This window comes from Arthrobacter sp. ZGTC131, assembly GCF_002929275.1.
In the GTDB taxonomy this organism is placed as follows: Bacteria; Actinomycetota; Actinomycetes; order Actinomycetales; family Micrococcaceae; genus Arthrobacter.
On record NZ_PJIK01000010.1, the window covers coordinates 57,317 to 168,750 of the forward strand.

Annotated in this window: 108 protein-coding genes, 3 tRNA genes and 1 pseudogene (2 of these 112 running past the window's edge); 40 read left to right on the forward strand and 72 right to left on the reverse strand. The window is 67.2% G+C overall.

The genetic code is table 11. The annotated features are described in order from the left end of the window. Positions 1-333, forward strand: the end of a protein-coding gene (locus CXQ90_RS13490; RefSeq protein WP_104139826.1) for a glycoside hydrolase family 13 protein. The gene continues 1,752 nt to the left of window position 1, outside the view; 333 of the gene's 2,085 nt are visible here — the last part of the coding sequence; the start codon falls outside the window, past its left edge; it ends in the stop codon at positions 331-333. A 33-nt stretch (positions 334-366) separates the two neighbouring features. Here the strand turns inward: CXQ90_RS13490 and CXQ90_RS13495 are convergent, their stop codons facing one another. The 15 genes from CXQ90_RS13495 to CXQ90_RS13565 form a co-directional block, all read right to left on the reverse strand. Then, positions 367-978 (reverse strand): hypothetical protein, encoded by a 612-nt coding sequence (locus CXQ90_RS13495; RefSeq protein WP_104139827.1) that lies wholly within the window; start codon positions 976-978, stop codon positions 367-369. Continuing rightward, complete coding sequence (locus tag CXQ90_RS13500; protein ID WP_219816685.1) at positions 975-1,538, reverse strand: DUF6286 domain-containing protein; 564 nt, start codon at positions 1,536-1,538, stop codon at positions 975-977. The genes CXQ90_RS13495 and CXQ90_RS13500 overlap by 4 nt, the downstream gene beginning before the upstream one ends. Before the next feature lie 83 nt (positions 1,539-1,621). Beyond that, complete coding sequence (locus tag CXQ90_RS13505) at positions 1,622-2,005, reverse strand: hypothetical protein (RefSeq protein WP_104139830.1); 384 nt, start codon at positions 2,003-2,005, stop codon at positions 1,622-1,624. After that, a complete protein-coding gene (locus CXQ90_RS13510) occupies positions 2,002-2,193 on the reverse strand; it encodes a hypothetical protein (protein ID WP_104139832.1) in 192 nt (63 codons plus the stop codon). Before CXQ90_RS13510 ends, CXQ90_RS13505 begins: the two co-directional genes overlap by 4 nt. Next, on the reverse strand, positions 2,190-2,648 hold the full coding sequence (locus tag CXQ90_RS13515) for an Asp23/Gls24 family envelope stress response protein (protein ID WP_104139833.1): 459 nt from the start codon (positions 2,646-2,648) through the stop codon (positions 2,190-2,192). The genes CXQ90_RS13510 and CXQ90_RS13515 overlap by 4 nt, the downstream gene beginning before the upstream one ends. Before the next feature lie 106 nt (positions 2,649-2,754). After that, positions 2,755-3,213, reverse strand: coding sequence for a hypothetical protein (locus CXQ90_RS13520; RefSeq protein WP_104139835.1), 459 nt, complete (start codon positions 3,211-3,213; stop codon positions 2,755-2,757). A gap of 288 nt (positions 3,214-3,501) precedes the next feature. Next, on the reverse strand, positions 3,502-5,097 hold the full coding sequence (locus CXQ90_RS13525; protein ID WP_104139836.1) for a glycoside hydrolase family 68 protein: 1,596 nt from the start codon (positions 5,095-5,097) through the stop codon (positions 3,502-3,504). Between the two features lie 412 nt (positions 5,098-5,509). Then, on the reverse strand, positions 5,510-7,087 hold the full coding sequence (locus tag CXQ90_RS13530; protein ID WP_104139838.1) for a glycoside hydrolase family 32 protein: 1,578 nt from the start codon (positions 7,085-7,087) through the stop codon (positions 5,510-5,512). Beyond that, positions 7,084-8,235, reverse strand: coding sequence for an ABC transporter ATP-binding protein (locus CXQ90_RS13535; protein WP_104139839.1), 1,152 nt, complete (start codon positions 8,233-8,235; stop codon positions 7,084-7,086). Before CXQ90_RS13535 ends, CXQ90_RS13530 begins: the two co-directional genes overlap by 4 nt. Continuing rightward, positions 8,232-9,167: an ABC transporter ATP-binding protein gene (locus CXQ90_RS13540; RefSeq protein WP_104139841.1), complete on the reverse strand. Its 936-nt coding sequence runs from the start codon at positions 9,165-9,167 to the stop codon at positions 8,232-8,234. Before CXQ90_RS13540 ends, CXQ90_RS13535 begins: the two co-directional genes overlap by 4 nt. Further along, positions 9,164-10,195, reverse strand: a complete 1,032-nt coding sequence (locus tag CXQ90_RS13545) for an ABC transporter permease (protein ID WP_104139842.1) — start codon at positions 10,193-10,195, stop codon at positions 9,164-9,166. The genes CXQ90_RS13540 and CXQ90_RS13545 overlap by 4 nt, the downstream gene beginning before the upstream one ends. Positions 10,196-10,207: 12 nt before the next feature. Next, positions 10,208-11,185, reverse strand: a complete 978-nt coding sequence (locus tag CXQ90_RS13550) for an ABC transporter permease (protein ID WP_104139844.1) — start codon at positions 11,183-11,185, stop codon at positions 10,208-10,210. A gap of 87 nt (positions 11,186-11,272) precedes the next feature. Beyond that, the gene (locus tag CXQ90_RS13555) at positions 11,273-12,952 is read right to left on the reverse strand and encodes an ABC transporter substrate-binding protein (protein ID WP_104139845.1); all 1,680 of its coding nucleotides are present in this window, start codon (positions 12,950-12,952) and stop codon (positions 11,273-11,275) included. Between the two features lie 78 nt (positions 12,953-13,030). Beyond that, positions 13,031-14,047 (reverse strand): LacI family DNA-binding transcriptional regulator, encoded by a 1,017-nt coding sequence (locus CXQ90_RS13560; protein ID WP_104139847.1) that lies wholly within the window; start codon positions 14,045-14,047, stop codon positions 13,031-13,033. 258 nt (positions 14,048-14,305) lie between these two features. After that, on the reverse strand, positions 14,306-14,986 hold the full coding sequence (locus tag CXQ90_RS13565; protein ID WP_104139848.1) for a DUF2306 domain-containing protein: 681 nt from the start codon (positions 14,984-14,986) through the stop codon (positions 14,306-14,308). A 107-nt stretch (positions 14,987-15,093) separates the two neighbouring features. Between CXQ90_RS13565 and CXQ90_RS13570 the strand changes: the two genes are divergently transcribed. Then, positions 15,094-15,822: a TetR/AcrR family transcriptional regulator gene (locus tag CXQ90_RS13570; RefSeq protein ID WP_104139850.1), complete on the forward strand. Its 729-nt coding sequence runs from the start codon at positions 15,094-15,096 to the stop codon at positions 15,820-15,822. A gap of 17 nt (positions 15,823-15,839) precedes the next feature. Here CXQ90_RS13570 and CXQ90_RS13575 read toward each other — a convergent pair whose 3' ends face one another. The 5 genes from CXQ90_RS13575 to CXQ90_RS13595 form a co-directional block, all read right to left on the reverse strand. After that, entirely contained in the window at positions 15,840-16,841 is a 1,002-nt protein-coding gene (locus tag CXQ90_RS13575) for a DMT family transporter (protein ID WP_258064532.1), read from the reverse strand. Beyond that, positions 16,838-17,446: a TetR/AcrR family transcriptional regulator gene (locus CXQ90_RS13580; protein WP_104139851.1), complete on the reverse strand. Its 609-nt coding sequence runs from the start codon at positions 17,444-17,446 to the stop codon at positions 16,838-16,840. Before CXQ90_RS13580 ends, CXQ90_RS13575 begins: the two co-directional genes overlap by 4 nt. 117 nt (positions 17,447-17,563) lie before the next feature. After that, positions 17,564-17,639: transfer RNA gene (locus CXQ90_RS13585), tRNA-Phe, on the reverse strand. A gap of 48 nt (positions 17,640-17,687) precedes the next feature. After that, a tRNA-Asp gene (locus CXQ90_RS13590) sits at positions 17,688-17,761 on the reverse strand. A 104-nt stretch (positions 17,762-17,865) separates the two neighbouring features. Continuing rightward, positions 17,866-17,938 (reverse strand) — tRNA-Glu (locus CXQ90_RS13595). Between the two features lie 239 nt (positions 17,939-18,177). Between CXQ90_RS13595 and CXQ90_RS13600 the strand changes: the two genes are divergently transcribed. From CXQ90_RS13600 to CXQ90_RS13615, 4 genes are all read left to right on the forward strand, one after another. Beyond that, complete coding sequence (locus CXQ90_RS13600) at positions 18,178-19,140, forward strand: DMT family transporter (protein ID WP_104139853.1); 963 nt, start codon at positions 18,178-18,180, stop codon at positions 19,138-19,140. 9 nt (positions 19,141-19,149) lie between these two features. Next, the gene (locus CXQ90_RS13605) at positions 19,150-19,578 is read left to right on the forward strand and encodes a metallopeptidase family protein (protein ID WP_104139854.1); all 429 of its coding nucleotides are present in this window, start codon (positions 19,150-19,152) and stop codon (positions 19,576-19,578) included. Positions 19,579-19,588: 10 nt separating this feature from the next. Further along, positions 19,589-20,509 (forward strand): cation diffusion facilitator family transporter, encoded by a 921-nt coding sequence (locus CXQ90_RS13610; RefSeq protein ID WP_104139856.1) that lies wholly within the window; start codon positions 19,589-19,591, stop codon positions 20,507-20,509. Between the two features lie 218 nt (positions 20,510-20,727). Further along, positions 20,728-22,245 (forward strand): C40 family peptidase, encoded by a 1,518-nt coding sequence (locus tag CXQ90_RS13615; RefSeq protein ID WP_104139857.1) that lies wholly within the window; start codon positions 20,728-20,730, stop codon positions 22,243-22,245. A gap of 19 nt (positions 22,246-22,264) precedes the next feature. Here CXQ90_RS13615 and CXQ90_RS13620 read toward each other — a convergent pair whose 3' ends face one another. The 3 genes from CXQ90_RS13620 to CXQ90_RS13630 are packed head-to-tail and all read right to left on the reverse strand — an operon-like array spanning position 22,265 to position 25,378. Next, positions 22,265-23,164: an ABC transporter permease gene (locus tag CXQ90_RS13620; protein WP_104139859.1), complete on the reverse strand. Its 900-nt coding sequence runs from the start codon at positions 23,162-23,164 to the stop codon at positions 22,265-22,267. Further along, positions 23,151-24,218 (reverse strand): ABC transporter ATP-binding protein, encoded by a 1,068-nt coding sequence (locus CXQ90_RS13625; protein WP_104139860.1) that lies wholly within the window; start codon positions 24,216-24,218, stop codon positions 23,151-23,153. Before CXQ90_RS13625 ends, CXQ90_RS13620 begins: the two co-directional genes overlap by 14 nt. Beyond that, the gene (locus CXQ90_RS13630) at positions 24,215-25,378 is read right to left on the reverse strand and encodes a hypothetical protein (RefSeq protein ID WP_104139862.1); all 1,164 of its coding nucleotides are present in this window, start codon (positions 25,376-25,378) and stop codon (positions 24,215-24,217) included. The genes CXQ90_RS13625 and CXQ90_RS13630 overlap by 4 nt, the downstream gene beginning before the upstream one ends. Positions 25,379-25,531: 153 nt before the next feature. Between CXQ90_RS13630 and CXQ90_RS13635 the strand changes: the two genes are divergently transcribed. Then, positions 25,532-26,191 carry a DedA family protein gene (locus CXQ90_RS13635; protein ID WP_104139863.1) on the forward strand — a complete coding sequence of 220 codons (660 nt, stop codon included), beginning with the start codon at positions 25,532-25,534 and terminating at the stop codon, positions 26,189-26,191. Between the two features lie 10 nt (positions 26,192-26,201). On the opposite strand, the gene CXQ90_RS13640 is transcribed toward CXQ90_RS13635, so the two are convergent. Continuing rightward, complete coding sequence (locus tag CXQ90_RS13640) at positions 26,202-28,955, reverse strand: PEP/pyruvate-binding domain-containing protein (protein WP_104139865.1); 2,754 nt, start codon at positions 28,953-28,955, stop codon at positions 26,202-26,204. Between the two features lie 3 nt (positions 28,956-28,958). Beyond that, positions 28,959-29,996, reverse strand: coding sequence for a universal stress protein (locus CXQ90_RS13645; protein ID WP_104139866.1), 1,038 nt, complete (start codon positions 29,994-29,996; stop codon positions 28,959-28,961). 413 nt (positions 29,997-30,409) lie between these two features. Between CXQ90_RS13645 and CXQ90_RS13650 the strand changes: the two genes are divergently transcribed. After that, positions 30,410-31,042: an FAD-binding protein gene (locus CXQ90_RS13650; RefSeq protein ID WP_181038565.1), complete on the forward strand. Its 633-nt coding sequence runs from the start codon at positions 30,410-30,412 to the stop codon at positions 31,040-31,042. A 57-nt stretch (positions 31,043-31,099) separates the two neighbouring features. Here the strand turns inward: CXQ90_RS13650 and CXQ90_RS13655 are convergent, their stop codons facing one another. Further along, positions 31,100-31,759 carry a copper resistance CopC family protein gene (locus tag CXQ90_RS13655; RefSeq protein WP_104139868.1) on the reverse strand — a complete coding sequence of 220 codons (660 nt, stop codon included), beginning with the start codon at positions 31,757-31,759 and terminating at the stop codon, positions 31,100-31,102. 109 nt (positions 31,760-31,868) lie between these two features. On the opposite strand from CXQ90_RS13655, the gene CXQ90_RS13660 reads away from it, so the two are divergent. Together CXQ90_RS13660 and hutG are read left to right on the forward strand one after the other, a co-directional pair. Continuing rightward, on the forward strand, positions 31,869-33,311 hold the full coding sequence (locus CXQ90_RS13660) for an NCS2 family permease (protein ID WP_104139869.1): 1,443 nt from the start codon (positions 31,869-31,871) through the stop codon (positions 33,309-33,311). A 148-nt stretch (positions 33,312-33,459) separates the two neighbouring features. Continuing rightward, the gene (gene hutG / locus CXQ90_RS13665) at positions 33,460-34,533 is read left to right on the forward strand and encodes a formimidoylglutamase (RefSeq protein ID WP_104139871.1); all 1,074 of its coding nucleotides are present in this window, start codon (positions 33,460-33,462) and stop codon (positions 34,531-34,533) included. Between the two features lie 17 nt (positions 34,534-34,550). On the opposite strand, the gene CXQ90_RS13670 is transcribed toward hutG, so the two are convergent. Beyond that, positions 34,551-36,785, reverse strand: a complete 2,235-nt coding sequence (locus CXQ90_RS13670; RefSeq protein WP_104139872.1) for a transglycosylase domain-containing protein — start codon at positions 36,783-36,785, stop codon at positions 34,551-34,553. A 130-nt stretch (positions 36,786-36,915) separates the two neighbouring features. Beyond that, positions 36,916-38,220: a sodium:proton antiporter gene (locus CXQ90_RS13675; RefSeq protein WP_104139874.1), complete on the reverse strand. Its 1,305-nt coding sequence runs from the start codon at positions 38,218-38,220 to the stop codon at positions 36,916-36,918. A 200-nt stretch (positions 38,221-38,420) separates the two neighbouring features. On the opposite strand from CXQ90_RS13675, the gene CXQ90_RS13680 reads away from it, so the two are divergent. Further along, on the forward strand, positions 38,421-38,681 hold the full coding sequence (locus tag CXQ90_RS13680) for a hypothetical protein (protein ID WP_258064533.1): 261 nt from the start codon (positions 38,421-38,423) through the stop codon (positions 38,679-38,681). Between the two features lie 95 nt (positions 38,682-38,776). On the opposite strand, the gene CXQ90_RS13685 is transcribed toward CXQ90_RS13680, so the two are convergent. The 4 genes from CXQ90_RS13685 to CXQ90_RS13700 all read right to left on the reverse strand — a co-directional run bounded on the left by CXQ90_RS13685 (position 38,777) and on the right by CXQ90_RS13700 (position 43,517). Further along, entirely contained in the window at positions 38,777-39,013 is a 237-nt protein-coding gene (locus tag CXQ90_RS13685) for a hypothetical protein (protein WP_078029134.1), read from the reverse strand. Between the two features lie 162 nt (positions 39,014-39,175). Then, entirely contained in the window at positions 39,176-40,768 is a 1,593-nt protein-coding gene (gene hutH, locus CXQ90_RS13690) for a histidine ammonia-lyase (RefSeq protein WP_104139877.1), read from the reverse strand. Between the two features lie 8 nt (positions 40,769-40,776). Further along, positions 40,777-42,471, reverse strand: a complete 1,695-nt coding sequence (locus tag CXQ90_RS13695) for a urocanate hydratase (RefSeq protein ID WP_104139878.1) — start codon at positions 42,469-42,471, stop codon at positions 40,777-40,779. A gap of 200 nt (positions 42,472-42,671) precedes the next feature. Then, entirely contained in the window at positions 42,672-43,517 is an 846-nt protein-coding gene (locus CXQ90_RS13700) for an IclR family transcriptional regulator (RefSeq protein WP_104139880.1), read from the reverse strand. 174 nt (positions 43,518-43,691) lie between these two features. On the opposite strand from CXQ90_RS13700, the gene CXQ90_RS13705 reads away from it, so the two are divergent. The 5 genes from CXQ90_RS13705 to CXQ90_RS13725 all read left to right on the forward strand — a co-directional run bounded on the left by CXQ90_RS13705 (position 43,692) and on the right by CXQ90_RS13725 (position 47,841). Continuing rightward, positions 43,692-44,609: an SDR family oxidoreductase gene (locus CXQ90_RS13705; RefSeq protein WP_104139881.1), complete on the forward strand. Its 918-nt coding sequence runs from the start codon at positions 43,692-43,694 to the stop codon at positions 44,607-44,609. 147 nt (positions 44,610-44,756) lie between these two features. After that, a complete protein-coding gene (locus CXQ90_RS13710; protein WP_181038561.1) occupies positions 44,757-46,232 on the forward strand; it encodes an amino acid permease in 1,476 nt (491 codons plus the stop codon). Between the two features lie 295 nt (positions 46,233-46,527). Beyond that, positions 46,528-46,782, forward strand: a complete 255-nt coding sequence (locus CXQ90_RS13715; protein WP_146068895.1) for a hypothetical protein — start codon at positions 46,528-46,530, stop codon at positions 46,780-46,782. Positions 46,783-46,838: 56 nt separating this feature from the next. Next, a complete protein-coding gene (locus tag CXQ90_RS13720) occupies positions 46,839-47,081 on the forward strand; it encodes a helix-turn-helix domain-containing protein (RefSeq protein WP_104139884.1) in 243 nt (80 codons plus the stop codon). A gap of 124 nt (positions 47,082-47,205) precedes the next feature. Continuing rightward, positions 47,206-47,841, forward strand: a complete 636-nt coding sequence (locus CXQ90_RS13725; protein WP_104139886.1) for a LysE family translocator — start codon at positions 47,206-47,208, stop codon at positions 47,839-47,841. Between the two features lie 27 nt (positions 47,842-47,868). On the opposite strand, the gene CXQ90_RS13730 is transcribed toward CXQ90_RS13725, so the two are convergent. Then, complete coding sequence (locus CXQ90_RS13730; RefSeq protein WP_104139887.1) at positions 47,869-48,618, reverse strand: 3-hydroxybutyrate dehydrogenase; 750 nt, start codon at positions 48,616-48,618, stop codon at positions 47,869-47,871. Between the two features lie 228 nt (positions 48,619-48,846). On the opposite strand from CXQ90_RS13730, the gene CXQ90_RS13735 reads away from it, so the two are divergent. Continuing rightward, positions 48,847-49,764 (forward strand): LysR family transcriptional regulator, encoded by a 918-nt coding sequence (locus CXQ90_RS13735; RefSeq protein WP_104139889.1) that lies wholly within the window; start codon positions 48,847-48,849, stop codon positions 49,762-49,764. 42 nt (positions 49,765-49,806) lie between these two features. Here CXQ90_RS13735 and CXQ90_RS13740 read toward each other — a convergent pair whose 3' ends face one another. The 3 genes from CXQ90_RS13740 to CXQ90_RS13750 all read right to left on the reverse strand — a co-directional run bounded on the left by CXQ90_RS13740 (position 49,807) and on the right by CXQ90_RS13750 (position 53,804). After that, the gene (locus CXQ90_RS13740; RefSeq protein WP_104139890.1) at positions 49,807-50,712 is read right to left on the reverse strand and encodes a spermidine synthase; all 906 of its coding nucleotides are present in this window, start codon (positions 50,710-50,712) and stop codon (positions 49,807-49,809) included. Between the two features lie 111 nt (positions 50,713-50,823). Then, complete coding sequence (gene rfaE2, locus CXQ90_RS13745) at positions 50,824-52,359, reverse strand: D-glycero-beta-D-manno-heptose 1-phosphate adenylyltransferase (protein ID WP_258064534.1); 1,536 nt, start codon at positions 52,357-52,359, stop codon at positions 50,824-50,826. Continuing rightward, positions 52,356-53,804, reverse strand: coding sequence for an aldehyde dehydrogenase (locus CXQ90_RS13750; RefSeq protein ID WP_104139892.1), 1,449 nt, complete (start codon positions 53,802-53,804; stop codon positions 52,356-52,358). Before CXQ90_RS13750 ends, rfaE2 begins: the two co-directional genes overlap by 4 nt. Before the next feature lie 211 nt (positions 53,805-54,015). On the opposite strand from CXQ90_RS13750, the gene CXQ90_RS13755 reads away from it, so the two are divergent. Further along, a complete protein-coding gene (locus CXQ90_RS13755; RefSeq protein ID WP_104139893.1) occupies positions 54,016-55,218 on the forward strand; it encodes a glycosyltransferase family 9 protein in 1,203 nt (400 codons plus the stop codon). Here CXQ90_RS13755 and CXQ90_RS13760 read toward each other — a convergent pair. The 7 genes from CXQ90_RS13760 to CXQ90_RS13795 all read right to left on the reverse strand — a co-directional run bounded on the left by CXQ90_RS13760 (position 55,184) and on the right by CXQ90_RS13795 (position 62,138). Further along, complete coding sequence (locus tag CXQ90_RS13760) at positions 55,184-55,885, reverse strand: SDR family oxidoreductase (protein ID WP_104139895.1); 702 nt, start codon at positions 55,883-55,885, stop codon at positions 55,184-55,186. The genes CXQ90_RS13755 and CXQ90_RS13760 overlap by 35 nt on opposite strands. Positions 55,886-56,017: 132 nt before the next feature. Then, positions 56,018-57,442: a PfkB family carbohydrate kinase gene (locus tag CXQ90_RS13765; RefSeq protein WP_104139896.1), complete on the reverse strand. Its 1,425-nt coding sequence runs from the start codon at positions 57,440-57,442 to the stop codon at positions 56,018-56,020. Then, the gene (locus CXQ90_RS13770) at positions 57,442-58,023 is read right to left on the reverse strand and encodes an SIS domain-containing protein (protein ID WP_104139898.1); all 582 of its coding nucleotides are present in this window, start codon (positions 58,021-58,023) and stop codon (positions 57,442-57,444) included. The genes CXQ90_RS13765 and CXQ90_RS13770 overlap by 1 nt, the downstream gene beginning before the upstream one ends. Positions 58,024-58,250: 227 nt before the next feature. Further along, a complete protein-coding gene (locus CXQ90_RS13780) occupies positions 58,251-59,501 on the reverse strand; it encodes a glycosyltransferase (RefSeq protein ID WP_104139900.1) in 1,251 nt (416 codons plus the stop codon). Next, the gene (locus CXQ90_RS13785; protein ID WP_104139901.1) at positions 59,498-60,532 is read right to left on the reverse strand and encodes a glycosyltransferase; all 1,035 of its coding nucleotides are present in this window, start codon (positions 60,530-60,532) and stop codon (positions 59,498-59,500) included. The genes CXQ90_RS13780 and CXQ90_RS13785 overlap by 4 nt, the downstream gene beginning before the upstream one ends. Next, a complete protein-coding gene (locus CXQ90_RS13790; protein ID WP_104139903.1) occupies positions 60,529-61,605 on the reverse strand; it encodes a glycosyltransferase family 9 protein in 1,077 nt (358 codons plus the stop codon). The genes CXQ90_RS13785 and CXQ90_RS13790 overlap by 4 nt, the downstream gene beginning before the upstream one ends. Next, positions 61,602-62,138, reverse strand: coding sequence for an HAD-IIIA family hydrolase (locus tag CXQ90_RS13795; protein ID WP_104139904.1), 537 nt, complete (start codon positions 62,136-62,138; stop codon positions 61,602-61,604). The genes CXQ90_RS13790 and CXQ90_RS13795 overlap by 4 nt, the downstream gene beginning before the upstream one ends. Before the next feature lie 171 nt (positions 62,139-62,309). Here CXQ90_RS13795 and CXQ90_RS22975 point away from each other — a divergent pair, with 171 nt between their 5' ends. Further along, positions 62,310-63,197, forward strand: a complete 888-nt coding sequence (locus CXQ90_RS22975; RefSeq protein ID WP_258064538.1) for a glycosyltransferase family 9 protein — start codon at positions 62,310-62,312, stop codon at positions 63,195-63,197. A 26-nt stretch (positions 63,198-63,223) separates the two neighbouring features. Here the strand turns inward: CXQ90_RS22975 and CXQ90_RS13805 are convergent. Continuing rightward, positions 63,224-64,210: pseudogene (locus CXQ90_RS13805) on the reverse strand (sigma-70 family RNA polymerase sigma factor); the annotation flags it as partial. On the opposite strand from CXQ90_RS13805, the gene CXQ90_RS13810 reads away from it, so the two are divergent. Continuing rightward, complete coding sequence (locus CXQ90_RS13810; protein WP_104139909.1) at positions 64,197-65,261, forward strand: NAD-dependent epimerase/dehydratase family protein; 1,065 nt, start codon at positions 64,197-64,199, stop codon at positions 65,259-65,261. The pseudogene CXQ90_RS13805 and the gene CXQ90_RS13810 sit on opposite strands and share 14 nt — an antisense overlap. A 58-nt stretch (positions 65,262-65,319) precedes the next feature. Here the strand turns inward: CXQ90_RS13810 and CXQ90_RS13815 are convergent, their stop codons facing one another. Next, positions 65,320-65,808: a hypothetical protein gene (locus CXQ90_RS13815; protein ID WP_104139910.1), complete on the reverse strand. Its 489-nt coding sequence runs from the start codon at positions 65,806-65,808 to the stop codon at positions 65,320-65,322. A gap of 192 nt (positions 65,809-66,000) precedes the next feature. On the opposite strand from CXQ90_RS13815, the gene CXQ90_RS13820 reads away from it, so the two are divergent. Together CXQ90_RS13820 and CXQ90_RS13825 are read left to right on the forward strand one after the other, a co-directional pair. After that, positions 66,001-66,381, forward strand: coding sequence for a hypothetical protein (locus tag CXQ90_RS13820; RefSeq protein WP_104139912.1), 381 nt, complete (start codon positions 66,001-66,003; stop codon positions 66,379-66,381). 72 nt (positions 66,382-66,453) lie between these two features. Beyond that, complete coding sequence (locus tag CXQ90_RS13825) at positions 66,454-67,608, forward strand: YihY/virulence factor BrkB family protein (RefSeq protein ID WP_104139913.1); 1,155 nt, start codon at positions 66,454-66,456, stop codon at positions 67,606-67,608. A 298-nt stretch (positions 67,609-67,906) separates the two neighbouring features. On the opposite strand, the gene CXQ90_RS13835 is transcribed toward CXQ90_RS13825, so the two are convergent. The 4 genes from CXQ90_RS13835 to CXQ90_RS22420 form a co-directional block, all read right to left on the reverse strand. After that, positions 67,907-69,040, reverse strand: coding sequence for an acyl-CoA dehydrogenase family protein (locus CXQ90_RS13835; RefSeq protein ID WP_104139915.1), 1,134 nt, complete (start codon positions 69,038-69,040; stop codon positions 67,907-67,909). Between the two features lie 43 nt (positions 69,041-69,083). Then, positions 69,084-69,563 (reverse strand): Dps family protein, encoded by a 480-nt coding sequence (locus CXQ90_RS13840; protein ID WP_104139917.1) that lies wholly within the window; start codon positions 69,561-69,563, stop codon positions 69,084-69,086. A gap of 119 nt (positions 69,564-69,682) precedes the next feature. Next, positions 69,683-70,213: a signal peptidase I gene (lepB, locus tag CXQ90_RS13845; RefSeq protein WP_104139918.1), complete on the reverse strand. Its 531-nt coding sequence runs from the start codon at positions 70,211-70,213 to the stop codon at positions 69,683-69,685. Then, positions 70,204-70,341, reverse strand: coding sequence for a hypothetical protein (locus CXQ90_RS22420; protein ID WP_181038562.1), 138 nt, complete (start codon positions 70,339-70,341; stop codon positions 70,204-70,206). Before CXQ90_RS22420 ends, lepB begins: the two co-directional genes overlap by 10 nt. 514 nt (positions 70,342-70,855) lie before the next feature. Between CXQ90_RS22420 and CXQ90_RS13850 the strand changes: the two genes are divergently transcribed. Then, the gene (locus CXQ90_RS13850) at positions 70,856-73,048 is read left to right on the forward strand and encodes a VCBS repeat-containing protein (RefSeq protein WP_104139920.1); all 2,193 of its coding nucleotides are present in this window, start codon (positions 70,856-70,858) and stop codon (positions 73,046-73,048) included. 112 nt (positions 73,049-73,160) lie between these two features. Here CXQ90_RS13850 and CXQ90_RS13855 read toward each other — a convergent pair whose 3' ends face one another. Continuing rightward, positions 73,161-73,838, reverse strand: a complete 678-nt coding sequence (locus tag CXQ90_RS13855; RefSeq protein ID WP_104139921.1) for an O-methyltransferase — start codon at positions 73,836-73,838, stop codon at positions 73,161-73,163. Positions 73,839-73,923: 85 nt separating this feature from the next. Further along, positions 73,924-74,256 carry a thiamine-binding protein gene (locus CXQ90_RS13860; protein ID WP_104139923.1) on the reverse strand — a complete coding sequence of 111 codons (333 nt, stop codon included), beginning with the start codon at positions 74,254-74,256 and terminating at the stop codon, positions 73,924-73,926. A 111-nt stretch (positions 74,257-74,367) separates the two neighbouring features. Between CXQ90_RS13860 and CXQ90_RS13865 the strand changes: the two genes are divergently transcribed. Further along, a complete protein-coding gene (locus tag CXQ90_RS13865) occupies positions 74,368-74,988 on the forward strand; it encodes a TetR/AcrR family transcriptional regulator (protein WP_104139924.1) in 621 nt (206 codons plus the stop codon). A gap of 208 nt (positions 74,989-75,196) precedes the next feature. Beyond that, positions 75,197-75,448, forward strand: a complete 252-nt coding sequence (locus CXQ90_RS13870) for a hypothetical protein (RefSeq protein ID WP_104139926.1) — start codon at positions 75,197-75,199, stop codon at positions 75,446-75,448. 130 nt (positions 75,449-75,578) lie between these two features. Here the strand turns inward: CXQ90_RS13870 and CXQ90_RS13875 are convergent, their stop codons facing one another. The 6 genes from CXQ90_RS13875 to CXQ90_RS13900 all read right to left on the reverse strand — a co-directional run bounded on the left by CXQ90_RS13875 (position 75,579) and on the right by CXQ90_RS13900 (position 79,119). Beyond that, a complete protein-coding gene (locus CXQ90_RS13875) occupies positions 75,579-75,875 on the reverse strand; it encodes a hypothetical protein (RefSeq protein ID WP_104139928.1) in 297 nt (98 codons plus the stop codon). Between the two features lie 111 nt (positions 75,876-75,986). After that, positions 75,987-76,664, reverse strand: coding sequence for an SIS domain-containing protein (locus tag CXQ90_RS13880; RefSeq protein ID WP_104139929.1), 678 nt, complete (start codon positions 76,662-76,664; stop codon positions 75,987-75,989). 107 nt (positions 76,665-76,771) lie between these two features. Next, positions 76,772-76,960: a hypothetical protein gene (locus CXQ90_RS13885; RefSeq protein WP_104139931.1), complete on the reverse strand. Its 189-nt coding sequence runs from the start codon at positions 76,958-76,960 to the stop codon at positions 76,772-76,774. Between the two features lie 154 nt (positions 76,961-77,114). Continuing rightward, a complete protein-coding gene (locus tag CXQ90_RS13890; protein ID WP_104139932.1) occupies positions 77,115-77,426 on the reverse strand; it encodes an AzlD domain-containing protein in 312 nt (103 codons plus the stop codon). Next, positions 77,423-78,202: an AzlC family ABC transporter permease gene (locus CXQ90_RS13895; RefSeq protein ID WP_104139934.1), complete on the reverse strand. Its 780-nt coding sequence runs from the start codon at positions 78,200-78,202 to the stop codon at positions 77,423-77,425. The genes CXQ90_RS13890 and CXQ90_RS13895 overlap by 4 nt, the downstream gene beginning before the upstream one ends. A gap of 41 nt (positions 78,203-78,243) precedes the next feature. Further along, the gene (locus CXQ90_RS13900; RefSeq protein WP_104139935.1) at positions 78,244-79,119 is read right to left on the reverse strand and encodes a glycerophosphodiester phosphodiesterase family protein; all 876 of its coding nucleotides are present in this window, start codon (positions 79,117-79,119) and stop codon (positions 78,244-78,246) included. Positions 79,120-79,169: 50 nt separating this feature from the next. Between CXQ90_RS13900 and CXQ90_RS13905 the strand changes: the two genes are divergently transcribed. Then, a complete protein-coding gene (locus CXQ90_RS13905) occupies positions 79,170-80,522 on the forward strand; it encodes a DUF445 domain-containing protein (RefSeq protein WP_104139937.1) in 1,353 nt (450 codons plus the stop codon). A gap of 69 nt (positions 80,523-80,591) precedes the next feature. Here the strand turns inward: CXQ90_RS13905 and CXQ90_RS13910 are convergent, their stop codons facing one another. The 5 genes from CXQ90_RS13910 to CXQ90_RS13930 all read right to left on the reverse strand — a co-directional run bounded on the left by CXQ90_RS13910 (position 80,592) and on the right by CXQ90_RS13930 (position 84,423). Continuing rightward, entirely contained in the window at positions 80,592-81,491 is a 900-nt protein-coding gene (locus CXQ90_RS13910; RefSeq protein ID WP_104139938.1) for a biotin-dependent carboxyltransferase family protein, read from the reverse strand. Further along, entirely contained in the window at positions 81,491-82,150 is a 660-nt protein-coding gene (gene pxpB / locus CXQ90_RS13915) for a 5-oxoprolinase subunit PxpB (protein WP_258064535.1), read from the reverse strand. Before pxpB ends, CXQ90_RS13910 begins: the two co-directional genes overlap by 1 nt. Further along, positions 82,134-82,883 (reverse strand): LamB/YcsF family protein, encoded by a 750-nt coding sequence (locus tag CXQ90_RS13920; protein ID WP_104139941.1) that lies wholly within the window; start codon positions 82,881-82,883, stop codon positions 82,134-82,136. Before CXQ90_RS13920 ends, pxpB begins: the two co-directional genes overlap by 17 nt. Then, positions 82,867-83,703 (reverse strand): hypothetical protein, encoded by an 837-nt coding sequence (locus CXQ90_RS13925; protein ID WP_258064536.1) that lies wholly within the window; start codon positions 83,701-83,703, stop codon positions 82,867-82,869. Before CXQ90_RS13925 ends, CXQ90_RS13920 begins: the two co-directional genes overlap by 17 nt. Before the next feature lie 129 nt (positions 83,704-83,832). Beyond that, positions 83,833-84,423: a hypothetical protein gene (locus CXQ90_RS13930; protein WP_104139943.1), complete on the reverse strand. Its 591-nt coding sequence runs from the start codon at positions 84,421-84,423 to the stop codon at positions 83,833-83,835. A 61-nt stretch (positions 84,424-84,484) separates the two neighbouring features. Between CXQ90_RS13930 and CXQ90_RS13935 the strand changes: the two genes are divergently transcribed. From CXQ90_RS13935 to CXQ90_RS13955, 5 genes are all read left to right on the forward strand, one after another. Further along, positions 84,485-85,825, forward strand: a complete 1,341-nt coding sequence (locus CXQ90_RS13935; RefSeq protein ID WP_104139944.1) for an MFS transporter — start codon at positions 84,485-84,487, stop codon at positions 85,823-85,825. Between the two features lie 153 nt (positions 85,826-85,978). Continuing rightward, entirely contained in the window at positions 85,979-87,097 is a 1,119-nt protein-coding gene (locus CXQ90_RS13940; protein WP_104139946.1) for a LacI family DNA-binding transcriptional regulator, read from the forward strand. Further along, entirely contained in the window at positions 87,094-88,005 is a 912-nt protein-coding gene (locus CXQ90_RS13945) for a ribokinase (RefSeq protein ID WP_104139947.1), read from the forward strand. The genes CXQ90_RS13940 and CXQ90_RS13945 overlap by 4 nt, the downstream gene beginning before the upstream one ends. A gap of 70 nt (positions 88,006-88,075) precedes the next feature. Then, positions 88,076-88,546: an RpiB/LacA/LacB family sugar-phosphate isomerase gene (locus CXQ90_RS13950; protein WP_104139949.1), complete on the forward strand. Its 471-nt coding sequence runs from the start codon at positions 88,076-88,078 to the stop codon at positions 88,544-88,546. Positions 88,547-88,680: 134 nt separating this feature from the next. Further along, entirely contained in the window at positions 88,681-90,063 is a 1,383-nt protein-coding gene (locus CXQ90_RS13955) for an MFS transporter (RefSeq protein WP_104139950.1), read from the forward strand. Between the two features lie 111 nt (positions 90,064-90,174). Here the strand turns inward: CXQ90_RS13955 and CXQ90_RS13960 are convergent, their stop codons facing one another. From CXQ90_RS13960 to CXQ90_RS13970, 3 genes are all read right to left on the reverse strand, one after another. Continuing rightward, complete coding sequence (locus CXQ90_RS13960; RefSeq protein ID WP_104139952.1) at positions 90,175-92,544, reverse strand: glycoside hydrolase family 65 protein; 2,370 nt, start codon at positions 92,542-92,544, stop codon at positions 90,175-90,177. A gap of 88 nt (positions 92,545-92,632) precedes the next feature. Next, entirely contained in the window at positions 92,633-93,379 is a 747-nt protein-coding gene (locus CXQ90_RS13965) for an HAD family phosphatase (protein ID WP_104139953.1), read from the reverse strand. 415 nt (positions 93,380-93,794) lie between these two features. Continuing rightward, positions 93,795-94,412 (reverse strand): alpha/beta hydrolase, encoded by a 618-nt coding sequence (locus CXQ90_RS13970; protein WP_104139955.1) that lies wholly within the window; start codon positions 94,410-94,412, stop codon positions 93,795-93,797. A 167-nt stretch (positions 94,413-94,579) separates the two neighbouring features. Here CXQ90_RS13970 and CXQ90_RS13975 point away from each other — a divergent pair, with 167 nt between their 5' ends. The 7 genes from CXQ90_RS13975 (at position 94,580) to CXQ90_RS14005 (ending at position 100,306) form a co-directional block, all read left to right on the forward strand. Continuing rightward, positions 94,580-94,837 (forward strand): DUF6458 family protein, encoded by a 258-nt coding sequence (locus CXQ90_RS13975; RefSeq protein ID WP_104139956.1) that lies wholly within the window; start codon positions 94,580-94,582, stop codon positions 94,835-94,837. 317 nt (positions 94,838-95,154) lie between these two features. Beyond that, on the forward strand, positions 95,155-95,964 hold the full coding sequence (locus CXQ90_RS13980) for a DeoR/GlpR family DNA-binding transcription regulator (RefSeq protein ID WP_104139958.1): 810 nt from the start codon (positions 95,155-95,157) through the stop codon (positions 95,962-95,964). Continuing rightward, positions 95,961-96,959: a 1-phosphofructokinase family hexose kinase gene (locus CXQ90_RS13985; protein ID WP_104139959.1), complete on the forward strand. Its 999-nt coding sequence runs from the start codon at positions 95,961-95,963 to the stop codon at positions 96,957-96,959. The genes CXQ90_RS13980 and CXQ90_RS13985 overlap by 4 nt, the downstream gene beginning before the upstream one ends. Before the next feature lie 2 nt (positions 96,960-96,961). Next, positions 96,962-99,001, forward strand: coding sequence for a fructose-specific PTS transporter subunit EIIC (locus tag CXQ90_RS13990; RefSeq protein WP_104139961.1), 2,040 nt, complete (start codon positions 96,962-96,964; stop codon positions 98,999-99,001). Between the two features lie 53 nt (positions 99,002-99,054). Beyond that, positions 99,055-99,333 (forward strand): HPr family phosphocarrier protein, encoded by a 279-nt coding sequence (locus CXQ90_RS13995; RefSeq protein ID WP_056631563.1) that lies wholly within the window; start codon positions 99,055-99,057, stop codon positions 99,331-99,333. Positions 99,334-99,535: 202 nt separating this feature from the next. After that, on the forward strand, positions 99,536-100,015 hold the full coding sequence (locus tag CXQ90_RS14000) for an SRPBCC family protein (protein WP_104139962.1): 480 nt from the start codon (positions 99,536-99,538) through the stop codon (positions 100,013-100,015). A 24-nt stretch (positions 100,016-100,039) separates the two neighbouring features. After that, positions 100,040-100,306, forward strand: coding sequence for a Rho termination factor N-terminal domain-containing protein (locus CXQ90_RS14005; protein ID WP_104139964.1), 267 nt, complete (start codon positions 100,040-100,042; stop codon positions 100,304-100,306). A gap of 41 nt (positions 100,307-100,347) precedes the next feature. Here CXQ90_RS14005 and CXQ90_RS14010 read toward each other — a convergent pair whose 3' ends face one another. Further along, positions 100,348-101,454: a Ku protein gene (locus CXQ90_RS14010; protein ID WP_104139965.1), complete on the reverse strand. Its 1,107-nt coding sequence runs from the start codon at positions 101,452-101,454 to the stop codon at positions 100,348-100,350. A 40-nt stretch (positions 101,455-101,494) separates the two neighbouring features. On the opposite strand from CXQ90_RS14010, the gene CXQ90_RS14015 reads away from it, so the two are divergent. Continuing rightward, a complete protein-coding gene (locus CXQ90_RS14015) occupies positions 101,495-104,446 on the forward strand; it encodes an ATP-dependent DNA ligase (protein WP_104139967.1) in 2,952 nt (983 codons plus the stop codon). Between the two features lie 143 nt (positions 104,447-104,589). Here CXQ90_RS14015 and CXQ90_RS14020 read toward each other — a convergent pair whose 3' ends face one another. Continuing rightward, positions 104,590-104,850: a hypothetical protein gene (locus tag CXQ90_RS14020; protein ID WP_104139968.1), complete on the reverse strand. Its 261-nt coding sequence runs from the start codon at positions 104,848-104,850 to the stop codon at positions 104,590-104,592. A 335-nt stretch (positions 104,851-105,185) separates the two neighbouring features. Next, entirely contained in the window at positions 105,186-105,692 is a 507-nt protein-coding gene (locus tag CXQ90_RS14025; protein WP_104139970.1) for a DUF2231 domain-containing protein, read from the reverse strand. A 428-nt stretch (positions 105,693-106,120) separates the two neighbouring features. Here CXQ90_RS14025 and CXQ90_RS14030 point away from each other — a divergent pair, with 428 nt between their 5' ends. After that, positions 106,121-107,734 (forward strand): MFS transporter, encoded by a 1,614-nt coding sequence (locus tag CXQ90_RS14030; RefSeq protein ID WP_104139971.1) that lies wholly within the window; start codon positions 106,121-106,123, stop codon positions 107,732-107,734. Between the two features lie 249 nt (positions 107,735-107,983). Here CXQ90_RS14030 and CXQ90_RS14040 read toward each other — a convergent pair whose 3' ends face one another. The 4 genes in view from CXQ90_RS14040 to CXQ90_RS14055 are tightly spaced (at most 58 nt apart) and all read right to left on the reverse strand, a layout consistent with a single transcriptional unit that may run on beyond the window. Further along, the gene (locus CXQ90_RS14040; RefSeq protein ID WP_104139973.1) at positions 107,984-108,778 is read right to left on the reverse strand and encodes an SDR family oxidoreductase; all 795 of its coding nucleotides are present in this window, start codon (positions 108,776-108,778) and stop codon (positions 107,984-107,986) included. Positions 108,779-108,836: 58 nt separating this feature from the next. Further along, positions 108,837-110,696, reverse strand: coding sequence for an IucA/IucC family siderophore biosynthesis protein (locus CXQ90_RS14045; protein ID WP_104139974.1), 1,860 nt, complete (start codon positions 110,694-110,696; stop codon positions 108,837-108,839). After that, positions 110,693-111,256, reverse strand: coding sequence for a GNAT family N-acetyltransferase (locus CXQ90_RS14050; protein WP_104139976.1), 564 nt, complete (start codon positions 111,254-111,256; stop codon positions 110,693-110,695). The genes CXQ90_RS14045 and CXQ90_RS14050 overlap by 4 nt, the downstream gene beginning before the upstream one ends. After that, a protein-coding gene (locus CXQ90_RS14055; protein ID WP_104140016.1) for a lysine N(6)-hydroxylase/L-ornithine N(5)-oxygenase family protein crosses the window boundary here: on the reverse strand, positions 111,253-111,434 show its end. Its footprint extends 1,198 nt past the window's final position; only the last 182 of its 1,380 coding nucleotides appear in the window; its start codon lies off the right edge, out of view; its stop codon occupies positions 111,253-111,255. Before CXQ90_RS14055 ends, CXQ90_RS14050 begins: the two co-directional genes overlap by 4 nt.

A 111,434-nucleotide genomic window follows, 5' to 3' on the forward strand; every position in this document is an offset into this window, starting at 1 on the left:
TTTTGCTGGGCCGACATGCACGACCCTGAACTGGGCGTCTTGGCCTTCCAGAACCGTGACGTCCTGGTGATCGCCAACATGGGAACCGTGCCGACCCCGGTGCCCGACGGTTACCGGGTGGAGCTTTCGAGTGCCGCAGGGGCCAATGCCGCCGGACCAGCCTTCGGCGAACCGGCCGTTATCGGGGTGGCTGCCGAACCGGCCGCCGTCGGGGCGGCCGACGGACGGACGGCGTCGCGCGATGCAGATGCGGAATCCGGAGTCCTTGCGGGCGGAAGCCTAGACGTCACCGTTATTGCCCCCAACACTGCCGCGTACCTCGTGGCCGGGTAGCCCGGCGGAGGCAACGCCGGAGGGATGCACGAATCAGCGGACGCGCTCCGCGCGGCTGAAGCGGGTGCGGGCGCCGGCGGCGATGTGCACCAGCACCGGCGTCCGCTGGCCCACCACGGCTTCCAGCGCGGCCACGAGTGCCGAGGTGTCCGCGGCGAGAACCTGCGGCGGCACGCCCGGCCTGGGGTGCAGGCGGATCCTTAGGGCAGGCTGGCCGCGGACTTCGTACGTGGCGACTGTTGCTCCTGCGATGTCGGGACGTTCAGCCAGCGCGTTCTTCAACGCCTGTTCGGCCACCCCGCCTCCGATCCGGATGTCGCCGGGGACGCCGCCGGGATCCTCGGCTGCCAGCAGGAGGTCTGCGCGGCCCTTTCCTTGCTGGGCGACCCAGGCCACCATCAGTCCGATGAGGACAACCAGGACCAGGGCCAGGACGATCCAAAGCCAGCTTTCCGTCCGGCCAGGGAACCGTGTGCCCGCAAACGCGCTGTTGGCGTCGTCCCACACGCTCCGGGACCAGGACTGCCACCAGGTCCCGACGGCGGGAACGGTAGCCAGCAGCATGAGCAGGACGCCCACGGCCAGCAGCTTGAATCCCAGGATCCCGATGAGGATCCGGTTGAGCATTCTTGGCGTGCTGTTCAAGCGCCGATCACCCCCGACGTCGCGAGATTGATCCGTACCTGGGGCATGGGAGTCGGTGCCATGGAACGCAGTTCGTCCTCGACCGCCTCGCGGATTGCGTTCTCGCTGACCGGCACGCCGGACGTGGGGCGGACGTTCACTACCGCCTGCCGCTGGGACACCACCACCATGACCTGTTCCTGGGTGACGTTAGCCGCCAGACGGGCCCGGCGGGCAAGGGCTGAGGCGATGACTTCGTCATCAACCACCACGGCTATGTGCCGGTCCTCCAGTAAATGCCGGGCCCGGCGGCCTGGCAGGACGGCGCTGAGGAAGAAGAAGAGGCCTGCCGCCGCGGTCACAGCCCCGATGACCCCCAAGAGGAGGGGCGGCATTCCGCCGGGAAGCGACACAATCCGTTCCGCTGCCGTCTGAGGATCGATAAGCCAGGGCGGCTGGCCGATGGCGCGCACCGCGGACTCCAGCAGGGCGTAAAGGCAGAGGAGGACCACCAAGGCAGCGGCAAGCCCCGCCGCTGCCGCGCGGGACGAATGCGTCTCCCGGTGCAGTACCCTCTTCATGTCGAACGGGGCGGCATGCGCCGGACCGGCTGCGCCCGGACCCGGTTCTTCGCCTGCCTCGTTCTGCTGTTGAATGACGGAACTCAACGTACCCGGCCCCTCTCCGTGACGTGCGCACCGCTGATGCGGATGTCCACCCTGCTCAACCGCGCGCCGCTGAGTTCGGTGACCTTGGTGAGGATGTCGGATTTGGCCGAGACGGCCCTCTCCCAGATGGATCCGCCGAACAGGGAGACACGTGCCGGGTCGCGGAGAACGGCCGTCAGGCCGGGGATCTTGACAGGCGTGACGAGGGACAGAGCCAGCAGGCCGTCATCGTCCGTCCACTCTGCGCGCACATCATGGGCCGGGACGCCCAGTGATTCCGCGGCGGCTGCCTTGGCCAGGCTGGTGAGGGCCTGGGTGCTGATCCGGTTGTGCCCGCTGTACAGCGGGCTCGGCGGGGCTGCTTCGGCTGCCTGGCTCATGACGAGGAGCGCCGGCCGCTCAGGGCGTCCATGACGCTGCGCAGGTCCAGTTTCCCTTCTGCGGCACGGCCCAGGAGGGCACCTATGGCCATGAACAGCAGGGAGATCAGGAAGCCCCACAGGCCGAACTGGAATGACATGAAGGCCACGAACGCGCCGATCGCGATACCTACCACCGTCAGGTTCACAGGACCGCCTCCCTTTCAGTCACGGCCGGCGCCCCCAAGGGTTTCGGCGGCGGGGCTATGTAGACGTCGTTGATCTCGACGTTGACTTCGATGACCTGCAGGCCAACGAGTTTTTCGACCGCCGCGTAAACTGCGGCGCGGACCTGGTTGGCCAGGGAATGCAAGGGCGTGCCATAGGCCGCCACCAGCGTGATATCAACGGCAACCTGGGTCTCACCGACCTCGGCATGCACTCCCGCGGCGTGGTCCGAGCTGCCCACGGCGTCGCGGATGGCGCCCAGCGCCCGTGAGGAGCCCGTTCCCAAGGAATACACGCCGGGCACGGCGCGGGCGGCGATTCCCGCGACCTTGGCCACTGCCGTCTCAGAGATGATGGTGCGGCCGCTGGCCGTGGGCTGGCTCAGGGCCGCCTCCGCGCGGACGTCGGCGGAGGATTGTGGGTTCTGGTATTCCATCAGGCGCTCCCCTTCTGTTGAACACAACCCTATCCCTTAGGTCCGACAACGTCAGGGGCGCAGCGCGCCCGATTCGCCCGCAGGTCCGGAAGCCTCTTGCGGTGTCCTACGAGCAGTTGGCATCCAGCCATTGGGTTACGGGGGCCATGGCGTCCTGGAACTGGCCGCTGGAATACACCGTCTGGTCTGTCAGCCCGGCAACGGCGACCTCGTTCAGCTTCGCGAAGTCCGCCTGCAGTGCATCCGGCACGCGCTCCGCCGTCGCACTGAGCTCCGCCTTCTTCTGCTCAAGTTCCGCGGTCTTCCCCTGGGCCGCCGACATCGGGAGCAACGAGGCCCCGGTGGCCTGCCCGGAGATGGCGGTGCACGCCTCCGCTGCGGAGGCGTAGCCTCCGAACGGCCCGGACGACGCGCCGGCCCTGGCCGAAGGGCTGCCGCTCGGCGTTGCGGGGCTGCTGGGAGAGGCCGACGACGGCGCGCTGCCGGCTGTCGGGGCGGAGCATGCGGTGAGCGCCGCAACAGCGAACAGGGCGGCGGCGGTCAGCGGGCGTGCAAGGTTTTTCACAGTTCACATTCCTGGATCGGTTGCGCCGCCGGCGTCGGCGGCCTGTCTGGTCCGGCGCGGGGCGCCGGCCGTATCCCCCGGCGTGCGAGTCTAGCCCGGGCCGTGGGCCGCTTTCCAAGTTGACATTGCGCGTGGTCCTTGCGCCCTTCCCCCTATATATAAGGGAATGAACACGAAAGTTAGGGCGACGTTCAAGAAACGGACAGGCGGACCAAGCGCCTGGTGAACGCAGGGAGGCGCCCGGACGAGATCCGGGCGCCTCTGCAGGTTTGCTGCTGTTTTGCCGGCTTACTTGTAGTGTCCGGCTCCGCCAACGTTGAGGTTAGTGGGCAGGTAGCCGAACGGGCCGAGGCCGTTCTGGCCGAAGCTGCGGTCAACCGTGGACACGCCGTCCCGGAAGTTGATCTTCACGGTGGGCGACAGGGATCCGCCGCGGACGCCGTTGACGTTGTCGATGAAGGACTGGACCAGTCCGCCCGGCTGCACGTAGTGCGAGTAGGCCTGGAACTGGCGGCCGTTCTGGTTCGGCGTCGGGGCTTCCGGGGATTCGGACGGAAGGTTCAGGTCCGTCGGGGATCCGAGGGCCAGGCCGCTGTTGTTCATCGGCTGGTAGTCGGAACGGACGCCGTCGCCGACGAAACCGTAGACGCCGTCGGGGCCGCGCATGCCTGCAGCGTAGGTGAACTGGTGGCTGATGGTGAACAGGTAGTACTTGTTCTTGCCGCCCTCATTCTGGATGAAGATCTGCGGGCGCTCGGTCTGGTCGTTGACGCAGTTGGCGGACAGGACCGGGGGAAGGAACTTCCACTTGGTCAGATCCTTGTTCTCGGCTACTGCCAGGCCGACGTTTGCGGTCTGGTAGTAGGCGCCCTTGCTGTTGACCTCGTCGAGCTTCTCGGCATTGGCATCGCCCTTGCCGTAGCCCAGGTCCTCGTTCGTGCAGCGGTAGTCGCCGCGCTTGCCGCCGGTGTTGCCTTCGAAGACCATGAACGTCTTGCCGGGGTGAGCCGGGTCAGCAAATGTGTAGGGATCCCGGAACGCGAAGCCGGGATTCTGCTGCTTGTTCTGGTACATCTTGCCGTCCGGTTCGAGCAGCTTGGTGTGCTTGAAGCCGTCGAAGGTGACGCCGTTCTTGTCGGCGTGGATGTTGCCCAGAGCCTTGGCGATGGCGGCGTCGGGCGCGATTCCGCCGCCGCCGGCGTTGCGCTCCTTGACGTCGTAGAACGTGGTGGCCGTGTAGAACACGTTCACCTGGTTGCCCTTCATGAGCCGCGTGGAACCGGACCACTCGGTGTTGCCGATAGAGGAGCCGTCCACGAAAACGTGACCGCCGTAGTTCCACTTGTCCTTGGCCGGATCCGCGTTGGTCTTGCGGAAGAAGTAGCCGATGCGGGCGTTCCAGTGACGCTGGTCGAAGCCGTAGCCGGCGTGACGGTCGGCGACGAGCGAGAAGATCACGTCGTAACCCTTGTAGCTGATCTGGTTGGCGTGCTCATCGGTCAGGGACCAGGTGTCCCAGACCCACACGTCGTCGTTCATGGCCGGGAAGTCCTCAGGGATCTCCGGCATGGTGACGTCCGGGCTCATGGAGTTCTTGCCCGGCGTGACGGTGGAGTCGCTCTGCGCCATGATCTGCTTGGCATCCGCACGGGTCCACTTGGAGGTGAAGTCGGCCGCCGGATCGTAGGACTTCTGCGTGTGCTTGGTCGGCAGGGGGAAGCCCGGGGTGGGGGCGGGCATCTGCGTGTTCGATGGCGGATCCGACGGTTCGTTTGCCTGCGCCGAGGGCACGGCGAGGAACGTGGTGGCCGCGACGGCCGCCGCCAGAGCTGCGGCGGCGGGTCGCCACCGCAGCATCCGGGGTGTGTTGGGGTGCTTGTGCATGTTTTGCTCTTCTCGCGGAGTTACATTTCGTGGAAGACGGGCATGTGCCCTTGTCCCCCGCGCACTCCGAAGGTCCCGATGACACGGCAGGCGTCATCGAGGACGCCGTTGTGTCGAGGGGGAAACGGGGCTTGGGTGGGGCCCCGGTTGAGCGGCCGGGAAGGTTCTGTATTTCCCGGCCTGCACTCCACGGTAGACAACGTTGTCAGCCGAGTTCAACCCGGTTTTCAACGCGGACCGGACGGCTGGCCGGAGTGAGTGCAAGCGCTTACATTTACGTTGGCGCGCGCGTGCCACATCGTTCATACCGATTTCAAATGCGGCTTAATAAACCTGCTTTTATGCCCGACTTCACCGCGTGTTTACCCGCCCATTGCTCCACAACCGCCCTTTTCGGGCGGCAAAGGGGCAGTTACAGAGCAGCCGATCGCCCGGGAAAGAGATTCCGTGGTGTGTCGAAGATCGCGTCCATCCGCCACGCGTCCAGTTGGTGCAGCCGGACGTTTCCGTCTGCCGAGACTCGCACGCGTTCGCCGCCCAGTGTCGGGTAGGCGCGGGCTGTCAGGGGCCTGCCGTTGGCAAAAATCTCCAGCGCGGATCGGTCCACGAGCACACGCAGCTTCAGTTTTCCCCCCGCGAGGGTCAGGGCGCCGGACCTTGGTCCGGCATCCACCATTCTGTCCAGGCTACTGCGGCTGCGGTCCAGCAGGATGTACGACGCCGGAAGGGCGCCCTCTCCGGTCAGGTGGCCGATCTCCACCACCGTCTCTTCGTGGGCACCGGCGTCGCCGCCGCCGAGGAGACCCAGCCGGAAGACGGTCCCAGGCTCCAGCTCGAGGTTCAGTTCGAGGTCCAGCTGGTTCCCGGACACCCCCGCAAGGACCTCGCCCGTGCCGACAGTCCGGGGGCCGATCCGGACGTGATCGCGGCGGAGCGACTCCAGTTCCGGCACAGGTGCGAAAGCCAACTCCCCTGCCGCGTCCAGGGTGGCCACCCGGGGCAGGCTCATCACCCCTGACCAGCCGGACTCCACCATGGCGGCCTCCGTGCGGCCCTCCTGCAGCCAGCCGAACATGACCCGGCGGCCGGATTCGTCCGCGAAGGACTGCGGGGCGTAGAAGTAGCGGCCGCCGTAGTCGAGCCGGTGAAGTTCCCGGGGTTTGAACGAATCCCCTGCGTATCGACCGGTCCAGTAGAGCGGGTGGCGCGTGTCGCCGTCGTGCCAGGCCGAGAAGACCAGCACATCGGTGCCGCCCCCCGGCGTCGGATCATCGAAAGGTCCGGCGCCCAGCGTCCCTTCACCCGTACTGAACAGATCAACGCACTCCCACATGGTGCCCTGCCAGTCCGTGGCTGTCGGATCGCCGGAGGCGGCATCGCCGATAAACAGCGGGCCGATGTAGTCCCAGCGGCGGAGGTCGGCGGATTCGTAGAGGAAGGCGGTGCCGCCGCGGCCACGGATTCCGGACCCCACGAGCTGGCGCCAGACCGAGCCCTCCCGCCAGACGCAGTGGTCCCGGTAGGCAGTGACGTCCACACCTGCCGGGGGCGCCGGAATCACAGGGTTTTCCGGTGCCTTGGTCCAGGTGAGGAGGTCGGGCGAGCCGACCGCCACGCAGGGCAGTTCGCGCTCGCCGTGCCGGCCGGAGTACACCAGGGTGGGCGTGCCGCCGTCGTCCACTAGCACCCCGGACCAGCAGCCGTCGGTGTCCGGCCCTTCGGAAGGCTCCAGCGCCACGGGCTGGTCGGCCCAGTTCACCAGGTCCGTGCTGGTGGCGTGGCCCCAGAGGATGCGGTGGTGGAATGCGCCTTCCGGGTTGTACTGGTAGAAGAGGTGGTAGGTCCCGTTCCACTGGCTCACCCCGTTGGGATCGTTGAGCCAGCCGGCGGGCGAGACAAAGTGGAAACGCGGCCGGTGCGGGTCTGCCTCGGCCCGTGCTACGAGTTCATCCTGCGGCACAGTGGCCAAGGGGTGGGTCAGTTCGGTCATGCGGAAGCCTTGTTTTCTGTCCGGGAACCGTCCGTCGGGGACGCTTCTTGGGTTGTCGGGGGCCCGGATTCGAGGGGCTCGGCGGACAGCGCGTGGCTTGCCGCCGTGGCCGGGGGCCGGTAAAGGTGGCAGCGCACCCAGTGTTCGTTGGCGGGATCACCCACGCGGTGGCGGACGGGTTCGGTGGCGGAACAGCGCTGCTCCGCATCGCCGTCGAACGCGCACGACGCCGACTCCATTACCGCTGCCCGCAGCGCGGCGCGCTCGTGCGGGTTGTAGGATCCGGTGCGGGCGGGGTCCGGCACGGCCGATACCAGTAGCCGGGTGTAGGGGTGGGCCGGGTTGGCCAGCAGGTCCAGCGATTCGCCTTCCTCCACGAGTTCCCCGGCGAACATCACGGCGATGCGGTCCGCCAGGTAGCGTGCGGAGGCGAGGTCATGGGTGATGTAGAGCATCGAGATGCCTTGCTTGTCCCGCAACTGGCGCATCAGGTTCAGGATGCCGATCCGCACGGAGACGTCCAGCATGGAGGTGGGCTCGTCCGCCAGGATTACTTCCGGTTCAACGGCGAGCGCCCTGGCGATGGCCACGCGCTGCCGCTGCCCGCCGGAGAGCTCGTGCGGGTAGGAGTTGAGCATGTCCGAGGTGAGTCCCACGGTAGTCATCAGCTCGTCAAGGCGGCTGCGCAGCTGCTCCGGAGTGCCGGCTTTGCCCTGCAGGGTCAGGGAACGGGTGAGGAAGTGTTCGATCCGGTGGACGGGGTTAAGCGAGCCGAAAGGATCCTGGAACACCATCTGCAGCTGCGACCGATATTCCCTCGATGCCTGGAAGCGGTCCCGTTTTAGCACATCCGTGCCATTGAGCAGGATTCGGCCGGCCGTGGGCTTCTCGAGCCGGGCGATGCAGCGGGCCAGGGTGCTCTTGCCCGAGCCGGATTCCCCCACGAGGGCCACGATCTCGCCTTTCCTGATCGCGAGGTCCACACCGCCGAGGGCGCGCACCGAGGCCCGGGAAAACAGGCCGCCGCTGGAGAAGTCCTTGACCAGGCCTTTCACTTCGAGGGCGGGAGCTCCGGAGCGGGTCTGGCCCTGCGCGTTTGGTGCCGTTGCCGGCGCCGGTGCCGGCCGTGCTGAAACCGGGGTGCTCATGGCTGTGCTCCTTGGAGAACGGGAAGGGGGGAAACGAAGTGTCCGGGCGAGACTTCCTGGAGGTCGGCGATGTTGCTGAACTTCACGCCGTCGGCCAGGCCGGTCAGCGGAACCCGGGGGCCGGTGAGCGGAGGGAACGCGCCCATGAGTGCCTGGGTGTAGGGGTGCAGCGGGGCGGCGTGGATGTCCTTGGCCTTTGCCGTCTCCACGATCCGGCCGCCGTACATCACGGCCATCCGGTGCGAGAGTTCCACCATGAGGGACATGTCGTGCGTGATGAACAGGACGGAGAAGCCCAGTTCCCGCTGCAGCTCCTTGATCTGGGCCATGATCTCCTGCTGCACCACCACGTCCAGCGCGGTGGTGGGTTCGTCCAGGATCAGCAGCGAGGGCTTGAGTGCCACGGCCATCGCGATGACGGCGCGTTGCCGCATCCCGCCCGAGAGCTGGTGCGGGTAGGACTTCAGCCGGGCCGGATCGATCCGGACAAGTTCCAGCAGTTCGGCTGCCCGCCGCAGCGATTCCTTCCGGGTGTAGCCGGCATGGGTGGTGTAGATATCCACGATCTGGTCGCCGATGGTCATTACGGGGTTCAGCGAGTTCATGGCGGACTGGAACACCATGGCAACGTCCTGCCAGCGGAAGCGGCGCAGCTCTTCGGTCCCCATGGCCAGGACGTCTTTGCCGCCGAAGCGGATGCTGCCGCCGGCGATCTCCGCCGGGTCCCGGAGGAGCCGCATGATGGCGTTGGCGATGGTGGATTTGCCGCAGCCGGATTCGCCGGCCAGCCCGAAGATTTCGCCGGTGCCGATGCTGAAGGAGACGTGGTCGACGGCGGTGGTGGAGCGGGTGTCGCCGCGGTACTTCACGGTGAGGTCCTTGATTTCCAGGACGGGTTCGTGGGACCCGAAGGAGGTCTGGGAGATGGTCATGCCGATGCTCGCTTTCCGGGTTTTGCAGGCTTGCCCGCGGGCTTGGATGCGGGCTTGGATTTCCTGATCTTCCGCAAGCGGGGATTCGTGACCTCGTCCACCGCGTAGTTGATCAGCGACAGCGAGAATGCCACCAGCGCGATGCACAGCCCGGAGGGGATGAACACCCACCAGCTGCCGGTGAGCAGGGCGCCCTCGTTGCCGGCCCAGTAGAGGTTGTTGCCCCAGGAGACCGTGCTGACGTCACCGAGGCCCAGGAACTCAAGCCCGGCCTGTGCGCCGATGCCGTAGATGATGCAGGCCAGGAGGGTGCCCATCACGATGGAGGCCATGTTGGGAAGGATTTCGCGGAACATGATCCGCAGGGGCCGTTCACCAGTGACCACGGCCGCGGCCACAAAGTCCTTGGACCGAATGGACAGTGCCTGCGAGCGCAGCACCCGGGCAGAGCCGGCCCAGCCCGTGACAACCAGGACGAGGATCACGGTGCCCAGACCCGGCGGCAGGAACGCGGCCAGGATCACGAGGAGCGGCAGCCCCGGCAGAAGCAGGAACACGTTGGTGGTGAGGGACAGTGCCTCGTCGATGAACTTGCCGAAGTATGCGGCGGCGAGCCCCACCAGGATTCCGATAAAGGTGGAGGCGAAGCCCACGGTCAGGCCCACCAGCAGGGAGCTGCGGGCACCGTGGATGGTGAGGGCCAGCACGTCCTGGCCCTTGGCCGTGGTGCCCAGCCAGAACTCGGCATCCGGCTCCTGGGACGCCATGCCGGTGATCTTGGAGGGATTGTCCGGGTACAGGACGGGGGCGAGGAGCGCCAAGGCGATGAAAAAGAACAGCATGGCCGCGCCGGTCATGGCCTTCTTGTTGGTCAGCAGGCCGTGCAGCAGGCTGCGGTTGGGCCTGCGGACGGAGGCTCCGGGCGGGAGTCCGGCCCCGCCGTCGGGCGTTCCAGGGGGAGTACCGGCGCCGCCGGCGAAGGTCTCCCCCGAAACGGTGGAGGCAGTGGTTGCGATGGAAGTGGTCATGGTCCGTCCTTCCTAGTTGGCGCGCACGCGCGGGTCGAGGCGGACGTAGAGGATGTCCACGAGGAAGTTGGCCAGCAGCACGGCGGCGGTGATGGTCAGGAAGAGCCCCTGCATGAGCGGGTAGTCGAGGCCCTGCACGGCGTTGAGGAGCTGGTAGCCCACGCCGGGGTAGGCGAACACCACCTCGGTCAGCAGCGCACCGCCCACCACGAAGCCCAGGCTCATGCCGAAGCTGGTGACGGACGGCAGCATGGCGTTGCGGGCGGCGTAGCGGAACATGATCCGGCCGGGGCGCAGTCCTTTCGCTTCGGCCATGGTGATGTAGTCTTCGGCGTTGGTGGCGATCATGGTGTTGCGCATGCCGAGCATCCAGCCACCCACCGACACCAGCACGATGGTGAGGGCCGGCAGCACCAGGTGCATCCCGACGTCGGACATGAACTCCCAGCTGAAGCTGGGCTCGATAGTGTCGCTGAACGCGTGGCGGATGGGGAACCAGCCCAGCGTGACGCCGAACAGGTAGAGGGCGCCCATCGCAAGCCAGAAGTACGGGAAGGAGCCGATGAAGATCAGGAAGGGAGGCAGAGCAGAGTCAATGGCCCCGCCGCGCCGCCAGGCGGCCAGGATGCCGAGCAGGTTACCCACGACGGCGGCAATTACCAGCGCGGTCCCGCCCAGCAGGAGCGTCCAGCCCACCTGCGAGGCGATCACTTCGGTGACCGGGGTGGGAAAGCGGGAGATGGAAACGCCCATCTGCCCCGTGACCATGTTGTGCAGGTAGTCGACGTACTGCTCCCAGATGGGCCGGTCGTCGACGCCGAGCAGCTTGCGCAGGGCCTCGATCTGTTCGGGCTGCATGCGGTCCTGGGTGCGGGCGAACATGCGGGATACGGGGTCCCCCGGCATGAAGCGCGGGAGAAGGAAATTCAAAGTGATGGACACCCAGAAGGCGATCAGGTAGAAACCCAGGCGGCGAAGGATAAAGCGCACGGTTTCCCTCCATTCGGGAATTGCGGAAATGTTTTGGGAAGTACGCCCGGCGCAGCGATGCCGCGCCGGGCGTACTGAGGGAAGTGCCTACTTGCGCGGTTCCAGCGAGGTCAGGACCAGCACTGTGGTGGGTGCCCGGTCGGACAGCGTGGCGTACGGGTTCTCCTCCGTGGGCCAGCCGGTGAAACGGGTGTCGTTGAAGGCGCCCCATACCGGGCCGGAGAACAGCGGGACCAGCGGTGCGACGTCGTTGTACCTTTCCTGAAGCTTGTTGGCGATGTCCCGCTGCTTGGACTCGTCCGCCCCCGCAGCGAACTCGGCGAGGAGCGCGTCTGCCTTGGCGTCCCCGAAGCGGTGGTAGTTATCGAAGGTCTTGGTCCCCACTGGCTTGACCGTTGCGGTGCCCATGGAGGTGTTGAAGTACTTGTACGGGCTGGGATCGTTGGCGCTCCAGACGATGCCGGAGTCGAAGTCGCCTGTCTCGTACCCGGCTACCACCGCGGCCCAGTCCGGGGAATCAACCTTGGCCGTCACGCCGATCTCGGCGAGGTTCTGGGAAATCACGTTGGCAACCGACAACCAGTCAGACGAGGAAGCTCCTACGGAGATCTTGAACTCGAAGGGCGTGCCGTCTTTCAACGTGCGCTTGCCGTCTGCGCCCTTGGCGTAGCCAGCCTTGTCCAGGATCCCGTTGGCAGCGTTCACGTCCAGCTTGGTCCAGGTGCAGTTGTCCTTAAGGCTGGCGTTCTTCCACTTTTCATAGTTACCGGAAAGGCCCGTGCAGTCGGCTGGCGTGGCGTAGCCGCTCATGCCGATCTTGGTCACCTGGTCGCGGTCCACCGCCATGCTGAGAGCCTTGCGGACTTCAACGTCGTTGAAGGGTGCCTTGGTGGTGTTGAGTTGCCAGTTGATCATCGCGCCCGTGGCCGGGAACCAGTACTGGCGGTGCTCCTTGTCTTTGGAAATGAAGGTCTTTTCAATGTTCGGGATGTACTGCGGTGCCCAGTCGACGTCGCCGTTCGCGGCGGCGACGTTGGCGCCGTCGTTCCCTGCAAACGCGAGCATCTTGATGCCGGCGATCTTCTGCTTTTCCGGCTGCCAGTAGTTGGGGTTCTTCTTCAGTACGAAGGACTGCGCCTGGAACGAGTCCACCTCGGTGTAAGGTCCGGTGCCCACCGGCTTGGCGTTAGCTTCCTTGCCCGGGTCAGCAAGCGCGGACCAGATGTGCTTGGGCAGGATGGTGAGCTGGCCGAGGTCGTAAAGGGCCGGCGACCAGGGCTTGTTGAAGCTGAAGACGACCTTGTTGGTCCCCTCGGCGGTTACCGTTTCGAGGTATTCAAAGCCGCCCTTGATCTTCTTCTGCAGTTCGAAGGTGTAAGCGACGTCGTCGGCCACCAGTGGCTTTCCGTCAGACCACTTCACGCCGTCGCGGAGGGTAAAGGTGATGGATTTGCCGTCGTCTGCTGCTTGCCACTCGGTGGCGAGCCACGGCGTCGTGTCCCCCTTTGCAGGGTTGAAGATCAGGAGGGACTCGTAGATCGACTGCTGCACCATGGGGTTCACCGTGGGTGCGAACGGGTTGAAGTTCCGGACGAACGTGCCCATGTCTTCGCGGGGAATGGTCAGGAGCGCGCTCTGGGCCGAGGCGTCAGCCTTGGCGGTGCCGGTGTTGCCAGCGTTGGCGGAGCAGCCGGTGAGCGCCAGGGCGCCCATGGCCAGGCTGGCCGCTGCGATGCGGGCAGACCTCAGGAATCGTGCTTGTGTCATGATGGATTTACTCTTTCCTCTCTTCATCCCTGAAGGCGAAGTGTTGGTTGGGGTTGCTGTTCAGTAGTTGATTTGCCGTCAGACTGAATAGCGTTCTAGCAGCGGACAGTCGACCATTTGCTGATGTGCAGTGATCGGCTGTCCTGCTGTAAGGCTTGCGAGTGTCTGGACACCCAGCGCACCCATCTCCTCGAAGGGCAACGCAACCGTGGTCAGCTTGGGCCTGAGGTAGGCCGCAATGAGTTCCTGGTTGTCGAAGCCGATCACGGCGATGTCTTGGGGGATGGCGAGCCCGCGCTCCTTGATGGCATCGTAGGCGCCCATAGCCATCCGGTCGTTGAGGCAGAACAGGGCAGTTGGCCGGCCTGCCCCAGCCGGGTATTTATCGAGAATTCTGCAGGCGGCCTCGTAGCCGCCATCCGCCGTCGCGTGTCCCGAGACGACGAGTTCAGGATCCAGTTCCAGCCCTGCTTCGGCGAGTGCTTCGCGGCACCCCTGCAAACGCCCGACGGCGGCGGGGATGTCCGGATCCAGGTTGACGACACCGATTCTGGAGTGGCCGGCTTGGAGCAAACGTTCGACCGCGACGCGTCCCCCGGCGCGCTCGTCCGGGACGATCGAGGGCAGCTTCCCGTCCGCGTCGAAGCAGTTGATGAGGACAGTGGGCACCTCGTTGGCGCTTTTCGGAACGTGCACGGCGCGGTGGTAAGTGGCCGCGTAGAGAAGTCCTTCCACCCTTTGTTCCAGCAGCTTTTCAACGGCTGCGTCCTCCATGCCCTTGTTTGGTCCTGATGCATCGGCCTGATCGGAGGGGGCGATGAGCAGGAACCGGCGGTCCAGCCAGGCCTGGTCCTGCGCGCCCTTGATGATGTCGACGGCGAATGGTGCCGTGACGATCTCCGTGACGATGCCGTACCAGTCACTGCGCTGCGATGCCAGGGCCCGGGCACCTGCGTTAGGACGGTAGCCCAGGACCTGCACGGCCTCCAGAATCCGGTGTTTGGTTTCGGCTGAGATGCTGGCGTTCTCTCGGTTGCTCAGGACGAATGAAACCGCTGTTCGGGAAACACGCGCATGCTTGGCAACATCGGCCATGGTGACTCCTCGCGGCGTCACGCCGGCGGCCTTACCTGTAGTCCGTTCAGGGCCACGCGCACCTGTACCAGCGCCCGTGCCTGCACCCGGTGATGTGCTGTTCGTCATTGAATGCTCCGACTGTCCCCATTGACCCGCATCGCTCTGATCCGGCGGCGTCAGTAACGCGCGTTACTGAGCAGTGAGAATGAGGTTACGCGCGTTACTTAGGGCCTGTCAATGGGCAATTCGAATCCACTAATCCGGAGCCGCAGGTTCTTACCCGCGCGCGGGTCCCTGCGCGCGCCGACGGATGAAGTACTCGGCCATTGCGAGGTTGATCACCCACGCCGACCCCATGAGCACCGCCCGGATCGGCTCGCTGGTGGGGCCGACCAGGAGAAGCCAAGGTATGGACACCAGAGCCTGCGTTCCCGCCGCGACCCCGATCGCGTAGCCGCGGGCCATCCACGCACTGTGGCTGACGAAATTCCGGCGCCCAATCGCGAGCAGCCCCAGAACAATGCTCACCACCATGCCCGAACCGAAGATGAGGCGAAGGACGAGGAGTACGTCGCCGTCGCCTTCCGGCAGGTCATAGAAGACCGCCATCCACAGGCCCGAGAGTCCCACGAGCAGGCCGGCGGGCACCAGTATGCGACCGGCGACGCGATGCCAATTGAACCTGCCACGGCCGCCCCGGCGGAGTGAGGGAACGAACTGGAACGCCCCGAGCATGCTGTACACGATGGCAGCGGGAATGTGGATCAGCACCGGGAGCGGCGAGTCGAAGAAGCGCGCATTTTGCGGTGTCACTGCGGCGCCACCCGTCAGCTCGGTAAGTCGAACCGCCCCGAAGAACACCGGGATGAAGCTGAGCAAGATCAAAGCGGCAGGCACGGGCCACTGGGCCCGTCGACGCCGCACGGGCGCCGGGGCGCCGATGATTTCCGTTGACATGTCGATCCCTCTACTCGCCTAGTGTACGGCGTACACCTCATGGGAATGACGGTAGGTGTACGCAGTACACTTGTCAAGGAAAGAACCGCTAAGGGAGGTTGGTCCGGATGACTCAGCAGGTGGAAGCCGCACGCCGCGTACCCTTGAGCCGCGACCGGGTGCTGGCCGCCGCTGTCGAGCTGGCCGATGAGGTTGGCATCGAAGCCCTCAGCATGCGCAGGCTCGCCCAGGAGCTCGGCGTGGTCCCGATGGCGCTGTACAAGCACGTCGCCAACAAAGAGGAACTTCTCAACGGCATGGTCGATGCGATTGTCGCGGAGATCGACCCCGCCGTCCGGGATGCGGGCTGGAAGCGCACGGTCCGGCTGAGGGTTCTCTCGGCGAGGCGGGCACTTCTGCAGCACCGTTGGGCACGACGGGTGCTCGAATCCCGCACCAACACGACACCCGCCGTTCTGGGGTACATGGACTCGTTTATGGGCATGTTCCTGGCCGGAGGGTTCTCCGTCAATCTCACGCACCACGTGATGCATGCCCTAGGCAGCCGGATGTGGGGGTTCACCCAGGAGTTGTTCGACGATCCGGCAAACGAAAATTTTTCCGATATGGCGCCGGAGGCCCAGGCCGCCATGTTCCGCGAAATGGCGGAGCGGTATCCGAACATACTGAAGGTCGCTACGGCCGCCAGTCACGACGGCGGTTCGGTGGTCGGGCAGGGCTGTGACGACCAGTTCGAGTTCGAGTTTGCCCTCGACCTGCTGCTTGACGGCTTCGAACGGCTTCACGAGCAAGGCTGGACGTCGGAAAAACGGGCCGACGGCGCGCCAAGGGAATAGCGGAGGCCCGCCTGGCCCTAGGGCCGGGTCCGCGCTGCGGGGATCGGGCTGCCGTCTTCGGCCGGGGTTTCTTCGGCCCGGGTTTCTTCAGCCCGCCCTTTGCGCCCTACCGGGGCGGGCAGCGTCAGAACGAAGAGGCTGCCCACCACAAGCGCGGCGCCAACCCATGCCAGCACCGGCAGCCGCTCACCCACCACCACCACAGCCAGGGCGGCGGCCACCACTGTTTCGGCCAGGGATATGGTGGTGGCCATGCTGGCTCGGACGCGGGCCAGGCCCCAGCCGAACAGGACGTAGCCCGCAAACATCGGGACAAGTGCCATGTACGTGCCGACCAGCGCGTTCTGCCAGGAAGCGACGAGGGGCGAACCGGTGATTGCCAGCACGGGCATGAGGAGCAGCCCGCCCAGGCCGAAGACGGCGCCCATGACCGCCCTCGAGGGCACCCCTGTGTTTATGAGGCGGTGCGCTGCCCAGGAGTACAGCGCATATGTGAGTCCGGCAATGAGACCCAGTCCGATCCCGGCGGGCGCTGACCATCCCGGATCCGCGGCCGACGCCGGATCCGTCTGCCCGGCCTCGGCCAGACAGAGCAGCACGGCACCGGCGAGGCCGAGCACTGCGCCGGCAACCCAACGAGCGGTAAACCTTCTCTTGTCCACGATCCGCTCAATGACAGCGGAGGCGAGCGGAGCCGAACCAATGGAGACAACCGTGCCAACCGCTACGCCGGCCAGATGCATTGAAGAGTAGAAGGCGAGCGGGTAGGTTGCCACGGCCAACGATCCCAAGGCCACCGTGGGCCACTGCGTGCGCAGGGATGCCGAGAACGCGATAATCGACCGGGCTGCGAACACTGCCTGGAGCAGGCCGCCCACGCCCATTGCGACAGCGCCGATCGCCAGCGGGCTGACGTCAGGGGCGAAGGTGGCCGCGGTTCCCGTTGTGCCCCACAACACCGAGGCAGCCAGCACGAACAGCGCCCCCCACGCGCTTCCCTGGAAGGCCGCCCCGTTCACAGGGTGGTGCCGATCAGGGCGGCCGCTATCCGGCGGGCTTCGTGAATGCAGCTGTCATTGCCTTCAAGGCCCGCGCGGGCCATCGAACCTTCAAGCAGGAACGCCAGGTGCCGGGCGAGTGAACGGGCCCGCTCAGGTGAGCGCGGAAGGAGTTCGGCCACATGCTGCGATAGCAACGCCTCAACCTCCTCCTTGTGACGCCGGACCACCGTCCTTCCGGGATCCCCGGCGGGCAGCTCGGCCGCGGCGTTGAGCAACCCACAGCCCCGGAAGCCGCGCTCATAGGCCAGATCGGCGTGGTCCGCGTAGGCATCGAAGACCGCGAGGACCCGGTCCTGGGCGCTGGCGGCCCCAGCCAGCCGCGCCCGGTACAGCCCCATCCACTCCTCATGGCGGGCATCCAGGTACGCCGCCACGAGGTCGGCTTTCGAGGAAAAGTTGTTGTACAGGCTCTTCTTGGCCACGCCTGCCTCGGCCGTAATGGTGTCAATTCCCGTTCGGGCCAAGCCGTCGGCATAGAAGCGCCGCGAGGCCGCTTCAAGCAGTGCGTCGCGGGCACGCCTCTTGGGTGGGCCGTTTGCCGGCGCCATCGGCTTTTCGGTCATCAGGGTCCTCGCTGGCATCGAAACAGTAGGTAGACCAGTCTACCTACCACTACAGATCATGGCAACGAAAAAACCCCGCCGTTCCCGTGTAAACACGAGGAACTGCGGGGTTTTAGCTGGTGGCTCCGACCGGCGTCGATCCGGTGACCTTTCGATTTTCAGTCGAACGCTCTACCAACTGAGCTACAGAGCCTAGGTGACGTGTCACCATGACAGCCGGAATTTCTTCTGGCAATCAGAGCGACCCTGACGGGACTTGAACCCGCGACCTCCGCCGTGACAGGGCGGCGCGCTAACCAACTGCGCTACAGGGCCTTGCTTGTAATGCTTGTTTCTTGCTGTTCGCAGTATCGCTACTGCAATTTTTCAAGGCCTTTAGCCTACCAGACTTTTTGGCCCGGTTTGACCACTTCCTTGCGTACCCCCAACGGGATTCGAACCCGTGCCGCCGCCGTGAAAGGGCGGTGTCCTAGGCCGCTAGACGATGGGGGCCTGAACTCAATCCGGCTCATTCAGGGCAAAAATAAAGGGCCGAAGCCTTTCGTTTTTGTCCCTCCGAGTTGCTCCGAACTGGACCTCTAAAACTATAGGGCCTCCGCCGGGAAAATCCAAAATCGGGGCGACGGCCCCCTCGGCGGCCCCGCTCCGGGCAGGGCAGAATGGCAGCTTTTTGCCTAGAGGTGACCGATTTCCGCCAGCCCCGGGACCGTGAACCGGACTAGATTGTCACCATGGTAACAACCGCCGACACCAGCTCCCTTCACCCCGCCGATCCCCACGAAGGATCCGCCGCCGCAGCGCCCGCCCCATCCACCCGCCAGCCCAAGCAGCCCGTCAACAAACTGGGCGTAGCCGCCGTCGTTGTCACCGTGGTGCTTTGGGCGTCCGCTTTCGTCGGCATCCGCGCTGTCGGCCCCAGCTTCTCCCCCGGCTCCCTGACGCTCGGACGGCTGGCGATTGCCGCCGTCGTGCTCGGGGCAGTAGTCCTGCCCAAACTCCGCATGTTGCCCAAGGGACGCGAATGGTGGCCAATCCTGGCCTACGGCGTCATGTGGTTCGGCGGGTACAACGTGGCCCTAAACGCCGCCGAGCACCTGCTCGACGCCGGCACCAGCGCGTTGCTGATCAACGTGAACCCCATCCTCATCGCGGTGATGGCCGGCCTCATCCTCAAGGAAGGATTCCCGCGCTGGCTGATCATCGGAAGCCTCGTGGCGTTCGGCGGAGTTGCCGTGATCGCGCTCGGTTCGGGGCAGCGGTCTGCGGCAGACATCACCGGCGTGCTGCTTTGCCTCCTCGCCGCCGCACTCGCGGCCGTCAGCGTCATTGTCCAGAAACCCGTGCTGCGGAAGTTCCCCGCCGGGCAGGCCACGTGGTTCGGCATCATGGTGGGACTGGTGTGCTGCCTGCCGTTCGGCGGCCAGCTCGTGACGGAACTGCAGGCAGCGCCGCTGCCGGCAACACTGGGCCTGGTGTACCTCGGCATCTTCCCCACCGCGATCGCATTCACCACCTGGGCCTACGCCCTGTCCCTGATCGACGCCGGAAAGCTGGCCGCCACCACCTATCTGGTTCCCGGCACCACCGTCCTGATCTCGTGGCTGGTGCTGAGCGAAATCCCAACCGTCTGGGGGCTGGTGGGCGGCGCGATCTGCCTGGTCGGCGTGGGGCTCACGCGGCGGAGATCCCGCTAAAGTTTGGGTATGCCTGCAAACCTGCCGCCCGGCCTTCCCATCGTTCCGGACGGCGACGGCGAACCCTCCGGCTTCGACATGTCGGAAGCCGAATTCGAGGCGGCCGTCAGCGACGCCCTGAACAGGATGCCGGCAGAAGTGGCGCGGGCCATGGATAACGTGGCGGTCTTCATCGACGACGACTACACGCCACAGCCGGGAGAGGACCCGGACACCGTACTGCTGGGACTGTACGAGGGCGTACCGCTGACCGAGCGGGATTCGTGGTGGGATGCCGGATCCCTGCCGGACCGGATCACCATTTACCGCCAGCCCATCCTGGACATCTGCTCCTCCCGGGAGGACGTGGTGGAGGAAGTGGCCGTGACGGTGATCCACGAGATCGCCCACCACTTCGGAATCGACGACCAGAGGCTTCACGAACTCGGTTGGGACTAGCCTTGTAGGCATGGGACACGACCACAACCACGCACACGGTGTGACCGCGACCGGAAAGCACCGCCGCCGGCTGCTTGCGGTCCTGTCCATCACCTTGGCCGTGGTCCTCATCCAGGTGATTGGCGCGGCGTTATCGGGGTCCCTGGCCCTGCTTGCCGACGCCGGACACATGCTCTCCGACGCCGCAGGCGTATTCATTGCGCTCCTTGCCGCGTGGATCGCGGCCCGTCCGGCCAGCGACTTGCGCACCTACGGCTATCAGCGTGCCGAGGTCCTGGCCGCCCTCGCCAACGCGCTCATCCTCGTGGTGATCGCGGTGGTCATCTTCACCGAAGCCATCCGCCGGATCGGTTCCGCGCCGGAAGTGCAGACGGACATCATGCTCTACGCCGCCGTCTTCGGTGCGGCCGCCAACCTGGCGTCCCTGCTGATCCTGCGCCAGGCGCAGAAGGAAAGCCTGAACGTGCGCGGCGCATACCTCGAGGTGCTGGGCGACCTCCTGGGATCGTTCGCCGTCATTGCCGCAGCCCTGGTGATCAAGTTCACCGGTTATCACGCGGCAGACACCATTGCTTCGGCACTCATCGCCCTGATGATCCTGCCCCGCGCCTGGCACCTGCTCCGGGACGTGGTGGACGTCCTGCTCGAAGCCACGCCCAAGGGTGTGGAGGTTCAAATGATCCGCGAGCACATCCTGTCCGTGGCCGGCGTCGTGGCCGTCCATGACATCCACATCTGGACCATCACGTCCGGCGTGCCCGTGTTTTCCGCCCATGTGGTGGTGGAGGATGCCGTCCTGAGCGCCCGCGGCGCGGACCAGGTCCTGGACAAGCTCACCACGTGCCTCGGCTCCCACTTCGACACGGAACACTGCACCTTCCAGCTGGAACCGGCCAGCCACTCGGAGCACGAGTCCCACCAGCACGCCTGAACTGCCAGGCGCCAGGATCCTGTTCCCGCGTCGCCCAGACACGCCCACGGAAAATCCAACCGAATGACACGCGTGTGGTTTATGTTATTGATGTGACTCGTGTTGCCAAAGTGGCATGTGGCACGTAGCCTCGGTGCTGCTGGGTGATTTGCAGAGGGGCACTTTCGTGCCGCCTCCCCACTCGTTCGTCCCGGCCCCGAACGCAGCGAGGTTTGCGAATGAGTCTGACCGGAACAGGCCGCAAGGCCGCCGTGCTGTGCACCGCCGTCGTACTTTTCGGCACCCTCGCGGTGCCCGCGCACGCCTCGGTGCTGCCCCCGGCTGCCGCGCCGGCGCTGATGGTTCCCGCGCTGATGGCTCCGGCGCTGATCGCTCCGGCAGCGCCCGAGATCCCCTCCCCCGGCGACATTGCCGCCGCCAAGTCCAGTGAAAGCGCGACGGCGGCACAGGTCACCGACATCGAACGCATCCTGGCGGATGCCGCCTCCGCACAGGAGCTGACCTTCGCGCGGACCCTCGAGGCAAACAACGCCTACAGCGACGCGCTCGTGGAGCTCCGGATCCGGACCGACGCCGCCGCCGTGGCGACCGCCCGCGCCGAGGCCGCGGACAAAGAGCAGGCAAAGAGCCGCAAGGAGATCGGCCAACTGGCAGGGGACCTGTACCGCAATGGCGGACTGAATCCCGCGCTGAGCAGCTTCGTCACCGGCAAGGGCGACGTCCTGGAGCAGGCGGCAACCCTGCAGGCCCTCTCGGCCGGCCGCAGCCGTGCGTTCACAACGGCCGAGACCACCGCTTCCGCGGCAGAATCACTCACCGCAGCCGCTGCCGATACCCGGCGGGCGGCCGACGACGCCGCCAAGAGCGCCGAATCACTCAAGGCTGCGGCCGAGCAGGCCAACGCTGCCCAGCTGACGGCTGTGTCCGAGGCCAAGGCGCAGCGGACGGTCCTGGTGGGCCAGCTCGCTTCGCTGAGGCGCACCACAACCGCCCTTGAGTCGGCAAGGATTGACGGGCTGGACCGGCAGCGGCAGCAGGCACGGCTCGCTGCCATCACGGCCGCCGCGGATCGTGCTGCAACAGAGCAGGCGGCCGCTGCAGGCGGCGACCCCGCCTCCGCGCAGGCACCAACTCCTGCCCGTACGGCGGTCCCGGCACCTGCAGTCCCCGCACCGGCAGTTCCTCGTCCCGCCGCACCGGCAGCACCCCGGCCCGCCGCGCCGGCAGCCCCTCGGCCAGCCGCGCCGGCGCCCGCCCCGGCACCTGCGCCCTCGCCTGCACGGCCCGCCCCGGTCCAGCCGGCACCCGTGGTTCCGGCTCCGGCTCCGAAACCGGTCCAGCCCGCCCCCGCACCGTCACCGGGAGGCAGCAATCAGACCGCCATGTCCGTGGCACTGGGCAAGGTGGGAAAGCCCTATTTCTACCAGTATGGCGGCACCGGAGCCTACGGCTTTGACTGCTCGGGCCTGGTTCAGAACGCCTTCGCGGCAGCCGGAAAATACCTGCCGCGCACGGCCGCCGAGCAATTCGCCCAGGCGCCCGTGCACGTGCCGCTGTCCCAGGCGCAGCCAGGGGACCTCCTGGTCTGGGGATCTGCTCCCGGTTTCTACCATGTGGCGATCTACCTGGGCGGCGGCAGGGTGGTGCAGGCCCTGAATCCGTCTGCAGGGATCACCGTGACGGATTTGAGCATGATGGCCGGCATGCAGCTCCATCCGGTGGCGGCGCGCTACTAGCCTGACTCGGCCCAGCACGCTAGGACAGCACGTCCTTGCTGACGAACCGGCCATAGGCCAGGGCACCGAACACGGCGATGTAGCCGGCCTGCAGCAGGGCGTTGCTGCTGAAGGATTCCCATCCGATGGGCTGGCGCAGCAGGTCCGCGAACCCGAACCAGTAATGGCTGAACAGCCACGGGTGCAGCCACTCCAGCTGGGGAAGCTGGTCCAGCACCTGCGACGCCACGGACAGGACGATCGTGGCAGCCATGGCTCCCACCGGCACGTCCGTCAGGGTGGACAGGAAAAGCCCGATCGCCGAGAGCCCCAGCAGCGACACCGTCTGGTAGGCGGCGATCAGCAACATCCTGCTCAGGGCTTCGCCCGGCTCCACCACATCGCCGGACAAAAGGGTTACAGGCCCGACGGGGAACAAGGCCGCCCCGATCCCGGCCCCGGCGAGCGCCACGGCCAGCGGGGCCGCAACACAGAACGCGACTGCCCCCACGTACTTCACGAGGAGCAGCCGCACGCGCCCGGCGGGAGCCGCGAGCAGGTAGCGGAGGGTTCCGTGGCCGGCCTCGCCCGCGATGGTGTCGCCGGCCACGACGCCGATGGTCAGCGGCAGGAACAGCGGCACCGCAACGATCAGGGCGGTCACACCGACGAACAACCCGTTCTGCGTGATGCGGTCCAGGAATGCGGGCCCCCGGCCCGGCGGGACCGCCGTGGATACGCGGACGACGACCGCGATCATCACCGGGATGGCGGCGAGCGCCAGCAGCAGGGCCTGGGTCCTCCGGCGCCGGAACAGCTGCTTCAGCTCCGATCCGAGGAACCACCAGCTGGACGGGCGTTGCCGTGGTGCGGAACCCTCCCGGCCGGAGCTGGCCGCGGTGCCGGACCCGCGCGCGGATACCTCGTCACTGAGCGACATCGAAACCCTCCCCCGTCAGCGCCACGAAGCGGTCCTCAAGGCTGCCACGCTCGACGGCGAAGCCCCGGACCCGCACGCCGTCCGCCACAAGCGCGGCCACGATTGCTTCGGGCGCGGCTTCGAGCGCCACGGCCGCATCCCGTCCACCAGGACCACCAGGCCCGCCGGTCCCTGTATCCCCGCCGGGGTTCCGGGAACCGCTTGGTGACAGCGTCCCCGAACTGACTGGAAGGGCGGACGTGATGACGGCGTCGGCGCCGTTCGGATGCCCGACGACCGGAGTCATGCCGAACCGGACCAATACGCCCGAGGCCGCGCCGGCGTCGGGCGTTATCAGGCGAAGCTGTGCGGTGCCCGCCTGGCGGAGCTCGGCCAGCGGCCCCTGCGCCACCAGGCGCCCCGCGCTCATAATGGCCGCATGGGTGCAAATCTGCTCCACTTCAGCCAGCAGATGGCTGGAGACGAACACGGTGGCGCCGTCGGCAGCGAGTGACCGGACCAGGCTGCGCACCTCCCTGGTCCCCTGGGGATCCAGCCCGTTGGTGGGCTCGTCCAGGATGAGCAGCTCCCGGCGGGAGAGCAGGGCATTGGCGATTCCAAGGCGCTGCTTCATGCCCAGCGAATAGGCGCGCACTTTCTTGCGCGCGGCGTGTGACAGCCCCACGCGTTCGAGCGCTTCCGCCACCCGCGCCCGCCGCGTGCCCGGTACGGCATGACGGTTCGCGGCATCAAAGCGGTGCAGATTTGCGGCCCCGGAGAGGAACGGATAGAAAGCCGGCCCCTCCACGAGGGCGCCCACCTGCGGCAGGACCTCGTCCAGCTTGCCCGGCATGTCCTGACCGAGCAACCTCACCGACCCTGCCGTCGCTGCGGCCAGGCCAAGCATCATCCGGATGGTGGTGGTCTTGCCAGAGCCGTTGGGACCCAGGAAGCCAAAGACGGAACCTCGCGGCACCGCCAGGTCAATGCTGTTCACCGCAAGCTGGTGGCCGAAGCGCTTGCTCAGCCCCGTGGTTTCAATGGCGAGTCCGGCGCCCCGGCCAGCGGAAGTCACCTCGCGGCAGCGGCTGCCTGCAGCCGCTCCAGGGGCACCGAGCCAACGAACATCCGGCCGTCGTCCGTCAACAGGACGTTCAGCAGCGACGTGGAGATCGCCCGGCCGCCGGGTACGGCAACTGTTGCCTGGCGGAGGAGCGGATCATTCAGCAGCGTGTCGATCGACGGCGACCCTGCCGCCGGGGAGCCTGCGCGGGCCGGGAAGCCAACCACCGTCTCCCAGCCGGTGCCGGTCACCGACGGGGCCCTGCCGGCCGCAGCCGGCGCCTTCCGGCCCTGTTCCAGCTTGCCCTGTTCATCCTTCCCGGAGCCGGCGGCGCCCTTGCCGTAGCCCAGGTCCCGTTTGGCGTAACCGGACGACGGCAGCGCCAGTTCCTTCACCGTTGCGCCAGGCGGAGGCGTGAAGTTGAAGACGGAAGCATCCGGTGCCTCAAGCTTGAGGCTCGAGAATGCCGTCCGGAAGGCTGGCTCCTGCTGTCCGCGTGCCCGCACCTCCACACTCAGCGGCAACCCGTTCTCGCCGTCGACGGCGACAGCCACCGATTCCACCAGGGTTCCCTGCGAGCGCGGGGTGAGGACCAGGTTGTACGCTGCCCGGCCGGCCACCTCTACGTCATCGCGAACGGCCACGTCCGTGGATGCATCAACCTTCTCAAGCATCCGGGCGGCCACTTCCTCGGGCGTTGCCACACTGCCCGGCGTCTTGGACCCGCGGTCCTCCTTGCCGGAAGCATTGCTTGGAAGCGTCATGTGCGTGGCGGAGTTGTCCTTGGAGTTGTACAACCAAACCTCGTTGCCCTGCCGCACCGCGTCCCGCTCTGCCATCCGGTCCATGATCTGGACTCGCACCTTGGCGGGCCCGTCGACATAGACCCGGGCGTTATGCGGTCCGGTCAGCAGTTCCGCAATCGAATTCGCGGCGGGGCCGCTGGTCGGCCCTACCTGGGGAACGTCGGGCAGGCCAAGCTCGGACGTCTGCTCCACCGTTCCGGAGAGGGACTTGGTGGAGTGCTGCGCGATCATTGCCAGCACCTGCGCGGGCGTCTTGTCGGGCAGCGGATCCCGGGCGCTCGCAGGGACGGACCCTGCCAGGACTCCGGCAGCGATTACAGCAGGGACGGCCACGGCGGGCATCCACCGCAGCCAGGTGGGGGTCATCTCAACTCCGCTCCGTGGTTGCAGCTCATATCCTCAGGGTACGCCTCGGCTCAGCGCGTGACAGCCCCCAATTCGTGCTGCCGCTTTCGCGGGACCGCGCACTAGGCCAGACTGGGTAGGACGCCGTCATCCAGCTTTCAGGAGCCTGAGCAAATGAGCAGCATTGGTGCCATGTCCACTCCAGCCGATGAGCTGACCGGCATTGTCGGCTTCGCCGCCCAGTCCATCGATTCCCTCGGGGAATGGGGCGTCGGGCTGTTCACCCTCGCGGAAACGGTGTTCCCGCCGATCCCGAGCGAGGTCATTCTTCCCCTTGCGGGGTTCCTCACCCGGCAGGGATCCCTGAGCCTGCCCCTCGTCTTCGTGACCAGCACGCTCGGGGCCTATGTGGGCGCCCTGGCGCTGTACTTCCTCGGGGCCAAGGCGGGTCTGGAACGGTCCATCCGGTGGCTGTCCAAGCTGCCGCTCATGGAGCGGGAGGACTTCGAAACCGCGGAAGGCTGGTTCCGGAGGCACGGCAAGTCAGCGATCTTTTTCGGCCGGCTCCTTCCCGGCGTCCGCAGCCTGATCTCCCTGCCGGCGGGGGCCGAGAGGATGCATCTGGGCACGTTCAGCATCTTCACCATCGCCGGAAGCGGCATCTGGAACGGGGCCTTGATCGGGCTGGGCGTCCTGCTCGGCCGGCAGTACTCGATGGTGGAGCAGTACTCCCGCTTCCTCAACTACGCGGTCTATTCGGCGCTGGCGCTCTTCGTCGTGTGGCTCGTGGTCCGGTACCTCCGGCGAAGGAAGACTGCGGACCACCCGGAGTAGGTGAGGCTTTTCAGGCCCGGGCAACCCTGGTGCCGGCTGGCACGACGGTGCCCGCCCCGCCGTCGACCGTTACTTCCTGGCCCGTCCGCAGGACGGACGTGGCATCGGCCACGCCCACGACGGCGGGAATCCCGTACTCCCGGGCCACCACCGCCCCGTGTGAGTTGGGGCCGCCCATTTCCATCACCAGCCCGCCGGCGGTGAGGAACAGCGGGGTCCAGCCCGGATCGGTGGACGGAGCCACGAGGATCTCACCCGGTTCCAGGTGCGCACCCACCGGGTCCAGGATCACCCGGGCCGGGGCCGTCACCGTTCCCGCCGACGCGGGGCTCCCCGCCAGTGCGCCCTCGGCGGCTGCACCGCGGGCAGTAGCCAGGGTTTCCGGCTCGGTTCCGTCGGACAGCAGCATCCGCGGGATGTGGCGCCGCTCCAGCTCCAGGTAGTAGGCGCCTTGCCGCCGAGCCACGGTCTCCTGCATATCCGCGCCGTCGAGCGCTGCTCCTGTTTCGGCAAAATCCAGGAAAAAGACGTCGTCGGCGCGGGCGATCCGCCCCTCTGCCGCCAAGACGCTGCCCACCTCGGCCAGCTGCCGGCGGACCTCCGCGAGGGCGACGACGATCTGGAACTTTGGAAGTTCGCGCAGCCCGGCGAAAAGCCGGGCCCGCCGGAGCGCTGCCCGGACGATGATGCCGCGGAGACGGCCACGGGAGCGGGCCTCCGCCACCAGCCGGGCCATCTGCGCCTCCGCTTCGGCTTCCGCCCGGCGGAACTGCCGGTCGGGGGCAAGGGCGGGGTCATCCAGGCGCAGGTAGTTGGCCAGGACACCCAGGATATGGGTGGGATCGTCCCGCCAACGCGGCATACCGACGTCGATTTCCGCGACGGCCCGGTGCCCGAACCGCTCCAGGAAAGCGGCCAGGCCGGACTGCGCCACGGCGGGCAGTCCGCCGGCACTGAACCGCTGAGCCAGCAGCGCAGGCGGCTGCCCGGTCAGCAGCCGGGAGGATTCGTCGTCTGCACGGATGGCGGTGCCAAGCCGCCACAGCTCGAGGTCCATCTCCGTGGTGACGTTGTTGGGCAGTCCGCGCAGAATGGGCTGGAGCTCGGCCCACGCATCGCGCCCGGCCCGTTCCTGTCCTTGCCCCTGGCCCCGTCGCTGACCGCCCCTGAGCAGCTTTCCGGCGAGCGCCAGCATCGCAAAGCCAAGCGCCGGAAGCGGGATGATGGCGGGGACATTGGGAAATAGTCGGGCGAGTACCTGCTCGGCGTGGTCCAGCCGCTGCCGGGGCGAAGCGCCGCCGGGCAGTTCGAGGGATTTGTTGAAGTCCTTGGTGAACCGGTCCACGCGGCGCAGCGCGGCCTCCGGCCGGAACATGGCACGGAAGAGGGATTCCGGAACCCGGGCGCGCGCGGCCACAGGACCCACGTGTTTGATCAGGCCCCAGGGCGTGCGGCGCGTTATCGAGAACCGCGGATCGGCGAACACCTGGCGCAGCACCACTGCGGAGCGCGCCTCCATGACGTCGAATACCTTGGGGACAATCCGGCGGCCCACCGTGCTCCGCGCCACGGTGGTCACGTCGAAGAAGATGCGCTGGCCTGCTTCGGCGTAGGGACGGGGGCCGCTGCGCGGATCGGGCACCTCGAACCCGGCCGTCGTTGCTATGGACGCAGCGATGCGCCGGAAGGCGGCGAGGCCCATGGGGGTGATGGGCCGGGTCAGCCCCTGGGCGAGGCTGAAGCACAGGTAGATGCGGGTGTCGTACTCGGACACCTCGCCCCGCAGAACCTTGTCCGCCAGCGGGTAGAGCGTGGTGATGGGCCGGGACTGGGTGAGCCAGGCCTTGCCGGCGGTGTCGATCGCCCACTCAGTATCCTGCGGCGACCCGTAGTGGTCCTCGGCCTTCGCTCCCAGCGCGGCGAGCTCGCGGACCTGCCTGTCGGTCAGGCAGGGACTGTCCCCCGCGTCCGGCTGGTCGATGCTTTCCGTGCCTCCCCCGGAAAGCGGGCGGATGACCAGGCGTTTGTCTCCGATCCGGCGCTCCAGGATCCTCCCGGACGCGGTGTCCACCACGAAGTGGTCAGGGTTCACGGCTCCGGACACCACTGCTTCGCCCAGGCCCGGGCTGGCATCGATCACAGATTCCCGGCGCCGGCCGGTCACCGGGTTGGCAGTGAACATCACGCCCGCTGCCGCGGCGTCCACCATGCGCTGGACTACGACGGCGAGAGTCACCGAGGACGGGTCAATGTTGCGGCTCGCGCGGTAGGCGACGGCGCGGTCCGTCCACAGCGAAGCCCAGCAGTTCCGGACCGCCGCCAGGAGCGCATCCGCACCTACAACGTTCAGATAGGTGTCCTGCTGGCCGGCAAAACTGGCGAAAGGGAGATCCTCGGCCGTGGCCGACGACCTGACCGCGACCGGGACGCCCGGCCCCTGCCCCGAGTCCAGCGCCTGATAGGCGGACAGCACGTCGTTCGCGATGCCCGGTGGCAGTTCGGCCGCGGTGATCAGGCTTCGGGCACGCGCGGCCAGTTCGGCGAGGGCGTCCAGATGGCCCGCCGGAGTGGCCTGCAGATCACGGTGCACGTCGCCAAGCCCCAAGGGCCCCACGGCTTCGGCATAGGCGCCGGTGGTGAGGCAGAAACCGTCGGGCACCGGCAATCCGGCTGAGAGAAGCTCGCCAAGGTTCGCGGCCTTCCCGCCCACCTGGGGCACCATGTGTGCGTTGAGGTCGCCGAGGCCGAGCACCCGCCCGCTCATGGCCTATGAGGCGCCGAGCATGGGCCCGAAGCTGGCACGGTCGGCGAGCCGCGGGTCCTCCCTGTCCGGCACCACCATCACAGGACTCTTGGCGTGGTGCAGGACGCCGTCTGAGGTGGAGCCGAGGAGCATGCCGGTGAAACCGCCCCGCCCGCGCGTGCCGACAACAATCAGCTCCACGTGGCGGCTGGCCTCGACCAGCACGTCCACGGGCGAACCGTCCACGAGCCGGGTCTCGATGGTCAGCCGGGGGAAGTGGCTCTGCAGCCACGCGACGCCTGCCTTCAGCTGGACCTGGATATCCGCAAACAGGGCCTCCCGGTCCATTGGCGCCGGAACCCATGCCAGGGATCCGCTGTACTGGGGCACGGCGCAGATCACCCGAAGCGGTGCTGCCAGCCGCTCGGCCTGGGCAGCGGCCTCGAGCACGGCGACACGCGCCTGTTCGGAGCCGTCCACGCCCACCACCACCACGTTCTCCACGGGACCGGACCCCGCCTTGGCCTGCTCCGCCCGGACATGTTTGTCCTGCGTGGTTTCACCCAGCCGGTTCGCGCAAATCAGGGGAACCGTAACGGTGGGGCACTTGGCATGGGCAGGCAGGGCGCTGCTCACGGAACCGAGAAGCCGCCCGACGAAACCGCCCCGGCCGCGGGTCCCGACCACCAACAGTTCCGCGGATTCCGAGATGTCCAGCAGCACGCCGGACGCGTCCCCGTTTTCAACCGACGCGCTGACGTCGATGTTGTAGCCGGCCACTTTGTCCACTGCGTGCTGCAGGATGGCCTCGGCGCCCTCACGGATCACCGAATCGTCCACGGTGGCATACCCGCCGTCGAGACCAGACGCCGCGAAGATGGGCACCGAGTAGGCCGTGACGATATGGAGGGGATGACGGCGGCGCTCGGCTTCGCGGGCTGCCCACACCAAGGCACACTGCCCGTGGTCTGAACCGTCGACGCCGACTACGATCCCTTCGGGCCTGGCGGACCTTCCGTCGCCATTCCGTGCCGGGTCCGGATGCAACTCATGTGCGTCCATTCGGTCCGCCTCCTCGCGATACTGCCCTGATGATGCGGCTATTCTGCCAGAAGCAGGGACTTTCGCCGTCACCGGCAGGCCTCCATTTCCCGGTTGCGTCAGGCCTGCTTTCACGTCCAACTATTCTCGGTCGGCCTCTTGTTAGCAAGCAGGCCGGGAGGCCGTTTCCGGCGGCCGCGCCCACGGCTCACACCGCCGCCTGACGCCCCGACGCGGGTCACCGTCTCATTGTTTCCGGCGGGCTACCCAGAGACCGAAAAATTCTGTAGTCTTCGAGGCACTGTTGATCCGAGATTTGTGTTTCAGAACACATCGGAACCATATTTAGTGTCTGCTTGCTGGGGCAGCGGACCGTGCAGGGCGCAGACGCCCTGTGCTTCGAAATTTTCGAGGAGGAAGCTGCAGTGTCAAGCATGCCTGGTCTCAGCGGAGCTGAACGGACCACTACCGTGGTCATCGGCGCCGGCCTTCCCGGTCTGGCCATCGCCGCGGAACTCCGCCGGCGGGGCGTGGACTCGATCACCGTCAGCGGGCTTGAAGCGCCCGGCTCCGGTCAAGCCTCCCAGACAGCACCCCCGCAGCGGCGCGACGCGGCAGGGGTCTCCTCCGTTCAGGAGCGCAATGAAATCCTGCGCCACCTGCGCAACTATGCCTCGAGCCACCATCTGGACATCCGAAACGGCACCGCCGCCGTTCAACTGGACAAGATGGGCGCGGGCGCGGCCGACGCTTCGCTCCACCGCTGGGCCGTCCACACCCCTGACGGCGTGTTGCTGGCCGACCACATCGTGTTGACCCGGTGCGCCCGCAGCCAGCTGCGCCGTATGCTCACAGACCTCGGAATCTCCGTGGGGCAAAACCTTGTGGCGGCCATGCGCGCCATCGGCATCTACCTCGTGGGGGTGGGCGAGCTGATCACGCCGACGCCCAGGGAAGTCCTGCGGCAGGCGAAGGTGGTGGGCCAGGCCATCTCGGCCAAGGTGTACCCGGACAGCGTCCCGTCAGTGTTGACGGGAAGCTTCGCGGCGCTCCCGGCCCCCCTCTAGAGCAAGGGACTTAGCAGCAAGAGACCTAGCAAAACGGCCCCGCCTAAGAAGCCGGGACTAGACCCCCTGGCCGGACCCGCCCGGGCGGGCACCGGCGTCGTGATCCTCAGCATCCGGCGCTGCACCGGCGTCCGGGCCCTCCGGGTCATTGCCGGCGCCTAGCCGCCTGCGGGCCAGCACGCCAAGGGTCACGAGCAGCCCGAGCGCCACCGCTGCGAACACCACCACGCTCCACGGGAACGGCTCCGAAGCGTCAGGCACCTGTTCCGGGGCCGGGGTGATGCCGGGCTGCGGCGTTCCGACCGTGGGAACGGGGACTGCCGCCGTCGAGCCCGCGGCCCCCGCCGTTGCCGTAAACGTGAACGTCCCCTCAATGGGGTGCGAATCCGAACTGACCACGCGCCAGGCCACCGTGTACTTGCCCGCCGGGGCACCCTCCCGCAGTTTCTGCGAGGCCACGTTGTCGACGATCTCCACCTTGCCGTCCGCCCAGTCAGTCCCGGCGGAGTCGCTGACCTTGACCTGCGAGCCGAGCCCCAGCGGATTCTTGTTGAAGGTGATGGACACCTGCTCCGGCGGCGTGGCCACCGTGGCGCCGTCGGACGGGCTGCTGGACTCGGCGGCGTCGTGTGCGGCGGCCGGGCCGGCGGTGAGGAGCAGGGCGGCGAAGGCGAGCGCGCCCAGGACGGCGCTCAGCAGCTGGCGGGTGGAACGCATGGACGGACTTCTCCCTTGTGTTGGCTTCCTTACAGACTAGGCGAAAATGCCGGGAAGGCCTCCGGCCGCCTAATAGGATTCAACCAACCCCAAAACCCCCGGAGGACTAATGCTTAAGCAGGGCTCTGCACTGGACCGGTATTTCAAGATTTCCGAGCGGGGGTCCAACTTTTCCCGTGAGATCCGCGGCGGTTTTGCCACGTTCTTCGCCATGAGCTACATCGTGGTGCTGAATCCCCTGATCCTGTCAGTACCGGACTCCTCCGGAGCCACCCTCGGCTTTCCCGCCGTCGCCGCCACCACCGCGTTCGCCGCGGGCGTCCTGACCATCCTCATGGGAGCGTGGGCCAAGCACCCGTTCGCGATGGCCACCGGCCTCGGAGTCAACGCGTTCGTGGCCGTCACGGTAGCCACCAACCCCGGCCTGACGTGGCCGGACATGATGGGGCTCGTGGTCCTCTCCGGGGTCACCATGCTGATCCTGGTCCTCACCGGTTTCCGGACCGCCGTGTTCAAGGCGGTTCCGGACGGGCTCAAGACGGCGATCGTCGTGGGCATCGGCCTCTTCATTGCCTTGATCGGGCTGGTCAACGCCGGCTTCGTGCGGCGCATCCCGGACGCGGCAGGCACCACGGTGCCGGTGGGCCTGGGTTTTGACGGCAAGCTGCTGGGCTGGCCCACGCTGGTGTTCGTCTTTGGACTCATCCTGACCATCGGCTTGCTGGTCCGCAACGTCAAGGGGGCCATCCTGATCGGCATCATCGCGTCCACCATCCTGGCCGTGATTCTTGAATTCACCCTCCACATCGGCCCGAGCTTCGACGGCAAGAACTTCAACCCGCAGGGCTGGTCCCTCGTGGCGCCGAAGTTCACCGAATGGGCCGCCCCGGACCTCTCGCTGATCGGCAAGGCCAACCCGATCGGCGCCTTCGAGCACCTGGGTTTCGTGGCCGCAACCCTGCTGGCGTTCGTGATCCTGCTCAGCATTTTCTTCGACGCCATGGGCACCATGGTGGGCCTGGCCAACGAGGCCGGAACCGTGGACAAGGAAGGCAACATCCCCAACGTCGACCGGGTGCTGCAGGTCGACGCCCTCGGCGCCATCGTGGGCGGCGGCGCGTCCGTGTCCTCCAACCAGATCTACGTCGAGTCCGGCGCGGGCATCGGCGAAGGCGCGCGGACCGGCCTCGCCTCGATCGTGACCGGCCTGCTGTTCCTGGTGGCCATGTTCTTCACCCCGCTGATCAACCTCGTGCCGTTCGAAGCCGTCGCCCCCGCGCTGGTGGCGGTGGGCTTCATGATGGTGGCCCAGGTGGGCAAGATCGACTGGAAGGACTGGGGCATCGCCCTCCCGGCGTTCCTCACCTTCACCCTGATGCCGTTCACCTACTCGATCGCGAACGGGCTGGGCGCAGGCTTCATCTCCTACGTCATCATCCGGACGTTCCAGGGCCGGGCACGGGAGGTCCACCCGCTCATGTGGGCAGTGGCCGCTGCCTTCGTCCTGTTCTTCGGCATCGGTCCCATCGAGCAGGCACTTGGAATGCTCTAGCTTTCCCCCGTCCGGATGGCGCTTGGCGGCAGTGTTTCGACGACACTGCCGCCGGGCGCCATTCGCCGTTAACGCCGGTTCCGGGATTCCAGACAGTGCGACGGCGGCGCTGCTGGCTTTCTCCGGCCCCGTGCGGTGAGCTTGAAGCATGGATTTCCCCGCGCTCTCCGTTGATTCCCCGCCGCCGCTATGGACCGGCAGGTTCGACGGCGACCGCGAAGAACACCGCCGCTGGTGGCAGGCGGTGGCTCCGTACGCAGCCACCCGGCACCAGCGCAGTCCTCTCCGGGCCGACCTGCCTATCAAAGTCACACCGCCCGCCAGCGTCGCTACTCCGGGCGGCGCCGCTTCCCCGGGCAGTTCCGCACAACCGGCAGTGCTTCTGGGTTTCTGTAGCGACGAGGGTGTCCGCCGCAACAAGGGGCGGACCGGCGCCGCGAAGGCGCCTGCGGCCATCCGAGGGGCCCTGGGGCCGCTGGCCTTCCACCTGGACAGGCCCGTCCTCGACGCCGGTGACGTGACCGTCCGGGACGGCGAACTCGAAGCAGGCCAGGCCCGCGCCGGGGTGGCGCTCACGGCACTGCTCGACGCCGGCAACCTCACCGTGCTGCTCGGCGGCGGCCACGAGACCGCCTTCGCGAGCTACCTGGGCGTGGCGGGATCCCAGTCCGTCCGGACAGGACAGCGGCTGGGGGTGCTGAACCTGGACGCCCACTTCGATCTCCGCGACGAGGCCGCGCCCAGCTCCGGCACGCCGTTCCTCCAGATGGCCCGGGCGGAAGCCGCCGCAGGGCGCGAACTGAAGTACGCCGTCGTCGGGATTTCCGAACCGAACAACACGGGCGCGCTGTTCGGCACGGCGCATGGGCTGGGCGTGGAATACCTCCTGGACGAGGACTGCACGCCGCAGGCAGCGCACGAGTTCGTGGCCGGCTTCCTGGCCGATATCGACGTCCTGTACCTGACCATCGACCTGGATGTGCTGCCGGCGTCCGTGGCCCCCGGGGTGAGCGCCCCGGCGGCATTCGGCGTCCCGCTGCCGGTGATCGCCGCCGTGTGCCGTCAGGTGTGCGCGAGCGGGAAGCTGCTGCACGCCGATGTGGCGGAGCTGAACCCCTCCTTTGATATTGACAACCGCACGGCCCGGGTGGCGGCGCGCCTGGTCAACACCCTGCTGGGCCCGAGCGCGCAGCCAGGCAGGGACTCGGCGCAGCCGGGTTAGGAATACGGCGGGGTGGCCTAATCCTTGGCGCCGGAGGAAGGGCTCGCGGACGCGCGGGGGGACGCCGCAGGCTTCGACTTGGGGGTTGGCTTTTTTGGCGTCGGCTTGGCGACGATGGCCGCCGGCGGCTTGGGGAACGCGGCGGCCGGATACAGCCGCGCCACCTGGACCATGTAATTCGCCCACTGCGGGCCCGCAATCATGTAGCCGTCGATTCGGGAGTAGAACTTGCCGTTGATGGTGAGGTTCCGGCCGGGCCGCTGCTGGCCTTCCAGGGCGTCGCCGAAAAAGGAGGCTGTGGCCAGGCCCGTGGTGTAGCCCACCACCCAGCTGGCGCCGTTGTTGTTGTTGGTCCCGGTCTTGGCCGCCGCCGGGACGCGGCTCTGGACCTTGGGGTTGATATAGATGCCCGAGCCCTTGTTGAGCATGTCCTGCAGTGCCTTGTTCACGCCGCGGGCGACGTCCTGGTCCACGGCTCCCCGGCATTCCGCGGCCTGGCCGGGAAGTTTCTGTCCCGCGACGTCCGCCACGCGAAGGAGTGCGAACGGCGCGCAGTACCGGCCGTCGGCCGCGAACGTTGCGAAGGCGCTGGCCATGGACATCGGGGACACACCGGTGCCGCCCAGCAGGTTACCGAGCTGGTGCATATTGACGGGGGTGCCGTCCAGGCCACTATGGATGCCCACGGCGTCGACCATCTTCTGGATCCCGCATATATCCAGCTGGGCCGCCTCGGCGAACGTGGCCGTGTTGATGGAGTTGTACAGGCCGTAGTCGGCCGGCATCTTCCGGTAGTAGCCCTCGGAGGCATTCTGCAGATCCTCGGCCGCTTCCAGGCCTGCTTTCTTCTGCTTGGTGCTGTAGGCGCCGAGCATCTTCCCGCAGGAGGACCGCCATTTGAATCCCAGCGGATACTCGCGCCGTGAAGCGTCCACGACTTCGGTCATGGTCCGTCCCTGATGCAGCCATTCCGCGAATGTGAAGGGCTTCATGGTGGAACCCGGCTGGAATCCTCCGGCGCCGTTGAGGTCGTTGCCGATGGGGTCCTTGGCGTCCACGTTGAAGTTCAGCTGGGTGTCGAACTTTCCGCGTTGCGGCAGGAAGACCGTATTCTGCGCCATGGCGAGGATTTTGCCCGTGCCCGGCTGGACCGTGACCAGAGCGGCGCCCCACTTGGCGGGGTTCGGCCCGGCAGTGGCATTCACCTGCGCCTGGGCCTTCTCCTGCAGCCTGCTGTCCAGGGTGGTGGTGATGGTCAGCCCGCCGCGGTACAGCTTCTGCTCGCGCGCCGCCGTGTCCGCGCCGTACGCGGGGCTGTTGAGGATCAGGTGGGTGACGTAGTCACAGAAGTAGGGCGCAAGCGCGGCCGCCGCACAACCCTGCTTGGAGGGCCTGATTTTCAGCCCGACGCCTGTCGCCACCGCGGCGGCATACTGCTTCTTGGTGATCTTGTCCTGCTCCAGCATTGCGGCCAGGACCTGGTTGCGCCGTGCGATCGAGTTCTTCGGGTTGGCCACGGGGTCGTAGAAGCTCGGGCTGTTCACCAGCCCCGCGAGCAGGGCCGCCTGGGGCAGGGTCAGCTTGCTGGCCGGAACGCTGTAGAAGTACTGGGCGGCGGCCTCGATGCCGTAAGCCGTGCGGTTGAAGAAGACGATGTTGAGGTAGCCCTCGAGGATCTGGTCCTTGCTGAATTTCTTCTCCAGCGCCATTGCCAGCCGCATTTCGCGGAGTTTGTCCCCCATGCTTTTCTGGCCGCTGAGCACCACCTGATCCTCTCGGCCGGCTGAAATCAGGGCCTCGTTGGCCACGTTGGTGACGTACTGCTGGGTGAGGGTGGAGGCTCCCTGCCGCTCGCCGCGCGTCAGGTTGCTGGTCAGTGCCCGGAGGACGCCCTGCGTATCCACCCCGCTGTGCTCGTAGAAGCGGCTGTCCTCGATGGCCACCACGGCGTCCCGGATAAACGGGGACATCTGCTTCAGCGGCACCCGCACCCTGTTTTCCGCGTAGAACGTGGCGATCAGCTTTCCGTCCGCCGTCACCATCCTGGTGGTCTGGGCCGGCGTCGGAACTGCAAGTTCGGTGGGGAGGCTGTTGAAATAGGAGATCGAATTGCTGACGGTGGTGCCCGCGATCGCGGCCCCGGGGACCAGGAAGCTGGCGACCAAAACCCCGCATATGCCGCTGACGATCACAAACCCCAGCATCGCCGCCACGGCACGCAGCGTCCGGAGTACAAAGCTTTTGCCTGCCATGAAGTCAGCTCACCAAACGTCGGAAGTGAGTTCAGAATACCCGGCGGCCGGTGGTCGATCCACATTCAGCCCCGCGTGCCCTGGACGGGTTGGCGCCCGTGGTGCACTGGAATGAACGGCTCTTGCCGCATTACACGGGAGTCTGAGGGGCCTTGCCTTCGTCCCCGAAATCCTCCGCTGCCCGGCGCTCGCGCAGCCGGTCCAGCCGATTCATGACGGGCGCGGTGGTGGCGCCGTGCAGCACTACGGACATGGCCACCACCAGGCCGACAATCGCCCAAAGCCGGTCCGCCTGGTCCCCGAAGGCACCCTGCCCGAGTGCGTACGAAAGGTAGTACAGCGAACCGATTCCCCGGATGCCGAAGAACGAAATGGCGATCCGCTCCCGCGGTCCCGTCTTGCCGCGGGCAAGGGCCAGCCAGCCGGACAGCGGACGGAGCAGCACCAGGAAAATCAGCGCGAACCCCACGTCAGCCCAGCCGATTCCCGCCAGCATGCCCCTCGCGATGGCTCCACCCAGGAGAACCAGGATGACCACCGTCAGCAGCCGCTCGAGCTGTTCCACATAGGAGTGCAGCACCTTGTGATAGCCGTGCGTGTGCTCGGCGGCGCGGATGGTCACGGCGCAGACGAACACCGCAATGAAGCCGTAGCCTTCGACCATCTCCGTGACGCCGTAGGCCAGGAACGTGGCAGCAAGCGCAACGAACCCCTCGGAATGGTTGGACAGGCGAATGCTGGCGTGCGGGGCAGAGAAGAAGAGCATGGCGAGGGCCTTGCCTGTTCCGAATCCCAGCAGCACGCCCACGCCAATGCGCCACAGGATGTCGACGGCGAACCACTCGGGGAACCAGGCCGAGGGCGCGGTGCCAACCACGCTCATGGCGATGGCCAGGTACACAAAGGGAAAAGCCAGTCCATCGTTGAGCCCTGCCTCGGAAGTCAGCCCGAACCTGACCTCATCCTCCTTGTCGGCCTCCTCCTCTTCGTCGGCCGGCTCGCCGACCTGCACTTCAGAGGCCAAGACAGGGTCCGTTGGCGCCAGGGCGGCGGCGACCAGGACCGCCGCTGCCAGTCCCAGGCCCAGCAGCCACATGCCCAGGAGCGCCATGCCGGCCATGCAGAGCGGCATCGCGATGGCCAGCATCCGCCAGGTGGTGGCCCACCGGCGGCGGCCGACGGGGCGGTCCAGTGCCAGCCCTGCACCCATGAGGGAGATGATGACGCAGACTTCGGTCAGGTGCGTGGTGAATTCCGGATGGGCGACCGGGTCCGGGTCCGGCAGGTCGCCGAGCAGGCTGAAGGCGACTATGCCTGCACCCAGAAATACCATGGGCATGGAGAACGGGGCATTACGGAGCAGCTTAGGCAGGATGGCAGCGACAAAAACGGCTACGCCGGCCGCGGCAAACATAATACTTGCAGGTTCAAACACGGCGGCCCTCTCCGCTGGTAGCTTGTCGGATCTGACCAACAGTAGCCGTAGGAGCAGCCCGGAGGGGACCCAACCCCCTAAATTTTGAAGCGCTAGACAAACCGGTCACGAACCCTGTTAAATGCCAGTCATCTTACGTTTGTTCCTTCAGGCGGGTAGAATAGGCTCCGGCCTCGGCACGAATCACAGAAAGTCATCACATGAGCACAGCAACTATGGAGCGCCCAACCGCTCCTTCAAACGCGGCAGGCTCCTCGGATTCCTGGTCCATCCACTTGGCCTTCACCAGTGCGGACCAGGTCCACGAGGGCCTGGAGAATGCAGTGGGGGCCCTGATCGAAACGGCAGCCCAAGACCGCACCTGCGGCATCAGGGTCACGCGCCTCGAACCGGGCCACTACAAGGTTGCCCTCGACGAGTCGGTCCCCTTCGGCGAAACCCACGAGGACATCGCAGCCTAGCACGCCCTAGCAAGCAAAAAGCCCCCGCCTCTGGGCTCATCCGCTGCCGTAATCGGCGGGATGATCCCAGGGTCGGGGGCTTTTGTCTGCCTGACCTAAGTCCGGCGAACCTGCACGCCGTCGGACTTCATAAAGAGCTGCGTCTCGGAGATCCCGCTGCTGACGAGCCATAGAACGTTGCCGCTCCGTGAAACTTCCTCGACCTCGCCTGCGGCAATAACATGCGCGTGCTTGATGATTTCGACCCGCTCGCCCGCGTGCAACGATCCCCAGTCGGAAACCGTGGCCGTGTGTGCGATGCGCCTGGACAGAACTGCCCCGCGTGCTTTCATGTGAACTTCTACCCCTTTGTGGATGTTCTCCGTCACAGCGACGTTGATGTGACTTTTACTACACCTTCAGTTCTACTACACTCCGCGGGCCCGTGCCCGGGAGGTTGCAGAGTATTTCGTCGCCGCCGGCAAATGTTTACCGGCGGCGCACATTGTTCATTTTCAGGCAAGGATTCCGACGGCGGATTCGGCTGCCGCCCTTACCTCGCCGGAGGCCACCAGCAAATCCGCCGCTTCCAGTTCGGGTGAAAGGAACCTGTCGGCACCCGGACCCTCGACGACGCCGCGGAGCGCCGCGACGACTGCGGCACCCGCAGGACCCGGAGTCAGCTGACCGCCGGAGAGCTGGCTGCGCATGTCGAGGGCCCGGGCGGAGGTCACCAGTTCGACGGCCAGGACGCGGCGGAGGTTCTCGACGGACTTCCGCAGTTTCCGGGCGGCATGCCAGCCCATGGACACGTGGTCCTCCTGCATGGCGGAGCTCGGGATGGAGTCCACGGAGGCCGGCACGGCCAGGCGCTTGTTGTCCGAGACCAGCCCCGCCTGGGTGTACTGCGCGATCATGAGCCCCGAATCGACGCCCGGGTCCGCGGCGAGGAACGCCGGCAGCCCGTGCGAACGGGCCGGATCCAGCATGCGGTCCGTGCGGCGCTCGGCGATGGAACTCAGATCGGCCACGGCGATGGCCAGGAAGTCCAGGACGTACGCCACGGGGGCACCGTGGAAGTTGCCGTTGGAGGTCACGCGGCCGTCCGGAAGGACCACCGGGTTGTCGATGGCCGCCGCGAGTTCGCGGGAGGCCACCAGATCCGCGTGGTCCACGGTGTCGCGGACGGCGCCGGCCACCTGCGGGGCGCAGCGCAGCGAGTAGGCGTCCTGGACCCTCGAGTCGCCCACCCGATGGGAGGCGACGATCGGGGAGTTGGACAGCACCCGCAGCATGTTGTCCGCGCTGGCGGCCTGGCCCGGGTGCGGCCGAAGGGCAGCGTGGAGCTCGGGCAAGAACACCTGGTCGGTGCCGAGCAGGGCTTCGACGCTGAGCGCGGCGGTGATGTCCGCCGTCGTGAGCAACTGGCGGAGATCCGCGATGGCCATCAGGAGCATGCCGAGCATGCCTTCGGTGCCGTTGACGAGCGCCAGCCCCTCCTTCTCCGCGAGGACAACAGGCTCAATGCCGTGTTCTGCGAGGAGTTCGGCGACCGGACGGGCACTCTTGGTGCCGTAGAGTTCGCCGTCCGGTCCGGTGGCTTCGCCTTCACCCATGAGCACCAGGGCGCAGTGCGAGAGCGGCGCGAGGTCGCCGGAGCAGCCGAGCGAGCCGAATTCGCGGACCACCGGGGTGATGCCGGCGTTCAGCACGTCCACCATGGTCTGGAGCACCACGGGCCGGACGCCGGTGCGGCCCGAAGCAAGCGTCTTGGCGCGCAGGAACATGATGCCGCGGACCACCTCGCGTTCGACGGCCGGGCCCATGCCTGCGGCGTGGCTGCGGATGAGCGACTTCTGCAGTTGTGTGCGCAGCTCGTTGGGGATGTGCCGGTTGGCGAGCGCCCCGAAGCCCGTGGAGATGCCGTACGCGGGGACGTTGCTGGAGGCGAGTTCGTCGATGTGGGCGCGGACCTTGGCGACGGCGTCCAGGGCTTCCGGGGCGATGGTCACCTTCGCGTTGTGGCGTGCGACGGCGACGACGTCCTCGGGCGTGACTCCACTGGAGCCGAGGGTAACGGTCAGCGGTGCTTGCGTAGTGATGGTCATGGTGATTCCTACTTCTCGTTCATCGGGATGCGGACGCCGCGTTCCTGGGCGACTTCGACGGCGCGGCCGTAGCCGGCGTCGGCGTGGCGGATGACGCCCATGCCCGGATCGTTGGTGAGGAGGCGTTCGAGTTTCTGCGCGGCGAGGTCGGTGCCGTCGGCGACGGAGACCTGGCCGGCGTGGATGGAGCGGCCGATGCCGACGCCGCCGCCGTGGTGGATCGAGACCCAGGTGGCACCGGAGGCGGTGTTGAGCAGGGCATTCAGCAGCGGCCAGTCGGCGATCGCGTCCGAGCCGTCGGCCATGGCCTCGGTCTCGCGGTACGGCGAGGCCACGGAACCGGAGTCGAGGTGGTCGCGGCCGATCACGATGGGCGCCTTGACCTTGCCTTCCTTCACGAGCTGGTTGAACAACAGCCCGGCCTTGGCGCGGTCGCCGTAGCCCAGCCAGCAGATCCGCGCGGGCAGGCCCTCAAACTCCACGCGCTCCCCGGCGGCGTCGATCCAGCGGTGCAGGTGCTTGTTCTCCGGGAAGAGTTCTTTGATGGCCTTGTCCGTGACGGCGATGTCCTCGGGGTCACCGGAAAGCGCCACCCAGCGGAACGGGCCGAGGCCCTCGCAGAACAGCGGCCGGATGTAGGCCGGGACGAAGCCGGGGAATTCGAACGCGCGGTTGTAGCCGCCCTTGCGGGCCTCGTCGCGGATGGAGTTGCCGTAGTCGAACACCTCGGCGCCCGCATCCTGGAACTCCACCATGGCCTGGACGTGCCTGGCCATCGAGGCCTGGGCCTTCTTGGTGAAACCTTCCGGATCTGCCGCGGCTTCGCTGCGCCACTCATCGACGGAGATGCCCTCGGGCAGGTAGCTCAGGGGATCGTGCGCCGAGGTCTGGTCCGTGACGATGTCGACCGTTAGCCCGCCGGCGTTGTGGCGCCGGAGGATTTCGGGGAAGACCTCCGCGGCGTTGCCGACATATCCCACGGACCAGCCGCGGCGCTCCTCCTTGGCCTTGAGCACTTTGGCGATCGCGGCGTCGAGGTCTGTCTCCACCTCGTCAAGGTAGCGCTTGCCGGCGCGGCGGCGCAGGCGGGTCTCGTCGACGTCGACAATCAGGCAGGCGCCGTCGTTCAGCGTGACGGCGAGCGGCTGGGCGCCGCCCATGCCGCCGCACCCGCCGGTGAGGGTCAGGGTGCCGGCGAGGGTGCCGTTTTCATCCCCGGTGAGCTTGCGGGCGATGGCGGCGAAGGTTTCGAAGGTGCCCTGCAGGATGCCCTGGGTGCCGATGTAGATCCAGGACCCGGCGGTCATCTGGCCGTACATCATCAAGCCTTCGGCCTCGAGCCGGCGGAATTCGGGCCAGTTCGCCCAGTCACCGACGAGGTTGGAGTTTGCCAGCAGTACGCGCGGCGCCCACTCGTTGGTCCGGAACACACCCACCGGCTTGCCCGACTGGACCAGGAGCGTCTCGTCCTTTTCCATGGTTTCCAAGGTGCGGGCGATGGCGTCGAACGCTGCCCAGGACCGGACGGCCCGGCCGGTGCCGCCATAGACCACGAGGTCATCGGGGCGTTCGGCGACCTCGGGGTCCAGGTTGTTCATGAGCATGCGCAGCGGGGCTTCCGTCTGCCAGGACTTGGCGCTGAGCTCGGTGCCGCGGGCTGCTTTGACCGGGCGGGCACCGGTGGTGAAATCGGCGGGTGCCATGAGGGCTCCTTCGTATGTTCTGTGGTTAGAGAAGTGGTTCTGTATCAACTAAAGCGCGTCCCCAGCCCCGGAAACAGGTGGTTGAGGCGGGTACTGTCCGGGATTACAGACCCGCCCCTCCCCCGTTGCGCTATCACTTCCGCTGGCCAAAACGGGCGGATGGGAACCGCAAGTGATAGGGCAACAGGGGGTGGGGCGGGTCAAGCGGAGCGGCGGCCGTGGATGCGGACTGAGAGTTCGTCGGCCACCTTCTGCACGCGCGCGGCGAGCGCCGGCCACTGGTCCGCCGGCAGCCTGTCCTCGAGGAACGTGACGGCGACTGCCGCCGTCGGCCATCCCAGGTGATCCGTGACGGCGGCGGCGATGGAACCGAAGCCGGGCGTCACCTCACCGTGTTCCGTGGCGTAGCCGCGCTGCCGGACCTGGTCCAGGTGCGACGACAGCGCCGAGTACTTCATGATGGCCCCCTCCACCTCGTGTCGGGCGCTGAACGCGGCGGCATTCGGGTACAGCGCACGGACCTGGGACTTGGGCAGCGCGGCGAGGATGGCCCGCCCGCTGGCGGTGAGGTGGCTCGGCAGCCGGACTCCGACGTCGGTCACGAGCGACGGCCGGTTCTTGGCTCGCTCCTCCACGATGTACAGCACGTCCCGCCCGTGCAGCACCGCGAGGTGCGCGCTTTCGCCGATCACGTCCACGAGCGAGGCGAGCACGGGCCGCCCGAGCCGGGACAGCGGCTCCTGCCGCGAGTAGGCCGAGCTGAGTTCGAAGGCGCTGATGCCGAGGCCGTAGCGCTGCTCCTCGTGCAGATGCAGGACAAAACCGTTAGCCTCCATCACGCCCAGCAGGTGGTAGACGCTGGAACGCGGCAGTCCCAGCGCGGTGGCGATGTTCGACGCCGCCATCGGCCCGCGCCTCGAGGCCAGCAGTTTGAGGATCCGGAGGGTGTTCTCTGCCGCGGGGACCTTCGACGTCGCCTTCGGTGCGGTCCTCGACGCCGCCTTGGGCGCCCGTACCGTTGCCGGCGGCACCACTGTGTCTGCCATGTGTTCCTCCGTCGTTCCGGTCTCGGGACTGGCTCGTGTCCGGGATACCGTACTTAAGTCTGCGCCTTTGCGAAGGACTCGCTGGGCGAACCAGCTGTCTGTGTGTCCGGAATACCAGACTATTGCCGAACGTGCCACAGTCCGCCGCCCACGCCTCCGGAGGTAGCGTTAGGCATGGACTCACCACTCGCAGGAAAAGTCGCCCTGGTCGCCGGCGCCACGCGCGGGGCCGGGCGAGGCACCGCGGTGGCGCTTGGCGAAGCAGGCGCCACCGTCTACTGCACGGGTCGCACCACGCGGGACCGCAGGTCCGCCTACAACCGTGCCGAAACCATCGAGGAAACCGCCGAGATGGTGACCTCCGTGGGCGGGGAGGGCATCCCTGCCGCCGTCGACCATCTCAATGCCGCCGAAGTGGCAGAACTGATCCGCCGGATTGACGCCGAGCGCGGGCGCCTGGACATCTTGGTCAACGATGTGTGGGGCGGCGAGAACCTCGTCGAATGGAACACCCCGCTCTGGGAACACAACCTCGATGCCGGACTGAAAATGCTTCACGGCGCCGTGGACACGCATCTAGTCACCAGCCATTTCGCGCTCCCCCTGCTCATCCGGCGGCCCGGCGGGCTCGTGGTGGAGATGACGGACGGGACCCGGGAGTACAACACGGCGCACTACCGCCTGTCGGCGTTTTACGACCTGGCAAAGTCCGCCGTCCTCCGCCTCGCCTTCAGCCAGGCCGAGGAGCTGAAGCCGTTCGGATGCACGGCGCTGGCCCTGACGCCCGGCTGGATGCGCTCGGAAATGATGCTGGAACACTACGGCGTGACGGAAGCGAACTGGCGCGACGGTGCGGCAGTAAACCCGCATTTCGCCGCGATCTCGGAAAGCCCGCGCTTCGTCGGCCGCGCCGTCGCCGCGCTGGCGGCGGACCCGGAACTGCATCTCCGCAGCGGCGGTTCGTTCTCCTCCGGCGGACTGGCCCGCGAGTACGGCTTCACCGATGTTGACGGCTCGCAGCCGGACTGCTGGCGGTACCTGGCCGAGGTTCAGGACCCCGGCCTTCCCGCCGATCCCGCCGGTTACCGCTGACGGCCGGCCGCCGCCGGTTACCGCTGACAGCCGGCCGCCGAACAGTCTGAAATTGAAGACACCAAGACCCCGTGAGACTCATCACGTGTGTCCCTGAAATGGTCTGCTGGTAAGCGATCCCCCTCCCAAAGACGAGAAGGTATTCGTATGCAGCAAGCACCAGACGCCATTAGGACGGCACCCGCAGCCGCCATAGGGACGGCACGCACCACGGTGGAAACCGTCCTCAACCGCGGACTCAACGTCCGGCACATCCGCTTCATGGCGCTGGGCTCGGCCATCGGCACCGGGCTGTTCTACGGTTCCGCGTCCGCGATCCAGAAGGCCGGGCCCGCCGTGCTGTTCGCCTACATGATCGGCGGCGCCGCGGTGTTCATGGTGATGCGGGCGCTGGGCGAAATGGCGGTTCGGCACCCGGTGTCGGGCTCCTTCGGGCAGTATGCCAGCCGCTATCTCGGCCCGCTGGCGGGCTTCGTGACCGGCTGGACCTACGTCTTCGAGATGGCGATCGTCGCCATTGCCGATGTCACCGCGTTCAGCATCTACATGGGCTTCTGGTTTCCTGCCGTGGAGCGCTGGATCTGGGTCCTGGCCATCATCTTCCTGCTCGCAGCGCTGAACCTGCTGAGCGTGAAGGTGTTCGGCGAACTTGAGTTCTGGTTCACCCTGGTCAAGGTCATGGCCATCATCGCGATGATCGCCGGCGGCGCGGCAATCCTGGCGTTCGGGTTCCAGGCCGGCGGGTCCACCGTCTCCCCGGGCCTGGGCAATTTCGTGGAGCATGGCGGGCTGTTCCCCAACGGCTTCGAGGGCCTCCTGGCCGCGTTCGCCGTGGTGATGTTCGCATTCGGCGGGATCGAAACCATCGGCATCACCGCCGGCGAGGCAGCCGACCCCAAGAAGGTCATTCCGCAGGCAGTCAACACCGTGCCGGTCCGTGTGCTGCTGTTCTACGTCCTGACCCTCGGCGTGCTCATGAGCCTGTTCCCGTGGAACGAGATCGGCAGCAACGGCAGCCCGTTCGTACAGATCTTCAGCGGCCTCGGCATCCCGGCCGCACCGCACATCCTCAACGCCGTGGTGATCACCGCCGCGCTCTCCGCGATCAACAGCGACATCTTCGGCGCCGGCCGCATCCTGTTCGGCCTGGCCCGGCAGGGACACGCCCCGGAGAGCTTCGGCCGGGTTTCGCGGCACGGCGTGCCCTGGATGACGGTGGTGATGATGGCAGGAATCCTCCTCGTGGGCGTCGTCCTGAATGCCGTCATCCCCGAAGACGTCTTCCTGCTGATCGCCTCGATTGCCACGTTCGCCACGGTATGGGTGTGGGTCATGATCCTGGCCTCCCATGTGGCAATGAAGCGTGAGATCTCCCGAAAGGGCCTGCCGGCGTCGGAATTCCCGTCCCCCTGGTGGCCGGCTGCCTCAGTCCTGACCATCATCTTCATGGCCCTGGTAATCGCGGTCCTCGGCATTTTCGAGGACACGCGCATTGCGCTCTACGTTGGCGCGGTCTGGCTAGGCCTGCTGGTCCTCGCCTACCGCCTCTGGGTCAAGGGGAACGGACGACGGCGGGCCCATCTTGAGGACGAAACCTCACCGCTGCCGGTGGTCCAGGGCTGACCGCGAGGGACCGCCGGGGAGCGCCGTCGGCCCCCGCGGTCAGCCGGAATATCCGCACGGGGCAAACGACGTCCGAGTATCCTCCTGGGCCGAAAGTGAGTACTTCAGGGCCTGTTACGCGAGGGGCTCCTGTGATAAATGGGGTAGACGTTACTCGTGTGACGGGTGTGATTATTACCTACAGTTGACTCCACGGTGCAAGCCGGATGCGGGGAACCCTCTCCGCTCTCAGATGTTCCGGATCCGCACCGCCAGTGAACCGACGATTGGTCACGCTGTGAAGGAGTGGTCCCCGATGCTGAAACTCACTGCCGGAGCGCCGGCTGACAGAATTCGAACCGGCCGGCTGTCCGGCCTCCTAAGCCAGGCCGTGAAGCGTGCACGCACGGCTGCGGTGCCTTTCAAACTAGGCGACGTCGTGGTGGGCGATGATCCCTTCAGCGGCAGGCACGAAGGCACCGTGGTGGTCAAGGACGGTTACTGGATCGGCCTACGGTCCTCGGGCCGGATGTACTTCTACGACTACCGGCAGCTGAGGCGGCCGGACTAGGCCCGGCTTCGCGGCATCAGCTCAGTCCACCCCACCACAGCGGAGGAGCCCAGCCCATGTCAATCGCCAATTTACACACGGCCTACCTCACCATCGCCGAAGTTGCAGCAGCCTTGCGCCTCTCCCGAATGACCGTTTACCGCATGGTCAGGGCAGGCACGTTGGTGGCAGACCGCTTCGGCAAGTCCTACCGGGTCCCGGAGTCGGCTGTCGAGGAGTACATCCGGCGGGCCGGCAGCCTGGCCACCGGTCCGAAAACGCACCCGGACCACGTTCCGGGCACCGATTCAGCCACCTAACCGGGCGCCGGCCCGGACACCGTTCCGGAGCCCGGTCCGGAGCCCGGTCCAGACCGCGGGCAGGGCTGAGACCAGGGGTGGCACGGAGTGTGGCCGGCCCCGGGTGCCGGCGTTACCATCAGGCATGGTGCCTTTGACCAACCTGCTGGCCTTCGCCCTCGTCTCCGCGTTGCTCATCGCCGTCCCCGGCCCGAGCGTTCTGTTTGTCATCGGACGGTCCCTGGCTTTGGGAAGGCGGGGTGGCCTTCTCAGCGTGGCGGGCAACGCCGTGGGCGAACTGCTGCAGATCGCGGCAGTGGCGCTGGGCGTCGGCGTGGTGCTGGCACAGTCGGTGCTGCTGTTCACTGTGGTGAAGTTCGCCGGAGCTGCCTACCTCATCTACCTGGGCATCCAGGCGATCCGGCAACGCAAGGGGCATTCGGCGGCGCGGGACGTGTCGCCCTCCGCCTCCACGCTGCGCATTCTCCGGGAAGGGTTCCTCGTAGGAGCCACCAACCCGAAGTCCGTGGTGTTCTTCGTGGCCGTTCTCCCCCAGTTCGTGGACCACGCCGCCGGGGCCATTCCGCTCCAGCTCGCCGTGCTCGGGGCCACGTTCCTGGCAATCGCCCTGGTCTCGGACAGCGTCTGGGCCCTCGCCGCGGGCACGGCACGTCAATGGTTCGCCCGCTCGCCCCGCCGGATCTCGGCGGTCAGCACCACCGGCGGCGTCATGATGATCGGTCTGGGCGGCACCCTCGCCTTGACGGGCACCAAGAACTAGCCTGTTTCGACAGGCTCAACCGGCAAGCTAGCGAGCCGACCAGCCGCCGTCCATGGTGTAGCTGGCTCCGGTGACCATGCCGGCGTCGTTGGAGGCCAGAAACGCCACCAGCGCGGCGACCTCCTCGGGCTCCACCAGCCGCTTGACTGCGGACTCTGTCAGCATGACCTTTGCCAGTACCTCCGACTCCGGGATGCCATGAACGCGCGCCTGGTCCACGATCTGCTTTTCCACGAGGGGCGTCCGCACATACCCGGGATTGATGCAGTTCGACGTGACTCCGTGCTCGCCGCCCTCCAGTGCCGTGACCTTGCTCAGGCCTTCGAGTCCGTGCTTCGCGGAAACGTAGGCGCTCTTGAACGGGGAGGCACGGATGCCGTGCACGGACGAGACGTTGATGATCCGGCCGAAGCCGTTGGCGTACATATGCGGCAGCGCCGCCCGGATCAGCAGGAACGGCGCCTCAAGCATGAGCGCGAGAATCCTGCGGAAGGCTTCCGGTTCGAAGTCCTCAATGGGGCTGACCCGCTGGATCCCGGCGTTGTTGACCAGGATGTCGCAGTCCAGGCTCAGCGCCGCCAACGCGTCGACGTCCAGGAGGTCCACCGCCCAGGCCGTGCCGCCCACCTCATCGGCGAGTGCGGCCGCGCCTGCTTCGTCCACGTCCGCCACCACCACCTTGGCTCCCCGGGCAGCGAGTTCGCGCACGCAGGCCGCGCCGATCCCGCTGGCACCGCCGGTTACCACTGCCTTGCGGCCGTTCAGAGTCTTCTCCACGCCAGACCGCCTATCGGGTTGTGTGACGCCGGGCCGGAGCCGTCGCCGAGTCTGCGGCCGGGCACTGCACGGCCTGCAAGGATGGGTTCGCATTCATGGTTGGCTCCTCAAAGTGTCCACGCTGACACGTGCTGCGTGTTCCAGCACTTCCGATCCTCCTGAGTATTGCTGCAGAAAGAATGCGGTTCAATAGCCAATCCGGCACTTGATTCGTGCAAAATTGCAGATATGGATGCCAACCCGGATGACCTGCTGGTTCTGCTCGCCGTCTCGCGCTCGGCAAAATTCACGACGGCCGCGCAGGTTTTGGGACTCAACCACACCACGGTCTCGCGCCGGATTGCCGCGCTGGAGAAGGCTCTCGGCGGGCGCGTCCTCTCCCGGGCGGCCGGCGCCTGGGAGCTGACCGAACTCGGCGCGCAGGCCGTGCTGGTTGCGGAACAGGTGGAATCTGCGGTGCGCGCGCTGGGACCGTCCGGCCGGCCGCCGGACCCGATCACCGGCGTCGTTCGCATGACCGCAACCGACGGCTTCAGCGCCTACATTGCGGCGCCGGCGGTGGCGCGGCTGAGGCGGAACCATCCCGGGCTCAGCGTGGAGATCGTCACTGTCACACGGCGGGCCCTGCAGCAGCGCTCCGGGCTGGATATCGAGGTGGTGGTGGGCGAGCCGCAGGTACACCGGGCCGAGGCGTTCCGGCTGGGCGAGTATGTCCTCGGCATGTATGCCTCCCGGGCGTATCTGGAGGAGAACGGCACGCCGGACTCAGTGGAATCCCTGAGCACGCATCCGCTGGTGTACTTCGTGGACTCCATGCTGCAGGTGGACGACCTCGACGCTCCGCGGCGCCTGGTGCCGGCGATGAAGGACGGCGTGAGCTCCACCAATGTGTTCGTCCATGTGGAAGCAACGCGGGCCGGCGCCGGCATAGGATTCCTGCCGTGCTTCGTGGCAGACAGGCACGATGATCTGGTGCGCCTGCTGCCCGGGGACATCGCCGAACGGCTCCCCTACTGGATGGTGTTGCGGCCCGACTCGATGCGCCGGCCAGCTGTCTCGGCGGTTGTCCAGGCCGTGCAGGAACAGACTGCGGCCCACCGGGCGTGGCTGCTGGGGCACGGCGGCAGATCAACTGCTGCTCCGTAACTGCCCTTCTGCGGCGGCCGCAAAACGGCAGTTACGTAGCCGCTAAGGCGCAGCCGGCGCAAGCTCCGGGTCGTGGCGCACGCGCGCGCCGGCGGCGAAGGCACGAACCTTCGCGTCATTCCAAATGTGCGCGGGTACGGCCCCGCCCAGGAGCCGGCGCGCCAGCCCGGGATCGTCGTCGAACGGCTTGTCGCTGCCGGCCATCACCATGTTGCCGTACCGGCGCCCCTTCAGCATGGCGGGATCCGCGATGATCACGGTGTGCTCAAAGGCCGCCACGATGGTGGCGGCGTCCTCGCGGGCGTTTTTCAGGTCCGGGCCGTCCCCGGAATTCACCACGTAGATGCCGCCCGGGGCCAGCACGCGCCGCACGTGCGCGTTGAATTCCCCCGTGGTCAGGGGACGCGGCGTCAGGGCCCCGGCGAAGACGTCGCGGATAATGAAATCGCGGGTCTGCGGGGTCAGGGTCTCGGTCACGGCCCGGGCCTCACCCACGCGGAGCCGCAGCAGCGGAGCCTTGGGGAGATCGAACCACCCGCGGACGTATTCGGCGAGCTTGCCGTCCAGTTCAACCACCACCTGCCGCGCCTCCGGGTACGCCGCATGGAAGTAACGGGCAAGGGAACAGGCCCCGCCGCCAAGGTGCAGCCCGCGCACTTTTGGCCGGGAGTCCCTGGGCCAGCGCGACTCGATCAGCGCCGCCATCCACCGCATGTACTCGAACTCGAGGAACAGCGGATCGGCGAGGTCAATGTGCGAGCTCATGACACCGTTGATGCGCAGGAGCCAGCCCGTGGAGTTGTCCTGGTCCGCGATGAGTTCACAGTCGCCGGTGTCGATGTAGTAGACGCCTTCAACGGGTCCGTCCGGGCGGGTGCCCTTGGGCAGGTCCACTACTCCGGGAACAGAATCGCCCGTCCTTCTTCCCGACTTTCCGCGCCGTGCCATCAGTTTTCCGCCGCTTCCGTCATGCTTCAACCCTAGTTGAGCCGGGCGATCCCGCCGGCCTCGATCCCGACGGACTCGATCAGCCGGGGACGGTCCTATCAGCGGGGCCCGCTATGCCTCAGAAACGGATGCGCCTTCGCCGTTGCGGATGCGCTGGACCATGGCGGTGGTGGATCGCTCCGCCACGTAGTCGAGGATGGAAACCCGGCCGCCGTAGGCCTCCACCGCCTCGGTTTCCGCGAGCATCTCGGGCGTGTAGTCGCCGCCCTTGGCGTAGACCTCTGGCCGCAGCTGCTCAATCAGCGGAATGGGCGTCGGGGTATCGAACACGGTGACGTAGTCCACGCAGCTCAGGGCCGCGATTACGGCCGCCCGGTCCGCCACGCCGTTGATTGGCCGGCCGGGTCCCTTGAGCTTTCGCACCGAGTCGTCGCTGTTGAGTGCCACCACCAGGACGTCGCCCAGCTGCTTGGCCTGGTTCAGGTAGCGGGTGTGTCCCCGGTGCAGCACGTCGAAACATCCGTTGGTGAGGACCACGCGCTGCCCGTCGCTTCGGTGCGCGCGCAGGTGGCGCTCCAGCTCGTCGGCGGTCAGGGCGGTGTCGGCGAAGCTCTCAAGGTAGCGCCCCAGTTCGTCAGTGCCGCACACGGACGTGCCGGGATGGTGGACCACCACATCGGCGGCGGCCTGGGCCAGGTCCAGGCTCGCCGTCAGCGGGAGCGAGGCTGCGCGGGCCAGGGTCAGTGCGGCAACAAAAGTGTCCCCGGCTCCTGAGGCCTGCTTCTCGGTCACCGGCCTTGCCCACGTCCGGTGCGAACTGCCGGTGGCCGGAATCAGGACTGTCCCGTCCCGGTCCAGGGTGACCACGACGGCTCGCGCCCCCGTTGACTGCAGCAGCTGACGCCCGTGCTCGGTAACCACGGCGGCGCGCTCGGGACCGGCGGGCAGCCTGAGGTCCAGTAGCCGGGCTGCCTCCTGCGCATTGGGGGTCACCAGATCCGGCTCCAGCCCGGCCCAGGGACGGGGGTCGTGGGCATCCACCACCACGAGCGTTTCCGGTGCGCGCCGGCCCAAACAGTCGATGAGGCGGCGGCGCACCGGCTCGGCCAGCACGCCGGTTCCGTAGTCACAGATCACCACTGCGGCCTGATGTTCGACGGCGGCAGGCACCGCAGCGGCCAGCGCCTCCAGCGCGCCGCCGGGGATTTCGCCCGCGGAGTCGTCGAAGCGCAACAGGACCTGGCCGCCGCTGCTGATCCTGATCTTCGTGGTGGTCGTCATGTCCTGGTGCTCGCAGAGCAGGCCGGTGTCCACCCCAGCGGCCAGGAGCTGCCGCTTCAGTTCCCCGCCGGCGTCATCCCGGCCAATGATCCCGGCGACTCTCACCCGGGCGCCCAGGGCGGCCAGGTTCATGGCCGTGTTCGCCGCGCCACCGGGGGCAAAAACACGGTGTTCGATGTCCACCACAGGAGCAGGCGCCTCGCGGCACATCCTGTCGATCGAACCGCTCCACCAGCCGTCAAGCATGAAATCGCCCACTACAGTGATGGCCGGGCTTTCCTCTGCGAGCCGCCGCGGAAGCCACGCGGCAAGTCCCCGCTGCTCGGAAAGGTCCGGCAGGCCGTCTCCGGCAACGCCGCCGCTCACGATTCAGGCGCTTCCGCCGCGGTGATCCCCAGTGCCGGGGCGGCCTGGCCGGGTACCGTCATTGCCGGCGGAGCCGCGACGTGCACCACCTTCACCTGCGTAAATTCGTCCAGGAGTTCCGGACCGTAGCCGAAGCCGTGACCGCTGTCGCCGCGCGGCTGGGCTGAACCGCCCGGCGCCCCGCCGAACACCTCATTGACCTTAACGGTGCCTACCGGCAGGGCGGCGATGGCCTGCTGAGCGTGCGCGATGCGCCCGGTCAGGACGGTCGCGGCCAGCCCGTAGCGGCCCGCGGCGGCGAGGCTTAGCCCCTGCTCGAAGCTCTCCACCACCCGGACCGGAGCCACGGGCCCGAACGTTTCCTCGGCCATGACGTCCATGCTGTCGGTGCATTCGAGGAGCACGGTGGCCGGATAGAAGGCCCCGGGACCGTCCGGGACTGCCCCGCCTTCGGCCGCCGTCGCGCCTAACCGGAGGGCCTCCGCCACGTGCCGGTGCACGGCTTCGCGCATACTGATATCCACCAGCGGTGCCAGCATGCCCTCCCGGTTGCGGCTCCGTGCCTGCTCAACCAGGGCCTCGCAAAACTGGTCTGCTATGGCCCGGTGGACGTAGATCCGCTCCACCGACGTGCAGATCTGTCCGCTGTTACTGAAGGCACCGATCGCCGCCTGTTCGGCGGCCCATCCGGGATCGACGTCGTCATCCACGAGCAGCGGATCGTTACCGCCGTTTTCCCTGATGACGTGCGCGCCCGTGAGAACGGCGGCGCGGGCAATGCGCGAGCCGGCGTCACTGGACCCTACGTGCGCAAAAACGTCTACGGCAGCCTGCTGCGTGAGGAGGGTACCGACGTCGGCCCCTCCGGTCAGGGTCAGCAGCACGTTGGGCGGAAAAACAGCGGACAGCACTTCACCCAACCGCTTCCCCACGTGGGGGCAGCGCTCGCTGGGTTTGTGGACCGCGGCGTTGCCGGTGACAAGGGCGGCACCGATGAGTCCGCAGGCTACGGCGACCGGATCATTCCAGGGAGTCAGCAGCACGGCCACGCCGCGGGGCTCGGCCACTGTGTAATCGGCCGCCAGAATACTACCGCGGAGGCTGTGGCCGCGGTGCACCGGTCCGAGTTCGGCATACTGTTCCAAGGTGGAGACACCGGCGGCAATCCCGGCGAGGGCTTCTCCGGTTGGGCGGCCGGTTTCCCGCGAGTTGAGTTCCGCCAGCTCCGCCGCGGCCCCGTCCAGCGCGCCGGCTGCGGCGCGGAGCAGCCTTCCGCGCTCTGCAGGCGGCGTGGCTGCCCAGCCGGGCTGTGCGGCGCGGGCTGCGTCCAGTGCAGCAGCGACGTCCCCGGGCCGAGCGCCGGGCAGGCTGCCGACGGTTGCCCCCGTGCGGGGGTCCCGGATGGTGAGTTCGTCCTGCGCAGTGGCCATGATGGTCGATCGCATGGGGCTCCTCGCTGTGGGTTGCTGGTTCATGGATCCGGTTCCCGGGTACGCCGTCCTCTGACGTCATCCGTACCCTGCCCCGGCGGATTTACACGCCGCCGCCTGAGGAGTTTTCAGCGCTGGCGACGGGCGCCGGGGCGCCGTATGGTGGCATCAGGGACCATCCCCGCAGGCGTTGGTCCGCCCGGAAAGAGCCGAAGGGGCTGACGCCATGGGACACCTCAACGCCGACTTTGGCGGAGCACACATGACCGGGTACGGAGTCGGCCCCGTGCTGGAGGAATTCAGCGAAGTCGCGCGGATCGCCGTGCTCCGCGGCGGCGGGCTGGGCGATCTGATGTACGCCTTCCCCGCGGTTTCGGCGCTGAAGGCGGCTTATCCGGAGTCCGGCGTGACGCTGCTGGGCACTCCGATTCACGCCGAACTGCTTGCGCAGGTTGAGAGCCCGGTGGACGAAACTGTCATTCTTCCGTTCGCGGAGGGTGTGCGGCCCGGGGCCGTGGATCAAGAGAAATTGGACGAATTTTTCGCCGCAATGCGCGCCCGGAATTTCGATCTCGCCGTCCAGCTGCACGGCGGCGGCCGCTACTCCAACCCTTTCCTTCTCCGCCTTGGTGCGCAGCACACCGTGGGCGCCGGAACGCCGGATGCCGCCCGGCTGGAGCGCACCGTGCCCTACGTGTATTACCAGCATGAGCCGCTGCGGGCGCTCGAGGTGGCGGGTTATGCCGGCGCGCCGCCGGTGGACCTGGAGGCCAGGCTGCGTCCCCGGCCGGAGTTCGAGAGGCAGCTGGCCGTTAGCCTGGCGGGTGACACGCGCAAGGTGCTGGTCATCCACCCGGGCGCAACCGATCCCCGCCGGCGCTGGCCGGCCGAGCGCTTCGCCGCCGTGGCGAGGAGCGCTGCCGACGACGGCTTCCGGGTTCTGGTGGTCGGTGACCAGAGCGAAAGGGAGCTGGCGGAAACGGTGGTGGAACTCGCCGTCGGGCGTGTCCCGGCCGGAACGGGCACGGCGCGGGGCAGCCGTTTCGCCGACGACGACGCTCCGCAGGTTGCGTCGCTGGCCGGGAAGCTCAGCCTGGGCGAGCTTGCCGGGTTGCTCGCAGGCTGCAGCGTGGTGGTGGCCAACGACAGCGGCCCCCGGCACGTAGCCCAGGCCCTGGGGACGCCGACCGTGGGCATCTTCTGGGCGGGCAATGCCATGCACGCCGCGCCGCTGGGCCGCAGCCTGCACCGGATCCACCTGGGCTGGGCCACGCACTGCCCCGTCTGCGGGATCGACATCACCCAGGTGGGGTGGACGGCGCCGCGGTGCCGGCACGATGTCTCCTCTGTGGAGGCCGTGTCCGCGGACGCCGTCTACGAGGACGTCCTTCAACTCACGGCCATGACCCCTCGTCCTCGTGGCAGATGAGCATTTCGCGTATTTCGCATCCGGCTGGCTGGGACAGCACGAACAGGATGGCCTGGGCCACGTTGGCCGGATCGTTCAGGCGGGAATCGTCCTGCGGTTTGTATTGCTCGGCGCGGTCGTCGAAGAAGCGAGTCTTCATTCCGCCGGGGATCATGGTGGTCACGCCGATCTCCCCTCCCGTCTCGGCGGCAAGGGAATGGCTGAATCCCACCACCCCGAACTTGGACGCGCAGTACGCGCTGGCCTCGGGCAGCGCCCTCTTGCCCAGCGTGGAGGCGATGGTGACAACCCTGCCCCTGGATTCCTTCAGGTAGGGCAGCGCCGCACGCACTACTGACACGGTGCCGAGGAGGTTGACGCCAATGACCCGTTCCCATTCGTCGGCGGCCACGTCCTCGAGCTTTCCGCAGCGGTCGATCCCGGCGGCGGTGACCACTGCGTCCAGGCCGCCGAGCGTTTCGGCGGCCTGCTGCACGGCCTCACTCACCGCGGCCCGGTCCGAAACGTCAACCTCGAATGCCTTCGCCGCCGCGACATTACGGATGTCCCGGTCCAGCACCACCGGGGTTCCGCCCGCCTTCAGGACAGCGTCGACGACGGCAGCGCCCAGGCCTGATGCTCCGCCGGTGACAAGCACCCGGCCGGGCACGAAATCGGTGTGGTTCATGGTGTTCCTTTCAGAGGGGACGATTTCAGGATTCGTTTGGTTCGTGTGGTTCGCTTCGGGCGCCAGGGCCGCGAAGCATGGACGGCGGTTTAGACGCCTTCCGGCTCGGCCAGCAGCCAGGCGCCTGAGTTCTCAGCTCACCTTGGCCAGCGCATCGGCCAGTAGGGACGTGGAGCGGGCCTGGTGGTACGGCACCGTCACGCAGCGCCCGCCCCAGCTCGCGACAAGCTCCGCTTCGGGCAGCTGTGCCCCGCTGTAGTCTCCGCCCTTGACCCACACTGCGGGGCGCAGCACGTCGAGGCAGGCCTGCGGGGTGTCCTCAGCGAAGACCAAGACGGCATCCACGCATTCGAGGGCCAAAAGGAGCTCAGCCCTGTCCTGCTGGCTCACGATGGGCCTGGACTCTCCCTTGATCCGGTGGACCGATTCGTCCGAGTTCAGGCACACGATCAGGCAGTCGCCGAGGTCCCGGGCCGCCGCCAGCGTGCGGGCATGGCCGGCATGCAGCAGGTCGAAGCAGCCGCCGGTTGCCACCACGGTGCCGCCGTTGGCCTGCACTCTCCGGGCCAGCTCCAGGGCGTCTTCGTCCCGCCGGTGGCGCCGCACGGGACGGTGCCGGCTTGTAAGATTCCCGCCCGCAAGGTTCCGATCGGAAGGGTGCAGATCGGAAGCGTAACTGTCGGGCAGTGCGGCCACTCCCCCGGCGCCGAGGAAGCGGGCCGCTTCCTGGATGGCCAGTTCCGCGGCGTCGTCGAGACTGCGTCCTTCGGCCAGGAGTACGGCAAGGCTCGCCGCCAGCCTGTCTCCCGCACCGCATGGATCGACGACGTCGGCCGGCGGCGCCGGGATGATCCGCGGCGGGCCGTTCCGCGTCCCCATCAGCAGCCCTCCCCGCTCCCCCATGGTCACCAGTACGGCCTTGCTCCCCCAGCGTTCCAGGAGGATGCCGCCAGCCTCGGCGACTTCAGCAGGCGTGACCGCACGGCATCCGGCCGCTTGGGACGCTTCGGCGAGGTTCGGGGTAGCCACCGCTACCCCGGGCACCGGCTCGGCACCGGAGGGGTGCGGATCCCATACGATCGGAATGTCATCGGTAAGGGCTGCGAGGAGGGCCCGGAGCTCCAGATTGGCGGCCAGGCCGCGGCCATAATCGGCCACAACGATCGCATCGGAGTCCTCGACGGCCCTCAACATGGCCACCGTGACACCAGGCACTTCCGGCCGGCCGCAGGCCTCGTCCACCCGGAGCAGCGGATGGCGCCCTGCCCGGATGCGGGTCTTCACCGGTGTGCCTGCACCCGTTGGTCCGGCCACCACCCTCAACCCGGCGAGCGCTTCCTCCAACTGAAGTGATGCGTCGTCGTCGGACAGAACGGTCACGAGCGTGACGCGGTGCCCGTCCTGGGCGAGCATCCGGGCCACCAGGCCGGCGCCGCCTGCCCGTCGTCGGGTAGTCCCGATATCCACCACCGGCACGGGCGCGTCCGGGGACAACCGCGTTGCTTCGCCGGTGAGGTCCACGTCCAGCAGCACGTCCCCCACTACCGTGATCCGCATCAGCAGCCGCCCTCCGAACCGTCCACCGGCTGGCCGCGGCGCGCGACCTCCGCCTCGAATGCGCGGCACATGGCGTGCAGGGCAATGAGGTGGCCTTCCTGCGCATTGGCTGAAACCGCGTCGATTGCCACGGCCTCGTCGCAGCACAAGGCCAGCGGATTCGGCGCCGGACCCGTGAGCGCCCACGTGGTGACATTGAGCCGAGAAGCGGCCTCCACGGCGCGGAGCAGGTTGGGGCTCTGGCCGCTCGTGGACAGCAGCATCAGGATGTCGCCGGACCTCCCGTGCGCGCGGACCTGCCGGGCGAACACTTCGGCGTATCCGTAGTCGTTGGCGATGGCCGTTACGGCCGAACTCTCCGCGTGCAGCGAGATGGCCGAAAAAGGCACCCGTTCGCCGTCGAACCTGCCCACCAGCTCGGCTGTCAGGTGCTGGGCCTCGGCAGCCGAGCCGCCGTTTCCGGCAGCCAGCAGCCGCTGCCCGCTGAGCAGCCGCTGCGCCAGCTCCACACCCCATGCGGCCAGGCGGTCCGCCTGGCTTTCGAGCGACCGAAGGACAGGCAGGACGTTTTCCAAGTGCACCCTGACGGCCTCCCGCGAGCCGACGGGGACGTCCGTGCCGGTGCCGGTGCCCGTGCCGGTGCCGGTGCCGGTGCCGGTGCCGGTGCCGGTGCCGGTGCCGGTGCCGGTGCCGGTGCCGGTGCCGGTGCCGGGATCATGCTGCCCTGGCGGCCCGAATACCGCTGGCGCACCGGCGTTCACGGATCGCAAGGGAAGGAGCTCGGCTTCGCGTAAGGACCACTCCGTCGTCACAGCGCCGCTCCTTCCATCGGTTCCAGGTTGGCGGCGCCCGCCGTTCCAGCGATGGCCAGCCGGTATGCCGTTTCGGTTTCCTCGGCCACCCGGTTCCAGGAATACCGGGCCCGGGCCCGTCTCTCCCCGGCCCGGCCCAGCTCGGTGCGGAGCCGGGGGCTCGCAAAAAGCGCAGCCAGCGCTCCTGCTATGGCTTCGGGGTTCCTGGGCGGCACGTGCAGTCCTGTTCCGCGGTCCACGACACTGTCTGTCAGCCCGCCCACCGCGGCGGCGACCACCGGGATTCCGCAGGCCATGGCTTCCAGCGGAACAATGCCGAAAGGCTCGTACCAGGGCGTGCACGCCACCGCGTCTGCGCTCCTGAAGATGCCCGGCATGGCGTCCCTGGGGACCTGCCCGCGCAGCTCCACCTGGTCAGCGACGCCCAGGCTGCGGGCAAGCTCGAGCAACCTGCGGGCCTCGGGATCCGGGCCTCCGGCGGCGCCGCCGCCCACAATGAGAAGCTCGACGTCGGCGAACCCCGCCTCCTTCAGATGCGGCAGGGACCGGATCACCAAATCCACCCCCTTGCGCGGAACCAGCCTGCCCACCGAGAGGACGCGGTGCGCCCGGGGCTTGGCGTCGGCCGGGCCCTCGCTGGTGAAAAGCTCCAGGTCAACGCCGCAGGGGGCGATGGAGACGGTGCGCGTGTCAATGCCCATGGCTTTGAGTTCGAAGACCTCATCGGAGCAGGTGGCAATGATGCGGTCTGCGGCCCGGCCCAGGGATGGTTCCAGGAAGCGGCGTTCGGGCGGGCTCGTGTCATCGGCACCCTGATGCCGGCGTTTGACGGTGCCCAGCGCGTGGAACGTCTGCACCACGGGCACCGTGGAACCGGCCGGCCTGCGGCGCGCAGCGTCCAGCGCGGCGATGCCCGACATCCAGAAATGTGCGTGGACCACATCCGGCGGCGCCGCCGCCCAGTCCTCCGCCATCCCGTCTGCGAGCGCGCCCATGAAGGGCAGCAGTTCGTCCTTGGGCACATAGTCGGCCGGACCGGCGTCGACGTGGACCACCTCCAGCCCGGGCTGCACGCGAACCCGTGCGGGCAGGTCCGGCGCATCCCGTCGCGTGTATACCGTGACGCGGTGCCCCCGCCGGGCCAGCGCGCCGGACAGCGCCGCCACGTGGACGTTCTGGCCGCCCGCGTCCACTCCGCCGAGCGCGGCCAGCGGGCTGGCATGTTCTGAAATCATGGAAATCCTCACGTGGCATTCCTCTCTCGCGCCGGGGCAGGGACCACCGGTCCTGGCCTTTCCAAAGATCCGTGCCGTGCCCGGCTCCCCAGCCCTGCCAGCAGTTCGTCCCAGTCCGCCAGGAAGCGGTCAAGTCCGTAGCGTTCCAGCGCCGCCTCGCGCGCGGCTTTGCCCCGCCGGCGGGCCTCCTCCGGGTCGTTGACGAGCAAGGTGGCGCACCGGAGAAGTTCCTCGACACTGGTTGAGATGCCGCCCGCCTCCGCCGGGACTGCCCGCGCCGCTTCCGTGGTGGCCAGGGCAAGTACGGGCATGCCCAGGTGCATCGCCTCCAGCAGCGCCAGGCCCAGCGACGTCCAGCGCAGCGGATGCAGGTATACCCGGCAACGGGCCAGCTCACGGTGCAGCTCTGCGGTCGGGAGGTCTCCCCGGACCCTGAGCCGCGGCGACGGGATGCCGCTGCTGGCCGGCAGTCCGCCGCCGCCCATTCCGAAGACCTGGAGCGGTGCCGCTGCCGCGAACCGGGGCAACAGGTCGGTGCCGGTCACGCGTCCGCGCCGGACGGGTTCGTTCACCACCACGCCCAGCTCCGCGAGTTCACCGGTGTAGAGGCAGCCGGGGTCCGCGATGCCGTGCTCGATAACGGTGGTGGGGGCCCTGCCGCTGTCCCAGAAGAGTTCGTTGAAGTGCGTCACGTGGACAATCGGTATCTCCCGTTGCTCCGCGAGCGGATGCAGGGTGAACGGGACGTCCCCCTTGGGCGTGTTGTGTTCCACGAAGACGGCCGGCAGGTCGACGCCGGGCCGCCGCCGCAGGACGCGTCTCACCTCGCCTGCCTCCTCGGGGCGCTGGAGGACGACGGCGTCAATGCTGTCCGCGTCCAGCTCCGCCAGCGCCACCTCCCGCACTGACGCGGGCCAGTTCCTGCCGGCCCGGCCAAGGCCCCACGTGCCTCCTTCGGGTAAGACGGGCAGCAGGTATTCGTGCCTGCCGCGGACGAACGCGTCCGTCCATGACCCGTGGACGTGCCAGAGGAGAATTCTCATTGCCAACGAACCTTTCTCCGGGTGCTGAGCGAGGACACTCCGCTCAGCAGGCGTTCGACCGCTTCAACGACGTGCTCCGGGGCAACCGAGCCCAGGCACGGATGCCCGGGTACAGGGCATTCCCGTGCCCGGCTCAGCCTGCAGGGCGCGTTCTGGTCGCCGAGCAGTTCCAGCGGAACGCCGTACGGCGCCCAACGGATGGCCGGCACAACAGGCGCGAACAGGCTCACCACAGGGGTTCCGACGGCGGCGGCAAGGTGCGCGGGCCCGGTGTTTCCGGCGACCACGACCTCGGCATTGGCCAGGACTCCGGCGAGGACACTCAGGCTGGTACGTCCGCCCAGATCAATCGCTGACGGACCGGCCACCGTGGCGGTGAGCTGCTCCTCGCCCGGACCGCCGGTCACCACCACCCGGTGGCCGGCCCCTTCGAGCAGTTCCACGGCCGCCGCATGATGGAAGGGCGGCCAGGCCCGCGCCGGGACTGTTGCGCCCGGGTGGACCACCACGTAGGGGCTGCTCCCCACCAGGTGCCTTACGTCCGGCGGCTCCTTCACCATCAGCTTGCCGTCGTCGCCCGGCTTCGAATCGAAGCCGGCGGCCTGGGCGATGGCCAGGGCACGCACCGGCTCGGGCTGGTCCTCGGGGAAGTCCTCTCCCGGTCTCAGCCGGACGTCGAGCAGCGATCCGGCGTAGTCCGTCGAGGCCCCCGTGATGCGCTCCACGCCGGCCAGTCGAAGCAGAAGCGCCAGCGGAAGCGGCGACTGATGGAAGGAGGTGAGGATGACGGCTTCGGTGATCCTGGAATTGCGGACGTAGCTGACCAGTGCGTCCGAGTGAGGGCCAGTCAGGCTCGGGGCGGGATTGCTGATCCACGGGGCGTCCCACGCGAAAACATCGGCGACCTGGGGCAGCAGCAAAGCCGCAGACTTTCCCTGCGGTCCGCAGAGCACGACGACGTCGTTGGGGCTGGCGCCGTCGGCCCGCCTGCCGTGGGCCACCGCCCGGACGGCGGGTCCAGCCAGCAGGACGTCGCCCACGCTGTCCAGCCGTGCCACCAGCACCCGGCTCATAGCGGATCCGCCAGCAGCATTGCGACGGCGTGCGCGAGATCCTGGGCGACCTCCGGGGCCGCCGCGACTTCCTCGGCCCTGGTAAGCGGCGTGGGGACCAGGACACCGCGGGCTCCGGCAGCCCGGGCTGCCTCGATGTCGCTGCCGATGTCGCCGATGAACGCCGCCTCCGTGGGGTCGATACCCAGCCGCCTGCAGGCGCTGCGGATCATCCCGGGGGCGGGCTTTCGGCAGGAGCAGCCGTCCTCGGCGGCGTGCGGGCAGACTTCCCAGACATCAAAGGGGCCCAGCAGCTCCTCCACCCTCGCGTTGACGCTTTCGACTTGCCGGCCTGTCAGGATGCCCCGGGCGATGCCCGACTGGTTGCTGAGCACGCCAGTTGCCAGGCCGCGGCTGCGGACGTCGTCGAGCACCTTCCGCGCCGCCGGGAACGGCTGCACCTTCCGGGGATCGCCGTTGTAGGGCACGTCCACGACCAAGGTCCCGTCCCGGTCGAACAGCACAGCCTTGAGTGAGGAAGCGTTGCCTGCCATACCCCCTCCGTTCCCCGCCCGGCCGGGCCCTAAACAACCTGCGGGCCTCTTCTTCGGACTAGACTCCTCGGCAGGCGGCCATCCCGGGCCGACGGCGGTGAAGGAGGCCACACGGTGGACGCGTCGAACGGCGGCCCCGACAGGCCGGTCCTGCTGGTCTTGCGGGCACTGATGCTGGGCGATCTGCTGGTCGCCGTGCCGGCGCTCCGTGCGCTGCGGCGGGCCTACCCCGGCCACCGCCTGGTGTACGCGGCACCGGCCTGGCTGGAGGAGGCCCTGGAACTTGTGGGCGGGTACGAACTGCTGCCCACGCCCGGACTGGATGCCCCGATTCCTGCTGGCCCCGGCCGGGTTGACGTCGCCGTGAACCTCCACGGCAGCGGGCCCGAGAGCGAGGCGCGGCTCGCGGCACTGGAGGCCGGCACGGTTATCGGACACCGGACCGTGGCCATGCCGGGGCCGCGCTGGATTGACGGGATCCACGAACGCGAGCGGTGGACCCGGCTGCTCCAGTGGCACGGCATTGAAGCCGACTCCGGCGACTACAGGCTCCTCCCCCCGGCCGTGGCCAGCCCCCGCCCGGGCGCGACGGTGATGCATGTGGGCGCGGCGTACGGCAGTCGGCTGTGGCCCGCAGAACGCTTCGCCGGCGTGGCCAGAAAGCTGGCCGCCGAGGGCCACAAAATAGTCCTCACCGGCAGCGCCGCGGAGCGGCCCCGGGCCGTGGAGGTGGCACGCCGGGCAGGACTCGGTGAGGAAGGCGTTTTGGCCGGAAACCTTCGGCTGTCCGAGTTCGCGGCCTGCATTGCCGAAGCCGGGCTGGTGATCTCTGCGGACACCGGTGCGGCCCATCTTGCCTCCGCCTACTCGCGGCCATCGGTGGTGTTGTTCGGCCCCGCGCCGGTTGGGGCCTGGGGTCCGCCGCCTGGCCCGCATGTTGTACTTACCGATGCGCGTGCCCGCCTGGGTGATACGTTCGCGGCCACACCCGACCCCGCGTTGCTCGCAGTGACGGTGCACGACGTGCTTGCAGCGGTGCGCGGGCTGCCGCCGGCCTGATCTTCCTCCGCCAGCAGCCGGCGCTGCAGCCGCACAAGAATGCGAGCCAGCCGCCGCGACACCTGCATCTGGGAGATCCCGAACCGCCTGCCGAGATCAGCCTGGGTCTCCTCCTTGAAATACCGCCGGTACAGCATCTCGCGGTCGACAGGATCAAGCTCCTGGATCGCCTCGTTCAGGCAGACCAGGTCTTCCAGGCGCTCGATCGGCGAATCGGGCGAGACCAAGGCTTCCGCCATCGACGGGCCGCCCCACGGATCGGTGGTGTCCAGCGAATCCGGATGCATGCTGCTGGCCGCAGCATGGGCCTCCCGGATGTCGTCCGCGCTGACGCCGAGTTCGTGTGCCAGTTCCTGGGTTGAAGGGACGCGGCCCAGCGCCTGGGTAAGGTCCGGGACGGTGCGAAGCAATTGCGTCCGCACGTCCTGCACGCGCCGCGGAGGCCGCACGGTCCAGCAGCGGTCCCGCAGGAATCGTTTGAGTTCCCCGTTGATGGTCGGAGCGGCGTAGGCCGGAAAGCTCTCGCCTTTTTCCTTGTCAAAACCACGGGCAGCCTTAACCAGTCCCAGGTACGCGACCTGGACCAGGTCGGAACGCTCCCTGCCGCGCGTCGCGAATCGTGCAGCGAGCGACTCGGCAAGGTCGAGGTAGTTCAGCACCAGCTGGTTCTGGAAGGCGTCATGGAGGCGGCCCGCCTGCGGGGCCGGGCGCCGGTCGCGACTCCGGGGGGACCTGCGGCCGGCGTCGTGGTACTGGTGATCCGCGTTCTGCACCGGACTCACGGTCACAGCTATAAAGGGAGGATTCTCTGGCATTGTCGGGGATTCCTTCGCCTGGATCGCTAGAAAGCCTTCGGCAAGACTTAGGAGAAGAAAATCATAAGTGTACTTATAAAACAATGACTCCCAGAGATAGGCTCGAATCAAAGCACCCACCGCCCTGGCATCCACCGGGACCGGACGAAGCCGTGTTCCAGCGCAAACAGACAGAGGTTTCAGCATGCGAATCGTCATTACCGGAGCAAGCGGAAATGCAGGCACCGCCCTGCTCCGCAGGCTGCAGAGCGAGGCCGCGCTGCGGCCCGGCGGACTGGATCTGGTGGGCGTGAGCCGCCGGACACCGGATGCCGCGAAAGCGCCGTACTCCGGCGTCGAATGGCATGCCGTTGACGTGGGCCAAAACGGTCAGTCCGGAAGTCTTTCGAGGGCCTTCGCGGGAGCCGACGCCGTGGTGCACCTGGCGTGGCAGATCCAGCCCAACCGGGACCTGGCAGTGCTTCGCCGCACGAACGTGACCGGGACGGCAAATGTCCTGGCGGCAGCGCGGGAAGCCGGGGTGGGGCATGTGGTGTGCGCTTCGTCCGTAGGCGCCTACAGCAAGTCGCCCAAGGACCGCCCGGTCGACGAATCGTGGCCCACCGGAGGCATTATCGGTTCACATTACAGCCGGCATAAAGCCGAGCAGGAGCTGCTTCTGGACCGCTTCGCAGCGGAGAATCCTTCGATCACGGTGGCACGCCTGCGGCCGGGACTGATCTTTCAGCGTGACGCCGGCAGCGAGATCGGCAGGTACTTTCTCGGCTTGGTCCACCCCAGCTTCGTGCCAGGCCGCCCCATTCTGCCCGTTCTGCCTATCCCGCAGGAGCTGATCTTCCAGGCCGTGCATGCCGACGACGTCGCAGACGCCTACTGGCGGGTCCTTGAGCGGCGGGCGGGCGGAGCCTTCAACGTGGCAGCTGAACCCGTCATCACGCCGCAGAACCTGGCCTGGCTATTCCACGCCAAGAGAATGCTCCCGATCCCGCTGCGGCTGCTCCGCAGCGTGGTCGATGTCAGCTGGCGCCTTCGGCTGCAGCAAACGGACGCTGGCTGGGTGGAGATGGCGGCGGGCGCGCCGATCATGGACACGGGGCGCAGCCGCCGCGAACTGGGCTGGGAACCACGGACGTCGTCCTTGGACGCCATCCGGGAGGTGCTGGAGGGCATGGGAAAGGGCGCCGGCGTCGAGGCCTCTCCCCCACTCAAGCCCCGGCGCATCCTAGGCGTGTTCACCCGCCGGAGCTAGCTGCCGCGGGTGGACACGTCCGTCACGTGCCCATCGAACCGAACGTCCGGCGGGACCGCTACTCCCGCGGGTTGGTCCGCCGGGTGTCCGTGTCGGTGCGAGGATCCTGGCCAGCGTCACGCCGAGCGTCAGCATCGCGGCGCGTGTCAGCGTCAGGGTCACGCCGCGCGTCCGCGTCAGCGTCAGCCCGCGGGCCGCGGTCCGTATCCACGTCGGGGTCGAGGGCATTCGCCTTGTGGAGGTGCTTCTCGGAGTCAGTCCGGAAGTCCTGCGCCTCCGACTGCCGCTGTTCGGCCTCCTGGCGGAGCCGTGCTGCCTCAACCTGAGCCTTCTCTGCGTCAGCTTTGGCCCGCATGGCCCTGGCTTCATTCTCACGGGCCTGCAGGTCCGATTCCTCAGCCTTGCTGCGGATTTCGGCCGCGTGCTGACGGTTCTGCTCATCGCGCTTCTGCCGGAAAGCCTCCCTGCGCTTGCGGCTCATGAGCAGAACAATCAGTGCGACGGCGATGATTGCAACGACGATCCAAACCCAGGTAGTTGTGTCCACCGTGGATCCACCTCTCTCAATATCCAGCACGGGCCGGCCTTGTGCGCCTGCGGCGTGTTTCAGCCTCATGCGCGACCGATTGAACTAGCGGCAGTCGTGGTACTTACAATCTAATAGTAATCATGCTTACTATTTTAGGGCCAGAAGTGCTGGTTGCGATCAGCGGCCCACCTTCTTCGAGAGAGAGCGGCGATGAAAGACGACCAATGGCCTCCGGAGGGCAGCCCCTCAGCGGACGAGGCAAGCGATGACGCCGCGTCAGGAAGCTTCAAACCCGCGGCCGGCACAGCCGTGCCGCCGCCGCCGATAGAGCTGCCGGGCCCTGACGCCACGACCGCCGGATTCACCGGCGAGGCGGCAAACACTACGGCGGGCGCTGCTCCCGGCGCTCCGGCCGGCGAGCCTCCCCATGTCCGTAACCCCCTGGAGTCCAACCAGCTGGCGGAAAGCCCCGCTGCCGGCTCCCGGTTGGCGGACGATCCGCTCGCCGGCAAGCAGCCGGCCGACGACCCCCTGGGCAGCGATCCGCTCACCCTCGACCGCAGGAACGCCTCGCGCCCGCCCAGAAAATGACCCGCACAGTGAATGACCCGCACGGTGAATAACGCCGCAACGCGGCCCGCGCGTGATCGAAAGGATGGTCTCATGGCCACGAACGAAGCCCCGGACACCAGCACGGCCAAGGCGGACACAGCGCCCGCCCCGGATGACGAACGCAAGCCCGACAGCCCCACGGACGTCAGCAAACTGTCTTGGAAGTACATCGCCCGCAAGACCCTCCGCGAGTTCACCTCGGACCAGTGCCCGGACCTCGCTGCGAGCCTTACCTATTACGGTGTCCTCTCGCTGTTCCCGGCATTGCTCGCGCTGGTTTCGCTGCTGGGAATCTTTGGCCAGCCGGAAAAGACGACGGCGGCCCTCCTCGAGATCGTTCAGGGCATCGCGCCCGGTTCCACCGTGGACATGATCCGCCAGCCAGTCGAGGAGCTCACGACGTCCCCGGCCGCCGGCTTCGCCCTGATCATCGGCCTCGCTACGGCTCTCTGGTCCGCTTCGGGCTACGTGGGCGCGTTCGGCCGGGCCATGAACCGGATCTACGAAACCGATGAAGGCCGAGGCTTCGTCAAGCTCAGGGGGACCATGCTGGGCGTCACGCTGCTTGCCGTGGTCATCGTGGCGCTCCTGGCGGCGATGCTGGTGATCAGCGGCCCGGTCGCTGAAGCCGTTGGCGGCGTCCTGGGACTCGGCGGCGTGTTCCTGACAGTCTGGAATATTGCTAAGTGGCCGGTCATCGTCCTGCTGGTCATCGTGATCATCGCCGTCCTCTACTACGCCACTCCCAACGTCAGGCAGCCCAAGCTCCGGTGGATGAGCATGGGCTCCCTCATTGCCCTGGTGGCCTTCGTGATTGCCTCCCTCGGGTTCGGGTTCTACGTGGCCAACTTCAGCAGCTACGACAAGACCTACGGTGCGATCGGCGGCGTGATTGTGATGCTGCTGTGGCTCTGGATCCTTAACATGTCGCTCCTGTTTGGTGCGGAGTTTGACGCTGAGATGGAGCGCGGTAGGCAGCTGCAGGCGGGCATCGAGGCGGAGGAGACCATTCAGCTGCCGCCCCGCGACACCAAGAAGAGCGACAAGCTCCAGGAGAAGGAAGAGGAAGACATCCGGCACGGGCGCGAACTGCGCGAGAAGTTCAGCTCTGAAGACAAAGTCACAGACAGGGACGGCAAGAACGGCAGCCGCGAAGACAAGTCCCGGGAGCCTGGCGGCCGGTCAGCCGGGCGCGACAGCCGCTGATTCGACCGCGGCCTCCGCGCCCAGCGTCCGCTGGTAGGCTCCGAAGCGGTGTGGCGCCCGCGCGGAGGTCCGCCCCGAGGTCATGACGCGGGTGGTGTCGGTGGCCATCACCGCGTACCCGCGCCTCCGCAGCCGGCCCACCAGGACCCTGTCCTCGGAGGAGGGGATTTTCCGAAAGCCTCCGGCGATCCGGTATGCGGACGCCCTGACACCGGATCCAGCGGCAGTTCGCCCAGGATGGCCAGTCCGGCCGTCTGCCAGGCAGCTTCGTCCGTGCCGGCGTCAGTGTGCGAAAAGCTCACCACTCGTGCTCGCCCTTGAGCGTGAGGGCGCCGAGCTGCGCGTCGTCCCGCAGGGCATGGTGCTGCCGGACGTACAGCGACAGGTCCGCCATGCACTTGCCATACCGCTCGTCGAACGCCAGCGGCCCGGGTCCCAGGTTCTGGCTCACCAGAAGCTGGACGCGCTCGACGGCGGCTGCAACAGTCCCGCGGACACGGAGCGCTTCGCTCCACGCACCGGAGCTCCGGCTGCCGCCCGATTCTTGCCTCGATTCCGCTTGCCCCAGCAGCCCGTCGTCGACTAACTCGGCAGTCCGGGCAAGATACTGGATGGTGGCAGTGAGGATCCGGTCCACTTCGCCGAGGCTCGCGAGCGCCACCTGGTCAGGGTCGCGCTGGGCCTGTGCACCCCTAAGCAAAGCGGCCTTGAAGTGCCGGCCCAGCGCCACCGCGCCACCCAGCCAGCACGCAGCCACCCCCATGCCGCCCCAGGCGAAGCCCGGGCGCTGGAAGTACCAGCCCTCCGCGCCCAGGGGCACGGCCGGAACGCGGTCGAAGTGGACGGTTCCGCTGGGTATCTCCCGCAGGCCCCGGCTAGTCCACTCCGGGTCCACGCATGTCACCCCGGCGTCTCTGAGGTCCACGGCGAAGGCGGCCCGGCCGCCCGCTTGCGTATGTGCCGTCACAACGGCGTGGTCCACGAATTGCGCCAGCGAGCACCACGGCTTGGACCCGCTGAGGCGCACCTCGCCGGGCTGTTCGACTTCAGGCTGCCCGGGCTGTTCGCCGGATGGGGGCTCGGCCGCAAGGCGCGTGCCCGGCGCTTCGGCGGCAAAGACGCCCCACGTACCGGTGAAAGCGTCAGCAGCCCCGGCCTGGGACAGGATGGCCCCGGCGTCCAGATGGGGTTCCAGGATGCGGCCCGCCGCCACGTCAACCGCAGCAACGGAGGCCAACAGTTCCCAGAGACGGCCTGTCTGGCCTTCTCCCGGTTTGGGTGCGAACCGGCCCGCCTGGTGGGCTGCGGCCAGGAGCGAGGGGACGTCGCCCACGGCAGCCGCCATCGCCTCCAGGGTGGTGTCCAGCTGCACCAGCTGCTCCGGGGACGAAGTGATGCGAACCGCCTGCCACGGGCGGTGCGGCGGCGTCATGCAAAGCTCGCTGACAAAGTGCGTGGCCTGATCATTAGTCCGCTCAGGCTTCCGCCGGCGCTGTCACCGACGCCGACGGTGCCATGACCTCCGCGTTCACCATCCAGGCCAGCTGCTCCAGCCGCGTGATGGCGGCATGAAGCAGGTCAGCGCTGGTGGGGTCTTCTTCGTCCACGTCGTCGTGGACGTCCCTCAGGGTCTTGACCGTTTCCTGCAGCCTGGCCGTGATGAGCTTGACCGTGTCCTTCGTCGAGGTCAGCCCGGCCGGGAACTGCTCTAGCCTGGTGCCGCCCGAAACCGTGGAGCTTCGGCCGTCCGGGAGTGCGTGGAGTGCGCGCATGCGTTCCGCCGTCCGGTCGGCAAGCAGCCGGGCACTGGCGATGATCTCATCCAGCTGCAGGTGCAGATCGCGGAAGTTCGTTCCCACGAGGTTCCAGTGCGCCTGCTTCCCCTGGATATGCAGCTCGACCAGGTCAGTGAGAACCTTTTGAAGGTTGCTGGCCAACGACTCGGATGCTTTCATCTCTTCCTCCGCTGCAGTATGTCCGGGACCAGCCGGCTTCGGCCGGGAACATCATTCCAAGCATACTTAGCTTCCATGCCGCAGGCGGCGCCTGATCGGTGGTTTCCGCCCGGCTGCCCCTAGCGTCCCGCCGGCCACAGCACGGTGGCCTGGAGATCCGCCAGCGGTACGCTGCCGTAGCTCCGCGAGTCGATGGATCCGGCCCGGTTGTCGCCGAGGACAAAGACGTGGCCGCCGGGCACGGTGACCGGTCCAAAATACGTGCCGTCGATGCGGCTATGGTCAATGCCCGGTTCGGGTTGCGGAACACCGTCCACCACTAGCACCGAGTCCTCGATGGCCACCGTCTGGCCGTGGAAGGCGATGGCGCGCTTAATCGCCGGATTCCCGTCGTCCGGGCTGGTGAAAACCACAAGATCGCCGGCCTTGAGTCCGCCTAGCGCCGGGCCGGGCTTGAACATCAGCACCGTGCTCCCCCGGGGTACTGCCGGCTCCATGCTTTCCGAGCTGACCGTGACCGGCTCCACCACCCACAGGCGCCCGGCGAGCAAGGCCGCAGCCAGCAGGGCCGCCGTCGCGATTTTCTTTCCCCGAGAGCCCCGCCGGGATGGTGCGGCGTGCCTGGCCGGCCGGGTGGCTACTAGTCCCATGGGGGCGTCCCTGCCGCGTTTAGCCGGATTGCCGCGACTTCCGCGTCGCGGGTTGGCAGCGAAAGAACGCCCTGCCCCAGCGCGGAGAGTCCACCCAGCAGCAGGACCCGGCGTCGGGAAACGGTCATGGCCGTGCTCCATTCGTTGTACTACCGAGAGCATGCCGGGCCTGTCTTGGAAAAAACCTGACCCGCCAACCCCGCTATGGGGGCAGAACCGGCACCACCCCTATTTGGGCCCCCTCAAATCGATGGCCTAACCCCGCAGCGCGGAAACAACCGCTCCCCACCCCCTGGCTGGGCGGTTTGAGGGCCCGCAGTGCGCTGTCTCCCCGGGAAATTCCCAAGTCCGTACCCGCACACTTGTCTTGTCCTGAACCGGATGGCTGCCGCCGTCGGAGAGGACCCAGGACCGCCGGGGCCGGTGCCGTCTCCCAGCGGCACCGAACCCGGCGTCCGACCTCAACGGCTTGCGGAGCCCGGAATTCCGCCTCAGCGGCCCGCATCGGCCCTGCCCCACCGGTTTTATCCGACTTTTATCCAAGGTCTTTAGTTCACCGTGAACGTGGTTGGGAATCGACTTCCTGACCTGGCCTTGAGGGTACTGGGGGCCACAAATCGAGTGTCCATATAAGGAGTCACCATGTTCTCGCTATCCGTGAAACGGCCGAAGATGCCCGACGGAACAAGCCGCTCCGGCCCCGCTCACCGGCGGCCCACTCCGACCGCAGCGGCCCGTCTCGCCCCTGTGGCCGCGGGCGCCCTGTTGGCAGCCGCACTGGCACCGCTGGGCGCCGTTCCGGCGGGCGCCGAAACGGCCGGAATGGGTCCCGTGGATCCGAATAACGGTTTCCCAACCTGGTATTCGGATGGAACGGTCCGTTTGCAGCTCTGCTACGAGGCTGGCAGGGGCTGCCTGTCCGAGCCGCCAGACCCGGATTCGCCGGCGTCCTATCCGAACAACTTCCCGGACGAGGCGTTCTGGTTCGCAGCGGCCGCCGATATCGGTACGATCGGCAGCTATGAGGCAGCCCTCGAAGCTGCCCACGCCAACGAGGCCGTGATCGACGGAGACCAGATGGGCTTTGCCCGCCTCCGGTTCCGCTTTGACGGCCTGCAGGCCAATGCCTCGTACACCGTCACCCACCCGTACGGCGAAGACACCCTGATCGCCGATGGTGAGGGGATCATCAACCAGACTTTTGACCAGGGTGCCTGCGCACCCACCCCCGACGCTGCCTGCAACTGGGCCGGCGTCGGCGCCGCCTTCCTGGGCGACTTTGGCCGGGGCACCACGGCAACGTTCCTCCGCCAGGAGGGCGCTGCGGCCGGAACCCTGGGCGACATCGAAACCGCGCGGCGTGTCACGGGCGCCCCTTCGGGCAACAACTTCGTGACCGTGGCCGGTCCGAACGCCGGCGGGCCGGGCGTCAATACCGTTACGACGAACCTCTTCACGGTGCAGGGCCTGATCGCGGAGGGCAGTGAGACCGGCCCGTCGACGCCGGACCTGGCTGCAGCCAGCGACAGCGGACGCTCCAACAACGACAACGTCACGCGGGTGACCACACCGAGCATCACCGGAACCCTCCCTGCGGGCGTCGCAGGCCCCGTCCAGCTCGTTGTGAATGGCACGGCCCGGGCGGCAACGCTTACGGGTTCCAACTACTCGGCAACCCTTGCTGTCCTCCCCCAGGGCCGCAACACGGTACAGGCCCGGGTGCCCAACCCGGCCTTCGCCACCGATCCCACCCAGCCGGAGTTCCTGGTCTCCTCGACACTGACGTTCACGGTGGACACGGCTGCGCCGGCCGTTTCCGTCACCGCCCCGTTCCCGTCCTTGCCGAGCCTGGACAACACGCCCACGCTCAGCTTCACGGGTGAAACCGGGGCAAGGTTCGAGTGCCAGTTGCAGCCCAGCAACCCCACGTGGGATGCCACCTGCGCCTCGCCCAAGACCTGGGATGCCCAGGCCAACGGAACGTACGTCTTCAACGTGCGGGCCACCGACGTCGCCGGCAATGTCAGCGGCTCCGCCAGCCGCACTGTGCAAATCGGGCAGAGCACGGCAACCGCCGCTAGTCCTAAGCTTCAGGACTTCAACAGTGACGGCCGGTCGGATATCGTGTCCCGGGATGCCAGCGGAAGGCTGTGGCTGTACCGCGGCAACGGAGCGGGCGGTTTCCTCTCCAAGCTCCAGATCGGCAACGGCTGGAACGTCATGAGCGCCATCGTGAGCTCCGGCGACTTCAACGGCGACCGCAAAGCGGACATCGTGGCCCGGGACACTGCCGGTGCACTGTGGCTCTACCGCGGTAACGGCGCAAACGGCCTCGCCGGCCGGACCCAGATCGGCAACGGCTGGAACGGGCTGAACAACATCGTCGCCCCGGGCGACTTCAACGGCGACCGCAAGGCCGACCTTGCCGCCCGCGACGCCAGCGGAAACCTGTTCCTCTACTACGGCAACGGAACAGGCGGCTTCATGGGCAACGCCCAGATCGGCGTCGGCTGGAACGCTATGAACACCATAGTGGCCCCCGGCGACTTCAACAGCGACGGCAAGACCGACCTGGCAGCCCGTGACGCCAGCGGAATCCTGTGGCTGTACCGTGGCGACGGCTTCGGATCGTTCAATGGCAGGGTCCAGATCGGATCCGGCTGGAACGGCCTGACCATTGCGGGCCCGGGTGACTTCAACGGCGACCGCAAGATGGACCTCACGGCCCGCGACGCCAACGGAAACCTCATCCTCTACCGTGGCAACGGAGCGACCGGTTTCCTCGGCAAGACCCAGATCGGCACGGGCTGGAACACGATGAACGCCATCATGTAGTCCCGATCCTCTGAGTTCCGACACAGCACCGCCCGCGTACAGCCAGTACGCGGGCGGTGCTGCGTCGCGACGTGGTTCCGCCGTGGAGGTTGCGCCGCCAGTCGCGGTTCAGCTAGCGCACCACTGCCAGCGCGAAGCCGTCCCAACCCTTGGAGCCCACCGTCTGGATCACGGTCGCGTCCAGTCTGGCGTCCTCCCCCATCAGCTTCAGGGCGCTGAGGATCCCCGGGGCGTTGACCTCGTCCATGGACGGGTCCAGCACCGCCCCCTCCCACACCACGTTGTCCATGACGATGCTGGTTCCGGGCCGGCCAAGCCGCACGGCCCAATCGAGGTACTTCGGGTCGTTCTCCTTGTCCGCATCGATGAAGACGAAGTCGAACGGCTCAACTCCCTCCGCCTCCAGCGCGGCGAGCGTGTCCAGCGCTGCGCCGACCCGGATCTCCACTTTGTGGCCCAGCCCGGCAGCGTCCACATTCGCGCGGGCTACGTCCGCGTGTTTGGTGAGGTATTCGCACGTGACCAGCCGGCCGTCGTCGGGAAGTCCCTGGGCCATCCAGATGGTGCTGAAGCCGGCCAGGGTGCCGATCTCCAGCACCCGGCTCGCGCCGGAGGACATAACCAGGAGCTTCAGCAGTTTCCCCGCATTGGGGGTCACCTCGATCGGCGGCAGGCCGGCGTCGACGGCGGACTGCACCGCACGCTGCAGCGCACCGTCCGGCTGGACGACGACGTCGGACAGGAACTCTTCTACGGCCACCCACTCGGGGCGCGGCTTGTGCTCAAACATGGCCCCAGTCTCCCAGCAACCGCATTGCGGGGCTAGGTTAACCGGCGGGGCGTCCGCCGTGGCGGCGGAACCTCGGGCAGAGCCGTCAGGAACCCTCGGCTATGGCGCTCTCCAGGCGATCAACCTTTGCGGTGAGCTCACCGGAGAAGCCGGGCCTGATATCCGCCTTGATCACCAGGGACACCCTGCTGCCGAACTTCCCGGCGGCCTCGGTCGCGCGTTTGACCACCGCGAACACTTCGTCCCATTCACCCTCGATGGTGGTGAACATGGAGTCGGTCTTGTTGGGCAGCCCCGACTCCCTGACGATCCTGACTGCGGCGGCCACGGCGTCGTGCACGGACGCGTCCGCTCCGGCCTCGGCGTAGGCAGGATCGGCGGGAATTCCGGACGGGGCGACTGAAAATGCGAGCAACATGGCTCCAGTCTGACACGGTTCACAAGACACCCCGGGGCGTGTGCTGCGTCATATTTGGCGCTACCAATGGGTAACGAAGTCCGGGAGACACACCGTTGCTAACCTTGATTCATGAACCTCGCTGTAGAGCGCAAACCACTCCGTGCCGACGCTGCCCGCAACGTGGACAAGATCATCAATGCGGCCCGCGAGTGCTTCCGCGAGTACGGCCCCGACGTTCCGCTGCAGACCATCGCGGCCACCGCCGGAGTGGGACCGGCCACACTTTTTCGGAACTTTTCAGACAAGGAACAACTGGTCCTGGCGGCACTGAACCGCCAACTCCGGCTCGGCGTCGACCCCGTCATTGATGTTGCGCTGGCCGGACCGGACGCAGCCGAAGGTCTCTTCCGCGTCATCGACGCCGTCATGACCGCCGCGAGCGAGAACGCCAATCTGCTGGGCGCCGTCGCCGGGCGGCGAGACCTGCTGACCGGCATCACCGGCAGCCTGATTGAATCCGTTGGCGTGCTCCTTGGCCGGGGGCAGGGCCAGGGAACGCTCCGGGTCGACATTTCGCTGACGGACATGGTGAGGCTGCTGGCCATGCTGATCGGCGTGGTCGACACCATGGAACCCGGGTCCGACGCCTGGCGCCGCCCCGCGGCGCTCGTCGAAGACGCTATCCGCTCGGAACGGCCCGGCCGGCCGCTTCCGCCGCAGGTGCCGCTCCCCGGCTCGCAATTCGAGTAGACGCCGGTTCAAGTAAACCGCTGCTCCCCGCGGACGGGCCCGGCCCGCTCGGGCGTCGCCCGCTCTGTCCGGCCGGCTCTATTCCGTCCAACCGGCTTGCACAGTAAGCTAGGCGGACCAGTGGTTAGGCAGCCAGCCTCGGGAATTCCATCACGGAGTACAAAATGTCATTCTTCACGCGTGAACATTTAACACAGGCTGCGACATCATGAACCGCTCACAGCTCGCACACTTCATGAAGCTGTCCCCGGATCCCGAAGTCACACTGACAGCAGCCTCAACCGACGAGCTCGGGATAATCGTGGACGCGCTTTACCGCAACCTGGACACGCCCAAGCCGGTTTTCGGCGCCCAGGACTGGTACGACCTCGCCACGGAAGAACTGGCCCGGCGAACTTCGCCCGGCTCCCCGGACTCCTACAGGGCATCCTCTTCCCCGGATGCCTACGGCGCCGCCTGATCCAAGCTAGGCCGCCCCAGCCAAACCAGGGCCGCCTGATCAAGCCCGGGCGGCCTGACCAGCCCGGGCTTCCCTTCCTCCAGACCATCCCTGAAGGCAGCTCTGCCTGGCCGCCCCGGGCTTCCCCTGCCTAGGATTCCTTCGCCGTGGATTCCTTGGTGGTGGATTCCTTTGCCGGGGACTCAGCGGGCGCGCCCTTTGCGGGTGCATGCCCCTTCCCGTGGGCGTGATGCTCCGCTTCGTGGGCGTGCTCCTTCGCCTCCAGCAGATGCTGCTGAAGCTTCTCCTCCGCTTCCCGGCGGCGCCGGGACGTGTCGCGGAGCTCCCGTGTGGATTGGGAGCCACTTACCTCGATGTAAGGGGCGCCCGTCCTGTCATTCCCGTCCTTATGGGTCTCCGGTTCACCCGCGGCTGATTTTTCGTTCATGGTCAGTTCGTCCTCTCTGAAGCCAACAACACCCTGCGCCGATACATTCAACTGCGGCGCTCCACCATCTACTCAGTCATACCCGGCGTGACACGTCAATGCCGGCCCGGGTCACATGCCGCCCGGCAAGGCCTCGGGCCGTGTGGTGTGATTATGCAGGGCGGCGCTCACGCACTCAGCCATGGCCTGGAGCGCAATCAGCTGCGCTTCCCGGACCTGGGGTTTGGGGGCGTTGATGCAGATGGCCTCGTCTGCCGCCTGCGCCAGCGGATTGGGCGCCCGCCCGGTAACGGCCCACACCGTGGCTCGGGCCGCCTTGGCCGCTGCAGTTGCATCCAGCAATGCGTGCCGGTGGCCGCTCGCCGAGACGACCAGCAAAACGTCGTCGGCGCGAACATGGGCCGCAACCAGGCTGGCCACCTCGTCCGCATGACCCTGCGCAATTTCGATAAGGTTGGCCGATCCCGCCGCGGCCGCCGCCGGGTCTCCCCGGAGAGCGATGACGGAGAAGGGCCGGCGCTCACCGGAGTGGCGGCCCAGCAATTCGGCGGTGAACTGCTGGACCTCAGCCGCCGACCCGGCACTTCCCGCGGTGACCAGCCGGTTCCCGGCGAGCAGGCGCCGGGCCAGCTCCTCCCCCCACCCCGCCAGGCGCGAGGATTCATTCCGGAGCGAGGCCACGGCCGGACCCACCTGACGCAGGTGTTCCAGGACAATGTCCACCGGTGCCTTCATGGCGAACGGGGCTTCGGCGACGCGAGTGCGTTGCAACCGGCTGACGGCTTTCATCTTTCCAACTCCTCTTCACTCCGAGCAGCTGCCGCGCTTCCCATCGGCTCACCCTGAGCGCAGCCGCACACTGACCCGCGCGCCCTTCATTGCAGGCGCGCCTGGCATCAGTCGTCGTTGGCGGCGGCCGCGGCACGTGCCAGGAGCTCGCGGTTAATCGCCGCCATGGCCGCCAGCCTTGCGGAGTTTCCGGTCGGCTCAAGCTCCAACCCCAGACCCTGGAAGAGGGCTGCCAGCTCGGCTTCGGGAACGTCGGCAATTGACGGGAAGTGAGTGAAGAAACGTTTCTCGGGCAAGCCCGCGACGGCATGCCTGCGGATGCCAGAAGCTCCGGGAGGCAGTCGATTGTCCATAGCTCACCACTTGTACGGTTATGGCGGCTGACTGCTTAGCCTCTTAGAGCATACAACGCATGTGATGCGCGCCACTAGGCAGCGCGTGCGGCGCCGGTCAGTTCCAGCCCGCCAGGCGCAACAGGGCGGCAGCGCCAGCGCCGGCCACCACGACCACCAGGAAGGGCGCCCGGAAGAGCAGGGCAATGCCGCCCGCGGCGAGGGCGCCCAGTCGGGCGTCGAGGACCAGCGCCTGGCCCGAAGCCATAGCGTTGACGATCGTCAATGACGCCAGCAGCCCGATGGTCATGGTGCCCGCCACCCTGGACATCCGGGGGTTTCGCAGCAGGCTGGCCGGCACAAGGTACCCCATCAGCTTCCAGGCATAGGCCAACAGGCAGGCCAGCAGCAGCCACATCCAGAGGTTCATGCAGCGCCGCCCGGGACGGTTCCGGTGCCCGCTCCCGGCCCGTGATGGTGGTGCTCGGTGTAGGGATCGATGTCCGGTTCCAGTCCTTCATCGCGGCGGCCGTGGCTGAACCAGCCGATGGCCGCCGCCACCACTGCCGCGATCAGAATGGGCACCCCCGCGGGAACGAACGGCACGGCCAGTACGGTGGCGAGCGCGCATACAACGGCAATGGCCACTGGCTCACCGCCCTTGAGCCGCGGCCACAGCAGGCCAAGGAACGCCGCGACCGCCGCGCCGTCGAGCCCCCACTGTTTGGGGTCACCGAGCGCGCCGCCGGCCAGCGCCCCGACGGCCGTGAAGACGTTCCAGAGCACAAAGATCCCGATGCCGGCGGTCCAGAAACCGCGCTGTTGCTCGGCCGGGTCCGTCTGGCCGGTGCTCGTGGCCGTGGACTCGTCGATGGTCAGCTGAGCGGCGGCGTAGCGGCGCCAGCCCTTGGGTTGCAGCAGAACGTTGAGCTGCATGCCGTAAATGCCGTTGCGCATCCCGAGCAGCGTGGCGGCGCCCATGGCGGCGAGGCCGGACCCGCCGCCGGCGACTACCCCGATGAACGCAAACTGGGAGCCGCCGCTGAACAGGAGCAGGCTCAGGGCCATGGTCTGCCAGAAATCGAGACCCGACGTCACGGAAAGGGCGCCGAAGGAGACCCCGTACAGGCCGGTGGCGATGCTAATGGACAGGCCTACGCGCACCGCCGGGGACTGCAGGAGCCGGGTAGGCCAGGTGATGGGCATGGGACCACTCAACCACAGCGGCGGCAAGGGAGTTAAGCCGGCTAGAGCTGGGCCAGAACCTGGGCCGGTTTGTTGGTGGTGATCTCGTGAATGCCGAGCCCCTGGCACAAGGCGACGTCGTTCTCGGCGTCCACCGTCCACACACGGAACCTGCGGCCCGAGGCCAGCCAGCGCTGAACGGTGCGGGCATGCTGGCGCACGTAGTCGATGCCCGGCCCGGCCATGCCAACCTCGCAGTCGTTGAGGATCCGCTCACCCTCCAGCTGGGCGGCTTTCATCACGTTCGCCACAGCCCCGCCCGTGAGCGGCCCAAGGCCTAGCTCTTCCCGGATTTCGGCGACGTTGATGTCATCCAGCAGCTGGCAGATGAACTCGCCGGGCACCGTCTTGCGAAGATGCCGCACCGAATCCGGGCTGAAGCTCATGAAGGTGATCCGGATGTTGCCCACCAAGGACGTCAAGGGGTCCCAGCCCTCCCTTCGGAGAACCTCCAGCACCCGGTCCTCCAGTTTCAGCTGGTACGGGCTGGGATGCTTCAGTTCGATGGCAAGCCCGATGTCACGCCCGAAGTCCCGGAGGAGGTGGAGCAGGTCAGGCAGCGTCAGGAACTGCTCGGACCGGGCGCCGTATGCCTCGGGAATGCGGACGCCCTTCCACGAGGAGAAGTCCAGCAGCCGCAGCTCGTCGATGGTCCGTTCGGCAACCGGACCCGTGCCATCGGACGTGCGGTCCAGATTGGCGTCGTGCAACAGGACCACGTGCTGGTCACGGGTCAGGTGTACATCGCATTCCACCCCGTCCGCTCCGTCAGCCAGGGCCCGGAGATAGGCGGCCCGCGTATGCTCTGCAAAGTCCGCGCTCGCGCCCCGGTGGGCATAGACCAGGGGGCGGGCCGGGGCTGCATCCTCGATCGTCATGCTGACACGTTAGCGGACAGCCGGTACGGATGCGGGACTAGGCTGGGCACATGCAGGTGAACTCTGAGCCAACCACCCAGCCCGAAGCGCCTACCGCAGGTCCCCGGGAGCCCTCCCGCCCGGCGCAGGTCCGTCCCGCCGTCGCGCACCGGCAACTCAGCGCCGGTGACGCCGAAAAGGCGGCCGCTCTCCGGAGAATGAAGCTCCTGGCGCTTAGCCTGCTGATCGCCATGGCCGTGGTGTTCGTCTTTGCCTTCGCCCTGCAGAAGCAATACCCCTGGCTGGAATACGTCCGTGCCGCGGCTGAAGGCGGGATGGTGGGCGCCCTGGCCGACTGGTTCGCGGTGACGGCCCTGTTCAAGTACCCCATGGGCCTGAAAATCCCGCACACCGCCATCATCCCGCGCCGCAAGGACCAGATCGGCGCGTCGCTGGGAGAGTTCGTGGAGACCAACTTCCTCTCGGAGCAGGTGGTCCAGGAGAAGCTGGCCAGCCTGAACATTGCCGGCCGGGCAGGCCAGTGGCTGTCCGGCCCCGGCGGCGCCGAGCGGGTGGCCAAGGAGGGCGCGGCTGTCATCCGCGGCGCGTTCAAAGTGTTGAACGACGACGACGTCCAGGCAGTGATCGAGGGCATGGTCCGGAAGCATCTGCTCACGCCGCCGTGGGGCCCGCCGGTGGGCAGGATGGCCGAGCGGATCTTCGCCGAGGGGCACCACCACACGCTCATTGACCTGCTGGTGGACCGCGCTGCGGACTGGGTGGCTGCCAACCATGAGACCGTCAGCCGGCTGGTAACGGACCGCTCGCCGCAGTGGGTCCCCGGCTTCGTGGACGGCCTGGTGGGCGACAAAGTCTACGTAGAGCTGCTGAAATTCACTCGCGCCGTCCAGACGGATCCGCAGCACCAGGTCCGCCTGTCCATCGACAAATACCTCACCGACCTGGCCCAGGACCTGCAGCACGATCCGGCCATGATCGCCCGCGCGGAAGGCATCAAGGCCCAGGTCCTCGGCGACCCGGAGGTCCGCGAATTGGCTTCCCGGACCTGGGCGACCATCAAGAACGCGCTGCTCACCGCCGTCGACGATCCGGAAAGCGAGCTCACCGTTAAGTTCAAGGCCGCCGTCCGCGACTTCGGTGCGCGGCTGGTCAACGACGACGAACTGGCCGGCAAGGTCAACGCGTGGATCGGCGATGCCGCCGGCTACCTGGTCCGCACCTATCGATCCGACATCGCCGGGGTGATCACGGATACGGTGGCGCGCTGGGATGCCGAGGAGACGTCGCAGAAGATCGAACTCCAGGTGGGCAAGGACCTGCAGTTCATCCGGATCAACGGCACGGTGGTGGGGTCGCTGGCCGGCCTCGCGATCTTCACTGTTGCGCACCTGACGTTCGGCTAGCCCGAGCCGTCCAAGAGGCCCGGACTGGACGGCGGTGCCTGCAGTCAGCGTCCCTCGTCCAGGCCGGCGTCACGCCCCAATGGCGCCGAGGAAACGGATCCGCTGGCCCGGCCGCGCCTGGCCGAGGAGATCCACGTCAGCCCGCCGCACCACCGCGATCACGGGGTAGCCGCCCGTCACCGGGTGGTCCGCGAGGAACACAGTGGGAAGGCCCGACGGCGGCACTTGCAGCGCGCCGAGCACGGCACCTTCGCTGGGGAGTTCTTCCGTCCGGTTCAGGCGGAGGGGCCGGCCCAGCAGCCGGGCGCCGATCCGGTTGGAGTCCGGCGATATGGTCCAGGACTGGCCGGTGAGCCGGCGGAGGGATGCGTCGTCGAACCAGTCGGCTCGCGGGCCCCGGTCCACCCGCAGGGCGATGGGACTGTTCGGATCCGGCGCACGGCGGAAAACACCGCGGAAGACTTCGGGCGGCGGGGCCGGCGCCGAGTCCGTAACCGCGGCGGCGCCGTTACCGTGCATCAGGGCGAGGGTATCCCCCGCCTTCAAGGGCGGCGGCCCCTCGCCGGAGAGCAGGTCGGCACTGCAGGACCCCAGAAGTGCCGGGGCGGCGATGCCGCCGGACACGGCCAGGTAGTAGCGGATTCCGAACGCTGGCGGACCGAATGCCATGACCGCTCCGGGTGGAACCCGGACGGGCTGGTTGAGATCAATCTCGGCGCCGTTGAGGGTGACCCTGCCCTCGGCCCCCGTCACGGCGACGTTGGCGCCCGTGACGAACCGCAGGCGGAGTCCGCCCAGCAGCACCTCGAGTCCCGGCGCTCCGGGCAGGTTGCCCAGCAGCGCATTGGCCAGCATCAGTGATTTCCGGTCCAACGCCCCGGAGGGGCTCAGTCCCAGATCGGCCGACCCCCGCCGGCCCAGATCCTCGATAAGCGTCAGCGGCCCCGGGTCCAGCACCACGATGCCCATCAGGCCTCCCGAAACCGTACGGTATCGCCCGGGCGGATCAGCGCAGGTTCCGGCCGGGCCGAGTCCCACAACACCGCCATGGTGGTCCCAATCAGCTGCCAGCCGCCCGGGGAGGAGCGCGGATACACGCCGCTGAACTCGCCGGCGAGCCCCACGGCACCGGCCGGCACTGCGGTCCGCGGCGTGCTGCGGCGGGGCACGGCCAGCTGATCGCCGTCCGTGACGAGGTAGACGAACCCGGGCGCGAATCCCGCGAAGGCAGCCGTCCACTGCGCGCCGGTGTGGCGCCGGACGACGTCGGCCTCGCTGATCCCGAGAATGCCAGCGACCTCGGCCAGGTCCGGGCCCCCGTACGCCACGGAGATTTCCACGGCCCGCCCCGGCTCAGCGGCGCTGTGGTCCGGCTCTGCGCCGGACAGCCAGGCCAGGACATCCGACGGCGCCAGCACCTCGGGGTCGAACGTCACCAGCACCGTCCGCGCGGCCGGCACGACGTCCATGACGCCCTCCGGACGGCCCGTCATTCCGGCGCCGACGAGACCGCGGTAGAACGCGATGACGGCCGCCAGGTCCGGCAGCTCCACGAGGAAGGCGCTGTCGCCATAGGGCACCACAGCAGGCAGCCCACGCGAAGGGCGCAGGTCAGGCGAAGGGCTCAAGCTCCACACCGGCTTCTTGGAGGCCCGCCCTGACGGCGGCCGCCATGCCCACGGCACCTGGCGTATCGCCATGGATACACAGCGAATCCGGGTCAACCCGCACCACCGAACCGTCCACGGCCACCACCTCGCCCTTCAGCGCGAGGCGCACGGCCCGTTCCACGATCGGTCCGAGGTCGTGCAGCACTGCACCGTCCTGCGAGCGCGGCACCAGGGTGCCATCGGGCAGGTATGCGCGGTCCACGAACGCCTCGCGGAACACCGGGTGGCCCGCTTCCTGGGCGTGCTTCAGCAGCTCCGATCCCGGCAGGCCCAGGACCGGCAGGCCCGGATCGTACGCGTGGATGGCTGCCACGATTGCGGAGGCCTGTTCGGCATCGTGGAATGCCCGGTTGTACAGGGCGCCGTGCGGCTTGACGTAATCCACGGAAGCGCCCACGGCATGTGCCACTCCGTCGAGCGCGCCGAGCTGATACAGGACATCGCCGAAGAGCTCGTCAAAGGACATGTCCAGGGAACGCCGCCCGAATCCGGCGAGGTCGCGGTAACCGACGTGCGCCCCGACCGTCACATCCAGTTCGAAGGCGGCGCGGCAGCTGTCCAGCATGGTGACCGGGTCCCCGGCATGGAAACCGCACGCCACGTTGGCGCTGGTCACGAGCTGGAACATCGCGGCGTCATCGCCCATGGTCCACGAGCCGAAGGACTCGCCCAGATCAGCGTTGAGGTCCACCGTTGCCGCCTTCCGGCGCCCGGTTCAGCGGCACGCCTGGTGTCGATTGTGCTGATGTTTCGGTGGTCGCCCTTAGTTCCCCGGGAATGGTGTCCGGCAGCGGGCCGAACGCCTCCTTGGCGTTGGCCACCACCGCACGGCCCATCATGAGGTTGCCGGCACCGCCCACCACGGCGCCGATGCCGAACGGCAGCGCCCGGCCGAACAGGGCCGTGCCCTGCCTCTTCAGCAGGCTGCGGAGGAAGACCTTCTGGACGTGCTCCCGGATTGAGCCGAACCCCGATGAGGGCATTTTCCGGGCCAGGACATTTCCCCAGGCCTGGGTGGCGCCCTTCCCCTTGCCGAGGGCCTGGCCGCTCAGTGAGCCGAGCAGCGCGGTCCCCTCTTCACCCAGCATCACTGCCATGACCATGGTGCTGGCTTTGTCCGGGTCCGTCATCCGGATGCCGTGAAGCTCGGCCAGCGATGTCGCATAGAGCGCCGTCGCTTCGAGGAAGGCCACCGTGGCTGCGGCGGAGAGGCCAAGAGAAGCGATGGTTCCAACCCCGGGGACCACTGCCGTGGCGCCCACCAATGCGCCGCCGCCCGTGACCGCGGCGAGGTAGTCGCGTTCCATTCTCTCCGCCAGCTGGGCGGGGGAAGCGCGGGGGAAGCGCTTCTGGAGACGGCGGATGTACGCCAATACCAGCGGCCGCTGGATATCCACCCCACGCAGCAGCAGATTATGGACCCCTGGTTTGGGGTTTCCGTGGGCATCGAACACCGCATTGTGAGCTGTTTCCTGCGCGATTCTCACCGCCGGATTGCGTCGCCTGGCCATCGTCACCTCTACCTCGATTCGGCCAACAGCCGGTTGCTGTCGTCCAGCCTTAACACTAGGCCACGCCCCCGGCGAGATGGCCAGCGAGCGCCGCTGGAGCAGTCCAGGGAGGGAGCCACTGTGCTGTGGCTATATCGTCCATGACTCGGCCACGGCCATGTACGCAGAGGAGGACGGCCCGCGCGGCCCCGGATACACGGAGGGAGCCCCCGGCCACTCCACGCCGAATTCGGTCAGCCGGCCGGTGCTGCACGGCAGGTAGACATTGCTTAGCGCGGCGCTGGCGGGTGCGAGTTGGAAGTCGGGCGCGGAAAACTGCCGCCGGTCCAGCACGCCGGAGATCTCGAGTGACGCGCGGCGCCCGGTGGCGCTGAATCCACGCTCCAGGTCCACCTTGACGTCGAAGGCGTCGTCGGTGTGGCTGACGGCGCTCAGCGGGAAGCGCGCGGCCTCCGGAAAGAAGCGCGTCAGCTCGGAGGCAAGGGTTGCGGCGAAGAGTTCGCTGGAGCCGTAGCTGCGCCAGCCCTGGAGTGTGGCTACGAGCAGGGCCGTCCCCGTCCCCCATTTGGACCAGTCGGCCATCCAGAACGACGCGAAGCAGCTGGCCGGTTCGCCAGAAATATGGGTGCCATTCCGGTCCACGGGGTGCAAGGCAAGGCCGCAGTGGGCACCGATCAACGCCACGCTGCGCCGCCGCGGTGCGGCGGGTATGTTCCCCATGCCACGAGCCTATCCCGGCCCGCACGTTCCCCCGCGTACAGGCTCGGCTTAAGATTGCCGTGTGCCACTTCCCCGAGCCCTGCGTCCGTTTGCCCACCGCGAATACCGCGTGCTGATCGGTGCGCTCGCCGTGTCCATCTTCGGTTCCGGCATGTGGGCCGTGGCCATGGTCTACCAGGTCATCCACATCGGCGGCGGCCCGCTTGAACTGTCCCTCGTGGCCGCTGCAGGCAGCGTTGGGCTGGTGGCGTTCGTCCTGGCCGGCGGGATCGCAGCGGACCGTGTTCCGCAGCGCCTTCTGATCATTGCAGTGGAGGGCATAAATCTCGCCGTGATCGCCGCCGTCAGCGGGCTGGCAATGGCCGGCTGGCTGCAACTCTGGCATCTGGCGGTCGGATCGTTCGTGCTCGGCGTAGGGGCGGCATTTTTCTTCCCCGCGTACTCCGCGATCCTGCCGAGGATCCTGCCCGCGGAGGACCTGCTGGCGGCGAACGGCATGGAGGGGACCATGCGGCCCATCCTGCAGCAGGCGGCGGGCCCCGCAGTGGCAGGCATCGTCGTCGCAGCGCTGTCGGCGTCGCACGCCGTGACAGGCGTGGCCGCCTGCCATCTGCTGGCCTTCATCATCCTGAATTTCCTTGGCCAGCACGCGCTGGACGCTCCGGTCAACGATGCCGATCATGGGTCGCCAGCCGCGCCCGCCGACGGTCACGCCGTGAAAGCGCCGGCCAGGACATCCTTTTTCCACGACCTCCGGGAGGGAGTCAGCTACACGCTCCGCACACCGTGGCTGCTCTGGACGCTGCTGTGGGCCTGCATCTCCGTGCTGTTCCTGATCGGCCCGATCGAGGTGCTCCTGCCTTTCGTGGTCCGGGACCAGCTGGGCGGGGACTCCCGGATGTTCGGCTTCCTGCTCGCCGTGATGGGAGTCGGAAGCGCCGCGGCCTCGCTCGTCACCGCATCCTTCAGGCTCCCCCGGCGGTACCTGACCGTGATGATGGTGTCCTGGGGCGCGGGCAGCCTGCCGCTGGCGGCCGTGGGAATCATGGACAGCTTCTGGATGCTGGCCATGGCGCTGTTCATTTTCGGCGCCACGGGCAGCGTGGGCATGGTCATCTGGGGGACGTTGCTTCAGCGGCGCGTGCCGGCGCACCTGCTGGGACGCGTCTCGAGCCTGGACTTCTTTGTGTCGCTGGCCCTCATGCCGGTGTCGATGGCCCTGGCCGGACCCGCGGCAGCGGCGCTCCCCATCTGGCTCATTTTTTTGGTGGCCGGAGGCGTCTGCCCTGTCATGGCCGTCCTGGCGTTGGTCATCGCCCGGATGCCCGCGGATGAGATCGCGCATCCGCTGGACCGCCGCCTCAGCCTCCCCGCCGACGCCGAAGCCGACGCCAGCCGGTAGCCGGCAGCCGGCAGCCCGTTCGGCTCACACCTGACGATGGTCGTCCGCTGCTGGGAGCAGCCAGCGTTAGTGCTTGACAGCGGCGTGTGACGCACGACATACTCGTGGAACCGATTCCATGGAATCGGTTCCACGAACAGGAGAACCAAGCAAATGACGACGACGGCGCCGGTCACCATTAGGGATGTTGCCGCACTCGCGGGGGTATCCCAGGCGACGGCATCACGAGTCCTTTCGGGCAACCCTGCCACGTCACCGGAATCGCGAACCCGGGTGCTCTCGGCAGCGGCGGACCTCGATTTCCGCCCCAACGCGCAGGCCCGTTCACTCCGCTCGACCCGCACCCAAACGCTGGGCTTGCTCATTTCGGACGTCCGGAACCCCTTCTTCGCGGACCTGGCCCACTCGGTGGAACAGGCAGCCCTGGACCGGGGCTACGTGACCCTGCTGGGCAACGCGAACGAAAGCACCGACCAGCAGGACAGGTATCTGGACACCTTCATCTCGCAGCGTGTGGACGGTGTCATTGCCGCCCCCCAGGGCGCTGGCGGCGGCAGCCTCACCGCCCTCCTGGAGCGCAGCATTCCCACGGTTTTCGTGGACCGGACCGTCGAAGGAATTGACGTTCCCAGCGTCACCACCGACGGCAGGGCAGGAATCCGGGAGGCCGTCCGCCACCTGGCAGCGGAGGGGCACACGCGGCTGGGCTATATTGCCGGGCCGCAGGCCATCTCCACGGCCCGCCAGCGGCTAGAGGCCTACCTGGAGGCCATCGCCGAGTCCGGCCTGGACCAGGACCCGCACCTGATCTTTTATGGCGACTTCCGCTCGGCAAGCGGCGCGGCCGCGGCCGAGCACCTGCTCCGGCTGGGCAAGCCGCCCACCGCGCTGCTGGCCGCAGACAGTCCGATGGCGATCGGCGCCGTTGCTGCCATGCGGCGTCTCGGCGTGCGTCCGGGTGCGGACGTGGCCCTGGTGGCCTTCGACGATATCGAATGGTTTTCCCTTCTGGATCCTGCCCTCACCGCCATCTCCCATGACGTCGGCGCCATGGGGCGGGCCGCCGTCGACATGCTGCTCCAGGTCATTGACGGTCACCGCCCGGCGTCCCTGCGGTTGCCGAGCCGGCTGGTGATCCGGAAATCCTCAGTCCGGGAATCCGCGGTGCAGAAATCCGCGGTGAGGCAAGCGCCCGCCGAAAGCGCCGGTCCTGCCGGGCCGGGCTCCCGCAACGACACGAAACAAAGCGATCAGAAGGAGCAGCTCGAGTGAGCACTGTATATGTGGTTGGCAGCCTGAACATGGATCAGCGAATCCAGGTGCCGGTGCTCCCGCGCGCAGGAGAAACTGTGTTGGGCCTGGACGCGGTGTTCACGCCGGGAGGCAAGGGCGGCAACCAGGCCGTCGCAGCGGCCCGGGCGGGAGCGGGCGTCAGCTTCGTCGGCGCGGTGGGTCCGGACGGCCATGGCGACACCCTCAGGGCCGCTCTTCTTGCTGACGGCATTGATTGCCGAAACGTGCGGACAGCCCCCGGGAAGCCAACCGGAACGGCCATCATTCCCGTCGATCCGCGGGGAGAGAACTCGATCATCGTCTGCCCCGGGGCCAACTCCGCACTCAACCTGGCGGACGTCGGCACCGGCCTGGCCGCGGTGGGCGCCGGCGACATCGTCGTCCTCCAACTGGAAGTCGATCCCGCAGTGGTCTGCCGCGCCGCGAAAGTCGGCCGGGAACGCGGCGCCACCGTCATCCTCAACGCCGCCCCCGCGCCCGCCTCAGTGGATTCCCTGTTCGACGACGTAGACGTCCTGGTGCTCAATGAACACGAGCTCAAAACCGTCGCGGGCCTCCTCGGCCTGCCTGGGGACGATCATCCGGCATGCACGCTGGCCTTGGCCTGCCGCCTGGGCATCACGGTCATCTGCACGGTGGGGCCGGAGGGAGCGTATGCTGCCGCCGGCGGCGAACTTCTTCATCAGCCCGCACACAAAGTGGACGCCGTGGACACCACCGGGGCCGGCGACACCTTCGTTGGCTACGTCGCTTCGTCCCTCGCCCGCACACCAGGCGACCTCGCCTCCGCCCTGGCCGCCGCCACCGCCGCGTCGGCATTGGCGGTCACGCGCCCCGGCGCCATGGAATCGATTCCATGGCAAACGGATGTTTTGTCCGTCCTCTAAGAACACGCTTCATACCCCGCATCCCCGCACCGCCACTACCCGCACCCGCACCCCGCACCCAAGGAGAACCATGAGAATCGCCCTCGGCAACGACCACGCCGGCTTCATGCTCAAGAACCACGTCCGCCAGGTACTCGAGGACCTGGGCCACGAAGTCCTGGACCGCGGCGCGCCCGACGACTCCCCGGTCGATTTCCCCGACATCACCATGGCCACCTGCGAGCTCGTCCGGACCGGAGAAGCCGACCGCGCCGTCCTGGTGTGCGGCACGGGAGTGGGCGCAGTAATGGCAGCCAACAAGATTCCGGGCATCCGCTGCGCCTTGGGCCATGACGTCTATTCCGCGCACCAGAGCGTGGAACACGACGACGCGAACACCATCGCGATGGGCGCCTGGCTGGTGGGTCCGGCCACGGCCAAAGAAGTCCTCGTGTCCTTCCTCGGCGCCACCTTCGACAACGACGAAGACACCATCCGCCGCGTCAAGAAACTGACGGAGATGGAGCTGGCAGGCGCCCGCGAGCTAGCCGGGCGGCTCTGACCACGCACGCCCTCCACGCCATCCGCTAACCGTCACCCCGCCTATACCTGTCCGGGGCGACACCACCATGCGTTCTGTCCCGTCCCCACTGCCCCGGTTCCCCGCCGCGGCGCCACGTATCAAAGGAGATATACATGAGCACCCTAAGCCCCGAAAAGCAGCGTCAGGCTGCGCACGGCTCGCCAGGAAAAGTGAAAACAGCCCTGGCCTCGGCAGCCGGAACCTGTGTGGAAAACTACGATTTCGTCGCCTACGGAACGGCCGCGGCACTGTACTTCGGCAAAGTGTTCTTTCCAGGAAGCGATCCGGTCGCCGGAACCCTGCTCGCCTTCGCCACCCTGGCGGTCGGGTTCCTGATGCGTCCGCTCGGCGGCGCCATCGGCGGCTTCCTCGGAGACAAGTACGGCCGCAAACCAGTCCTGGTGGGCGCGCTGCTGGTCATGGGCATCGCAACGGTGCTGATCGGCTGCCTGCCCACCTACGAGCAGGTGGGCCCGCTCGCGCCCGTGCTGCTCGTGGCGATCCGCATGGTCCAGGGCCTGGCGTTCGGTGCCGAGTGGGGCGGGGCGGTCATGATGACGTATGAGCACGCACCGTGGAAGAGGCGGGGGTTCTACGCGGCCATTCCGCAGGCGGGAAATCCCACCGGCATCACCCTGGCCAACATTGCCTTCCTCGCGTCCGCCGGCCTGCAGAACGACTGGTCCTGGCGCCTGCCGTTCCTTTTCAGCTCGGTGCTGATCGTCGTGGGCCTCGTTGTCCGTGCGAAGCTGTCCGAATCGCCCGAATTTGAACGGGTGAAGGCAGCCGGCGCCATTGAAAAGAACCCGCTGCTCACCGTGGTCCGCAACGACTGGCGAAACGTCCTGCGCGTGATCTCGCTGCGCATCGTGGAGTCCTGCGCCTACTACGTCACGGCAACCTTCCTGCTGTCCTACATCTCGCAGAGCAACGCCGCCAACCGGCCTGTCGCGCTCCTCGGGATCGTCATCGCCAGCCTGACGGCCATCCCGGTCACCCTGCTTGCCGGCCACCTGACCGACCGCATCGGACGCCGGAAGCTGTACCTGGCGGCCTGCATACTGGCGGTGCTGTTCGGCTTCCCGATGTTCCTGCTCAGCAACACGGGAAACCCCGTGCTGATCGTCCTGGTCTTCGTGGTGGGCATCGGCATCATCCACGCCACCTTCACCGGTACGCAGGGTGCGTGGTTCGCCGAACTGTTCCGGACCAACACCAGGACCTCCGGCGCGTCCATCGGTTACCAGTTGGCCGCATCCATTTCCGGATTCGCCCCGTTCCTCGCCGTTCTCCTGGCGTCCGTCTTTGGCTGGGCGGGAGGCGCCAGCCTCTATGTCCTGATCGCCCTGATCGGGCTCACCGGCGTACTCGTCACGAGGGAAACCTGGGGACCCAAGCAGAAGGCCGAGGTCGATGCCATCCTGAACGGCGGCGCTCCCGAAAACGGTGCCGCTGCGGAAGATCTCCGGGCCGGAGAGGCAACACGCGCACGGTAGTTCTCCGCCGGATGACGGCGCACGTTCAAGCGCCGCCCTAAACAAGCCAGCACAGACTGATGGCCGGTCACCCCTTCGGGTGACCGGCCATCAGTTTCGCTGCGTGTACTACTAGGCGCGGGCGCGCACCACGGGGAGGCTCGCGGTCGGCGGCCCGCTCGGGAAGACGGTCGGTTCGGGAACCTCCACCGGGTCCAAAGTCACCCGGACGGGTTCGGCGCCGACGGCCCAGACTTCGCCCCGCACGTCGACGTCCAGAGTTTCACCGCCGACGACGCTCAGCGTGATGGCAGCCGGATCCAGTTCCACGAGGAGCTGCCGGCCCTGGAGCAACAGGTGGAAGGACAGGCTGTCCCATTCCTCGGGAAGCCGCGGGTCGAAGTAGGGCACAGCGCCCTGGTCCCGGAGCCCGGCGAAGCCGCATACCAGCGAGCTCCACACGCCGCCGGTCGAGGCGATGTGCACGCCGTCGATTGTGTTGCCGTGCGAGTCGTCCAGGTCGATGAACACGGCGTTGGTGAAGTGTTCCAGGGCCGCCTTGGGGTAGCCCACTTCGGCGGCCATGATCCCCTGGACGCACGCGGACAGCGTTGAGTCGCCGGTGGTGATGGGATCGTAGAAATCGAAGGCGCGGCGCTTCTCCTCGGCGGTGAACTCCTGCCACTGCAGGAACATGGCGAGCACCGTGTCGGCCTGCTTGAGCACCTGGTGCCGGTAGATCACCAGCGGGTGGAAGTTCAGCAGGAGCGGGTACTTGGAGCGGGGCGTCGTCCAGTCCCAAGGCTCCAGGGTCATGAAGTCGTTGTCCTGCGAGTACACCTGGAAGTGCTCGTCGAAAGGCAGCTGGATCCGGGCCGCAGCGGCTTCCCACAGCTGCCGCTCGGCGTCGTCGACTTCCGGGTGGTCCAGCGCGGCCGCGGCCCGCAGGTTAAACCGGGCCATGACGTTGGTGTACAGGTTGTCGTTCACCACTGCCGTGTACTCATCCGGTCCGGTCACGCCGTGGATGTGGAAGAGTCCGTCCTTACCGAAGAAGCCCAGGGACACCCACATGCGGGCGGTCTCGATGAGCAGGTCCGCGCCCATGCCGGCGCGGAACTCGGAGTCGCCGCTCGCCCAGACATACCGGTTGGCGGCAAAGGCGATGGCGGCGGCAATGTGGAACTGCGCCGTGCCGGCGGCGTAGTAGGCGCTGGCCTCCAGCCCGTTGATGGTCCGCCAGGGGAACAGCGCGCCGTCCACGCTGAGTTCCTTGGCACGAATCTTGGCGTCCGGCAGCATCTCGTGGCGGAACTCCAGGACCTGGCGGGCGCCGTCGGGGTTGGTGTACGTCAGGTACGGCAGGAGGTAGACCTCCTGGTCCCAGAAGTAGTGCCCTTCGTAACCCGAGCCGCTCACGCCCTTGGCCGGGATGCCCGCAACGCCGGCACGGGCCGTGGCCTGCGCCAGCTGGAACAGGTTCCAGCGGATGGCCTGCTGGAGCTCCGGCTGGCCGCCCACTTGGATGTCGGCGGTGGCCCAGTAGTTGCGGTAGTGGGCCTCGCTTTCGGCAAAGACCTCGCTCACCGTCTTCAGGCTGGCCTCCGCCACTTCGGCCGGATCCAGCCCGGCGTGGGCCCCGGCCGCTCCCGGCACGTCGGCGAGCGCACCCCGGGCCACGGCGTAGCTGACGCTCTTCTCAAGCCGGAAAGGCTCGTCCGCGCCAACTGCCAGCACGTAGCGGACGCTGCTGTCGTCCTGATCCACGAGGGTGTCGAATGGCTGGTGTCCCGCGGACGTCCAGTGGTCCACGGCAACTCCGACGCGCTGCTTGGACTCCGCGGCCTCCCAGGACAGCCGGAGCGAGCCGTCGCCGCCGTCGAGCCTGAGGGGAAGCAGCACGCGGCCGGCGTGCCGGCCTGCCCGGCGGGGATCATGCGCGGAGTGGTCCTCCACCGGCTGGTCCTGCCGGTTGATCACGGACGACGTGACATCGGCGGAGACGGCGCGGTCCGCGGAAAGCTCCAGGGAAATGCCCAGGCTGCCGCGGGACTCGAACCCTATCGCGCGGCGCTCCACGGTGGTGACCGTCGCACCCGAGCGGCACTGCCACACGATGCGGCATTCGTAGATTCCGGTGGCGAAATCCGTGGACCGGCGGTAATCCAGCACGGTCGACTCGGCGAGGCTGAGCGTTTCGCCGTCGACGATCACCGTGAAATTGTTGACGTCCGGGATGTAGAGGATCCGCTGGCCGGTGCGGGCGAAGCCGAAGGCATTTTCCGCGTGCTTGATGTCCCAGATCTCGTGGAATCCGTTGATGAAGCTGCCCGGAAGCTCAGCGTCCGCCGCTGCCCAATGGGAGCCCCGGATGCCCAGATGCCCGTTGCCCAGGGCAAAGAGCGTTTCAAGCGTGCCGGTGTTGCCGGCGGCATGGCTGGTCTCCACGAGCTTCCAGGGATCGTTGGGGAAGCGGACGCGGTCAGCGGTGATGAGTGCCATGAGTGGCGTTCCTTAGGCGGGTCGGAGGTGCGGCCAGGGTTGGGGACCTGGCGGGGGTGTTCTGTGCGGCCGGGCTGGGTCGGCCGGACTAGAGGAGTTCGTCAAGGTCGTTGACCACGAGCGTGGCGCCGGCATCGAGCAGCGTCTGGCGGCCTGCGCCCCGGTCCACGCCGATCACCGAATGGAAGCTGCCGGCGTTTCCGGCCTGCACGCCGGAAACGGCATCCTCGACCACGACGCACTCTTCGCTGGGTAGGTCCAGGAGCCGGGCGGCATAATCGTAGGTCGCCGGGCTGGGCTTGCCGGGCAGGCCTTCGGCTGCGGCCACGACGCCGTCGACCACCACCGGGAAGTGGACGTCCAGTCCGGCTGCGTGCAGCACCGACGGGGCGTTGCGCGAGGAGGACACGACGGCGACCTTCAGTCCGCGCGCCAGCGCGGCTTCGAGGAAGCGCACCGATCCCGTGTACGGCTCCACGCCGGAACTGACGATGTCGTTGAAGATTCTGTTTTTCCGGTTGCCCAGGCCCTGGACGGTGGCGTTGTCCGGATGGTCATCAGTGGGACCCTCGGGAAGCGTGATGCCGCGCGACGTCAGGAAGTCCCGGACGCCGTCGAACCTCGGCTTGCCGTCAATGTGGTCGAAGTAGTCGCTCTCGCGGTAGCCGGCCTTACCGGGCTGGGACTCGAGATAGCCGTCAAAGAGTTCCTGCCATGCACGCTCATGGACCACGGCGGTGGGAGTGAGCACACCGTCAAGGTCGAAGAGGATGGCGGAAGCATCCGTCCAGCTGGTGTGGGTGCTGACGGGGCTGGTGCTGGGGAGATCGGTCATGCCTGGTGCGGTGTCCTTTCAGATTGCGGACAGCATTGGTTGGGGAACCATGCGGAGAGGGGTGGTCGCCGGTGACCGTTGGGGCAGATTGTGCGGCTCACGCCGCTGGTGGCGCGGTGCCTCGACCGTTCGCCTGCTTCGATGCAGTTGGCCCGGCTGCAGTGGCGGGCAGTGTGGCGATCAGGTGGCGTGTACGCGCGGACGTTCTAAAAAACGTCTTCTACCATAATGACCGTGGTAACGCTTTGGGGCAACACGGCGGGCATTCCCGAGTGCAGGCATCGCTAAGCCGGCCTTTCAAAACGCTCTCGCCTCAACGTTTCCCGCCGAGGGCCGGCAGTCCCGGCCGAAGACGAGTGTAAGCGCTTGCAGTTTGCCCGGCAAGTGTTCTAACCCGCCCGTTTTCGGCTTTTGCTCAGCTCAGGACATAGTGGCGGAGGAACGCACTGACGTCCACCATCTCCGCTTTGGACATCGCGTGGCCCATGCCGGGGTACGTACGCGCGGTCAGCCGGGTGTGCGCATCGAGCCACTCCGCGGTGTAGTCCGTGGCTTCGTCGTTGATGACCAGATCGGCCTTGTCCCTGCCCCAGAAGAACGGCGGCGGGACGTCAAAGGATTCGCTGAGCGCCAGCAGATCGTTGTCCAGGACAAAACCGGAAAGCCCGACGACGGCGGGGAAGTCCCGCGGCCGCAGCCGCATCAGCGTGCTTGCCATGGCCATTCCCTGCGAATACCCGAGCAGGCTCACGCTGCTGTGCGAGCCTTTGACCAAGTCGATCCAGGAAAATACCGAGTTGGCGGCGGTGATGACGTCGGCAAAATCGTTCGCCAGGAAGTAGTCCAGCAGGAACCACCCGTAGCCCTCGGCGATCGGCATGGGCGCGCGCAGCGCGGCGCACGTGAACTCGGGCGGAAGGTGGCCGAACAGATTCACCATCCGGGACTCGTCCGTGCCGTAGCCGTGCATCATCACCAGCAGCGGGGTACCGGCGCGCTCATTTTCCGGCTTTGACCAGACGACTGTCTCCATCCGAACAGCCTAACGACTCAAACGGATCGATCCCGGGCTGACCTGCGCGGATGATTGAAACAGGGGTTACCGCGATGTAGCCTGACGTTTGACAGCATGCTTAGCAATTCACGCAGGACCGGCCGTAACCCAAGGTGCGGAAAGTCCGCGAGCGCAAGGAGCAAATCATGAGAATCGGTTCCGCCATCTTCCTCATCGCCCTGGGCGCCATCCTGGCGTGGGCCATCACCCCGGGGCTCATCCCGAATGTCGACCAGACGCTGATCGGCTACATCCTCATGGCAGTGGGTGTGATCGGGCTGATCGCCTCCCTCGTCCTGGCGTCTCCCGGGCGGAGCCGCCGCATCAGCGAGACGCGCTCGGTAGTGGACCCCAACACCGGCGAGCGGATCACCCGCAACGAAAGCCGCGACGGCGGACTCTAACGGCGGACCCGGGTCTCGCAGCAGCACGCGACCCCGAACGGCCCGCCGGCCGGACAACCTCAGAACCAACACCGGACTGCCGGGCCAGACCTCCGGGTCCGGCCCGGCGTTTTGGTTTCATGTGGTTTTTCATTGACAAACCAACACGAACGAAGATAAAGTCAAGTAATTACAGATCATGTGACCACAGTCACTGATAAGCAGCCGCTAGTCAGGCAGCCGCCGGCCTGGCATTCACTGATAGCCGGGAACGGAGCGGCTTGCAGCAGTAGCACCGGTTTTCAATGGCAGTGCAGTACTTACGCAATGGAGGGTATGTGTTCGCTGAGGAGCGTCAGCAGCAGATCGCCGGGCTTGTGGCAGCCAGCGGCCGCGCCAGCGTCACCGACCTCGCCGAGCGTTTCCGGATCACCACCGAAACCGTCCGCCGCGACCTTGCCGCCCTGGAATCCGCAGGCACGGTGCGCCGCGTGCACGGCGGCGCGGTCTCCGCCGACCGCTTCAGCACCACCGAGGAAAGCATCCTCGAGCGGACCGTCCAGCGGCAGGCCCAGAAACTCCGCATCGCCGAGGCCGCCCTCAATTTCCTGCCGCAGGGCCCGTCCAGCAGCATCCTCTTGGACGCCGGCTCCACCACCGAGGTCCTGGCAGACCTCCTCGCCCGCCGCAGCGCAGGGGGAACCGGCTCCCATGGCGCCGACGGCGAAAGCGAACTGGTGGTCATCACCCACGCCATTCCCATCGCCGCGAAACTTGCCAGCACGCCCGGAGTAGCCCTGCAGATCCTCGGCGGCCGGGTCCGGGGGCTCACCCAGGCGGCCGTCGGGCAGGCGACCGTGGACGCAGCGCACAAGCTCCGGCCGGACATCGCCTTCGTGGGCACCAACGGCATCCACGCAAGCTTCGGCCTCAGCACTCCCGATCCTGAAGAAGCAGCCGTCAAGGCTGCCTTTGTCCACTCGGCCCGCCGCATTGTGGTGCTGGCCGATTCGTCCAAGCTGGACGCGGAAACGCTCATCCAGTTCGCCTCATTGAAAGATCTGGACACCGTGATCACTGACCGCAAACCCAGTTCCGAACTAGCGGCCGCCCTCGCCGAGGCCGGCGTCGAGGTGGTGATCGCATGATTGTCACCCTCACGGCAAATCCCAGCCTTGACCGGACGGTGGCGCTGCCCGGCCCGCTTGAACGCGGGGAGGTGCAGCGGGCAGTCTCCGTCAGCCAGGAATCGGGCGGCAAGGGCGTCAACGTCTCCCGCGCCCTCGTGGCATCTGGGCTGGAGACCCTGGCGGTACTTCCGGGCGCAGACTCCGATCCCGTCCTCGCGGGACTGCGGGACGCCAAGGTTCCTTTCGCCGCGCTGGCCATTCATGAGCCGCTGCGCACCAATGTGGCGCTCACCGAGCCCGGAGGCGTCACCACCAAGATCAACGAGCCGGGACCGGTCCTCAGCGAGGAAACGCAGGAGGCCCTCATCGACCTCCTGCTTGAGCGCTCGCAAGGCGCCAGCTGGGTGGTCCTCGCAGGGTCCCTGCCGCCCGGAGTTCCGGCCGATTTTTACGCCAAGGTCACGCGGAGGCTCCGTTCCGCCGACCCCGGCGCCGGCATCCCGCGAATCGCCGTCGATTCGTCCGGGGCGCCGCTCGCCGCCGCCATCGCCGACGACGCGTCCGGCACATTGTCCGGGAAACCGGATCTGCTCAAACCCAATGCCGAGGAGCTTGCGGAACTCGCCGCCGCAGCAGGTTTCGCCTCGGTGAGCACGGCTGAGGAACTCGAAGCGGATCCGGAGGCTGCCGCGGCGGCCGCTGCCGCCGTCGTGCGTTCCGGTGTGGGGGCCGTGTTGGCAACGCTCGGTTCGAAGGGCGCTGTCCTTGTGACGGCCGACGGCGCGTGGCTGGCCACGCATCCGCCGGTCACCGCGGTCAGCACGGTCGGTGCAGGCGATTCGTCGCTGGCCGGATATCTGCTTGCCGCCAGCCAGGGCGCCGCCCCGGCTGACTGCCTCCGTCAAGCTGTGGCCCACGGTGCCGCAGCCGCTTCCCTGCCGGGCTCCACAGTCCCGGCAGTCCACCAAACCACCCCCGACGCCGTTACCATCACGGCCCTCCGGAAGGATTGACAGTGACTCAGCTCATCACCACCGACCTGGTCGAGCTCGACCAGAACCTGGGCCATTCGCCCGAGGACGTGATCCGGCACCTGGCTGGCAGGGTTGCCGCCACCGGACGCGCGAGCGAAGTCGAAGGCCTCTTCACCGATGCCTTCGCCCGTGAGCAGAAGACCGCCACCGGCGTGCCCGGCGGCATCGCCATCCCGCACTGCCGCTCGGCTGCGGTGACCGAACCCACCCTCGCCATGGCACGGCTGTCCCAGCCGGTCGACTTCGGCGCGAAGGACGGCCCCGCCGACCTCATCTTCTTCATCGCGGCACCGTCGGGCGCGGACCAGGAGCACCTCAAGCTCCTGTCCAAGCTGGCCCGGTCCCTGATCAAGAAGGACTTCACCGGGGCCCTGCGCGCCGCGTCCAGCCAGGCGGAAATCGTTGAACTCGTCGAGGGCGCCCTCGCGGACAAGCCGGCCCCCGCCGCCGCAGCGGCCGCCCCGGCAAACAGCGCCGACGCCGCAGCAGCCTCAAGCGCAGCCGCCGGCACCCCGGCAAAGAGCGGCCCCAAGCGCCTGGTTGCCGTCACGGCCTGCCCCACGGGCATCGCGCACACCTACATGGCCGCCGACTCGCTCGTGGCAGCGGCCCAGGAAATGGGCGTGGACCTGCAGGTGGAAACCCAGGGATCGTCAGGCGCCAAGCCGCTCGACCCGGCTGTGATCGCTGCCGCCGACGCCGTGATCTTCGCGGTGGACGTGGACGTGCGCGGCAAGGAGCGCTTCGCCGGCAAGCCCGTCATCAACGCCCCCGTCAAGCGCGGCATCGACGAGCCCGCCAAGATGGTCCAGGAAGCACTGGACGCCGCGGACAACCCCCATGCCCGCCGCGTTCCGCACTTCGGCGCCGAAGAGCAGGCCGAGCAGGAAGCCGCCGAAAAGGGCGAGCACATCGGCCAGAAGCTGAAGAGGGCACTGCTCACCGGCGTCAGCTACATGATCCCGTTCGTTGCCGGCGGCGGCCTCCTGATCGCCCTTGGATTCCTGCTGGGCGGATATGACATCACCGGCGTCGCCGACAAGGTTGTGGTCGAGAACAACTTCGGCAACCTTCCCGAAGGCGGCCTCGCCATCTACCTCGGTGCCGTGATGTTCAAGATCGGCGCCCTGTCCATGGGCTTCCTGGTACCCGCTCTGGCAGGCTACATCGCCTATGCGATAGCGGACAGGCCCGGCATTGCGCCCGGCTTCGTTTCCGGTGCCGTGGCCGGCTTCATGGGTGCGGGCTTCCTCGGCGGCATCGTCGGCGGCCTTCTCGCGGGCTACATCGCCCACGTGATCGGGACCTGGTCGGTACCGCGCTGGCTGCGCGGCCTGATGCCCGTCGTCATCATTCCTTTGCTCGCATCGATCGTCGCCTCCGGCCTGATGTTCATGGTTTTGGGAGGTCCGATCGCTGGCCTCACCGCCGCACTGAATGGCTGGCTGTCCGGCATGACCGGCACCTCTGCAGTGGTTCTTGGCATCATCCTTGGCCTCATGATGTGCTTCGACCTCGGCGGACCGGTCAACAAGGTGGCCTATGCCTTCGCCGTTGCCGGCCTGAGCGCCGGCAGCGCCACCAACCAGGCGCCGTGGCAGATCATGGCGACCGTCATGGCTGCCGGTATGGTGCCGCCGCTCGCGATGGCCCTGGCCACCGTTCTGGACAAGAAGCTCTTCAGCCTGGCCGAGCGCGAGAACGGCAAGGCAGCCTGGCTGCTGGGCGCCTCCTTCATTTCCGAGGGCGCCATTCCGTTCGCCGCGGCCGATCCGCTCCGCGTGATCCCCGCAAGCATGGCCGGCGGGGCCGTGACCGGCGCGCTCTGCATGGCCTTCGGCGTCACGTCGCAGGCGCCGCACGGCGGAATCTTCGTGTTCTTCGCCATCGGCAATGTGCTGATGTTCATCGTCTCCATCCTCGCCGGAACGGTGATCACAGCCCTCGTTGTGCTCGCCCTCAAGCGCTGGGCGGCCCGCAAGGCCGTTGATACGGTGGAGAGCGTTCCCGTAACTGTCTGACCCCGCTGTCCATCAGCACCACAACCCCGAACTGCAAATTGCAAGGAGCAGAAATGTCCGAACGTACCGCAACCGTCGCCAGCCGCGTAGGCCTGCACGCCCGCCCGGCCGCTATCTTCGCCGAAGCAGCCGGCGAGTTTGACCTCGACATCACCATCGCCCGTGAAGGTGAGCCGGCAGACGAGGCAATGGATGCAGCCAGCATCCTGTCCCTCATGAGCCTTGGGGCATCGCACGGTGACGTTGTGGTGCTCCGGGCAGACGGTGAAGGCGCCGACGCCGCCCTCGAACGCCTGGTCCAGATCCTGGAAACGGACCACGACGCCGAGTAGGCTTGCCAGTTCTATGGCCGGTTTCCTCCGCAGCACCCGTCAGGGAGTTGCGAAGGAAACCGGCCGTAGCCGCTTAAGTAAGCAAACTTAGTAGTTTCTTGTGTTTGTTCGTGAGCCCTACTAGCTTGGATTTGGATAGTGGCATTTGCGGCCCCGCCGTTCGATACCGCCCCGGAGATCCGGGCTGAAGGAGGATGACAGAGTGGCAACTTTGCAGGAAAGCATCGAAGTCGAAGTTCCCGTCAGCACCGCCTACAACCAGTGGACGCAGTTCGAATCGTTCCCGCACTTCATGAAGGGCGTCGAATCCGTCGAGCAGATCGACGAGACCTCCCTCCACTTCCGCACTAGCGTGGCTGGCATCAAGCGTGAATTCGACGCCCAGATCCTTGAGCAATCGCCGGACCAGTGCATTGCGTGGGTGAGCAAGGACAAACCCCGCCACGCAGGCAAAGTCACGTTCGAAAGCCTGGGCCAGGACCTTTGCCGGGTAACCGTGGAACTCGAATGGGAGCCGGAAGGGCTGGTGGAGAGGACCGGCGCCGCCGCCCATGTGGATGAACAGCAGGTCTCCGCCGATCTGCTGCGCTTCAAGGAATTTATCGAGTCCCGCGGCATCGAGACCGGCGCCTGGCGCTCGGCAGTTGACCGCGGTGAGGTCGACGCCCCTGACGCTCACTGACCCCACCAGAAGCCGGAGGTAACCATGCCTGAGAAAAAGAACCCCAGCTTGAAAGACCCGGAACTGTACGAAGAGCTCCGCGAAGACGGGGCCTCGAAGCAGAAGGCGGCGCGCATTTCCAACGCGGCAGCCAAGAAGGGCCGGTCCGAGGTTGGCCGCAAGGGCGGCAAGTCCGGTGACTACAATGACTGGACCGTGCCCCAGCTGAAGGCACGAGCCAAGGAAATCGGCCTCAAGGGCTACTCGGGCCAGAAGAAGAGCGAACTCATCTCAGCTCTCAGAAACTCCTGAGCGGAGTTCTCATGAGACCGCGGGGCAGGGTGCCCGCTCCCTTAGGCGCCCTTCCGCGCTGTCTTCGCGGCCGTCGTCGTTTTCCCGGCGGCAGCCGACTTCGTGGAGCTGCCGGCCTTGGATGCCGTACCGGTCTTCGACGTGGTACCGGTCTTCGCCGTACCCGTCTTCGCCGTACCCGTCTTGGCTGCTGCACCCGAAGACTTGGAAGCGGAGCGCGTGGCGCTCTTGGCCGGGGCCTTGGCTTCACTTTCTTCCTCGGCTTCGTCGGTTTTCGCCGCGCGGCTCCTGCCGGATGCACTCCTGCTTGTCGTTTTGGCCGCGGGTTTGGCCTCCTCGTCGGAGGCCTCTCCCCCGGCCGCTCCCCGCTTCTTCTCGAGGCTGCGTTTGAGGGCCTCCATGAGGTCGATCACCTCGCCGTTGCCGGACTCGGCGGCCGCCGCTCCGAAGGTCTCCTCGGTATCCAGGGAATCGCCCTTCTCCAGCTTGGCCTCGATGAGCTGGCGAAGCTGGGCCTGGTAGTCGTCCGTGAACTGCTCAGGCTCGAAGTCGGAAGCCATGGACTCCACCAGCGCCGCAGACATTTCGCGTTCCTGGGCGGAGATGCGCACCGAAGTTTCGAGGGCCGGGAAAGCGGCCTCGCGCACCTCGTCAGCCCACAGCAGGGCCTGCAGCATCAGGACGTCGTCGCGGATCCGCAACGCCCCCAGCCGGGTCTTGTCGCGCAGCGCAAACTGCACGATCGCCACCCGGTCTGTGTCCTCGAGCGCCCGGCGCAGCAGCATGTAGGCCTTGGGCGACTTCGAATCCGGCTCCAGGTAGTAGCTCTTCTCGAACATGATGGGATCGAGCTGTTCGGCAGGCACGAACTGCACCACGTCGATCTCATGGCTGTTCTCCGCCGGTATGGACTTGAGCTCCTCACGGGAAAGGATCACGGTGCGGCCATCGTCCTCGTAGGCCTTGTCGATGTCCGCATAGTCCACAATCGTGCTGCAGACCTCGCAGCGGCGCTGGTAGCGGATCCGGCCGCCGTCGGCGTTGTGGACCTGATGGAGGCTGATGTCGTGGTCCTCGGTGGCGCTGTAGACCTTTACCGGGACGTTGACCAGCCCGAACGCAATGGCGCCTTTCCAGATGGCTCTCATGAGACAAGTGAACATCACACTGCGCCGGAGGTGAAGCCCCGTGGCCGGCGGTAAGGAGCGAGTCCGGGTGGGCGCCCGGGAATTGACCCTGACAAATCTGGACAAGGTGCTCTATCCGTCCACGGGCACCACCAAGGCGGATGTCCTCACCTACTACGCTGCCGTGGCGCCCGTGCTCATCCCGGCGGCTGCCAACAGGCCGGCAACTCGCAAGCGGTGGGTCCATGGCGTGGGGACGGCGGAAGAGCCCGGCCAGATGTTCTTCCAGAAGAACCTGGACCATTCCACGCCCGGCTGGGTTCCCCGGGCCGCCATCACCCACAAGACCAGCACCAACTACTACCCGCTGGTCAATGACCCCGCCACGCTGACGTGGATGGCGCAGATCGCTTCGCTGGAGATCCATGTCCCGCAGTGGCGGGTGGACTCACACGGCATCGCCCTGCCGCCGGACCGGATCGTCCTGGACCTCGACCCCGGCGAGGGCGCCGGACTCCCGGAATGCGCGGAGGTGGCCAGGCTGGCGCGGGCCATCCTGAAGGACGTGGGGCTGGATCCCGTTCCGGTCACCAGCGGCAGCAAGGGCATCCACCTCTACGCCGCCTTGGACGGCACGCAGACCTCGGACCAGATTTCCGATTTCGCCCATGAACTGGCCCGGGCCCTCGAGTCCGACCACCCGGACCTTGCCGTCAGCGACATGAAGAAGACGCTGAGAACAGGCAAGGTCCTGGTGGACTGGAGCCAGAACAACGCCGCCAAGACCACCATCGTGCCGTATTCGCTCCGCGGAAGGCTGACCCCTACCGTCGCTGCTCCGCGGACCTGGCGGGAGCTGAGCTCTTCGTCCCTCCGGCAGCTGGACTACGAGGAGGTCATGCGCCGCGTCCGGGCCGGCAAGGACCCCTTCGCCATCGTCGACGAGATCAGCGGACGCGTGGGGGCCGCCCCGCAGGGCGCGGCATCCAGCGGCGGGAGCCATGCGCCCGTCCGGCACGGTGCCGGCACCTCCGCGGCCAGTAACCACGGCGAAAAGCCCGACGGCGGCGGACAGTTCGATGGCGGCGGACAGTCCGACGGCGGCGCCCGCCGGAGCGGCGGCCATGGGACCGGCGGCCATGGGGATCCGCGTCTGGACAAGTACCGGTCCCTGCGCGACCAGGACGAGACGCCGGAGCCATTCACCGCCGAGAAGCACCGCGGTGCCAGGGCCGGGGATGGCGGCGTGGACAGGACCGGGGACAGCACCGCGGACAGGACCGGCGGCGACAAGGCCGAACAGAAGGCAGGTGCCGGGGCGCAGGGCGCGAAGGAGATCTTCGTGATCCAGGAGCATCATGCCAGCCGCCTTCACTTCGACTTCCGGCTTGAGCACGAGGGCGTCTTGGTCTCCTGGGCCCTGCCCAAAGGCGTTCCGGAGACTGGCTCCAAGAACCACCTGGCCGTCCAGACCGAGGACCACCCCATGGACTACGCCGATTTCAAGGGAACCATCCCCAAAGGACAGTACGGAGCCGGCGAGGTAAGCATCTGGGACAAGGGCACCTATGAACTGGAAAAGTGGGTCAACGGCAGGGAAGTCATCGCCACCCTGACGGGCCGGGAAGGCGGCGGACTGGGCGGGACCCGGAGGTTCGCCCTGATCCATACCGGGCAGGGCCAGGGCGAGCAGTCACAGTGGCTCATCCACCTCATGGACAAGCCCCACGGAATCCGCGGCAAGCGCAGCGCCCCGCCCTCGGCGGCGGCCCTGGCCAGGGTGCCCCGGGACGCCGGGCCTCAGGTCGAGGAGCCACGGGACAAGGCGGCGCACGACGAGGCTCCTCGTGACGATGCTTCCCGGGACACGGCACCGCACCACGAAGCCCCCCACGCCGCGTCCGCCAAGGGCGCATCGGGCCCGTCCCGGTCCAACAGCACCTCCCCCGCGGCCGCCGGTCCGGCCGCGTCCGCCGCAGGCCCCTCCACCCCGACCGGCCGTGGCACCTCCACCCAGACTGGCTGTCCCGCCGCGTCCACCGCCGGCGGCGCCATCGTCGAGGACCCGGTCCCGATGCTGGCAACGGCCGGGACGCCGGCGGATCTCCCCGGCAGCGACTGGCTCTTCGAACTCAAGTGGGACGGGATCAGGGCCCTGGTGGTGGCTGACGGTGAGAAGATCCGGCTGCTCAGCCGCAACGGCAACGACATGTCCGCCAGCTACCCGGAGCTTACCGACAGGAGCTGCTGGCCGCCGCAGGACTTCATCGCCGACGGTGAGATCATCGCCGTCGGGCCCACCGGCAGGCCCGACTTCGGCGTCCTTCAGGGACGGATGAAACTGACCAAACCGGGCGACGTGAAGAGGGCCCGCGCCGCCATCCCGGTCCGGCTCATGCTCTTTGACCTGCTGGCCGACGGCGGGCGTGACTTACGCCGGCTCCCGCTCGTGCAACGGCGGGAACGCCTCGCGGAGTTCTACAGCCCGTCGGACTGCCCAGTGGAACTATCCGAGACGTTGGATGAGCGCGTGGACCACATTCTGGACAGCGCCCGCGAGCTTGGCCTTGAAGGCGTGATGGCCAAGCGCACGGACAGCCGCTACGTCAGCGGCCAGCGGAGCCGGTCCTGGATCAAGCTCAAGATCGAGCAGACCCAGGAGGTGGTGGTGGGCGGCTGGCGTCCCGGCAAGGGCGAACGGGGCAACACGGTGGGCTCACTGCTGCTGGGCATACCGGACGGCGAGACGCTCCGCTACGTGGGCCGCGTGGGCAGCGGTTTCAGCATGCGCGAACTCAAGGAATTGCGGCAAACGATGGACGGGCTGGCACGCAAGAGCTCGCCGTTCGATGACGTGCCGGCTGCGGACGCGGCCGATGCCCATTGGGTCAGTCCCGCGCTGGTGGGCGAGGTGACCTTCGGCGAGTGGACCGGCAGCGGGAAACTCCGGCATCCCGTGTGGCGCGGCTGGCGGCTGGACAAGGAGCCGGAGGACGTCGTCGCCGAGTCTTAACGCTGAGCCCCAGCCCTGAGCCTCCCGCCCCAGCCCTGAGCCCCGCCGGGATAGCGATGCGCAAAGTCATCCCCGACACGCAAATGGCCTGGGGACTCCCGGATTCGGGTGTCCCCAAGCCATTTGAGCATCCTCAGGCCGGACTACGAAGAGTGCGGCATCTGCGGGCGGCCGGTCCGGTGGATCGCCGTCACGGCGGCTTCCTGGCCCACACGGCCGTGGCTTGAACCGCGGTCCTTGGGGTGGCGGCGCTTACCGTTGCCGTCGGGCCACTGCCGGCCTCCGCCCATGGCAGCGGTGACGGCAATGGTTTCCGGGGTGGGCAGCGGCGGCCTATCCATGGATTCCGCCAGGTGTGCGGCCACATCCGGCTTGATGGTGGTTCCCTTGTTCTTGTCAGCCATTTGTTCTTCCTTTCCGCGATGAAATGAAGTGTTCACCCATATGGGCAGTGGTTCCGGTCTATCGGCCGGAACCAGAAAAGGTCTCGCACCCGTTCTCAGGCTGCCTCAACTCGGCCGGAAGCTGCGTCCAGCAACGAATCTGTGTTCAGCAACACGGGCAACGCGGAGGCATTGCCTCAACAAGCGCGGTATATGTGGTCGGATACGGAAGGCTGGGCACGGCAAAACTCGGCGGGAACCGATGGCTGCCGCGCCGGCCCATTACTCAAAGATCAGTGTTCCCATGGCTCCACCATAGGCAGAAACGGGCCGGCCGGGAACCCCACGGCAACCACTCAATCGTCGGCGCTGCTGCGGAAGGATCCTTCCCACACGGCCCTGGATCCCGACTCCCCGATCTGCACCACGGTGAACACTGTGCCGCCGCACAGCACCAGAACCAGCACGACGGCGATCGCACCCACTACGCGGGATCCTGCGGTTCCGAGCCGGCTCCGAAGCCCGTCAGCCTGCGTTGCCCCGTACCGGAACCACAGCCATTGCGCCAGAGCCACGAGGAACACGCCCACGACCCAGGGCAACAGCGTTCCGCCCAGCTGCATGTGTGCGATGATCCGGGGCGTTGAATCGACCCGCTCCAGAAGCCACGCACCAGCCGCGGCAGTCACGGGCACCAGGACCAGCGCCACGAGCGCCAGGAGTGGCGTGACGATTCCCAGGCGCCGCCGGGCGGCAGGCCAGACGATGCTGAGCACCACGCATAGCGCCGCCAGCGGGACAAAGACCACGGTGGCGTGGACGAGCAACACGTGCATTGGCAGGCCGGTGACCTCGTAGTCCATGCCCAACACCCCTGTCTGCAAACATCGAACCCTGAAACCCATGTCCCGCGGTACTCGGGCACGGGAGATACCCACTCAGACGAGCACCGGCGTCGAACGGTTCAATCGAAGGGTTGTATCGCGGCTCCAGACGACATCGCGAAAGGGCCCACAGGGGGCGCAGAATGCGCGAATACGGCGAAAAAGGCCCCGGTAAGGCCGGCTCCAGGAAAAAGTTTGGTCACGATCCCCCACACCCACGCCTTCCGCAGGATGACGCGGTTAGATCGCCCGAAATATACATCATTTTTTGCTCCCGGCGAGTGCTGAACGGGTGATCATACGGCACGAAACTCTCGGTTTCCATGGAAATCGCGTAAAATTGAAGGCCTGCCCGGAGCGGGGCAGCTACAAGTCGCAAGCAAATGACCTCCACAGGAGTCGCCCAAATGCCCACGGACCGAAGCACGACCGACTCTTCAGCAGGCGTGAGGAACGCCAGCGGAACCAACCAAGCGGCACCCCAGGGTGTCAAGAAACCAAAGCTACTCGCACGTCGCCGGCTCAAGGAGTCCGACGTAAATGTCGTAGACCAGCCCATGCTGAAGAAGGCCCTCGGCGGCACGATCGTCGGAAACACCATGGAGTGGTACGACGTCGGCGTGTTCGGCTACCTGATCACCACCATGGGACCGGTGTTCCTGCCTGAGGCCGACAAGTCCGTGCAGACCTTGTTCCTACTCGGAACCTTCGCCGCCACCTTCATCGCCCGTCCCCTGGGCGGAGTCATCTTCGGCTGGCTCGGCGACAAAATCGGCCGCCAGAAGGTCCTCGCCGCCACGCTGATGCTGATGGCCGCGAGTACTTTCGCAGTTGGCCTGCTGCCCGGCTATGCGCAGATCGGAATGTGGGCCGCGGCCCTGCTGGTACTGCTCAAACTGGTCCAAGGTTTCTCCACCGGTGGCGAGTACGCCGGTGCCACCACCTTTGTGAGCGAATACGCCCCGGACAAGCGCCGCGGCTTCTTCGCCAGCTTCCTCGATATGGGAAGCTACCTCGGCTTCGCCCTCGGTGCCGCCCTCGTCTCCGTGCTGCAGCTGACTCTGGGTCAGGGCGCCATGGAAGAGTGGGGCTGGAGGATCCCGTTCCTGATTGCCGGTCCGCTCGGCCTGATTGCGGTCTACTTCCGTAGCAAGATTGAGGAATCCCCGCAGTTCCAGGCAACCTTGGATGCCCAGGAAGAACTCGCCAAGGACGCCACTGCCTCAGACGCCGCAGCGTCCAAGGGCCCGGTGGGCATTGTGAAGGCCTACTGGCGTTCGCTGATCGTCGCCATGATTCTGGTTGCCGCCGCGAACACCGCCGGCTACGCCCTGACGTCCTACATGCCGACGTACCTCACCGAGTCCAAGGGCTACGACCCTGTTCACGGCACGCTGCTGACCATCCCCGTCCTGGTCATCATGAGCCTGTGTATACCGCTGACCGGAAAGCTCTCCGACCGCATCGGCCGCCGCCCGGTCCTGTGGATCGGTGCAGTGAGCACCATCGTGCTGGCTACCCCTGCGTTCCTCCTGATCGGCATCGGCAGCGTCTGGTCGACGCTGGCGGGACTGGCCCTCGTCGCCTTCCCTGTCACGTTCTACGTGGCGAACCTGGCCTCGGCTCTGCCGGCACAGTTCCCGACTTCCAGCCGTTACGGTGCCATGGGCATCGCCTACAACTTCTCGGTGGCAATCTTCGGCGGTACCACGCCGTTCATAGTGGCAGCACTGATCACGGCGACGGGCAACGACATGATGCCTGCGTACTACCTGATGGCCACCTCTGCCATCGGAGCTGTCGCGATCTACTTCCTGAAGGAATCGGCCAACCGTCCGCTGCCGGGCTCCATGCCCAGCGTGGACACGAAGGCTGAGGCCCAGGAGCTCGTGGCCACCCAGGATGAGAACCCGCTGATTGATCTCGACGAAATGCCGTTCGAGGCCCGGGACGCTGAACTGGATGCAAAGCTGCACGCTGAGCTGGACGCTGAGCTCGAAAAGGTCACTGCCAAGGCCTAATGCGATAACAGCCCCGCACCACGCACTGACGAAGGCCTGTCTGGCGCGCTTCCCCATGGGGAAAGCACGCCGGGCGGGCCTTCGCTCTGCGCTGTGGTGTTGCGCTGTGCTGCCCTGCGTTGGTTTCCTTCACACCCGTGATTCTGCTGATGACGCAGCTGGCCGCGCCGGCGAACCCTTATGTGCTCATTGCCGAGCGGGGCATCGAAACGGTGGTGGGTGCCGTGATCGGCATCCTCGTGGTGGTGTTCATCCGTTGGCGCCGGGCTCCGGTTCCTTCGGCCTCCGCGGCGGGCCCGCCATGATCCGGTCCGGCAGGATCCGGGCGGCGGCAGAAAGCACCTTGTAGCGCTTGGTGGGAATCGAGACCGCCTTGCCCCGCGCGTTGTCCGCCAGCCCTTCCCGGACCACGCGGCCCGGACGCAGCCAGGTCCAGCCGGGGGCCACGGATTTATCCATCCCCATCCGGTCGTGGAACTCCGTGTGGACAAAACCGGGGCAGACCGCTGTCACCTTGACGCCCCGGGCCGCGTAGGCGAGGTTGGCCCACCGGCTGAAGCTGAGCAGCCAGGCCTTCGCCGCGGAGTACGAGCCCCGCGGCAGGAACGCCGCCACACTGGCCACGTTGATGATCCGCCCGGAGCCGCGCTCCAGCATCCCCTGCAGGGCGGCGTGGCTGAGGACCATGGCGGTCTCCACGTGCAGTTTCAGGTGCTTCCTCTCGTCCTCGATGCTGTTTTCGTCAAAGTTGAGCAACAGCCCGATCCCGGCATTGTTCACCAGCACGTCCACAGGACGCGCAGCGTCGGAAAGACGCACGACGACGGCGGCCACACCGGCGTCGTCCGTCAGGTCCGCGGACAGCACCTCGGCCGTGGTTCTGTACCGGTGCTGCAGAGCCTCCGCGGTTGACTGAAGCCGCGCCTCGTCGCGCGCCACCAGCACGAGGTTGTGGCCCTGCTCGGCGAGCTGGCGGGCGAATTCAGCCCCGAGACCGGCGGTGGCACCGGTGACAAGGGCCGTGGGGTTGGTGTTCGGCGTCATGCCAACAGCCTAGCTTCGCGGCCGCGCGGGAGGCAGGGCTGTTGGCATCACGCCGTGATCATGCGAACCTTGCCAGCGGGTTCTTGAGCCGGCCAGCCATCTGCAGGCCCCCGGACGGATCGGTGAGGTCCAGCATCTGCTGGTTGTTGCGCAGCTGCAGCCTGTTGAGGCAGGAGAACGGGAAATCCTGCGCGAACAGATCGTGGCGGGCGAACTGGTCCCGGAGCTCCGGGTGCTCTGCCTGGTAACCGTGAATGGCTGCGGCCGCGATGCGCCAGAATTCGTCGCCGCTGAGCACACCGTCTTCCTCGAGGAGAGCAGCCAAGAACCGGAAAATGCAGTCGAACACGTCGGTGAAGATGGCCAAAACCTTCTCGCCATCGGGGATGTCGACCTTGATCCTGGACACGGCTTCGGAAAGCTCAATCCTGTCCCCCATCACCACGATTTCCTCTGCAATGTCCTTCATGACCGCCCGGACCGGTACGCCGTTTTCCAGGACCAGGATCACGTTCTCGCCGTGCGGCATGAACGCCAGCTCGTAGCGGTACAGGCAATGCACCAGCGGGACGAGGTACGCCTCGAAGTAGCGCCGCAGCCACTCGCCGGCTGGCACCCCGGACTGTTCGATCAGCGCCGACACCATGGGCTTGCCGGCCGCATCGACATGCAGGAGCGAGGCCATGGTGGCCAGCTGCTGTCCGTCCTCAAGCAGCGGCAGGGGACTTTCCCTCCACAGGGCGGACAACATCTTGCGGTACGGCGAATCCTTCGCGGACGCTGCCTCGTAATAGCCGTTGTGGTACCCAATGGCAGCCACTTCACGGATCATCGCGAGCCCGCGGCTTCGCAGGGCCTCGTCGCTGGAAATCAGCTCCTGAAGCCAGTCATTGATGGCCGGAGTGGCCTTCATGTACTGAGGTGACAGGCCGCGCATGAAGCCCATGTTCAGGACGGACATGGCCGTCTTCACGTAGGCCTTTTCTGGTGCGGCCGTATTAAAAAAAGTCCGGATGGACTGCTGGGCCTGGTAGCTGTCCGCCCCGATCCCGAGGTGCACGATGTGCTGCTGGGCTATTTCCGCTGCAAAAGTCACCGTCAGCTTGTTCTCCCACTGCCACGGGTGCACCGGCATCAGGAAGTACTGCGCCGGGTCGAGGCCCAGCGCGCCGAGTTCAGCGTCGAAGTAGGCCAGCGCCCCCGCCCCCAGTTCGGCGTCAAGGTGGGCGGCGTAGTCCAGGCCCTCGCTGGAGGTGAACACGGCTTTGGTCCGGTGGACGGCGGTCCATTCCAGCTGCACGGGGGCGCCGGTTTCTGGAGCGAAGGCCCGGTAGTCGCTGATGCCGAATCCCAGCCTGCCGTTGTTGGCCACGAAGCAGGGGTGGCCCTCGGTCATGCTGCGTTCAATGGTCTGGAAGTCCGTGGCGATGTCCGCTCCGCCGGTCACGCCGGCTGCCAACTCAGCGGACGACGGCTGGCCGATCCACTGCTTGTAAGCATGGCTGGAGAGCGTGCTGCTGATTTCCTCGAGGTAGACCGGGAGCATCTCCTGCCGGATTCCCAGGGCCTCGCGGAACTCAGTGATGAACCGGAGCGCATCCAGCGGTGCCTCCTGTCCGTCGCGGCTGCACCTGATCGAGGCCGCATCGACGGACCAGTGGTCAAGCTGCAGGACCCTGGCGGAGAACCGGTATGCAACCGAGCCGTCATCGCTCAGCACCCGGTACTCGTTGGAACGGCCAGTGCCCCCGGCCTGGTCACCGGCGCTGGTCCGTTCGGGGCTAAGGATCCGCTCATGGGAGAACTCGGCGAGCGCCTTGCGGACGAGGTGCCGGTTGGCGGCGGCCCAGCGTTCCGGCGTGAGGTGAGTTGCGGCGTTGCCTGCGGTCAGGACGGATTCAAGTTCAGCGGTGGTCATAGCGATGCTCCCTGGTGGATCGGGGACGAGTGGAGGGCTGTGCGGGCCGAATGGAAGGCTTCACGGGTGCAGAAGCTGAGGAGGGCCTGCTTGTCCGGAAGGGTCACTTCTCCGGCGGGCTGGAAGCCCAGCCGCGCGTTGAGGACATGGATTTTGTGGTTCCGGGCGTCGGGCTCGACCACCACGCGCTCCACCTTGTCCTTGGCGAAGAGCCTGTCCAGGACTGTTTCCATCACGGCGGCGGTGTAGCCGGTCCGCGGCGGACCGGCCGGCGGGGCGACCAGGAGGTGCATCCCGATATCCCCCGGCTGGACGGCGTACAGGCCCGCGAGCGGCGACAGGACCGGAAGGTACTCCTCCATCAGGAAGGCGGGGACGCCGTCGTCGAGCCCCAGCAGCGCGTGGTGATGGCCGCTGGACTGAATTTTGGAGTATTCCTCCACAACGTCCTCCACTGTGGCGTACTGCATCCCCCAGAAGGCGGCGTACGGCCGGGTCACCCAGCTGTGGAGGAGTTGCGCGTCGGCCTCGGGGTCGAAGCAACGTACGGTGAAACTCATGCGTGCACCCCTTCCGATTCAGCAACTACGGCTCCGGGGACCCCGGTTTCGCGCACGCCGGCCAGGCCCTCCGGTCCGCCCGGAACCCCGAACTCCTGGAAGGCGATGCTCCGCTCCACCGGATAAACCTCGCGTCCCGTGATCTCCCGCAGGATGCACGAGTTCCGGTAGGCCGCCA

Coding starts and splice junctions, on each gene's coding strand:
- CXQ90_RS13500 (WP_219816685.1), bottom strand. CDS start 1,538: ATGAAGAGGGTACTGCACCGGGAGACGCATTCGTCCCGCGCGGCAGCG.
- CXQ90_RS13505 (WP_104139830.1), bottom strand. CDS start 2,005: ATGAGCCAGGCAGCCGAAGCAGCCCCGCCGAGCCCGCTGTACAGCGGG.
- CXQ90_RS13515 (WP_104139833.1), bottom strand. CDS start 2,648: ATGGAATACCAGAACCCACAATCCTCCGCCGACGTCCGCGCGGAGGCG.
- CXQ90_RS13525 (WP_104139836.1), bottom strand. CDS start 5,097: ATGCACAAGCACCCCAACACACCCCGGATGCTGCGGTGGCGACCCGCC.
- CXQ90_RS13530 (WP_104139838.1), bottom strand. CDS start 7,087: ATGACCGAACTGACCCACCCCTTGGCCACTGTGCCGCAGGATGAACTC.
- CXQ90_RS13535 (WP_104139839.1), bottom strand. CDS start 8,235: ATGAGCACCCCGGTTTCAGCACGGCCGGCACCGGCGCCGGCAACGGCA.
- CXQ90_RS13540 (WP_104139841.1), bottom strand. CDS start 9,167: ATGACCATCTCCCAGACCTCCTTCGGGTCCCACGAACCCGTCCTGGAA.
- CXQ90_RS13545 (WP_104139842.1), bottom strand. CDS start 10,195: ATGACCACTTCCATCGCAACCACTGCCTCCACCGTTTCGGGGGAGACC.
- CXQ90_RS13555 (WP_104139845.1), bottom strand. CDS start 12,952: ATGACACAAGCACGATTCCTGAGGTCTGCCCGCATCGCAGCGGCCAGC.
- CXQ90_RS13560 (WP_104139847.1), bottom strand. CDS start 14,047: ATGGCCGATGTTGCCAAGCATGCGCGTGTTTCCCGAACAGCGGTTTCA.
- CXQ90_RS13565 (WP_104139848.1), bottom strand. CDS start 14,986: ATGTCAACGGAAATCATCGGCGCCCCGGCGCCCGTGCGGCGTCGACGG.
- CXQ90_RS13570 (WP_104139850.1), top strand. CDS start 15,094: ATGACTCAGCAGGTGGAAGCCGCACGCCGCGTACCCTTGAGCCGCGAC.
- CXQ90_RS13580 (WP_104139851.1), bottom strand. CDS start 17,446: ATGACCGAAAAGCCGATGGCGCCGGCAAACGGCCCACCCAAGAGGCGT.
- CXQ90_RS13600 (WP_104139853.1), top strand. CDS start 18,178: ATGGTAACAACCGCCGACACCAGCTCCCTTCACCCCGCCGATCCCCAC.
- CXQ90_RS13605 (WP_104139854.1), top strand. CDS start 19,150: ATGCCTGCAAACCTGCCGCCCGGCCTTCCCATCGTTCCGGACGGCGAC.
- CXQ90_RS13610 (WP_104139856.1), top strand. CDS start 19,589: ATGGGACACGACCACAACCACGCACACGGTGTGACCGCGACCGGAAAG.
- CXQ90_RS13615 (WP_104139857.1), top strand. CDS start 20,728: ATGAGTCTGACCGGAACAGGCCGCAAGGCCGCCGTGCTGTGCACCGCC.
- CXQ90_RS13620 (WP_104139859.1), bottom strand. CDS start 23,164: ATGTCGCTCAGTGACGAGGTATCCGCGCGCGGGTCCGGCACCGCGGCC.
- CXQ90_RS13630 (WP_104139862.1), bottom strand. CDS start 25,378: ATGACCCCCACCTGGCTGCGGTGGATGCCCGCCGTGGCCGTCCCTGCT.
- CXQ90_RS13635 (WP_104139863.1), top strand. CDS start 25,532: ATGAGCAGCATTGGTGCCATGTCCACTCCAGCCGATGAGCTGACCGGC.
- CXQ90_RS13640 (WP_104139865.1), bottom strand. CDS start 28,955: ATGAGCGGGCGGGTGCTCGGCCTCGGCGACCTCAACGCACACATGGTG.
- CXQ90_RS13645 (WP_104139866.1), bottom strand. CDS start 29,996: ATGGACGCACATGAGTTGCATCCGGACCCGGCACGGAATGGCGACGGA.
- CXQ90_RS13650 (WP_181038565.1), top strand. CDS start 30,410: ATGCCTGGTCTCAGCGGAGCTGAACGGACCACTACCGTGGTCATCGGC.
- CXQ90_RS13655 (WP_104139868.1), bottom strand. CDS start 31,759: ATGCGTTCCACCCGCCAGCTGCTGAGCGCCGTCCTGGGCGCGCTCGCC.
- CXQ90_RS13660 (WP_104139869.1), top strand. CDS start 31,869: ATGCTTAAGCAGGGCTCTGCACTGGACCGGTATTTCAAGATTTCCGAG.
- hutG (WP_104139871.1), top strand. CDS start 33,460: ATGGATTTCCCCGCGCTCTCCGTTGATTCCCCGCCGCCGCTATGGACC.
- CXQ90_RS13670 (WP_104139872.1), bottom strand. CDS start 36,785: ATGGCAGGCAAAAGCTTTGTACTCCGGACGCTGCGTGCCGTGGCGGCG.
- CXQ90_RS13680 (WP_258064533.1), top strand. CDS start 38,421: ATGAGCACAGCAACTATGGAGCGCCCAACCGCTCCTTCAAACGCGGCA.
- CXQ90_RS13685 (WP_078029134.1), bottom strand. CDS start 39,013: ATGAAAGCACGCGGGGCAGTTCTGTCCAGGCGCATCGCACACACGGCC.
- hutH (WP_104139877.1), bottom strand. CDS start 40,768: ATGACCATCACTACGCAAGCACCGCTGACCGTTACCCTCGGCTCCAGT.
- CXQ90_RS13695 (WP_104139878.1), bottom strand. CDS start 42,471: ATGGCACCCGCCGATTTCACCACCGGTGCCCGCCCGGTCAAAGCAGCC.
- CXQ90_RS13700 (WP_104139880.1), bottom strand. CDS start 43,517: ATGGCAGACACAGTGGTGCCGCCGGCAACGGTACGGGCGCCCAAGGCG.
- CXQ90_RS13705 (WP_104139881.1), top strand. CDS start 43,692: ATGGACTCACCACTCGCAGGAAAAGTCGCCCTGGTCGCCGGCGCCACG.
- CXQ90_RS13710 (WP_181038561.1), top strand. CDS start 44,757: ATGCAGCAAGCACCAGACGCCATTAGGACGGCACCCGCAGCCGCCATA.
- CXQ90_RS13715 (WP_146068895.1), top strand. CDS start 46,528: ATGCTGAAACTCACTGCCGGAGCGCCGGCTGACAGAATTCGAACCGGC.
- CXQ90_RS13720 (WP_104139884.1), top strand. CDS start 46,839: ATGTCAATCGCCAATTTACACACGGCCTACCTCACCATCGCCGAAGTT.
- CXQ90_RS13725 (WP_104139886.1), top strand. CDS start 47,206: ATGGTGCCTTTGACCAACCTGCTGGCCTTCGCCCTCGTCTCCGCGTTG.
- CXQ90_RS13735 (WP_104139889.1), top strand. CDS start 48,847: ATGGATGCCAACCCGGATGACCTGCTGGTTCTGCTCGCCGTCTCGCGC.
- CXQ90_RS13740 (WP_104139890.1), bottom strand. CDS start 50,712: ATGGCACGGCGCGGAAAGTCGGGAAGAAGGACGGGCGATTCTGTTCCC.
- CXQ90_RS13750 (WP_104139892.1), bottom strand. CDS start 53,804: ATGCGATCGACCATCATGGCCACTGCGCAGGACGAACTCACCATCCGG.
- CXQ90_RS13755 (WP_104139893.1), top strand. CDS start 54,016: ATGGGACACCTCAACGCCGACTTTGGCGGAGCACACATGACCGGGTAC.
- CXQ90_RS13760 (WP_104139895.1), bottom strand. CDS start 55,885: ATGAACCACACCGATTTCGTGCCCGGCCGGGTGCTTGTCACCGGCGGA.
- CXQ90_RS13765 (WP_104139896.1), bottom strand. CDS start 57,442: ATGCGGATCACGGTAGTGGGGGACGTGCTGCTGGACGTGGACCTCACC.
- CXQ90_RS13785 (WP_104139901.1), bottom strand. CDS start 60,532: ATGAGAATTCTCCTCTGGCACGTCCACGGGTCATGGACGGACGCGTTC.
- CXQ90_RS13790 (WP_104139903.1), bottom strand. CDS start 61,605: ATGAGCCGGGTGCTGGTGGCACGGCTGGACAGCGTGGGCGACGTCCTG.
- CXQ90_RS13795 (WP_104139904.1), bottom strand. CDS start 62,138: ATGGCAGGCAACGCTTCCTCACTCAAGGCTGTGCTGTTCGACCGGGAC.
- CXQ90_RS22975 (WP_258064538.1), top strand. CDS start 62,310: ATGCTGGGCGATCTGCTGGTCGCCGTGCCGGCGCTCCGTGCGCTGCGG.
- CXQ90_RS13810 (WP_104139909.1), top strand. CDS start 64,197: ATGCGAATCGTCATTACCGGAGCAAGCGGAAATGCAGGCACCGCCCTG.
- CXQ90_RS13820 (WP_104139912.1), top strand. CDS start 66,001: ATGAAAGACGACCAATGGCCTCCGGAGGGCAGCCCCTCAGCGGACGAG.
- CXQ90_RS13825 (WP_104139913.1), top strand. CDS start 66,454: ATGGCCACGAACGAAGCCCCGGACACCAGCACGGCCAAGGCGGACACA.
- CXQ90_RS13835 (WP_104139915.1), bottom strand. CDS start 69,040: ATGACGCCGCCGCACCGCCCGTGGCAGGCGGTTCGCATCACTTCGTCC.
- CXQ90_RS13840 (WP_104139917.1), bottom strand. CDS start 69,563: ATGAAAGCATCCGAGTCGTTGGCCAGCAACCTTCAAAAGGTTCTCACT.
- lepB (WP_104139918.1), bottom strand. CDS start 70,213: ATGGGACTAGTAGCCACCCGGCCGGCCAGGCACGCCGCACCATCCCGG.
- CXQ90_RS22420 (WP_181038562.1), bottom strand. CDS start 70,341: ATGACCGTTTCCCGACGCCGGGTCCTGCTGCTGGGTGGACTCTCCGCG.
- CXQ90_RS13850 (WP_104139920.1), top strand. CDS start 70,856: ATGTTCTCGCTATCCGTGAAACGGCCGAAGATGCCCGACGGAACAAGC.
- CXQ90_RS13855 (WP_104139921.1), bottom strand. CDS start 73,838: ATGTTTGAGCACAAGCCGCGCCCCGAGTGGGTGGCCGTAGAAGAGTTC.
- CXQ90_RS13860 (WP_104139923.1), bottom strand. CDS start 74,256: ATGTTGCTCGCATTTTCAGTCGCCCCGTCCGGAATTCCCGCCGATCCT.
- CXQ90_RS13865 (WP_104139924.1), top strand. CDS start 74,368: ATGAACCTCGCTGTAGAGCGCAAACCACTCCGTGCCGACGCTGCCCGC.
- CXQ90_RS13870 (WP_104139926.1), top strand. CDS start 75,197: ATGAACCGCTCACAGCTCGCACACTTCATGAAGCTGTCCCCGGATCCC.
- CXQ90_RS13875 (WP_104139928.1), bottom strand. CDS start 75,875: ATGAACGAAAAATCAGCCGCGGGTGAACCGGAGACCCATAAGGACGGG.
- CXQ90_RS13880 (WP_104139929.1), bottom strand. CDS start 76,664: ATGAAAGCCGTCAGCCGGTTGCAACGCACTCGCGTCGCCGAAGCCCCG.
- CXQ90_RS13890 (WP_104139932.1), bottom strand. CDS start 77,426: ATGAACCTCTGGATGTGGCTGCTGCTGGCCTGCCTGTTGGCCTATGCC.
- CXQ90_RS13895 (WP_104139934.1), bottom strand. CDS start 78,202: ATGCCCATCACCTGGCCTACCCGGCTCCTGCAGTCCCCGGCGGTGCGC.
- CXQ90_RS13900 (WP_104139935.1), bottom strand. CDS start 79,119: ATGACGATCGAGGATGCAGCCCCGGCCCGCCCCCTGGTCTATGCCCAC.
- CXQ90_RS13905 (WP_104139937.1), top strand. CDS start 79,170: ATGCAGGTGAACTCTGAGCCAACCACCCAGCCCGAAGCGCCTACCGCA.
- CXQ90_RS13910 (WP_104139938.1), bottom strand. CDS start 81,491: ATGGGCATCGTGGTGCTGGACCCGGGGCCGCTGACGCTTATCGAGGAT.
- CXQ90_RS13925 (WP_258064536.1), bottom strand. CDS start 83,703: ATGGCCAGGCGACGCAATCCGGCGGTGAGAATCGCGCAGGAAACAGCT.
- CXQ90_RS13930 (WP_104139943.1), bottom strand. CDS start 84,423: ATGGGGAACATACCCGCCGCACCGCGGCGGCGCAGCGTGGCGTTGATC.
- CXQ90_RS13940 (WP_104139946.1), top strand. CDS start 85,979: ATGACGACGACGGCGCCGGTCACCATTAGGGATGTTGCCGCACTCGCG.
- CXQ90_RS13950 (WP_104139949.1), top strand. CDS start 88,076: ATGAGAATCGCCCTCGGCAACGACCACGCCGGCTTCATGCTCAAGAAC.
- CXQ90_RS13955 (WP_104139950.1), top strand. CDS start 88,681: ATGAGCACCCTAAGCCCCGAAAAGCAGCGTCAGGCTGCGCACGGCTCG.
- CXQ90_RS13960 (WP_104139952.1), bottom strand. CDS start 92,544: ATGGCACTCATCACCGCTGACCGCGTCCGCTTCCCCAACGATCCCTGG.
- CXQ90_RS13965 (WP_104139953.1), bottom strand. CDS start 93,379: ATGACCGATCTCCCCAGCACCAGCCCCGTCAGCACCCACACCAGCTGG.
- CXQ90_RS13970 (WP_104139955.1), bottom strand. CDS start 94,412: ATGGAGACAGTCGTCTGGTCAAAGCCGGAAAATGAGCGCGCCGGTACC.
- CXQ90_RS13975 (WP_104139956.1), top strand. CDS start 94,580: ATGAGAATCGGTTCCGCCATCTTCCTCATCGCCCTGGGCGCCATCCTG.
- CXQ90_RS13985 (WP_104139959.1), top strand. CDS start 95,961: ATGATTGTCACCCTCACGGCAAATCCCAGCCTTGACCGGACGGTGGCG.
- CXQ90_RS13995 (WP_056631563.1), top strand. CDS start 99,055: ATGTCCGAACGTACCGCAACCGTCGCCAGCCGCGTAGGCCTGCACGCC.
- CXQ90_RS14005 (WP_104139964.1), top strand. CDS start 100,040: ATGCCTGAGAAAAAGAACCCCAGCTTGAAAGACCCGGAACTGTACGAA.
- CXQ90_RS14010 (WP_104139965.1), bottom strand. CDS start 101,454: ATGAGAGCCATCTGGAAAGGCGCCATTGCGTTCGGGCTGGTCAACGTC.
- CXQ90_RS14020 (WP_104139968.1), bottom strand. CDS start 104,850: ATGGCTGACAAGAACAAGGGAACCACCATCAAGCCGGATGTGGCCGCA.
- CXQ90_RS14025 (WP_104139970.1), bottom strand. CDS start 105,692: ATGGACTACGAGGTCACCGGCCTGCCAATGCACGTGTTGCTCGTCCAC.
- CXQ90_RS14030 (WP_104139971.1), top strand. CDS start 106,121: ATGCCCACGGACCGAAGCACGACCGACTCTTCAGCAGGCGTGAGGAAC.
- CXQ90_RS14040 (WP_104139973.1), bottom strand. CDS start 108,778: ATGACGCCGAACACCAACCCCACGGCCCTTGTCACCGGTGCCACCGCC.
- CXQ90_RS14045 (WP_104139974.1), bottom strand. CDS start 110,696: ATGACCACCGCTGAACTTGAATCCGTCCTGACCGCAGGCAACGCCGCA.
- CXQ90_RS14050 (WP_104139976.1), bottom strand. CDS start 111,256: ATGAGTTTCACCGTACGTTGCTTCGACCCCGAGGCCGACGCGCAACTC.